Consider the following 115,343-nt stretch of genomic DNA (forward strand, 5'->3'; position numbering starts at 1 on the left):
GACCAGGTCGTCGCGGCTGCGCAGGCCGACCTGGCGCAGCCACGCCGCACTTTTCGGGCCGATGTTGCGCAGCTTCGGTGCGCTCATCCCAGCGCCTCGACGAACACGCGGGCGATGGCTTCCAGGCCAGCCTGGTCGTCGGCATCGAAGCGGCCGACCTTCGGGCTGTCGATGTCGAACACGCCGATCAGTTCATCGCCGCGCAGCAGCGGCACCACCAGTTCCGAGCGCGAGGCCGAATCGCAGGCGATGTGGCCGGGGAAGGCGTCGACGTCCTCTACGCGCTGGGTCACGCGCTGGCTGGCGGCGGCACCGCACACGCCCTTGTCCAGCGGGATGCGCACGCAGGCCGGCAGGCCCTGGAACGGGCCAACCACCAGTTCCTTGCCGTCGTACAGGTAGAAGCCCACCCAGTTCAGGTCGGGCAGGGCGTGGTAGACCAGGGCCGAGAGGTTGGCCGCGTTGGCGATGCGGTCGGACTCGGCGTAGACCAGGCCACGGGCCTGTTCCAGCAGCTGGGCGTATTGTTCCGGCTTGCTGCCGGTGAGCGAGGCATTGGCGAACATGCCAGCAGTCTAGCAAGCGTGCCGGGCCGGCGATAATGCACGCTCTGTTGCCCCGTTGGAGCCCGTCGATGCCGTTGCCCGCCACGCTGCCGCCCGCCCTGTTCGTCACCGGCACCGATACCGAGATCGGCAAGACCGCGGCCAGCACCGCGCTGCTGCACGCACTGCGCCGGCGCGGCCTGCGCGCGGTGGGCATGAAGCCGGTGGCCAGCGGCAGCGAAGACCTGGGCCAGGGCCTGCGCAACGAAGACGCATTGGCGCTGCAGGCGGCCAGCTGGCCGGTACCGGACTATGCCGATCTGAACCCGTATGCGTTGCGCCAGCCGCTGGCACCGGAGCTGGCCGCTGCCGAGGACGGCGTGCAGGTGGAGCTGGCACCGATCATGGCAGCGTTCGAGCGGCTGCGCGCGCAGGCCGATGTCGTGGTGGTGGAGGGGGTTGGCGGTTGGCTGGCACCGGTCTCGGCCACGCTCGACCAGCTCGACCTGGTGCGCGCATTGCGGTTGCCGGTGTTGCTGGTGGTGGGCATGCGGCTGGGCTGCGTCAACCACGCGCGACTGACCGCGCAGTCGTTGCAGGCCGAAGGGGTGGAGTGCCTGGGCTGGATCGGCAACCACATCGACCCGGCGATGCAGCGCCAGGATGAGAACATCGCAACGCTGCAGCAGCGCCTGCCGATGCCGTGCTGGGGGCGGCTGCCACATCTGCCGGGAGCGGATGGCCAGATCCTGAGCACGCATCTGCTCGATTGACCTAGGGTAGTGCCGGCCGCTGGCCGGCAACCTCGATGTATCCACCTGCGTGCAGTTGCCGGCCAGCGGCCGGCACTACCGTGCTGCGGCCGCCAGCTCCCGCGCGATCGCGCCCAGCCGCTCCACCGCGCCGATGAAGCGTGCATCCAGCGTCTGGCAGCACGACAGCCGCAGGCAATGGCGATACCGCGCGCCGCGTGAATACACCTGGCCGGGCATGAACACGATGTCCTCCTGCAGTGCACGCTCGAACAGCTCGCGCGTGTCCACGCCGGGCAGTTCCAGCCACAGCAGGAAGCCACCCTGCGGTTCGGTGGCGCGGGTGCCGGCCGGGAAGTGTTCGGCCACCAGCTGGCGCAGCCGTCCGACCTGTTCGCGGTACAGGCGGCGCATGCGATGCAGGTGGTGCTCGTAGCTGCCCGCTTCCAGATAGGCCGCCACCGCGTCCCCCAGCAGCTGCGGCTCGCCGCCGGTGGACTGGAATTTCAGCAGCGCGATGCGCTCGGCGAAGCGGCCGCCATCGAGCCAGCCGATGCGGTAATCCGGCGCCAGCGTCTTGGAAAAGCCGCCGACCACCATCACCCAGCCATCGCGATCGAAGGCTTTCAGCAACGGCGCCGGCGGTTCGCAGAACTGCAGCTCGGCATACACCGCATCTTCGATCAGCGGCAGCTGGCGTGCATTGACCAGTTCGGTCAGGCGTTGCTTGGCGGCGGTCGGCATGGTGCAGCCGAGCGGGTTGTGCACGGTCGGCATCACCACCAGTGCGGCCAGCGGCGTGTGCTCCAGCAGCGCATCCAGCGCATCCACATCCAGGCCGAGCTGCGGGTGGGTGGGCAGTTCGATGGCCTGCAGGCCGAGGTTGGCCAGCAACGGGTAGAGGTTGAAGTAGGACGGCGCCTCGATGCCGACCGCATCACCGGGCTGGGTGACTGCACGCAGCGCCAGCTGCAGGCCTTCCATCGCACCGTGGGTCAGCAGCAGGCGTTCGCTGTGGGTATGCAGGCCCATGCGCGGGCCGCGGCGCACGATCTGCGCCAGCAGCCGTGGCGAGCCGTTGGGGCGTGCGTAGGTCTCCACGGTCTGCTGGCCATGGCGCAGTACCTGCGCCGTGTGCTTGGCCAGCTGCGCGCCGGGGTAGAACTGGCGACCGCGCGGGCCGGCAAAGGCCAGGTCGATCACGCCGGGGCGGCGCTGTGCTTCCAGCACGCGGGCCATCAGTACCTGCTGCAGCGGCGCGGTGGGCGCAGACGGTGTGTCGCGCAGCGAACGTTCCGGCACCGACAGCCGCGGCGCGACCTCGAAGCCGGCCTTGGGCCGGGGAATGACCAGACCAGCGTCTTCCAGCTGGCGGTAGGCGGCGATCACCGTGTTCAGGCTGAGCCGGCGCTGCAGGGCCATCTGCCGCAGCGAGGGCAGGCGGCTGCCTACCGGAAGGCGTCCGCCGTGGATGGCCTCGGCCAGTTCGTCGGACAGCCGTTGGTAGCGGGGGGGGATCATTGCGCTCTGATCATCTGTATCCATCGAGTTTCCCGCCATCTGGTGCTGTACCCATGATGACGGCGAGCCTAGCATGTCGTTGTCGGCCGGGCCTGATCGGGGCACGGCCGGTACTTTCCAAGCGCACGGCTGGATGGCCGTGCGTCTTTTTTTGGTAGTGCCGGCCGCTGGCCGGCAATCCCTGGAACCGCAAGAGCCGGCCAGCGGCCGGCACTACCCGGGGCGTTACCGCATCGGCAGGAGCCGCACCGAGCGCCAGCCGGCCCCACGGAAATGCCGTCAGCGCATCGGCACCAGCGCTGCATCGCGCCGGTACAACGCCGGGAACTGCCTGCCCAGCGCGGCCAGCTTTGGCGCGTCGTAGTAGCGGATGTAGGCGGCCTGCGGGTAGTTGGTCATGTAGTTCTGGTGGTAGCTCTCGGCCGGGTAGAAGCGCTGGCCGCTGACCAGCTGGGTGACGATCGGTGCGCGGTAGCTGCCGGCCTGGCGGAGCTGGGCGATGTAGGCGCGGCTGGCTGCCTGCTGGCGGGCGTCATCAGTGAAGATCGCCGACCGGTACTGGCTGCCGTGGTCGGGCCCCTGGCGGTTGAGCTGGGTCGGGTCGTGCACCACCGAGAAGAACACCTGCATCAACTGCCCATAGCTGACCTGGCGTGGGTCGTAGTCGACCTTCACCGCTTCGGCATGACCGGTCTGACCGCTGCTGACCCGTTCATAGCGGGCATTGGCAGCGCTGCCACCGATGTAGCCGGACACCGCATTACTCACGCCTTTGACATGCTGGAACACGCCCTGCACGCCCCAGAAGCAACCGCCGGCAAACACCACGCTGGCGTGGGTGGCGTCATCGCGGAACGCAGCGTCGCCCGTGGGTACAGGGAGTGCCTGGGTCTGCGCGCTGGCTTCGACCGGTGCCGCGATGGCGCCGTGGTCAACCAGCAGCACACCGGCGATCAATGCCGTGGCCACCAGTCCGGCAACGCCAGCGGCAATGCCCTGCTCAAAGGAGAATTTCATCGTGTCCTCCCGGTTCAACCGAAGGTGAAGGCATAGGCCTGCACGCCCGCATCGAGGAATTCGATCTCGAAGCGGTGCGGCCTGACCGTGCCGCGTTGGCGCACCAGCTGGTAGAGGCGGTGCTCGTCGACCACGCCGCTGCCATCGGCGCCGACATCAGTGCCGGCATCGGTGGCGGGCAATGGCTTGCCATCCAGCAGGACGCGGAAGCGCACCGGCTTTCCTTCCTGGCCCGGTGCCAGCACCAGGTGCAGGTCGCGCGCATGGAACTGGAAGGCGATGCGGCCACCGGCCTGCTGCAGCTGCGCAGCCTCGTCGGTAACGGTCCAGCGTCCGGACAGGCCCCACTGGTTCAACGCCAGGGTGGCCGGCAATGTGTAGTCGAACGCGGCGTCGCTGCGCTGCCCACCGGGCGAGGCGAACTGCTCGGCACGGGCGTGGCCCAGATAGGTTTCCGGCGAGCGCAGATTGCCCATGTCGGCCTGCGCAGCCACGCCCTTCAGATCGGCGGCGGCCGGATCGGCCGGCGCCGGCAGGTTCGTCTGGCCGGCCTCGGTCAGCAAGCGACGGATCACCTGTTCCGAGCGCGCATAGTTGCCCTCGCCGAACTGGTGGCCGCGGATGTTGCCCTGCGCATCGACGAAGTACTGCGCCGGCCAGTAGCGGTTGTTGAACGCGCGCCAGATCGTGTACTGGTTGTCCAGCGCCACCGGGTACTCGACCTTCAGCTGCTGCACCGCCTTCATCACGTTGCGCGGGTCACGCTCGAAGGCGAATTCCGGGGTGTGCACGCCGATCACCACCAGGCCGTGGTCGCGATAACGGCGCTCCCATTCGTGCACGAACGGCATCGCGCGCAGGCAGTTGATGCACGAGTACGTCCAGAAATCGACCAGCACCACCTTGCCGCGCAGCTGCTGGGCCGTCAGCGGCGGGCTGTTGAGCCAGCCGGTGGCACCGTCCAGCGCGGGCAGGGTGCCTTCCACCGGCAGCGGTGCATCGGCAGCGGCGTTGGCACCGGCCATCATCATCATCGGCGGAGCCGCCGGCTGCGCGCCGGGTACCGCATCCAGCAGGCCCTGCTCGATGTGCGCGGTGCTGACCGTGGACAGGCGGGTCAGCAGGCCGGTATCCCAGCCCAGGCCGATCGCCACCACCGCCAGCAGTGCGGTCACGCCCAGTACCTTGCGCAGCACATCGCCGAGGCCGAGCCGCGCCTGCAGCGCGCGGAACACGCGGCCACCTACCCATACCGCCAGCGCCAGTGCGGTAATCGCGCCCAGTGCGTAGGCCAGCAGCAGCGTGCTGGTGCCGGCGCTGGCCCCGTGCAGCGCGGCACCGGTCAGCACCAGGCCGAGGATCGGCCCGGCGCAGGGCGCCCACAGCAGGCCGGTGGCGATGCCGATCAGCAGCGAGGTCCACGCACCGCCCCGCCCCGCTGCGTCGGCCGCATCGGCACGCGCGCTCAAGCGGGCACCCACGCGCTGGAACGGCGCCAGCAGGTGGTCGGCCAGTCGTGGCCACAGCAATGCCAGCGCGAACAGCGCCATCAGCAGCAGGGCGATCCAGCGTCCGACCTGGTTGGCCTGTGCCACCCATTGGCTGCCCACCGCAGCCAGGCTGGCGACCACGGTGAAGGTGAGTGCCATGCCCAGCAGCAGCGGCAGCGTGCTGCGCAGGAAGGGGCGGTCGGCACGCGCGAACACGAACGGCAGCACCGGCAGGATGCAGGGACTGAGCAGGGTCAGCGCGCCCCCCAGGTAGGCAAGCAGCAACAGCAGCATCGTCAGGCTCCGGAAGCAGGGGAAGAACCGACCGGCACCCGCCAGCCATCGGCGGTACCGCCCTCAGCGGCACCGGGAACGAACACCATCGCTGCGCCGTTCATGCAGTAGCGAAGTCCGGTTGGGCGAGGCCCGTCGTTGAACACATGACCGAGGTGGCCACCGCAGCGGCGGCAGTGCACCTCCACCCGCAGCATGCCGAAGGTGACGTCGCGGTCTTCGCCGATGGCGTTGTGCAGTGGCGCCCAGAAGCTGGGCCAGCCGGTGCCGCTCTCGAACTTGGTGGAGGAGGAGAACAGCGGCAGCGCACAGCCGGCGCAGGCAAACGTGCCCTGCCGGTGTTCTTTGTTGAGCGGGCTGCTGTACGGGCGCTCGGTCGCCTGCTGGCGCAGCACTGCGTACTGCGCCGGGGTCAGGCGCTGGCGCCAGTCGGCATCGCTGCGCATGACCTCGAACTGTCGCGACGGGCGCGCTTCAGCGGCGGCCGGGGCGGCACGGCTGCAGGCCCCCAGGCCGAGCAGGCCGGCGGCGGTGGCAACACCGCCCAGGCCCAGCAGATGGCGTCGGGTAAGGGACATGGCGGACTCCGGGAAGGGGCGACGGGGCCATGCTGCGCCCGCCCGGGTCAACGAATCCTCACGCAGGATTCAATTTTTCGTGAGGTATCGGCGTCCATCCCGCGCCACAATGCAGCCAGCCTCCCCACTGGCCCCGAGCTGCCGATGTCCACCAAACGCGTGCTGATCGTTGAAGACGATGCCCACATCGCCGACCTGCTGCGCATGCATCTGGGCGATGAGGGCTACGACGTCGCCCATGCCGCCAGCGGCGATGCCGGCCTGCGCCTGCTCGAGCAGGAAGGGCCATGGGATGCGCTGGTGCTGGACGTGATGCTGCCCGGCGTGGACGGCCTGCAGGTGTGCCAGCGTGCACGCGCGATGGCGCGCTATGTGCCGATCATCATCATCAGTGCGCGTGGCAGCGAAACGCAGCGCATCGTCGGCCTGGAACTGGGTGCGGATGATTACCTGGCCAAGCCCTTCTCGATGCCGGAACTGGTGGCCCGTGTGCGTGCGCTGCTGCGCCGGGCCGAGGCGATGGCGCAGAGCGCGCGCATCGATGCCGGCGCGATCGAGCTGGGCGGTCTGCAGCTGGACCCGGTCGCGCGTACTGCCTCGGTGGATGGCAACGCACTGGAGCTGACCCCGCGCGAGTTCGACCTGCTGCTGTTCTTCGCCCGTCATCCGGACCAGGTGTTCGCGCGCATGGAACTGCTCAACCAGGTCTGGGGCTACCAGCACGATGGCTACGAGCACACGGTCAACACCCACATCAATCGCCTGCGCAGCAAGATCGAGCGGGACCCGGCCAATCCACGGCGGCTGCTGACGGTGTGGGGCCGTGGCTACAAGCTGGTCGATCCTGCCGGGGCGGCGGCATGATCAAGCCGAACCTGTGGCAGAAGCTGGCGGCGGTGATCGCTGCGCTGATGCTGATGTGCTGCATGGCGTTGCTGGCGCTGCAGATGCGCGCCAACACCCGCCACGAGCAGGAAGTGGTGCAGCGGTTGTCGCTGGGCCTGGCCGAGCACATTGCCCAGCGCAGCGAACTGATGGACACCAGCGGCATGCGTGATGCCGCCGTGCGCGCGCTGTTCGGCCAGCTGATGGCGGTCAACCCCAGCGTCGAGGTCTACCTGCTGGACGACCAGGGCCGCATCCTCGGCCACGATGCGCCAACAGGCCATCTGGTGCGCAACCGGGTGGACGTGGCACCACTGCGCCGGCTGCTGGCCGGTGCACCGTTGCCGATCCTGGGCGATGACCCGCGCAGCACGGACGGCCGCAAGGTGTTCAGTGCCGCGCCGCTGATCGTGCAGGGTCGCCAGGCCGGTTATGTGTACGTGGTGCTGGTCGGCGAACACCGTCAGATGCTGTCCGACGACCTTGCCGCCGGCAGCCAGTGGAACACCACGCTGTGGTCGGTGATGCTGGTCGGCAGCCTGGGCCTGCTGGCCGGGCTGGTGGCCTTCTACTGGGTGACGCGCCCGCTGCGGCGGCTGACCCGGCGCATCCAGGCCTTCGACATCGACGCACCCACGCCGTTGCCGCCGCCGGAGCCGTTGCGCGCCGGTGAGCGCGACGAGCTGGTGATCCTCGAGCACGCACACGCGCAGATGGCGCAGCGGCTGGGCGAGCAGTGGCAGCAGCTGCGCCAGCAGGACCTGCAGCGCCGCGAGCTGGTCGCCAACATCTCGCACGACCTGCGCACGCCGTTGTCGTCGCTGCACGGCTATCTGGAAACGCTGGCGCTGAAGGACGCCACGCTGTCGCCGGACGAGCGCCGCCGCTACCTCGGTATCGCGCTGGCGCAGAGCGCCAAGGTTGGCCGGCTTGCGCGTGCGCTGTTCGAGCTGGCGCGGCTGGAACATGGCGAAGTGCGCCTGGAGTGGGAAGTGTTCGCATTGCCGGAGCTGCTGCAGGACGTGCTGCAGAAATTCGAGCTGGCGGCGCAGGCTCGCAACCAGTACCTGCACGCGGACTTCCCACCCGGCCTGCCGCTGGTGCGCGCCGATCTGGGCCTGGTCGAGCGGGTGCTGACCAACCTGCTCGACAACGCGCTGCGGCATGCGCCCGACGGTGGGCGGATCGAGGTGTGCCTGCGCGCGACGCCGGACAGCGTGGAGGTCAGCGTGGCCGATGATGGACCTGGTGTTGCCCCTGCACTGCGCACGCAGCTGTTCCAGGCACCGGCCGCGCTGGGCGCGCGACGTGGAGAGAACGGCGGGTTGGGCCTGCTGATCGTGCAGCGCATCGTGCAGTTGCACGGCCGCCGCATCGAACTGCGTGACAGCGAGCGCGGCGCGTTGTTCGCGTTTGCGTTGCCGCGTGCGGAACCAGCGGCCTAGCAGGCCGCATCGCACTCGACGGCAGCGCCGCTTTCCAGCGGCAGGTGCAGTCGGATGCAGGCACCACCCAGCTCCGAATCGGTTACTTCGACCAGGCCGCCATGCTTGTCGGCCACCACCTGCACCAGCGCCAGTCCGAGGCCGAAACCGGGGCTGCCCGGATCCAGCCGCACATAGGGTTGCAGCACCTGGCCGCGCAGTTCGGGTGCGATGCCGGGGCCATCGTCCTCCACCTGCAGGCACAGCCAGCCGTCGTTGACCGTGCTGGCGATACGGATCTGCCGCCGCGCATAGCGCAGGGCATTGCCGAGCAGGTTGCGCAGTGCCAGTTCCAGCATGTGCCGGTTGACGTTGACCAGGCCCGCCGGCGACAGCACCTGCTGTACCGGCATCGGCAGCGGTGCGAACTGGGCCACCACGCCACGTACCAGTGCCGCCAGCTGCAGGCGCTGGCGGGTCAGCTGATGGCAGCGGCCGAGCGCGGCGTACTCGACGCCGGCATCGGTGAGGTGCTGCAGCCGATCGACATCAGTGCGCAGGCCGCCCAAGGCATCACGCTGGATCTCGTCCAGCGCGGTGTCCTCCAGGTCGGCCAGGCCGAAACGCATCCGCGCCAGCGGCGTGCGGACTTCGTGCGCCACTGCCTGCGCCAGCACGCGCTGGCTTTCCAGCAGCTGCTGCAGCTGCTCGGCCATGTGATTGAAGGCATTGGCCAGCGGCCGCACCAGCGCAGTGCCGGCGCGCGGCGCGCGGGTATCCAGCTGGCCGTCGCGCATCTGCCGGGCGGCCTGGGCCAGCTGCGAGACGTCGCGCCACAGGCGGTAGACCATCACGTACATCGGCAGCGCCACGGCCACCATCAGGATCAGCAGCAGGATCGCCACGCCTGACACTTCGCTGTCCTGCCAGCCCTCGTCAGGCAGCGCTTCGTCCAACGGCCCCAGCATCACCGCGTAGTCGCTGTCGCCGATCCGCTGCAGGCTGCGCATGTGCTCCAGGTCGATCTGCACCCGGCCGTTGCTGAAGGGGGGGCGCTGGCTGGCCGGCAGCGCCTTCATCGCCTCTGCCAACGGCACCATGCGCAGGGCATAGGCGAAGTCGGCGTCCAGTTCGCGCGCCAGCGTCGGCCACTGCTCGCGCGGGGTTTCGGCGAAGCGGTGCTGCAGCAGGGCATGGGTACCGCGCATCTCGGCCAGCAGTCCGGCTTCGGTGCGGTCTTCCAGCAGCGCATCCCAGGCCCACAGGCCCAGCACGATCAGTAGCAGGTGGGCGACCAGGAAGGCGATGCCGTAGCGCAGGAAGTGGAAGGCGTGGCCGCGCATCGCCGAGGGCGTGCGCTTCATCCCCATGCCGAGCGGCTGAACAGGTAGCCGCGGCCCCGCACGGTCTTGATCCGCTCCGGTTGTTCAGGGTTGTCGCCCAGCTTGCGGCGCAGGCGCGAGATGCGTGCATCGATCGAACGGTCCAGGCCGTCGAAGGCGATCCCGCGCAGGCCGCGCAGCAGCGCATCGCGGTCCAGGATCTGGCCGGCATTGCTGGCCAGCAGGAACAGCAGGTCGAACTCGGCAGTGGTGAGCTCCAGCAGCGCGCCCTGCAGGTGCACGTTGCGGGTGGACGGGTCGATGCTCAGCTCGCCGAAGCGGAGGCTGCCGTCGCGTGGTTCGACCCGGCGGTGACGGCGCAGGTGGGCGCGCAGGCGGGCCAGCAGCACCCGTGGTTCGATCGGCTTGCCGATGTAATCATCGGCGCCCAGTTCCAGTCCCAGCACCTGGTCGATGTTGTCGGTGCGGGCGGTCAGCACGCAGATGATGCCGTCATAGTGGGGGCGGATCTGCCGACACACTTCGAAACCATCCTGGTCGGGCAGGCCGACATCGAGCAGGACCAGGGCGGGCTTGTCGGCCAGGATCCGGGCCACCGCACGCTCACCGCTGCGCTCGTGGGCCACCTGGTAGCCATGCCGCTGCAGATAGTCGCTGACCATCGTACCCAGGCGGGCATCGTCTTCGACCAGTACGATATCCAGCATTTTCAAGGCCTCCGTGGACGCACACGTACCGCCACGGCACGAGCGCGGCGATGCTATCCCAGCCTTCGGGCCGCCCGGGTCCCGGGGGCGGGCGCCATTCAGCCGGGGTTGCTGGCGCACGGGCCGGGCCTCAGGCCTGGCAACAACTTGGCGTCCAGCATAGCCTGATGCTGTTACAAAACGTTACCTTCGTGATACGCACGGTGACCATCGCTGACAGCAAAGCGACTGACGCAGGGCCGGGGGCGGGCCGAGCATGGAGTCTCCTCCGCTCCGCGTGTCGCTCCCATGTCGCCCGCCGCCGCCTGCCTGCTGAACCCGTCCCGCCGCTGCCGCTGCGGAGGTGCCCGATGAGCGGCGTGGTCGGGGCCTGGCTGCCGCCCGCCGAGGACGAACACCTGCTGCAGCAGCTGGCGCCAATGCTGCGCGCCCTGCAGCAGCGCGGCCGGGGCCGCATCGGCTACTGGACCGACGCCGAGGCCGGCCTGGCGCTGGGCCACTGCCGGGCGCCAACCGATACGCCGTTGCAGCCCCTGAGTTCGGACTGTGGCCGTTACGTGCTGTGCCTGGATGGCCGGTTGTACAACCGGGCCGACCTGCAGTCGCAGCTGCGCGATCTGCCACGCAGCTGCAGCGATGCGCGGCTGCTGCTGCAGGCGATCATCGAATGGGGCGTGGAACGGGCGCTTTCCCGCATCGAGGGCGCGTTCGGTTTCAGCGTATGGGATCGCGAGTCGCGCGAACTGTGGCTGGCCCGCGACCCGGTTGGCGAGCGGCCGCTGTACTACGGCTGGTACCAGGGCCGGTTCCTGTTCGCCTCGGAAATGAAGGCACTCCAGGCCTTTGCCGGTTTCGCCCCGAGCATCGACCAGGATGCGCTGAGCCTGCTGCTGCGCCATGACTACGTGCCGGCACCGCACACCATCTACCGCGGCATCCACAAGCTGGTGGCAGGCGCGATGCTGCGCATCGATCTGAATGACCATGCGGCTGGCGGCTCCAGCCAGGCCGCACAGGGTGGTTCACGCTACTGGTGCGCACGCGATGCGATGCAGAGCGCACTGCAGGAACCGCTGCAGCCGGCGCCGAGCCTCGAGCAGGCGACCGACCAGCTGGAAGCTGTGCTGCAGAAGGCCATCGCCGCACGCATGCATTCGCCGCTGGCCTGCGGCGCGTTCCTGTCCGGCGGCACCGATTCCTCGCTGGTGACGGCGATGATGCAGGCACAGTCGACGCTTCCGATCGAAGCGTGGACGGTTGGCTTCGACGATCCCGGCCATGACGAGAGCGATTGGGCCTCGCAGGTCGCACGGCATCTGGGCGTGCAACACCACCTGCACCGGATGGACGCGCGACAAGGCCTGGATCTGCTGCAGCGGCTGCCGCAGGTCTGGTGCGAACCGTTCGCCGATGCCTCGCAGCTGCCGACCCTGCTGGCCAGTGAACTGCTGGGCGCGCGCAAGCCGGTGGCCCTCACCGGCGACGGTGGCGATGAACTGTTCTTCGGCCACCCCAGCTATGGCCGCGCGCTGCGCAATGCGCGCCTGTGCGGTGGCCTGCCGGACTGGGTGCGTGATCTGGCGCGGCGCAGTGGCAACCGCATGAATGTCGAGCGCGGCCGCCTGGGCGGCTGGCGCGCACTGGTGGCGGAAGTCGCCGCCAACGACGTGGAAGGTCACTACCTGCAGCGCGTGACGCGCTGGCGGCAGCCGGCGCAGGTGGTGCTGGGTGCACGCGAGCCGATGACGATCTTCCAGCAGCAGGACACGGCGCTGCCGGCCGAGGCCCGCATCCAGCTGCTGGATTTCCGCATGGATCTGGCGGAGGGCATCCTCGCCAAGGTTGATCGCGCGGGCATGGCGGCGGGCGTGGAGACGCGCGCGCCGCTGCTGGACATGGAGGTGGTGCGGTTGGCCTGGCGCCTGCCGCAGCACCTGAAGTACCACGATGGGGAGCACAAGCGGATCCTCAAGCATCTGCTGGCACGCTATCTGCCGGAGCCGCTGGTGTATCGCCCCAAGCGCGGCTTCGGACCGCCGATGGCGCGCTGGTTGGCGGGCCCGCTGCGCGACTGGGCGGAGGCGTTGCTGGACCCGCAGCTGCTGCGCAACCAGGGCTGCTTCGATGCGGCACGCGTGCGCGGCATCTGGGAAGCGTTCCTGCGGGGTGAGCGCAAGTGGCACACGCACCTGTGGAACGTGCTGATGTTCCAGGCGTGGCACCAGCACTGGCACGTCAATCGCGGGCGTTGAAGTTGCTTCGCGGTGTGTTCTGCGCGGGGCAGGGCGTAGGCCCTTGCGTACGAATGTCCTCCGGCGCCGGCCGTTGGCCGTCACCTCCCCCTTTACTTCGTACGCAAGGGCCTACGCCCTGCGTTCGGAGTTCGTCGACGCCTCGTTGAAAGGCGCCGCGAGCGCTGCGCTTTTCCTTTCCTGCCGCAAGCCGAGCCTCGTCGGGGCGGGCAGGGGGTTGGGCAAAGTAAAGGAGGAGGGGACGGCCAACGGCCGGCGCCGGGGGACATTTGCCCAGGCCCATGCCTGTCTCGGCGGGGCCCGTCAGTTCGCGGGGAATCGGGACGAAGACACGCGTGTGGCGGATTCATTCTGCGTGGCGCCGGGCGGATGCCCTTGCGTACGAATGTCCTCCGGCGCCGGCCGTTGGCCGTCACCTCCTCCTTTACTTCGTACGCAAGGGCATCCGCCCGGCGTTCGGAGTTTGTCGGCGCTTCCTTGAAAGGCGGCCGCGCGTGCTGCGCTTTCCTCACCGCACACCGAGCCTCGTCGGGGCGGGCAGGGGTTTGGGCAAAGTAAAGGAGGAGGTGACGGCCAACGGCCGGCGCCGGGGGACATTTGCCCAGGCCCCTGCCTGCCCCGACGGGGCCCTTCAGCTCGCAGAGACGTCGGGCGAAGACGCACTTCGGTATCCAAACGCCAGGCAAAAAAAAGACCCGGCAGAGGGAGGGATCTGCCGGGTCCGGATTGCGTGGGGGGAGGGACCCACGCAATGAGCGTTGCGTCGCGTCAGTGGTTGCTCGCGTCCGCCGTTGATTCGTTGTAGCCCTGCACCAGTTCGGACCAGGCCTTGCCGGCCTGCAGGCCGAGACCGACCACGTCCTGATGGGCCTGCCCCAGCCGCTGCAGGTTGTCCTGCCACAGCTGTGCGCCCTTGTTGAGCATCCCGGCCGTGTCGTCACTACGGGCCAGTTCACCCAACCAGCCGCCGGTCGCGGTCAGGTTGCGCTCCATCGCCTTCAGCTGCACGCCGAACATGCTTTCCGCGTTCTCCAACGCCAACCGGTTCGCGCGGGTTGCTGCGGCGGCGAGCTGGCGGGTTGCATCACTGAAGCGATCGCTGAAGGCGGCGGCCATGGGGCATCAGGGAGTGGCTTGATGCATTGCAGCATACGCTCTTGATGCCGCATTGCAACAAAAATAACAAAGGCGCCTAGGGTGCCTTTGAAAAACCTTTCAGATCAATGGGTTGATCAGGCCATCGGGCCCCGGTAGCGGCAGCCGGAGGTGCAGGTTTCGTGCACGGTGATCTCGCTCAGCGCCGGCAGGCTGGGCTTGAGTTCGTTCCAGATCCACACCGCCAGGTTCTCGCTGGTCGGGTTCTCCAGGCCGGGGATGTCATTGAGGTAGTGATGGTCCAGGCGGTCGTATATCGGCTGGAAGGCCGCCTTCACGTCGCCGAAGTCCATGATCCAGCCGGTCTGCGCCCCCGGCTCGCCCTCGACCTTCAGTTCCACCCGGAACGAGTGGCCATGCAGGCGCGCGCACTTGTGCCCCGGCGGCACGTTGGGGAGGCGGTGCGCCGCCTCGAGCATGAAGACTTTGAAGATTTCCATGGCGCGATTGTACGCCGCAGGTGGCCGGCCATCCTGAGCGGATGTTGGGCTTTCGTGAAGTAACTCTTTCCATCCGGATGAAGAGATGATAGCTTTTCTTGTATCCGTATGAAGAGATGTTATTGGCCGGACCCCGGCCAGGCATGGACTACTGCGGAACTACGTCGCCCTTTCCACCTCCCCCACATCGTCATGCCCAAGCACACCCTGCTCGTGGCGGCCCTGGCCGTCGCTCTGGCCGCGCCTTTGTCCGCCGCCGCCGAAACCTCCGCCGATGCCAGTGGCGAAGCCAGTACCCTGGCCGCCGTGCGCGTCACTGGTTCCAACATCAAGCGCGCCGATACCGAGGCCTCCAACCCGGTGCAGGTGATCGGCCGCCAACAGCTGGAACAGACCGGCAAGGCCACCGTGGCCGATGTGCTGCGTTCGATCTCGGCCAACACCGGCAACGCCAGCAACGAAACCACCAACAATGGTTGGGCGTCCGGCTCGGCCGGCATTGGCCTGCGTGGCCTGTCGCAGAAAAACACGCTGGTGCTGCTCAACGGCCGTCGCCTGGCCAACTACGGCTTCCCGGCCGGTGGCCTGTCCGACACCTTCGTCGATCTCAATGCGCTGCCGCTGGTCGCGGTCGAGCGCATTGAGGTGCTCAAGGACGGCGCCTCGGCGGTGTACGGCTCCGACGCCGTGGCCGGCGTGGTCAACATCATCACCCGGCAGAACTTCGAAGGCGCCGAGATCGGCGGCAGCTTCGGTGGTGCCGACCAGGGCGGCCTGCACGAGCAGAACCTGAAGTTCGTCGGCGGCCTCGGTGATCTCGACACCGATGGCTACAACATCCTCTTCAGCCTGCAGGGGTACAACCGCGAGCGCCTGGACCAGGACGAGCGCAACCTGACCAGGAGCGGCATCTACACCGACAAGCCGGGTGGCCGCTGGAACGGCTGGTCGGCCAAGGGCGCGCGCTACCTGGTCAACGGCGTCTCGGTGCCGATGCTCGATGCCAACGGTAACTGCCCGACCGGCACCACCCGCGTCGCCAGCGCACCGATCGACGGCCTGGCCGGCGACACCTGCGGCTTCAACCAGGCACCGTTCACCACGCTGATCCCCTCGACCAAGCGCTACCAGGCCTACGCCAACGGTACCTTCCGCCTGAACGACAACGTCGAAGCGTTCGGCGAAGTGCTGTACAGCCAGATCAAGAGTGCCGCGTGGTTCGGCAGCAGCCCGTTCTTCACCCTGGAGAGCGGCCGCTTCGCACTGAACGCGAACAGCGGCCTGGCCGAGCCGGTGTCGTCGCTGCTGCCGGCCAACAATCCGTACAACCCGTACGGCCGCGCGATCCCGATCGAGTACACCTTCTTCGACCTGGGCGGCACGATCAAGACCAACCGTTCCACCGCCTACCGCGGCGTGTTCGGCCTGCGTGGCACCACCGCGTCGTGGGACTGGGAAGTGGCCGCGTTCGGTGCACGCAGCAGCGAGCGCGAGAGCGTGTCCGGTGGCTTCGCCAACCGCTGGGCGCTGGCCGACGCGCTGGCCACGGACAGCTACAACCTGCTCAACCCGGCGGCCACGCCGCAGTCGGTGCGTGATTCGATCAACATCGCCACGCTGCGTCCGGCCGAATCCAAGCTGCAGGGCATCGATGCGAAGATTTCCGGCAGCCTGGGCCACACCTGGGCCGGCGAGATCGGCTTCGCCGCCGGCGCCGAGTGGCGCCGCGAAAAGCTCGACTCCAACAATCCGTGGCAGATCGATGCCGGCCTGCAGGTGCGCCCGGCCATTGCCGAAGTACACGGCAAGCGCCAGGTCAGTGCCGCCTACGCCGAAGTGAACGTGCCGCTGGCCTCGACGCTGGAGCTGTCCGCCGCCGCGCGCGCTGATCACTACGATGATTTCGGCGATGCGTTCTCGCCGAAGATCGGCCTGCGCTGGCAGCCGCTGGATGTCCTGCTGGTGCGTGCGTCGGCGTCGAAGGGCTTCCGTGCACCGTCGCTGTCGGAAAACTCCAACAGCACCAGCATCGCCTACGGCAGCGTGGTCGACCCGCGTGATCCGGACGTGCCGGGCTCGCGCCAGAACCCCACCTTCTTCACCGTCGGCAACAACGAACTGAAGCCGGAGCGCACCAGGAGCGTCAACTTCGGTGTGGTGCTGTCGCCGTGGGCCAACACCAACCTGAGCGTGGACTACTACCGCATCCAGCTGGACAACCTGGTCGGCACCAACAACACCCAGACCCTGGTCAACGACAACGTGGCCGGCGCCGTGCAGCGCGATGAGCGTGGCAAGCTGCAGGCGGTCTACAACCGCTACCAGAACCTGAGCGAGCTGAAGACCTCGGGCATCGATGTCGAGCTGCGCCAGCGCATCCCGACCGCGGCACTGGGTGACTTCACCGTGTCCTCGGCCTACACCCACGTGCGCGACTACCGTCGCCCGACCGTGGTCGGTGGGCCGCTGATCGACTACGCCGGCAGCAACCTGGGCGCGACCCTGCCCAAGGACAAGGCCACCACCACGCTGGACTGGAAGTACGGTGATTTCAACGCAGCCGTGACCTGGTACTACACCAGCAGCTACCGCCAGGAGGCCAGCACCGCCGCAAAAGCCGTGCAGCAGCGCGTCGGCAGCTACAGCCAGTACGACCTGTACCTGGCCTACACCGGCATCGACAAGCTGACCGTGTATGCCAAGGTGCAGAACCTGGCCGACAAGACGCCGCCGTACGACGCCTCGTTCCCGGGCATCCGCGCGCCGTACGACTTCAGCCAATACGACCTGCGTGGCCGCTACTTCACGCTCGGTTTCGATTACCGCTTCTGATCCATCCGTTGCGGCCGGTCACCTTCGGGGGCCGGCCGCGCGACTGTCTGCCGCTGGGTTCCTGGGGAGTTACCGTGTCCTTGCATCGTCGTGCCGTTCTTCCGTTGCTGATCGCCACCGCTACCGCACTGTCCTCGCCGCAGCCGGCGCAGGCACAGAGCGCGTACTTCTTTCCGCAGGTCACCGACGCAGCGGCGTTCGATGCAGCGGTGCCGACGCCGGAGCAGTTCCTCGGCTACCCGATCGGCAGCCGTTACACACGGCACGACCAGCTGGTGGCGTACTTCCAGGAACTGGCGAAGCGCTCGGACAAGATCAGTGTGCGCGAGATCGGGCGCAGCTACGAAGGTCGCCCGCTGTTGATTGCAACGGTCACCGCCGCCGGCAACCACGCGCGGCTGGAGCAGCTCCGCCAGCAGCATGCGACCCTGGCAGATCCGGCGCAGCCACGCAGCGCCGCCGGTGACAGCCCGGTGGTGGTGTGGCTGGGCTACAGCGTCCACGGCAACGAGACCTCCAGTGCCGAGGCAGCGATGCTGACGGCGTACTACCTGGTGGCCAACCGCAACGCAGAAACCCAGCAATGGCTGCAGCAGGCGGTGGTGCTGTTCGATCCAGCGCAGAATCCGGATGGTCGTGACCGTGCTGCCAACTGGCACAACGCCTGGGCCTCCGACCCGGCTTCTGCCGACCCCGCCGACAAGGAACACGTCGAGCCTTTCCCGCAGGGTCGTACCAACCACTACTTCACCGATCTCAACCGCGACTGGCTGGCCCTCACCCAGCAGGACTCAAGGCCGAAGGTGGAGGTGTTCCACCAGTGGTACCCGAACGTGCAGATCGACTTCCACGAAATGAGCAAGGACAGCACCTACTACTTCGAGCCCTCGCCGAAGAGCATGCACAGTCCGCTGATTCCGGCGGCGTCGTATGAATTCAACAAGACCCTCGCCAAGTACCACGCGCAGGCGCTGGATGCGCTGGGGTCGCTGTACTACACCGGCGAGAATTTCGACAACTTCTCGCCGGTGTACGGTTCCACCTATCCGGACTTCCATGGCGCTGTCGGCGTTACCGTCGAGCAGGCCAGCTCGCGCGGCCGCGTGCAGGAATCGGTGAATGGCCTGCTGACCTTTCCCTTCACCATCCGCAACCAGGTCGCCACCGGGCTGGGCACGGTGCGTGGCGCGGTGAGCGAGCGCAGCGGCCTGTTCGACCTGCAGAAGCAGTTCTTCCAGAGCGCGCTGAAGCAGGCTGCGCAGCAGCCTGTGAAAAGCTTCGTGTTCGGCGATGCGCATGACCCGGCCCTGACCCGTCGCCTGCTGGAACTGCTGCTGCTGCACCGGATCGAGGTGCGCGCACTGGACCGTGCAGTCACTGTCGATGGGCAGCGCTTCGATGCCGGCAGCGCCTACGTGGTGCCGGTGCAGCAGGCGCAGTTCCGCCTGGTGCATTCGATCTTTGCCGAGACGCCGCCGATCAAGGGTGATGTGTTCTACGGCAGCACCAGCTATGCGATCGCACCGGCCTACGGTGTGGCCTTCGCGGGCAGCCGCAGCCGCATCGAAGGCGGTGCGCGCGTAACCGCGCTGCCGGCGGAGCAGGGCGCGGTGCTGGGCGGCGAGGCCGGATTCGCCTACGCCATCGACTGGCGCGACTACAACGCCGGGCGCGCGCTGGCCGCGCTGCAGGGCAAGGGCGTGAATGCACGCGCGGCATTCCAGCCGTTCACCACCGCGACCGCGCAGGGCGACATCAGCTTCGCCGCCGGCAGCCTGGTCATTCCGGTTGCCGGGCAATCGCTGCAGGGCGCGGCGCTGCTCGAGACAGTGACATCCGCCGCGCGCGAGGCGGGCGTACAGGTCCACGCGCTGTCCAGCGGCCGGAGCCGCGAAGGCATCGACCTCGGCAGTGACGGCGTCAAGCCGCTACGGAAGCCTGCGGTGGCACTGGTGATGGGCGAGGGCGTGGCCGCCACCGAAATCGGATCGGCGTGGTTCCTGCTCGACCAGCAGCTGCAGTTGCCAGCCAGCAAGCTGGATCCGCAGCAGCTGGGCAAGGTACCGCTGGACCGCTACACCACGATCGTGCTGTCCGGTGGTACCTACACGGGCGTCGATGCCACGGCGGTGGCTGCACTGAAGCGCTGGGTGCAGGCCGGAGGTTCACTGGTGACCTACGGCAGTGCCTCGAAGTGGGCGATCGAGCAGAAGCTGGCCGACGGCGAAAAGCTCGGCAAGGAAGAAGACGCTGCTGATGCAAGTCGCCGCGCGTTTGGCGACCAGCGCGACATTGCCGCGATCGAGCGGGTCAGCGGCAACATCCTCAGTGCCGATGTGGATACCAGCCATCCGTTGGCGTTCGGCGTGCCGCGCCGGCAGCTGGCGATCAACAAGGAGAACACGGTGACGCTGCAGCCGAGCGCGAACCCGTTCTCCACGGTGGTGCGCATCGACACGCCGCCGCGGGTGAACGGCTACCTGTCCGAGCGCAACCGCACGCGGGTGGCGGGTAGTGCGTGGCTGCTGGTGTCGGCGCAGGGGCAGGGCAACGTGGTGCTGTTTGCCGATGACCCGGCACACCGCAAGTACTGGCACGGAACGGACCGACTGCTGATCAACGCGATCTTCTTCGGGAATCTGGTGAATCCGGCGAAAGCGCGGGGTTGAGGTGTTTGGCGCCGAGTTTCTGTTGTGCTTGGGAGGCAGGGGGCCTCAGCCAGGACGCGCCGTAAACCCATCCATGGGGGCTCGATGGCGCCATCCTTGGCGCCAACGGTCCTGGCTGAGACCCCCTGCCTCCCATGACAGTTTCCTGCGGGCGCGGACGCATCAGACCCCAAGGCGGGAGCAAGGGCAAAAGCAAAAGCAAAAGCAAAAGCAAAAGCAAAGCCAGGAATTGCGACTTCGGCTTTTGCCTTTGAATTTGAATTTGAATTTGATCTTTCTTCTCCCGGCTACCCGGCGGGAGAAGAAGGCGCAGGCAATGCTTGAAGCGGATGGGCATGGGGGCAGCGCAGAACCGTTGGCGCCATGGATGGCGCCATCGAGCTTACATGGACGTATTTACAGCGTGTTCTGCGCTGCCCCCATGCCCATTCGCCCTCGGTACTGCCACCGCGTGCTTTATCACCCGGTAGCCCGCAACAAAAAAGGACGGCGCGTCAGCGCCGTCCCTCGATAGCCCCCGCGCAGCGGGAAGCACCCTCCATGTCAGCTGGGATCAGCCGGCGCGACCGCCGCCGTTGCCACCCTGGCCACGACCGCGGCCGCCACCATTGCCGCCACCACCACGGCGCTGGCCCTGGCCGGCACCTGCACGCTGCTGGCCATTGCCACCGCCTTCGCGGCGGCCACCGCCGGCCTTCTTCGGGCCTGCGTGCGCGTGGCGCGGCGCATCACCGTGCGGACGGCGCGCATGGCTCTTGCGCGGTGCGCGCTCGCCGGTATCGTGCTCGGCCTTGCCCGGTGCACTGTTGCCCCAGCGGATCGGCACCTGCAGCTCGAAGCCCGGTACATCGCGGATGTCCATGTCGCGGCCCAGCAGGCGCACGATCGCACGCAGCAGCTTCACTTCATCCTGTGCCACCAGCGAAATCGCCTGGCCGGTCGCGCCGTTGCGGCCGGTACGGCCGATGCGGTGCACGTAGTCCTCGGCCACCATCGGCAGGTCGAAGTTGATCACCTTCGGCAGCTCGTTGATGTCGATGCCGCGCGCAGCGATATCGGTCGCCACCAGCACGGTCACGCGGCCGGCCTTGAAGTCACCCAGTGCACGCAGGCGCTGCCCCTGGCTCTTGTTGCCGTGGATCGCCGCGGTCTTGATGCCCGACTTTTCCAGGAACGAGGCCAGCTTGTCGCTGCCGTGCTTGGTGCGGGCGAACACCAGGGTCTGCTCGCGGCTGTCCTGCGCCAGCAGGTGCAGCAGCAGGTCGCGCTTGCGACCGGCATCGACCGGGTGCACGCGGTGGGTGATGGTTTCGGCCACGGTGTTCTTCGGCGTCACCTGGATCTGTTCCGGGTTGCGCATGAACTCCAGCGCCAGCTGGCGGATGTTGTCCTCGAAGGTGGCCGAGAACAGCAGGGTCTGCCGGTTCTGCTTCGGCAGCTTGGCCAGGATGCGCTTGATCGACGGCAGGAAGCCCATGTCGAGCATGCGGTCGGCTTCGTCCAGCACCAGCAGTTCAATGCCGGACAGGTCGATGCTGCGACGCTCCAGGTGGTCGATCAGGCGGCCCGGGCAGGCCACCAGCAGGTCCACGCCACGGCGCAGGATATCCAGCTGGTTGCCCATGCCGACGCCGCCGTAGATACAGGCGCTGGGAATGCGCAGGTACTTGCTGTAGCCGCGCAGGCTGTCGTGCACCTGGGTGGCCAGTTCGCGGGTCGGGGCCAGGATCAGCGCGCGCGGCTTGCGCGGGCCGCTGCGCACTTCCTGCGAGGCGGTGCCGAGGTGCTGCAGCAGCGGCAGGCCGAAGGCGGCGGTCTTGCCGGTGCCGGTCTGTGCGCCGGCCAGCAGGTCACGACCGGCCAGTGCCAGCGGGATCGCCTGCTGCTGGATCGGGGTCGGGTTTTCGTAGCCCTGCTCGGCAAGCGCACGCAGCAGGAAGGGCGCCAGGCCCAGCGATTCAAAAGACATTGAGTTTGCTCCAAGTACAAGAAACGCCTGTCCGAACGGACAGACGGGGGCAGATCAAACTGATCGGCTGACTCGGAGCGTTCCCGTGAACCGCGCTGCGAGAATTGGGTGCAGCCGGCACGAAGCGCAGGCTGGAATGCGTGACGAACGGCGTCGGAGTGGGGGCGGGCGAAGAGGGCGGACCCTGGTCGCCGGCGATCCCGGAGGGAAACGGACGGCCGCTGCAGACCGCGCAAGTCTAAACGATGTTTGAGACTTCACGCAAAAAGACCTGTTCAGGTAGGGGGTTCTCTGCAGGGCTGCGCCCTGCACCCCGCAGAGGCTGAAGCAACGTCAAAGGCCGGGTTCCTGTGGGAGGCGGGGTGGGTCCGGTGGCAGGGGGCGCTGCAAGTACGTCCATGTAGCTCGGTCGCCGCATCCATGCGGCTCACGCCCCTGTCACCGGACCCACCCCGCCTTCGACAGTTTTCCGCGATCTGTCGAATCTCATTCGATCAATTTCGGTGTCTGACGGATCTCGACGATGAATGATGTGGATGTTCGATCAGTCATTGGGAACCTGTCGGGGGTGGGGCGGTGTGGGTGGGCAGGACCGTTGGCGCCATGGATGGCGCCATCGAGCCCCCAGGGATGGGTTTACGGCGTGTCCTGCCCACTCACACCTCCCCGCCATCCCACGGAATGCAGGCTTTTGACGTTGCCGTTGCTTCTGCAGGTGCAGGGCTGCAAGCCCTGCCGAACCCCCCACTACGGTAGGGTGGGCCGATGCCGCGCTGCAGCTTGGCGCCGCCGCAGATTTGATTACACTTGAAACTTGTTTGCCCACGACTCCGGACACCCACCCATGAAGCTTGGTTCTTTGAAGGAAGGCGGCCGCGACGGCACCCTGATCGTCGTCTCGCGTGACCTGCGCCACGGCGTGCGCGCCACCGGCATTGCCGCCACCCTGCAGCAGGCTCTGGAAGACTGGAGCCACATCGCGCCGCGCCTGAACGCCCTGTACGAATCGCTCAATGCCGGCGACGCCGACGGTGTGTTCGACCTCGACCCGCAGGCCCTGGCCGCGCCGATGCCGCGCGCCTATGAATTCGTCGACGGCAGTGCCTACCTGCCGCACGTCGAGCGCGTGCGCCGCGCCCGTGGCGCCGAGGTGCCGGAGAGCTTCTACACCGATCCGCTGATGTACCAGGCCACCAGTGCCGGCTTCTACGGCCCGCGCGATGCGGTCAAGGTGGTCAGCGAGGAGTACGGTATCGACCTGGAAGCGGAGATCGTGGTGATCACCGACGACGTGCCGATGGCGGCCACCCCGGAACAGGCGGCGGGCCACATCCAGCTGGTCGGCCTGGTCAACGATGTGTCGCTGCGCAACCTGATTCCGGGCGAGCTGGCCAAGGGCTTCGGCTTCCTGCAGTCCAAGCCGCGCTCGGCGCTGTCGCCGGTGTTCGTCACCCCCGACGAACTGGGCGCTGCGTGGCAGGACAGCAAGGTGCACCTGCCGCTGCTGACCCACATCAACGGCCAGTGGTTCGGTGCGCCGGAAGCAGGCGTGGACATGCAGTTTAATTTCGCCCAGTTGGTCGCGCATGCGGCCAAGACCCGTCCGTTGGGCGCCGGCACCATCGTCGGCTCGGGCACCATCGCCAATGAAGACACCAGCAAGGGTGCCTCGTGCTTCGCCGAGCAGCGCGTGGTCGAAACCCTGCGCGACGGCAAGCCGAGCACGCCGTTCATGTCGTTCGGCGACGTGGTCCGCATCGAGATGCTCGATGCCGCCGGTAACAGCATTTTCGGTGCGATCGAGCAGCGCATCGAACAGGCCGCCAGGCCCTGAGCATGGAGGCGGCCATGGAGGTTCCGGTCGACGACGGCATCGTGCTGTACACCTACTGGCGATCCAGCGCCGCCTACCGCGTGCGCATCGGCCTGGAGCTGAAGGGCCTGGCCTGGGAGGCCCGGCCGGTGCATCTGGTGCGCGACGGCGGCGAACAACACCTCGACGCCTATCGCAGGCTCAATCCGCAGCAGCTGGTGCCGACGCTGCTGCACGAAGGGCATGCGCTGACCCAGTCGCTGGCGATCGTCGAGTACCTGGACGAGCGCTTCCCGCAGGTGCCGCTGCTGCCGGCCGATGCCGCCGGCCGTGCGCGGGTGCGGGCACTGGCCCAGCTGGTGGCCTGCGACATCCACCCGATCAACAACCTGCGGGTGATGCAGTACCTGGAGCGCGACCTGCAGCTGCCGGCCGACGCCCGTATGCAGTGGACCCTGCACTGGATGGCCGAGGGCTTCGCGGCAATGGAGGCGATGCTGGCCAACAGCCGCGACACCGGCACCTTCTGCCACGGTGACCGCCCCGGGCTGGCCGACCTCTGCCTGCTGCCGCAGCTGTACAACGCCCATCGTTTCGGCCTGGACCTTGCGCCGTACCCGACCCTTCGCCGCATCGAGGCCGCCTGCCAGGCGCTGGACGCCTTCGACCGCGCGCGCCCGGAAAACCAGCCCGACGCAGCCTGAAAGTAGAGGGGACGGAGGGGATCAAGTCGCAAGTGCATTCACGACTTAATCCCCTCCGTCCCCTTTTTGCAGCAGTTGCGCGAGATCATCGCGGAACAGTGCATAGGCCCGTTCGCGGCGCGCGCCATCGCCTTGCCGCAGCACCCACGCCGGGTGCACGGTGGCGTAGCCGCGGGTGCCTTCCTCCAGCGTGTGCCACCGTCCACGGTCGCGCGACAGATTGAAATCACGGCCAAATACCGAGGCTGCCGCGGTTGCGCCCAGGCAGACGATGAGCTGCGGCCGCACGCGCGCGATCTCACCCATCAGCCAGGGCCGGCAGGCCTGGATGTGACGGCTCTCCGGCCGCTTGTGCAGCCGCACCTTGCCGCGCCGTTCATGGTGGAAGTGCTTCACCGCGTTGGTGAGGTACAGCGTGGCGCGATCGATCCCCAGTTCCGCCAATGCGCGGTCCAGCACCTGGCCGGCAGGTCCTGCAAATGGCTGCCCACGCAGATCTTCGGTGTCACCGGGTTGCTCTCCGACCAGCATCACCCCGGCCCCTGCCGGCCCCTGTCCGAATACGGTCTGCGTGGCCTGCTCCCACAACGGGCACTGGCGGCAGGCGCTGGCCTGCCCGCGCAGATTGTCCAGGCTGCTGGCTTCGGCTGCCGATGCCGGAGGGTTCGCTCGCAGCGGAATCCTGCGTTGCGGTGCCTGCGCGGGACGGTCATGCATTTCCTGCACGCGGTCGGCGGCGTCGCGTACCAGGCGCGGCAGCAGCTGCGCCTCGGGCAGGTGGCGCCAGTATCTGGCCGGCATCTCCTGCATCATCATCCGGGTGTTGAGCCGGGCCGGATTGAAGATGCTGGCGTAATAGGTCTGCCACAGGGCCTCGCGCGCATCCTCGGCCGGGGCGTCCTCGCGGCGTGCGCCGGGGCCGAAGGCAAGCGCCTGCCCATCCCAGGAGGCACTGCGCGAAGGCGTGAGGATGGCCCAGCGCATGCCGGTGAAGCGGCGCGCGAAGAACGGCGCGACCCGGTCGACGATGTGGTGCTGTGGCTCGAACCAGGCGATGAACGCATCAGGCTGGCCAGGCACTTCGCGGAAGCGCACGAATGCCTTCATCTTGTGCGTGTCGCGGCGGACCGCCTGGGCCATGGACATCGCCCTCAGTACGTCGGCATCGGCAGGGTTTGACAGCACCGAGCGTTCGCCATGGGCGATGCGCCACAGCAACCGGTACAGGAGGGCCATGCGTTGTCCGTCGCGATGGCACAGGCAGGTGTCCGCCAGCTCCAGGAAGTCGCGCGGTACCGTCGGTGCGCCAGCGTCGGCCTGTGCGGGCGCCGAGGTGACCGCTGGCGCGTCCAGCAGTGATGCGTCGCTGCCCTCGAGCCAGTCCAGCTGCTCCGGCGCGACGCCGCGCAGCAGGGCTTCGCGCGCACCGCTGCGCCAGGCCTCCAGCGACCATGGCGGATCCACCCGCAGCGACCAGCGCTGCGCGTCAGGCCGCGGACGGGGCATCGAACAGCGAACCCTGTCGCGGCGGCGGGGCCAGCTGCGCGCGCAGCGCCGCCGGATCGTCCAGTGCTTTGCGCGGGTGATGGTCGGCCAGCAGCACGAACGGCAGCAGCTTGCTCATCGGTGCCTTCAGGCGTGCGATGTCGGCCACGCGCAGCCGCCCGTGACGGCGTGCCATCAGCACGCGCGTGACGTTGCGCACGCCAAGGCCGGGCACGCGCAGCAGCATCTCCTTCGGTGCCCGGTTCAGATCGACCGGAAAGCGCTCGGGATGGCGGATTGCCCAGGCCATCTTCGGGTCGATATCCAAGTCGAGCATGCCGTCCTGGGTGGTATCGGTAATCTCATCCACGCCGTACCCGTAGAAGCGCAGCAACCAGTCAGCCTGGTAAAGGCGATGTTCGCGCTGCAGCGGTGGCGGCTGCAGTGGCAGCTGCCGGCTGGCGTCCGGAATCGGGCTGAACGCGGAGTAGTAGACCCGGCGCATGCGGTAGTTGCCGTACAGGCTGTCGGCGCTGGCCAGGATCTGCTGGTCGTTTGCCCCGTCCGCGCCGACGATCATCTGGGTGCTCTGCCCGGCCGGTGCGAAACGGGGAGGGCGCGGGCGAGTGCTGCGGCTGGCCGTCGGTGCCACCGCTGCGGGGGCCTTGCGAGCTTCCTTGGCTTCCTCGATGCGCCAGCGCAGTTCGCCCATCGCGCCACGGATGGAATGAACCGTCTTCTCCGGCGCCAAGGCGCTCAGGCCGGCTTCGGTGGGCAGTTCCACGTTGATGGACAGGCGGTCGGCATAGCGCCCGGCACTGGCCAGCAGTTCCGGCGAGGCCTCGGGAATGGTCTTGAGGTGGATGTAGCCGGCGTAGCGGTGTTCTTCGCGCAGTTGCCGGGCGACCTCCACCATCTGTTCCATGGTGTAGTCCGCATTGCGGATGATGCCGCTGGAGAGGAACAGGCCCTCGATGTAGTTGCGCTTGTAGAAGTCCAGGGTGAGCGTGACCACCTCGTCCACGCTGAAGCGCGCGCGTGGCACATTGCTGGACACGCGATTGACGCAATAGGCGCAGTCGTAGACGCAGAAGTTGGTCAGCAGGATCTTCAGCAGCGATACACAGCGGCCATCGGGCGTATAGCTGTGGCAGATGCCCATGCCCTCGGTGCTGCCGATACCGCCGCTGGCGCGCGAATCGCGCTTGCCCGAGCCGCTGGAGGCGCAGGAGGCGTCGTATTTGGCGGCATCAGCCAGAATGGCCAGCTTGCGGATGGTTTCCATTGAGGAAACCTACGGATGAGGGGTCTCATTGGATGAGACGGCCCCTGAATTCTTCAGGAAAAGGGGACGGAGGGGATCAAGTCGTAAGTGCATATACGACTTGATCCCCTCCGTCCCCTTTTTCGTGCGGTCAGAAGCCGTGGGTGATGCTGGGTGCGCCGGCCGAGAAATCCGCGTACGGGTCATGCTCGCCGCTGCTGCCTTCGGACAGGCGGAACTTCAGCGCCAGGCCATCGCGCGAGTCGGCCGCGCGCAGCGCTTCCTCCTGTTCGATGGTGCCGGCCTTGGCCAGCCGGAACAGGCACTGGTCGAAACTCTCCATGCCCTCTTCCAGCGATGCTTCCATCGCCGCCTTGATCTCGTGCACCTGGCCGCGACGCAGCAGGTCGCGGATCATCGGCGTGTTGAGCAGTACTTCGGTGGCCGGCAGGCGACGGCCTTCCTTGTTCTTCACCAGGCGCTGGCTGATCACCGCACGCAGGTTCAGCGCCAGGTTCATCAGCACGTTCTTGTGCGCGCTTTCCGGGAAGAAGTTGAGGATGCGCTCGATGGTCTGGTCGGCGTTGTTGGAGTGCAGGGTGGCCAGGCACAGGTGGCCGGTTTCGGCGAAGGCGATCGCCGCTTCCATCGTCTCTGCGTCCAGGATCTCGCCGATCAGGATCACGTCCGGCGCCTCACGCATCGCGTTTTTCAGCGCGTTGTGGAAGGCATGGGTATCCAGCCCGACCTCGCGCTGGTTGACGATCGACATCTTGTGCTTGTGCAGGTATTCGATCGGGTCTTCGATGGTGAGGATGTGACCGGTGGTGGTGCTGTTGCGGTGGTCGATCATCGACGCCAGCGAGGTGGACTTGCCGGAACCGGTGGACCCCACCACCAGTACCAGCCCGCGCGGGGTCATGATGACGTCCTTCAGCACCTGCGGCAGGTTCAGCTCCTCGATGCTCGGAATCCGGCTGCGGATGGCACGGATGACCATGCCCACTTCGCCGCGCTGCTTGAACACATTGACGCGGAAGCGACCGGCATCGGGCAGGGCGATGGCCATGTTGAGTTCCAGCTCGCGCTCGAACTGCGGCACCTGGCCTTCGTCCATCAGCGAGTAGGCGATCTTCTTGACCATGCCCGGCGGCAGGCCGGTGTTGCCCAGCGGATAGAGCTTCCCCTCGATCTTGATGTAGACCGGTGCCCCGGTGGTCAGAAACATGTCCGAAGCGTTCTTTTCGGTCATCAGCTTCAGGAAGTAGCCGATATCCATTGCGAATTTTCCCCAACGAAACGGCCGACGCCCGTTGCCAGCACGGTGTCGGCTTGACGACAATGGCCGTGAACCGACAACCGGTACGGCCTCCCCAATGAAACGACTTAGCTTCGCACGAATGCGCCACAGCCTGTATGTGATGGCGTTTGCATTCGCACTGTCTGCCCCCGCCTGGGCGCAGGATGGCGCGATGGAACTGGCCCAGGCCCGGCAGGCGGTCGACAAGGCCACCCAGGCCGATGCCGACCAGTACGCCCCGGACCTGATCGGGCTGGCCCGGCAGGGGCTGGAGCAGGCCCAGCGCGCCGCCGGCGACCGCCGCGAGCGCAAGAATGCCCCGGCCATGGCCCTGCGTGCCGCCGCCGATGCCGACCTGGCCCGCGTGCGCAGCGAGGAAGCCACCGTGACCGCCCAGCTGCAGCTGCGCCGCAACGAGGTCAACCAGCTGCAACGCCAGCTGTCGACCGGGGAGGATCGCCGGTGAAGCCGATGACTGCCGCAACCCTGGCCGCGCTGCTGGCGCTGCCGACCCTGGCCGTGGCCGCCGACAACCCGATGGTGGCGCAGCTGAGCCAGCGCCTGATGGCCATCCAGGCCAACCCGGATACCGCTGAGCTGGGCGCCTTCGAGCGCATGCAGGCCCAGCAGGCCATCGCCACCCTGGACAAGGCCAAGCGCCGCGACCAGGAGCTGGCCACCTACCTGGCCGAGCGCCGGGTGGAGATCGCCGAGACGGCCGTGCGTACCGCGCTGGCCGCCCGCGAGGTCGACCGCCTGGAGCGGACCCGCAGCGACCTGCTGATCGAGGCCAGCCGCCGCGACGCCGCCCGCGCCCGCCAGGAGGCCGAGCAGCTGCGCATGCAGGCACAGATGCAGGCCGAGGAGGCTGAACGCCTGCGCCAGGCCGCCGAGGCCGAGACCCTGGCCCGCCAGGACGCCGAGAACGCCCTGACCAGCGTCGCCGGCAAGCAGCAGCAGCGCCTCAGCGCCGCCCAGCAGAACGCCGCCAAGCTCGCCCGCGAGGAAGCCGAGCTGGTGTCCGGTCAGAAGCTGCCGGGCTCGAAGTTCGATGGCCGCGGCGAGGTCTTCACCTTCCGTGGCGATGCGTTTGCCGCCGGCGCCTCCAGCCTGTCCGGCGGCGCCCGCAACCAGGCCAAGGCGTTGGCCGAATACCTGAACATCGGCAAGAAGGGCCGCCTGCGCATCGAGGCTTACGACAGTGCCAACGGCGTAGGCCAGAAGCGTGCAGAGGCCCTGCGTGACGCCCTGGTTGCGGCGGGTGTCGCGAGCAACCGGATCCAGCTTGCCGGCAAGAAGGCGGCCTCCACCCAGGCACGTTCGGCCGAGGTCATCATCGCCCCGTAATTGCTTGATATTGTTTGTTTTTCGTTGTGATGAGCATTCAGCCTGAACCCCGCCCCGGCGGGGTTCGGTCTTTTTGACGCAGGGGTCTTGTACCCCGCCTTGAGCAGGCGTAGGGTCAATCGTCCGGGACGCAATGCCGCGGACCGGACGATGGGAGGGCCGGGCCGATGCAATCAGGGCGCGAACCGCAGCAGATCGACGTGCGCAGGCCAGTGCCGCAGGTCGTTGCAGGCGTCCAGGTGGCCATCGACCGGCGCTCCTCCATGAACAACGCCCCGTGCCTTGCGGCTGGGGCGTTCGTGTATCTGTCGAAGGAGGTCCATCATGTTTGAAGATCAGCCCCAGAGCGAGATCGACGCACGTCGCGCGCGTGATCCGGAGTTCAGGGCACTCCATGACCAGCACCGCAAGTTGAACAAGAAGTGCATGGACGCGGAGTTGGGTGTACTCCCGATCGATGATGTCACCCTGGGTCGCATGAAGCGCGAGAAGCTGCTGGCCAAGCAACGACTTCTGCGAATGTACGAAACACCGCTCCCAACGACGTCCCCCACGCTTTGACGCACCCCGTCACGCCCGGAACGGCGTGACCCGGCCATCGATGGCCCCGCCGGGCGCTCCTGCCCCGGCATCGCGGCACCGCCGATGAGGCGGCCGCGCCAAGGCACCACAGGCGGTGGTGCCTTGGCCTGCAGGCACAACTCACCGATGCGGGCGGTACCGGTCTCCTCGTCGATCCGGGGCCGTCCGCATCTCTTTCTGCGGGCTTGCGGCCCGTCTCCGCGCCGACCTGACATTCATCGCCATCCGACGGATAATCATCGGTCCGGCCCCCTGCGGCGCGAACCGAAAGTCCTCCGAATGCCCATTCATTCTTCCGTCCTCGAACTCATCGGCCAGACCCCGATCGTCAAGGCCCAGCGCCTGGACACCGGCGTCTGCGAGCTCTACCTGAAGCTCGAAAGCGCCAACCCGGGTGGATCGATCAAGGATCGCATCGGCCTGTCGATGATCGAGGCGGCGGAGCAGCGCGGCGACCTGAAGCCGGGTGCGACCCTGGTCGAGGGTACCGCCGGCAACACCGGGCTGGGCCTGGCCCTGGTCGCGCAGCAGAAGGGTTACAAGCTGATCCTGGTCGTTCCCGACAAGATGAGCCGCGAGAAGATCTTCAACCTGAAGGCGATGGGCGCCGAAGTCCGCCTGACCCGCTCGGACGTGGCCAAGGGCCATCCGGAGTACTACCAGGACCTGGCCAAGACCATCGCCGAGCAGACCCCGGGCGCCTACTTCATCAACCAGTTCGGCAACCCGGACAACCCGGCCGCGCATGAATTCGGTACCGGCCCGGAGATCCTGGAGCAGATGGGCGGCGACCTCGACGCCATCGTGTTCGGCTGCGGCAGCTCCGGCACCATGACCGGCCTGTCGCGTGCCTTCGCCAAGCTGTCGCCGAAGACCGAGCTGGTGCTGGCCGATCCGGTCGGCTCGATCCTGGCCGAATACATCAATGACGGCGTGCTCAACGACAAGTCGGGCAGCTGGCTGGTGGAGGGCATCGGCGAGGACTTCCTGCCGTCGATCTCCGACTTCAGCCGCGTCAAGAAGGCTTACGCCATCAGCGATGCCGAGAGCTTCCACACCGCGCGCGAGCTGCTGGGCAAGGAAGGCATCCTCGGCGGTTCGTCCACCGGCACCCTGCTGGCCGCGGCACTGAAGTACTGCAAGGAGCAGACCACGCCGAAGAAGGTGCTGGTGCTGGTCTGCGATACCGGCAACAAGTACCTGTCGAAGATGTACAACGACTACTGGATGCTGGACAACGGCTTCCTGGAGCGCCCGCAGCACGGTGACCTGCGCGACCTGATCCTGCGCCCGTACGGCCAGCGCGACACCGTGGTGATCGGCCCGAACGACCTGCTGACCACCGCCTACCAGCGCATGAAGCTGTACGACGTGTCGCAGCTGCCGGTGATGGACGGTGACCAGCTGGTCGGCATCGTCGACGAAAGCGACGTGCTGCTGCACGTCTATGGTGACGAAGCACGCTTCCGCGACACCGTTGCCACGGCGATGGTCAGCAAGCTGGACCGGCTGGACGTGAAGTCGCCGATCGAGGCGCTGCTGCCGGTGTTCGACCGCGGCCAGGTGGCGATCGTGATGGACGGCAATGCCTTCCTGGGCCTGATCACCCGTATCGACCTGCTGAACTACCTGCGCCGTCGCGTGCAGTAAGCCGCCGATCGCAGACGTTCGCTGCTGAATCCCGGTTTATCCGCGTCAAAGGTCGTTAAGGCCGCGCTGATAGACTTCCGCACCTTCGACGGCGCCGAGCTTCGGCGCCCCTCAGGAAAGAACATGTCCAACGCTACTTCCCAGGATCGCGCCCTGGCCCTGGCCACGCTGGCCATCCACGGCGGCCAGTCGCCCGACCCCAGCACCGGCGCGGTGATGCCGCCGATCTACGCTACCTCGACCTATGCGCAGTCCAGCCCGGGCGAGCACCAGGGCTTCGAGTACTCGCGCACGCACAACCCGACCCGCTTCGCCTATGAGCGCTGCATGGCGTCGCTGGAAGGTGGCGCCCGCGGCTTCGCCTTCGCCTCGGGCATGGCTGCCAGCTCGACCGTGGTCGAGCTGCTGGACGCCGGCAGCCACGTGGTGGCGATGGATGACATCTATGGCGGCAGCTTCCGCCTGTTCGAGCGCGTGCGCCGTCGCACCGCCGGGCTGGATTTCAGCTTCGTCGATCTGACCGACCTGGCTGCGTTTGAAGCGTCCATCACGCCGAAGACGAAGATGGTGTGGATCGAGACCCCGACCAACCCGATGCTGAAGATCGTGGACATCGCCGCTGTGGCCGCCATTGCCAAGCGCCATGGCCTGATCGTGGTGGTCGACAACACCTTCGCCTCGCCGATGCTGCAGCGCCCGCTCGAACTGGGCGCGGACCTGGTGCTGCATTCGGCCACCAAGTACCTCAACGGCCACTCGGACATGGTCGGCGGCATGGTGGTGGTTGGCGACAACGCCGAACTGGCCGAGCAGATGGCTTTCCTGCAGAACTCGGTGGGTGGCGTGCAGGGCCCGTTCGACAGCTTCCTGGCCCTGCGCGGCCTGAAGACCCTGCCGCTGCGCATGAAGGCGCACTGCGCCAACGCGCTGGCCCTGGCCCAGTGGCTGGAAAAGCACCCGGCGGTGGAGAAGGTGATCTACCCGGGCCTGCCGTCGCACCCGCAGCACGAGCTGGCGGGCAGGCAGATGGCTGGTTACGGCGGCATCGTCTCGATCGTGCTCAAGGGCGGGTTCGAGGCGGCCAAGCGCTTCTGCGAGAAGACCGAGCTGTTCACCCTGGCCGAGTCGCTGGGCGGTGTGGAAAGCCTGGTGAATCATCCGGCGGTGATGACGCATGCCTCGATTCCGGTCGCGCGGCGGGAGCAGCTGGGGATCAGTGATGCGCTGGTGCGGCTGAGCGTGGGTGTGGAAGAGCTGGGGGATCTGCAGGTGGATCTGGAGAGGGCGTTGGTGTGAACGAACTTCTTCTGGAAACTGCTACACCCCGTTGTTCCGTTCAAGTCGGCCGCGCGAACCCAATACGAATTCATGACTGACATGCATACCCAATCAGCAGGGCCCGGCGCTCTTCTGGCCTCGTTGGCAAAACACGGTTCGTTGATCTATCAATTGGCCAAGCGTGAAGTCATCGCCCGATATCGTGGTTCTTTGGCTGGAGTTGCGTGGTCGTTCTTCAATCCGCTATTGATGCTCGCGGTCTATACGCTGGTGTTTTCCTCGATATTCAAGGTCCGCTGGGCAGGTGGTGCGGCGCAATCCACGGGTGAGTTTGCCCTGATCCTGTTCGTTGGCTTGATGATTCACGGGTTCTTCGCCGATTGCATCAATCGCGCGCCGTCCCTGATCCTGTCCAATGTCAGCTACGTGAAAAAGGTTGTCTTCCCGCTGGAAATCCTTCCATGGGTTTCCGTTGCCTCGGCGCTTTTCCACCTTGCAATCAGCGTTGTCGTGCTGTTGGTTGTGCAGTTCGCCATGGTCCAGTATCTGCCCTGGACTGCTCTCCTGCTGCCGTTGCTGCTGCTGCCCCTCCTGCTGATGACGGTGGCATTCACCTATCTCTTCGCCGCCATCGGTGTCTATCTTCGGGACATCGGCCAGCTGACGGTGATGATCACTACGGTGCTCTTCTTCCTGTCTCCCATCGTCTACCCCACCTCGAGCCTGCCGGAGCAGTTCCGCGCCTGGATCCGGTTCAGTCCCATCACCTACCCGGTAGAGCAGGCGCGCAAGCTGCTGATTTTCGGTGAAATTCCGGAGCTCTCAGGGTGGTTCATCACGATGGCGGCTGCGTTGGTACTTTTGAGCGTAGCTTTCTATGTCTACCAGAAAACCCGACGAGGATTTGCAGATGTCCTCTGACGCCAATGCAACGGGCAATGTGCAGGTGCCGCAAGAGCGGCCTGTGGCCATCCACGTGGAGTCGCTCTCCAAGCTTTACCAGATCTATGAGCATCCGCGCGATCGACTGAAACAGTTCATCCTTCCGCGTGTCTCGGGACTTATGGGTCGGGCACGACGTGACTATTTCCGCGAATACTGGGCATTGCGGGACGTCAGCTTTGACGTGCGTCGGGGGGAAGCTGTCGGCATCGTCGGCCGCAACGGCGCGGGAAAATCAACGCTTCTGCAGCTCATCTGCGGGACGCTGACGCCGACGACCGGAAGTGCCCATATCCACGGACGCGTAGCAGCACTGCTTGAGCTGGGTGCTGGCTTCAATCCTGAGTTCACCGGCCGCGAAAACGTCTACATGAGTGCCACCCTGCTGGGCCTCACGCGCCAGGAGATCGACGAACGCTACGAGGACATTCTTGCGTTCGCCGATATCGGTGATTTCGTCAACCAGCCGGTGAAGGTGTACTCAAGCGGCATGTATGTGAGGCTTGCCTTTGCGGTAATTGCCCATGTCGATGCCGACATCATGATCGTAGACGAGGCGCTGGCTGTTGGCGACAGCGTGTTCGTGCAGAAATGCATGCGCTTCCTGCGCTCGTTCCGCGAGCGTGGAACCTTGTTGTTTGTGAGCCACGATACCGGATCGGTCCTGAACTTCTGTGACCGCGCCATCTGGCTGGATAAGGGTCACGTGCGCATGCATGCATCGGCGCAGGATGTTGTGACTGAGTACATCGAGTATTGCGCGCAGGAAGTCTATGGCGAAGCAGTAAAGCTGAAGAGCATCAAGGGCGAGCGACCCAAGGAGCAGGTGGTTCCCGAGCGCAGGGAGGCAAGCCAGGTTGAGGAAGAAACCAAGCTCACATTGTTCTCCAACATCCACAATTCCGATGGTTGGACGTCCGAGGCGGCCCGCATCGAATCGGTCGAGCTGCTGGACCGTGGTCTGAGCCCGCTGAACGTATTCCGTGGCGGCGAACAGGTGACGCTGCGGATACGGGCGTCGGCGGTACGTGCACTCGAAAGCACCATTATCGGTTTCTTCGTCAAGGATCGCCTGGGGCAGTCCCTTTTCGGTGAGCACACCTATACATACGTCCCTCAGCCTTGCTCCATGGCCGCAGGAGAAACGCTGGAAGCCGAGTTCGATTTCACCATTCCGCTTCTGCCTGACGGGGACTACTCGATGACGGTCTCGATCGCGGAAGGCAATCCCTGGGACAATGTCCAGCATCATTGGCTGCACGATGCCGTGCTGATAAAGGTCGCATCGACCAAGCTGCGTTATGGCCTGGTTGGCGTCCCGTTCGAGCGTGTGGCCGTCAAGTCGCTGGGCACCAGCGGGGAGTCCGCATGACCGGTTCCCTTATTCCTGAAACGGTGGTTCACGATCCGCGCATCCAGATCGGTCGGTTCACCTATGGCAGCCCGAACTTCCGCATATGGGCCGAGCATGAATCGATCAGCATTGGTGCGTTCTGTTCCATTGCCGACGAGGTTGCGATCTTTGGCGGCGGTGAGCACAACGCGCAGTGGGTCACGACGTTTCCCTTGCGGATCGCGCTTGGCCACCCGGATGCGCATGCCGACGGTCATCCGGCCACGCGCGGCCCGACCCGCATCGGCAACGACGTCTGGATAGGACATGGCGCCACGATCATGTCAGGAGTGACTGTAGGCAATGGCGCCATCATCGGCGCGAGGGCTGTTGTGGCGAAGGACGTGCCGCCTTTCGCTGTAGTGGTGGGCAATCCGGCCCGAGTGGTGCGTTACCGCTTCGACGATGCCCAGATCCAGGCTCTGCAGCGGATCGAGTGGTGGAACTGGCCGCTTGAAAAGATTTCCGAGATGGTCCCATTGCTCTGCGGTGGGTCCGTAGAGCAGTTCATTGCCAGCGCGCAGAGCAAAGAAGAACAGGAGAACGGACGATGATCGAACTGAACAACTCTGCCTTCATCAGGCCGTTGAAGCTGCCGCCGAGCGCCTGGCACGGGCATATTCCCTTCGCTGGCTGGATAGTCGAGGCACTGCGTCCGGCGATGTTCGTTGAGCTGGGTACCCACTATGGCGCGTCCTATCTCAGCTTCTGCCAGACGATCCAGGAGCTGGGCCTTGGCACGCGCGCGTATGCCGTGGACACGTGGGAGGGCGATGAGCACGCTGCGTTCTATGGAAACTCGGTCCATGCAGGGCTGAGTGAATACCATGATGGAAAGTACAACGATTTCTCCAAGCTGCTGCGCTGCACGTTTGATCAGGCACTGGAAAAGTTCGACGACGGCAGTGTCGATCTGCTGCATATTGATGGCCTGCATACCTACGAGGCGGTACGTCACGACTTTGAAAGCTGGATGCCGAAGCTGTCCGACCGTGCCGTGGTCCTGTTCCATGACACGCAGGAGCGGCAGGGCGATTTCGGGGTCTGGCGCCTGTGGGCTGAGCTCTCTTCCCAGTACCCGTCCTTTGAGTTCAGCCACTCTCATGGGCTGGGTGTCCTGGTGGTCGGTGAGAACGCTCCAGAAGGGGTAAAGAGGCTCGGAACGCTTGATGGCGATCAGCGCAACCTCGTTGCCCATCTGTTCGCAGCGCTGGGCCACGCCGTGGCGCTGGCCTACGCGAGGGACTGGTGGCAGAACGAGGTGCATGTGCTTGGCGGCAAGGTGGCCAACCTTGAGGGCGACCTTGCCTATGTGCGCGCGGAGCACGAGCGCAGCATCGTCACGGTGAACGAGAAAAGCCAACAGTTGCATCACGCCAATGAGCAGCTGGTGGCACTGCAGAGCGCCGCCGAGGACTCCCATGGGCGGCATGAACTGGCAACTGCCATCGCCGCACTGGAGGCGGAACTGGAGAGTGCCGAATCAGAGCGGGAGGTGCTGCGGCTGAAGGTAGATGAGATCTCGCATGAACTCGGCAAGGAGCGTGAGCGGACCATCGCCGCTCAGGTCGAGTGTCGCGCAGCGGTGACGGCATTGGCTGCGCTTGAAGCGGAGCAGGTTTCAGCTCGGGCCACCATGGAAGCGGAGATCGCTCACGAGCGTGAATTGCGCGCTGCGATCATCGCCAGCCTTGAGGCGGAGCGCGCTGCCCACCAGCGTTCGATCGCAGTGCACGAAAGCGAGTCGGCCCAGCGCTTGCGGGAGCGCGAGCAGGGGCTGCTGGAAGTGGGCGTTCGCCGTCAGCGGCTGATCGGCGACATCAAAGACCGCGACGATCTTATTGCTGCGCTGACACGGGATCTGTACCAGGCGCAGCAGCGGTCTGAGACGATTGGCGCCAAAGCAGGGCGCGCCTTTGAGCGGATCTACCAGCGTTGGAATGCTCAGGGAGGCTTGCGCGCGCGCGCGCTGAACTGGGGTATCCGCAAGGCTGAGGCGCGTCATGCCCGTGCATTGGGCCGTCAGCAGCGCTCTGCCGAAGGAATTGCATTGACCCGGCCGCAGGCAGGTTTCAATCCTGCACTGCGTGCGGATTGTCAGGATCTGGCCGACTACATCGCTGTGACCGAGTTGTCTCCGCAGGCATTGGCCGAGCAGGCCTCTGCCGCGCAGGCGTTCAGCTACCGCCCGCGGGTGTCGCTGATCATTCCGATCTACAAGGTTCCGCGCCAAGTACTGGAGGAGACACTGCAGAGTGTCGAACTGCAGACCTACGGTGAGTGGGAAACCTGCCTGGCATGGGCCGATGTGGACGACCTGGAAGGATGGGAATGGTTGAAGCAGCGCTGTGTCTCCGACCCGCGGCACAAGGCGATACTCTTGGCCGCCAACGGCGGTATTTCAGAGAACTCCAATGCCGCTCTCGAACACGCAGAGGGCGAGTTCGTGGCGTTGCTCGATCACGACGATACGATTACGCCCTGGGCGCTGTTCGACATGGTAGCGGCGATGCAGGAAGGGGGCGCCGAAGTCGATTTCCTGTACTCGGACAAGGACTCCATCAACGCTGACGGGACGTGCCGGATGAACGCACTGTTCAAGCCGCAGTGGAGTCCGGAGATGCTGCATTCGGTCAACTATCTGACCCATCTGAACCTCATGCGGACCTCGGTGGTCCGCCAGGCAGGTGCATGGAACAAGGAAACCGATGGCGCCCAGGATTGGGACATTTTCTTCCGCGTGACTTCTGCGGCACGCAGGATCCTGCATGTCCCGTCCATTCACTACCATTGGCGCATCCTGCCGACGTCGACCGCATCCGGGCTGCAGACCAAGCCGTACGCGATCATGGGCCAGTTGCGCGCGCAGAAGAACTATTTTGCAAGCCGCGGGCTGCCTGCGCAGGTGAAGCGAACCGATCAGGGGTTGTTCCACATCTCCTGGCCGCCGCTTGCATCGGCTTCCGAGGTGGTTGTCATCCAGACCGGCACCACGCAACAGCTCGTGCATACGCTGAACCTTCTTCTGGTCTCCGACCTTTCCAGCATCAAGCACATTCATGCTGTTCACGTGGGTGAGGCGAGTGCCGAACTGCAGGCATTTGCGAATCTGCCCGACAGCCGGTTCGTGCTCCGCCGGCAGGATGCGTTTAGCTGGTTGGCCGTGGCCGATTGGCTGGATGCTGCATCGGCGGGCGTCGTGATGATTGATGGCCGGGCTGTAGGCTTGTCGGAAGGATTGCTGAATGAACTGCTGGGATGGGTCCACCACCATCCGGATATCGCCTGGACCTCCGCGTTGGCGGTCCGCGAGGACGGTCGAGTGGAAGAGGCTGGGCGGGTTGTCGCCGCTGACGGCAGCAGTGCGCCACTGTTTCACGGCGCACATCCGCACGAGTATGGCTGGTTTGGCGGTGCGCAGTGGTACCGAAACATGCGGGCTGCTTCACCGTTCGCGATTGCGTTTAAGATGACGAAGTTCCAAACTGCGTCACGTTTTCCTTGCGGAGACGTGGAAATGCAGCAGGCATTCACGCGTATCTGCACTGGGAGCATCGAATCGGGCGGCGGAAGAGGCTTGATCGATCCCTTTGCTGTGGTCTACATGCCTTCTGGCGCGCAGGCTGCCTGGTCTAACGACGGCGAAAAGTATCGAGCTGACCCGTACTTCAATCCGGCGTTCCGGCAAGTCAGTCCCCTGAGGCTCAACAAATGAAAAAAAGGATTCTTTCGGCCGTTCGCGCACTCCGTGGTGATCGTGTCGTCCCCGCCAATGCTTCCATCTGGGCGGGCTACACCAGCGATGCATTGGCCCTGGCCCAGATCATCGATCTCGATGTGGCAAGTCTGTCGCAACAGCAGCAGCACCCCGAGCGGGTTGCTGCCGACCCTGCCCAACGGGTCTGTGCCTGGTATCTGCCTTACTTCGACAATCCATTCTATGGCGGGGTGATGACTATTCTCCGCCTGGCCGAGAGTCTGCACCGCAGCTCGGGGATGAAGCAGCGATTCCTGATCTGCGGCCAGGCCGATCCTGTGGCCATGCAGGAAAGCCTGGGCAAGGCATTCCCGGGGCTGGCGAATTCGGAAGTGATCGTGCTCGACAGTGGCGAGAAGATCGCCCAGATACCGCCTTCGGACTATTCTGTGGCGACCCTGTGGACCACCGCCTATGTGCTGGTGGGTGTGCAGAACACCGGGTTGAAGTTCTACATGATGCAGGACTTCGAACCGGCCTTCTATCCGGCGGGCAGCACTTACGCACAGGCTGAATTCACCTACAGCTTCGGTTTCCTGGGCATCTGCAACACGCAGACCCTCAAGGAAATCTACGAGCAGCAGTACGGTGGTTCTGCGGTGCTGCTGCAGCCAAGCGTGGATACGACGGTGTTCCATCCGGGCGCGGGTGAGCGCGACGACCACGCATCAGTGAAGCGCCTGTTCTACTACGCGCGCCCGGGCACGCCCCGCAACGCGTTCGAACTTGCTGCTGCTGCGCTGCGCAAGGTGAAGGCGCGAATGGGCGATCGCGTGCAGATCATCTGTGCGGGTACGGGCTGGGATCCGGCTGAATTCGATCTGGTTGGGGTGGTGGAAAGCGTGGGCCTTCTGCCCTATCGTGAGACCGGTAACCTCTACCGCAGTTGCCATGCGGGCTTCGTCATGATGATGACGAAGCATCCCTCGTATCTGCCGTTCGAGTTGATGGCCTGCGGTACTACCGTGGTTACCAACCACAACGAGGCCAACACGTGGCTGTTGCGCGATGGCAGCAATTGCCTGCTTTCACCGCCCACCGCAAACTGCCTGGCGCAGACGCTGGTCTACGCTCTGGAGAACCATGCGAACCTCGAGGGAATGCGCAGGACTGCCGCGGAAGAAATGAAGGCGCGCTCGGGCTGGGATGAAAGCCTTGCCCGCGTTGCCAGCTTCATGAACGCGCCGGTCTTCGCGCCGCCTGCTGCATCGATCGGTAGTCAGTTCCACGCGTTGGCAAATCGCTGAGTTGATCGATTCAAGTGCTTTCGAAAAACACTATCCAAAGGGGAACAGGTTCGATGAATCAGATTAGGAATGGAGTTGTTGTTCTGGCTATCGCGCTGGGTCTTGCCGCATGCGGCAAGTCTCCGGCTGAGCGTGCGGCCGCCGAAGGCCAGCCGGCCCCAGCTGCGGAAAATCCGGCTGCGGAGCCTGCGCCGGCAGCTGCCAACCCGGTTGCTGAAAAGTACGAGGGCAAGATCGTGCGCCGCCCTGCCAGTGACGGTGGCAAAGAAGATGGTTGGTTCTTCGTTGAGCAGGGCAAGCGTCGGTGGATCAGCAATGGCGCCTGGCTGGCCGAGCACGGCCGTAGTCCGGCCGAAGTAATCGAGATCCCCGCGGCCGAGCTTGCCCAGATTCCAGAGGATCCGAATCCGCTGGGTCAGTAACGGGTCTGCTGCTGTTCTGGGGGCCGGGAGCACGATCTGCTCCCGGCCCCAGCATGCGGTCGTTTGAAAAATCACCGAGGCGGTCGGCCTCGGTTTTTACTATTCGTTTCAGTTCAACAGCGCGGCAGATATGAAGAGTCCATTGACAAAAAACAAGAACGCACTCCGGCTGATCGGGATGACGTTGCTCTTCATTGCGGCTTTCACGCTGTTCTGCCTGCGGAATCTGGACCCCATCACCTATCCATCATTGTATGCCGAGGATGGCACCTGGTTCGGGGATCTGTTGACCCGCGGTTTCTATGACACTGCGTTCGATACCAGAGTCTTTCCGATCGTTGGTTTCATCATATTTCTGCAGATTGCAAGCTGGGTAATCGACGTATTCCTGGGGGGCAATCTCTACTATCTGCCTCTTGTGTTGTTCGTGTTGTCTAACATGTTCAGTGCGGGCATGGTGCTGGTGGCTGTGCGCGTATTCCGCGGCCACCTTCCGTTCTGGGGAGTTGCCGCCATCGTACTTTCAATCGCGCTTCTGCCTGTAGGTGGAGACGCGAATGAGATCTATGGGCGGATCCTCAACCTGGGATTCATGTTCCCCTATCTGCAGACACTGCTGCTGCTGCCATTGTTCCTGCCCGGCAGTCGCCGTCGTGTAGGTATCGCCATAGGCCTCGTATTCTCCTTGATATCGGGACTCACATTCCCGGTGGGGATCGGTGTGGCAGGCGTAGCCTGCGGGTTGCTGTTGCTGAGATTCATGCATGAACGCCGTCGTGGCGATCTGGTCGCGGCCATGCTGGTGGGGCTTACCGCGCTGCTGCCGTTGCTGATGTTGACCAGTCAGACCTTCAGCGATACAGGCGCTGCCTCCATGCCGGTCAAGGTTGAGGCGTGGGTAGAGTTCGCAATGGCCCGATCGCTCCTGTATCCGATTGTTTTCTGGTTCTATTCTTCGCTGACAGATGCCTCCGTATTGCTCATCGTGGTGGCAGTGGTGGTCGCGGTAGCTGCGCAGTTGTGGCGGACGCGCAGGTCTGCAGAGCTGCCAGCAGTTTCAGCGGGTTATCCCTTGTACCTGTTCTGGGGGGCGACGCTGGTCAACCTGGCCGCCATGCTGGTCATGCGATCCGGCTTGTCGGCGATCTTTGATGGTTACAGCAGTACGTTCCCGGACCGCTACTTCACTGGACTGAATCTGCTGTTCTTCACCAGCCTGGTGCTGACGGCCTGTCGCAGCAGGTGGGGGCAGGCGGTCGCAGCTGCATTGGCAGTTCCGTTGCTGGCGACCTCCGCCGGACGGTTCGAATTGAACAGCCCATCCATGCATTGGCACTCCGTTCCAACGTGGACCAAGAGCATCTGCGAAACCGCGATGCGCGATGGTCCCCGCGCCTTCATTCCATTTGCGCCTGAGGGCTTTTCAACCGAAGTGCCGAAGGAAGAACTGACTGCTGCGCTGCTTGCGCGCTGCGCGGCGACGGAAACCAGGGCCTATGCCGACCTTCCGTTGATTTCGGCGGTTGTGTCGGATGATCTTGACAGGCCTCCTTCGGCGGCGGCCATCCGTTACGAAGGCCAGGTGGTGCGCCGTCCGGCGCAGAGTGGCGGCAAGGACGATGGATGGTTCTATGTGTCCGAAGGCAAGCGGCGTTGGATACTGGATGGCAAGTGGCTGGAAACGCAGGGGCTGACAACGGCTGATGTTGTGCAGATCAGTGCTGCCGAGCTGGCGACCATTGCGGAGAATCCCAGCCCGATCACCGCCGACACTGGACCCATTGCGACCAACGGTGGAGCCACCCGCACTGCTGATCTCTACGATGGGCAGATCGTGCGCCGGGCCCCGCTGGACGGAAGCCGTCAGGATGGATGGTTCTATGTCAAGAACGGCAAGCGTCGCTGGATCGCGGACGGAGCGTGGTTGAAGGAGGCCGGACTGGAAGCCAAGGACGTCCAGGCGATTCCTGCGGAGACGTTGAGCGCGATTCCGGAGGATCCTGAACCGCTTGGTGTGGATAAGCCCCTGGAGAGCAACTGATGAAACTGCCTTGGCCGGCGTGGCAGGAAGCCCGGCTCGCGCTCGGCTTTGTGCTGTTCTCCGGCTTCGGCTGGTGTTTGGACATGTGCCTGTTCTTTGGACTTGTCCATGCACTGGCCTTGCCGCCTGGGCTGGCCAATCTCGTCAGCGCGACGACGGCGGCGATGGCGGTGTTCGTGGTGTCGAGGGTGCTGCTGTTCGATGGAGCGCGCCGCGGTGTGAAGCCGATTCTGGGTTACTTCTTCTACACTGAGGTGAATATTCTGCTGTCGGCGGCGGCGATTGAGGCGATCGCACTCCATCTCTCCTCCGCGTACACGCTGCAGTCAACGACGGCGGCAATTGCCGCCAAGATACTGGTGACGCCTCTCTCGTTGGCGTGCAATTTTTTTGTTACCCGCTGGATCTCAGGGAAAAAGGCAGATGAGCAATAGGACATTGGTGTTTGTGCCGGCTTACAACTGCGAGCGGCAAGTCCTACGCGTACTGGCACAGCTGGAAGATGGCTGGGTGCGCTCTTGCGTGTCACAGGTGATCGTCGTTGACAATGGCAGTACCGACGCAACACGGCACGTTGTCGCAGAGCATGCGCGTAAGCGCGGCGATGCCTATATTTCCCTGGTGACCAACGATGCCAACTACGGTCTTGGCGGTTCGCACAAGGTTGCTTTCCAGTATGCACTTGAGCACGGCTTCGACTGGGTGGTCGTATTGCATGGGGACGATCAAGGCACCATCGCAGACTTCCGGAGTGTGCTTGAGCGCCCCGATGCACTCGACGTTGACGCGGTCCTCGGAAGCCGTTTCATGGCCGGGTCGCATTCGCCGGGCTATTCACGGTTCCGGATTTTTGGCAACTTCGTCTTCAACGCGATCTATTCCCTGTGCCTGCGCCGACGTATCCACGATCTGGGAGCCGGCCTCAACATGTATCGGGTGAATCGCCTGCGGATCAATGAGGTCTTGCGCTACCCGGATAACCTCACATTCAACTGCGTGATGCTCTGCGCGCAGGTCATTCGCGGGGATCGGATAAGGTTCATGCCTATTTCTTGGCGCGAAGACGACCAGGTCTCCAATGTCAAACTGGTTCGTCAATCTTTCCAGACGCTGGGCATCGCATTGAGAGCGATGATTGCCCGCTCGTCCTTCCCGTCTGCCGAGCATCGGCAGCGGGTGATCTCCCGTTACTCATGGAAGGTGGTGGCCAATGACTGATGCGTGCATGATCATGCCGATGGCCGGCCGTGGTTCACGGTTCGCCCAGCAGGGTGAGCCCTTGCCCAAGCCAATGATCCAGTTGGGCGGCAAGCCGTTCTTCTACTGGGCGACCCGCAGCGTGCTACGCGAGCTTCCGCATGCGCGTTTGGTGTTCGTGGTGCTGCAGGAGCATATCGATGGCTTCGGCATCGACGCGCAGGTCAAGAGATACTTTCCTGACGCACAGGTGCTGGCCATCCCTGAGGTTACCTCCGGGGCCTTGGAAACTGTGCTGAAGGTCGGGGCCCTGGCGGGTGAGGGGCCGGTGCTGGTCAACGACTGCGACCACGCGTTCTCCTACTCGCGCCTGAAGCAGGCGATCACTGCGCTGGAGCGGGGGGCTGATGGCTTCCTTTCCCATTTTCGTTCGACAACTCCGCACTTCTCCTTCGCAGCTTACGATGCGGAGGGGCGACTGCAGCGTACTGCGGAGAAGGTCGCAATCAGTGACCGTGCCATCGCCGGCCTGTATGGTTTCCGCAGCATGCACCTGATCGAAACGGCGGCACGCTCGTATGAGCGCACCTGTCCCTATCCGGAGCTGTTCGTCAGCGGTCTGTACAATGACATCGTGGCATCCGGAGGCGAAGTGCGCGGCTTCGATCTGGACTCTCATATTCCGTTTGGTACGCCGGAAGAGTATCGCGAGGCGCTTCTCCGGAGCGAAGAGCTGCAGCGGCTGGAAGGGCCGCTGGAATGAAACCGGGCTTTTTTGTCGCAGCTGTGTTGCTGTTGCTTTTCTCGCATATTGTCCGAACCATTCGCTGGCGGGTCATCCTTTCCCGGTCCGGGGTGGAAGTGTCCAATACGCGCCCGCTCGCGGCACTCAGCGTTGGCTACCTCATCAATGCATTGCTGCCCCTGCGGCTGGGCGAGCTTGTCAGAACTGGACTGCTGTCCTATACCGTGCGAACGCGGTTTTCCACGGTCCTGGCGACAGTCTTCGTTGAGCGCCTGATCGATCTGGCCATACTCGTTCTGCTTCTCGTGGTGCTGCCCGGCTGGCCGGCTGCCCCGCAGCTGGTGCTGGGTTCGCTGGTCACATTGTTCGCGCTGGGCGCGTTTTTCGTGTTGCTGTTGTGTTCCGCTGCATCACGTCGCGCCCTGTTGATGTTGGCGTCGCTGTTCAACGACAGCCTGAAGAGCGCGATCCTGCATTTCTGCTATCTGGTGACACAGTTGCTGCTGCAGCCGTCACTGCTTGCGCGTGGGCGCTTCTGGGCGTTGACCGTCGCGATGTGGGGAGCGGCGCTTGCGTCGCTGGCGTTGTTCTCCATGGGTGCAGATCAAGACGTTGCCACCACCTTCCTTGCGGTCTACGGAGATACCACTCAAGGCCAGCCGGCATCCCTTGCTGTGTTGAAGAGCCCGTGGTTGCTGGCTTACCTGATTCTGCCGGTGCCGATCATCCTGGTGTACGCCTACCTGTCGGGATTCAATGCGTTGGCAGGTCTGCGTGGTGGCCTGCGCGCGATCAGCAGGCTTGAGGCCTACGGCGGAGGTCAGTTGAGGTCGAGATCGCAGACGTTCAGTTCGCTTGGCCAATACAATGCGTTTCTGGATAGGCACTATCGTGGACGCGGCGGCTTGCTTTCCGAGTTCGAGCAGCGCGGAATCGATGACGTTCTCGTGCACCGGATCTTCCACGGTGGATCTGGTGCCGTCACTGCGCTGGTGGAAGTTGCCGGGACGCTGCGTGTCCGCAAGTTCGCGACGGGTGCGCTTGGAGCCAAGCTGCGCATCCAGCGTGAATGGTTGCAGAATTATCGCGGCGATCTTCCGCTGGTGGACATTATCGAAACCCGTGCCGATGGCGAAGACTATTTCTATGACATGGCGTTCATAGGAGGAAGCCGCGACCTGTATGAGGGTATTCACTCCGAGCCGGTCAACATGTCCATGGCCTTGCTGGACGACGTCATCGAGCGGATGTCCAGCTTCCATGCCATCAGCGCCTGCGAACCTGCGTCGGATGCGGTAGTGGCCGATTACATTGCCACCAAGGTGGTGGCGAACTATCGCACCATTCGCGCGGAGTTCCAGGACATACTCGATATGGGCTGGATTGAGCTCAACGGCGAGCCTTTCGACCTGGCCCAGCTGGAAATGATGGAGGACCCCGAAGCGTTCATCGGTCGACTGACGGACCGTCGGCAGTCCAGCATTCATGGCGACCTTACTATCGAGAACATCATGCTCGAGGGCACCGTACTGGAGCCTGGGCGCTGGTTCCTGATCGATCCCAATCCAGTCAATGGCTTCCAGTCTCCGTTGATCGACTTTGCCAAGCTGATGCAGTCCCTGCATCTGGGCTACGAGGCGTTGCACAAAGCACCCCGCGCCAGCCTCGTTGGCAACAGGCTGACAGTTGGGTTGCATCGTTCTTTCCAGTACGAGAGTGTCTATCGCCATGTGGTGGACGGGCTTACCCAGCGCCTCGGAGCCGATGGAATGCAGCAGGTATACCTGCATGAGCTGGTCAACTATCTGCGCTTGATTCCTTATCAGTTGCGCGCGAACCGTGAGGCCGGCCTCGCTTTCTTCGGGGGCCTTTGCCTGTTGGTGCGCGAGTTCCAGATCGCCTATCCGGCGCGCCCGTCATGATCAGGGCCGTCCTCGTCGATCTCGATGGGACCTTGGTCGACACGCACGCCGTCAATCTGGCGGCCTACCGCCTCGCGCTCGACGAAGAGGGGCTGCCCTACGATCACGCCACACTGGAGCGGACCGTGGGTCGCCTGGCGTGGCGGCTCATGCTGCAGTCGGTGCTTCCAGGACATCCTTGCGTGCATGAACGCGTGGCTGAACGCAAACGCCGTCTGTATGCAGGCATGGCGTCGCAGGTTCGTGTCAATGAAGCGCTGGTCGAAACGCTGCGGCTGCTACGACCGCGCGTGAGTATCGCACTGGTGACCGCGGCATCGCCGGGTTCAGTCGGTCCGCTGCTGCAGGCGAAGGGTCTTGACGACCTGTTCTCGGTGGTGGTGACCAGCGCTGACGTTGAGAAGCAGAAGCCGGATCCAGAGCCTTTCCAGCGCGCTGCGCAATTGCTCGGAGTAAGCGCCGACGAGTGCGTGGTGTTCGAGGACTCTGACGTGGGCCTTGCAGCCGCACGTGCGTTTGGCGCCCAGGTGTGGAAGGTCGAATGGGCCACTCGCCCCTGATTGGGAGCGAGTGGCCAAGCGGTTCGCCTACAGTGCCTTTTCCAGCTCCGGCAGGATCGCAAACAGATCCCCCACCAGGCCGATATCCGCAATCTCGAAGATCGGTGCATCGCCGTCCTTGTTGATCGCCACGATCGTGCCGGCATCCTTGATGCCGGTCAGGTGCTGGATGGCACCGCTGATGCCGACGGCCACATACAGTTCCGGCGCGATGATCTTGCCGGTCTGGCCGACCTGCAGGTCACTGGGCACGTAGCCGGCATCGACCGCGGCGCGCGAGGCACCGACAGCGGCACCGAGCTTGTCGGCCAGCTGGAAGATCACCTTGAAGTTCTCTTCCGAACCGACGCCGCGGCCACCGGAGACCACGCGCTTGGCGCTCTGCAGGTCCGGGCGGTCGCTGGCACCGGCGGCCAGGCCGATGAAGCGGGTATGGGTCGGCAGCGCGGCATCGACGCTGGCCGCTTCAATGGCGGCACTGCCACCCTGGGCGGCTTCCAGCCACGACGCGGCGCGCACGGTGGCGACCACGATCTGGTCTGCCGGGGCTTCCACGGTGATGATCGCGTTGCCGGCGTAGATCGGGCGCTTGAAGGTGTGGCTGCCTTCGACGGTCATCAGGTCGGAGACCTGGTTGACGCCGAGCAGGGCGGCCACGCACGGCATCAGGTCCTTGCCGAAGGTGGTCGACGGGCCGAACACATGGGTATAGCCCTTGGCCAGCTGCGCGATCTGCGGGGCCAGTACCTGGGCGATGGCCTGGGCGTTGGCGGCGTTGGCCACGGTCAGGACCTTGGCAACGCCGGCGATCTTCGCGGCTTCAGCGGCGACGGCGGCCGGATCGGCGGCCAGCACCACCACATCGATGCTGGCACCGCTGATGGCAGCGGCGGCGCTGACGGTCTTGGCGGTGGCGGCGTTGAGCTTGCCGTCGTGGTGTTCGGCGATGACGAGAATCTTGCTCATTACAGCAGCCCCTTCTGCTTGAGTGCGGCCACCAGTTCGGCCGCGTCCTTGACCATCACACCCTTGCTGCGCTTGGACGGCGCGGCGTACTGGGTGGTCTTGAAGGTGTCGGCGGCTTCAACGCCCAGATCGGCCAGCTGCAGGGTCTCCAGCGGCTTGGCCTTGGCCTTCATGATGTCCGGCAGCTTGATGAAGCGCGGTTCGTTCAGGCGCAGGTCGGTGGTGACCACCGCCGGGAGGTCCACTTCCAGCGTTTCCAGGCCGGCGTCGACCTCGCGGGTCACCGTGGCCTTGCCGTCGGCGACCTCGAGCTTGCTGGCGAAGGTCGCCTGCGGGCGGCCCCAGAGCGTGGCCAGCATCTGGCCGGTCTGGTTGGCGTCATCGTCGATGGCCTGCTTGCCGAGGATCACCAGGTCCGGCTGTTCTTTCTCGATCAGCTTGAGCAGGGTGCGTGCGGCGGTGAGTGGCTGGATGGCCTGGTCGGTGACCACATGGACCGCGCGGTTGGCGCCCATGGCCAGGCCGTTGCGCAGGTGCGCCTGGGCATCGGCCGGAGCGATGGTGGCGACCACCACTTCGCTGGCGATGCCCTTGTCGCGCAGGCGCAGGGCTTCTTCCAGCGCGATTTCATCGAAGGGGTTGGGCGACAGCTTGACGCCGTCGGTGACCACGCCGGAACCGTCCGGCTTGACCTGAATGCGGACGTTGTAGTCCACCACGCGCTTGTACGCGACGAGGATTTTCATCTGGTACGGGGTCCTTGTAGCGCCGGCCGCTGGCCGGCTCACATTTGCTGGAGATCATCCGGTCCTGCGACAGCAACCGGTTCGGGGGTGGGACCCTGATTCTAGCTGGCTTGGGGGGACCATGCGAATGCGTATGGAAAGTATTGCAATGCAGCACGAAAAGCCGTGATAGCGCGTCCCGCTGACACGTTCACGTCATGCAAGCAGTCGTGAAGGTCCCCTCGATGTATTCTGTGCCGCTATATCGGGCACCGTGGGTGCCTGTGGACGTCAACATTGAACAGGAGATCACGTAGTGCCCACATGGCTTGTCACCGGCGGCGCCGGATTCATTGGCGGTAACTTCGTTCTCGAGGCCGTCGCCCGCGGTATCAAGGTCATCAACCTCGATGTGCTCACCTACGCCGGCAACCTGAAGACGCTGTCCAGCCTGGACGGCAACCCGCACCACGTGTTTGTGCAGGGTGACATCGGTGACAGCGCGCTGGTATCCCGCCTGCTGGCCGAGCACCAACCGGATGCGGTGCTGAATTTCGCCGCTGAAAGCCACGTCGACCGTTCCATCGACGGCCCTGGCGCCTTCATCCAGACCAACGTGGTGGGCACCCTGGGCCTGCTGGAAGCCGTGCGCGACTACTGGAAGGCGCTGCCGGCCGGGCAGGGCGCGGCGTTCCGCTTCCTGCACGTGTCCACCGACGAGGTGTACGGCACCCTGGGTGAGACCGGCAAGTTCAGCGAAACCACCCCGTATGCCCCCAATTCGCCGTACTCGGCGTCCAAGGCGGCCTCGGACCACCTGGTGCGTGCGTTCCATCACACCTACGGGCTGCCGGTGCTGACCACCAACTGCTCGAACAATTACGGCCCGTACCACTTCCCCGAGAAGCTCATTCCGCTGGTGATCGCCAAGGCGCTGGCCGGCGAGCCGCTGCCGGTGTACGGCGATGGCAAGCAGGTGCGTGACTGGCTGTTCGTGTCAGACCACTGCGAGGCGATCCGCACCGTGCTGGCCAAGGGCCAGGTCGGCGAGACCTACAACGTGGGTGGCAATTCGGAAAAGCAGAACATCGAAGTGGTACAGGCAATCTGCGCGCTGCTGGACCAGCGTCGCCCGCGTGAGGATGGGCAGCCGCGCAGCAGCCAGATCACCTATGTGACCGATCGCCCCGGCCACGACCGCCGTTACGCGATCGACGCCTCCAAGCTGAAGAACGACCTGGGTTGGGAACCGGCCTATACCTTCGAGCAGGGCATCACCTTCACCGTCGATTGGTACCTGGACAACCAGGCATGGGTCAACGGCGTGCTGGATGGCAGCTACCGTCTGCAGCGCATCGGCACCACAGTCTGAACAAGGGACACGACATGACCCAACGCAAGGGCATCATCCTCGCCGGTGGTTCCGGCACCCGCTTGTATCCGATCACCAAGGGCGTCAGCAAGCAGCTGCTGCCGGTGTATGACAAGCCGATGATCTACTACCCGCTCAGCGTGCTGATGCTGGCGGGGATCCGTGAAGTGCTGATCATCAACACTCCACATGAACAGGCTCTGTTCCAGCAGCTGCTGGGAGACGGTTCGCAGTGGGGCATGGACATCCAGTACGCCGTGCAGCCCAGCCCCGATGGGCTGGCCCAGGCGTATCTGATCGGCAAGGACTTCGTCGCCGGCAAGCCGAGCTGCCTGGTGCTGGGCGACAACATCTTCCACGGTCATGGCCTTCGCGAAGTGCTCAAGCGGGCCGATCAACGCAAGGAGGGCGCCACCGTGTTCGGATACTGGGTGAACGACCCGGAGCGCTATGGCGTGGCCGAGTTCGACAAGAGTGGCAAGGTAGTCGACCTGGTGGAGAAGCCGGAGATCCCGCGTTCGAACTATGCGGTGACCGGCCTGTACTTCTATGACGGTGACGCCAGCGCGCATGCTGCCGAGCTGAAGCCCTCGCCGCGTGGTGAGCTGGAGATAACCGATCTGAACCGTCGGTACCTGGCCGAGAACACCCTGCATCTGGAGCCGCTGGGCCGTGGCTACGCCTGGCTGGATACGGGTACGCATCAGTCATTGCTGGAAGCGTCCAATTTCATCGAGACCATCCAGACCCGGCAGGGCCTGCAGGTGTCCTGCCCGGAGGAAATCGCCTTCGGCAACGGTTGGATCAATGCTGAGCAGCTGGAGGCGCTGGCCGCCCCGCTGATCAAGAATGGCTATGGCCAATACCTGCACAAACTCGCCCTGCGTGGAGTCGTTCCGTGAAAGTGATTGAAACCAAGTTGCCGGGCTGCGTGGTGATCGAACCGGCCGTGTTCGGCGACGCCCGTGGTTACTTCTTCGAAACCTGGAACGCCGAACGCTTCGCCGCGCTGGGCCTGCCGGACCGTTTCGTGCAGAGCAACGTGTCCACGTCCGCGCAAGGCGTACTGCGTGGCCTGCATTACCAGTGGCCGCGCCCGCAGGGCAAGCTGGTCAGCGTGCTGGAAGGCGAGGTCTACGACGTGGCCGTGGATATCCGTCGTGGCTCGCCGACCTTCGGCCAGTGGGAAGCAGTGGTGCTGAGCGCGGAGAACAAGAAGCAGTTCTGGATTCCGGAAGGCTTCGCGCACGGCTTTGCGGTGCTGTCCGAGCGGGCGGTGTTCAGCTACCTGTGTACCGAGGTCTACCTGAAGGACTTCGACGCCGGCGTGCGCTGGAACGATGCCGATATCGCCGTGGACTGGCCGATCAGTGCGCCGACGCTGTCGGCCAAGGATGAGAACGCGCCGTTCCTGAAGGACATCGCCGAAGACCGCCTGCCGGTCTACGTGCCATGACCGTGCTGGTGTTCGGTGGCAACGGCCAGGTCGGCCAGGAGCTGCTGCGCGTGCTGGCGCCGCTGGGCAAGGTGGTTGCGACCACGCGCAGCGGCAATTTGCCGGATGGCAGCGCCTGCGAAACCGCCGATTTCGGCCAGCCTGACAGCCTGCCGACCCTGCTGAATCGTCTGCAGCCTTCGATCGTGGTCAACGCCGCGGCCTACACTGCGGTCGACCGTGCCGAACAGGAGGTCGATGCGGCCTTTGCGGCCAATGCGCAGGCTCCGGGGGTGATCGCACGATGGTGTGCGGCGCATGGCGTGCCGTTCGTGCATTACTCCACCGACTATGTGTTCGATGGCCAGGGTGCCGCGCCGTACCGCGAAGATGAGCCGACTGCGCCGCTGGGTGTATATGGCACCAGCAAGCGAGATGGTGAGGATGCCGTACGTGCGGCCGGTGGTCGCCACCTGATCTTCCGCACGGCCTGGGTCTATGCCTCGCACGGCGCGAATTTCCTGCGCACCATGCTGCGCGTGGGTGCCGAGCGTGATGCGTTGCGGGTGGTGGCCGACCAGATCGGCACGCCGACCCCGGCCGCGCTGATCGCCGATGTTACCGTGCAGGCGCTGCAGCATTCGGATCAGCTGTCTGGTACCTGGCACCTTACCGCCAATGGCCAGACCAGCTGGCATGGGTTCGCCGAGGCGATCTTCGCCGAAGCGTTGGCCACTGGCGTGCTGGCCAAGGTGCCGACCGTCGAGGCGATTCCCAGTTCCGAGTATCCGACCCCGGCCAAGCGCCCAGCCTGGTCGGTGCTGGACAACCGCAAGCTGCAGCAGGATTTCGGCATCGTGCTGCCGACCTGGCAGGACGGCCTGAAGCGGGTGATGGCGGAGATCGCCTGACCCGGTAGGCGACGTGCCGACCAACGGTCGGCACCCACCAGCGGGCGCTGCGTCAGTTGCGCCCGTACGTATCCTCGAACCGCACGATGTCATCCTCGCCCAGGTAGCTGCCCGACTGCACTTCGATCAGTTCCAGCGGCAGCTTGCCCGGATTGCGCAGGCGATGGGTCACGCCCAGCGGGATGTAGGTGCTCTGGTTCTCGCTGAGCAGGATCACCTCGTTGCCGCGGGTTACTTCCGCGGTGCCGCTGACCACGATCCAGTGCTCGGCGCGGTGGTGATGCATCTGCAGGCTGAGCGTGCCGCCGGGCTTGACCGTGATCCGCTTGACCTGGAAACGCTCGCCGTTGTCGATCGAGTCGTAGGCACCCCAGGGGCGGTACACCTTGCGGTGCCACGTCGCCTCGCTGCGGCCTTGAGCCTTCAGCTTCGCCACCACGGTCTTGACCTCCTGCATGCGGTCGGCCTTGCCGACCAGCACCGCATCGTCGGTCTCGACCACGATCACATCATCCAGCCCGACCAGTGCGACCAGGCGCTGCGCATAGGCGTAGGTGTTGCGGCAATCGATGGCGATCACATCACCCTGGTGGGCATTGCCGTCGCCGTCCTGCTGCGAGACATCGCGCAGTGCGGTCCACGAGCCGACATCGTTCCAGCCAGCATCCAGCGGGATCACCACCGCGTCGGCGGTCTTTTCCATCACCGCGTAGTCGATCGAGTCCGAGGGCACGGCGGTGAAGGCGTCCTTGTCCAGGCGGGTGAAGTCCGCATCGCGGCGAGCCTGCTGCCAGGCCCCGCGGCTGCCGGCCAGCATCGTCGGCTGGAAGCGTTCCAGTTCCTGCAGGTAGCGCGAGGCCTTGAACAGGAACATGCCGCTGTTCCAGTAGTACTGGCCACTGCTGACGTAGCCGGTGGCGGTCTCCAGGTCGGGCTTCTCGACGAAACGCTCGACTGCGCGCACGCCCTGTCCATCAGCGACTTTGATATAGCCATAACCGGTTTCCGGGCCGGTTGGTACGATGCCGAAGGTCACCAGCTTGCCGGCGTCGGCGGCGCTGGCTGCGGCCTGCACTGCACTGCGGAAGGCCGCTTCGTCGGTGATCACATGGTCGGAGGGCAGCACCAGCAGCAGCGCGTCGGCACCGTCACGGGTGGCCTCCAGCGCGGCCACGGCAATCGCCGGTGCAGTGTTGCGGCCCACTGGTTCCAGGATGATCGCGGCAGGCTCGGCCCCGACCTGCTGCAGCTGCTCGGCAGCGACGAAACGGTGCTCTTCGTTGGCGATCACCAGCGGCCCGCGCGCGGCGATCGGCGCGACACGCTTCCAGGTGGCCTGCAGCATCGTCAGTTCACCCGCCAAGGGCAGGAACTGCTTCGGGTACGCCTCGCGCGAAAGCGGCCACAGGCGGGTACCGGATCCACCGGACAGGATGACGGGCTGGATGCTGCTCATGCGGGCCTCGGTTACTGCTGGATCAGACGGGAAATTTCGTCGGTACGCGCCTGCATCAACGCAGCGTCACCGCGCGCTTCGACGTTCAAGCGCAGCAGCGGTTCGGTGTTGGAGCTGCGCAGGTTGAAGCGCCAGTCGCCGAAGTCGGCACCGATGCCATCGGTGTGGTCCAGCCTGGGCGATTGCGCCGCGAAGTGCTCCATCACGCGCGCCACTGCGGCCTTGGCATCGTCCACCTTGAAGTTGATCTCGCCGCTGCACGGATAGGCGGCCATGCGGTCTTCAACCCAGTCGGCCAGCGAACGGCCGCTCTCGGAAACCAGCTGGGCGATCAGCAGCCACGGAATCATGCCCGAGTCGGCATAGGCGAACTCGCGGAAATAGTGGTGTGCGCTCATCTCGCCGCCGTACACCGCGTCTTCGGCACGCATCTTTTCCTTGATGAAGGCATGGCCGCTCTTGCACTGCACCGCGACACCGCCGGCCTGCTCGACCATGTCCACCGTGTTCCAGACCAGGCGCGGGTCATGCACGATCTTGCCACCCGGGTTGCGCGCCAGGATCGCCTTGGCCAGCAGGCCGACCAGGTAATAGCCCTCGATGAAGCGGCCGCTATGGTCGAAGAAGAAGCAACGGTCGAAGTCACCGTCCCAGGCGATGCCGAAGTCGGCACCGTGTTCGCGCACCGCGTCGGCGGTGGCGGCGCGGTTCTCCGGCAGCAGCGGGTTGGGAATGCCGTTGGGGAAGCTGCCGTCCGGCTCGTGGCAGATGCGGATGAACTCGAACGGCAGGTGCGGTGCCAGCAGGTCGACGATGGCGCCGGCGCCGCCATTGCCCGCATTGACCACCAGCTTCAGCGGCTTCAGTTTGCTGGCATCGACGTAGCTCAGCAGATGCTGGATGTAGGCGTGCTTGTCATGCTGGGCGGTCTGCCCGGCACGCGGCGGCTGGGCCTCGTAGGTGTCGGCGGCGACCGCGTCGGAAATCGCGAACAGGCCGGTATCCGAACTGATCGGCCGCGCGTTCTCCTTCACCAGCTTCATGCCGTTGTAGTCCATCGGGTTGTGGCTGGCGGTCACCATCACGCCGCCGGCCGCGCCGAGGTGATCGGTCTGGAAGTAGACCTCTTCGGTGCCGCACAGGCCGATGTCGATCACCTCACGGCCGGTCCCACGCAGGCCTGCGGCCAGCGCATCCTGCAGTGCCGGACTGGTAAGGCGCACATCATGGCCGAGGACCACCGGGCCTGGAGCGAGCTGTGCGGCCAGGGCGACGCCGATGCGGCGGGCCAGGTCCTCGTTCAGTTCTTCCGGCACACGGCCGCGGATATCGTAGGCCTTGAAAGCGGGCAGGGGCATCGATCAGATCCTTTGTGAGCTCAGCCCTCGATTGTAGTCCCAGTCCCGTATGGGAATCGTTTCCATCGGGAAACGCTACCTGACTGGGTGTTCCGGTCAGTGCTGCGGCGGCCGCCGGCCCGGCCTGCGGGTGCGTCTGGCCGACAGGCCCGGCAGTGGCGCCAGCAGTGCCTGCACGTCTTCTTCGCTGAAGCGCGGCCCGGCGCTGCCACCGCCTTCGAGAATCGATTCGGCCAGCAGGGCCTTGCGCTTCTGCAGCTCGGCAATCCGCTCTTCGATGCTGCCTGCAGCGATCAACCGGTAGACGAACACCGGCTGCTGCTGGCCGATCCGGTGAGCGCGGTCACTGGCCTGGTTCTCGGCGGCGGGATTCCACCAGGGATCGAAATGGATGACGGTGTCGGCCGCGGTCAGGTTCAACCCCACGCCACCTGCCTTGAGGCTGATCAGGAACACCGGGATTTCACCCTGCATGAAACGCTGCACCGGCGTGGCCCGGTCCTGGGTATCACCGGTCAGGGTCACATAGGCCAGTCCCAGATCGTCCAGCGCCTGCGCGATCAGCGACAGCATGCCGGTGAACTGCGAGAACACCAGGATGCGACGACCTTCCTCGACCATCGGCGGCAGCATCTCGCGCAACAGATCCAGTTTGGCCGAGCCTGCAGCCCGTGCCGGTGCGTTGCCCGGCAGCAGGCGCGGATCGCAGCAGACCTGGCGCAGTTTCAGCAATGCATCCAGCACCACGATATGGCTGCGCGCCAGCCCGCTGCCGCTGATGGCCTCGCGCACCTGCTTTTCCATTGCCGCACGCACGGTTTCATAGAGATCACGCTGGCCGCCCTCCATTTCGACCGTACGGGTAATGAGGGTCTTGGGCGGAAGCTCTGACGCGACCTGGTCCTTGCGTCGGCGCAGGATGAACGGGCGCAACCGCTGCGCCAGCAGCTGGGCACGGCGATGGTCGCTGCCGCGTTCGATGGGATGGCGCCAATGCTGGTTGAACTGCTTCTCGGTGCCGAGCAGGCCAGGCAGCAGGAAATCGAACTGCGTCCACAGTTCGCCCAGGTGGTTTTCCAGCGGCGTGCCGGTCAGACACAGGCGATGGCGGGCCTGCAACGTGCGCAGGGTGACGGCAGCGCGTGATTTCGGATTCTTCACCTGCTGGGCTTCATCCAGAATCAGCAGATGGTAGGCATAGGCCTGCAGCGCCTGCTCGTCGCGCCACAGCAGGGGGTACGTGGTCAGTACAAGATCGTGTTCGGGGATGGCCTCGAACAGCGCTTCACGTGCCGGTCCATGCAGGGTCAGCACACGCAGGGCAGGGGTGAAGCGTGCCGCTTCGCTCTGCCAGTTGTGCAGCAGGGAGGTCGGCACCACCAGCAGCGCCGGCTGGTCCAGGCGGCCACTTTCCTTCTCGACCAGCAGATGCGCCAGGGTCTGCAGAGTCTTGCCCAGCCCCATGTCATCGGCCAGTACGCCGCCCAAGCCCTGCTGGCGCAGGTACTGCAGCCACGACAGGCCCTCGAGCTGATAGGGGCGAAGCGTTGCCTCCAGCCCTGCCGGCGGCGGTACTTCGCTCAATGCGGGTGCCTGCATCAGCCGCTGCACGAGCGCCTGGGTATCCTTGCGGCCACGGAACTGCAGGCGCGCAGTGTCCTGCAGCGCCTGCAGGCGGCCACGGTCAAGCGCAGACAGGCGCAGCGGCGCGCCACGCTGGGCAAACAGGTCCGCCAACAGGGCCATGATCGGCTTGAGTCGTGCGGCCCGCAGTGCCAGGCGCGTGTTGTCGCCCGTCGTCAACAGGATGTTCTCGTCGTCGCCGATGTCATCCAGCTGGCCACGCATCCAGCGAGGGTCGGCCTGCAGCACCTGCTGCAGCAGCGGAACCATCGACACATCGCGGCCTTCCACCTGGACGTCCAGGCCCAGGTTGAACCAGCCCGCGTCTTCCGGGTCCGCCTGGATGTCCAGGTCGATCTCCTCCACCCGGGTGATGCGATGGCGGAAATCCTCGTCCGCCTCCACCTTCCAGCCCAAGGCTTCCAGGCGCGGCACGTCGTCCAGGAGGAACCGTGTCCAGTCATGGGTACGCAGCTGGAACTGCGGGCCGGCGCCTTCCAGTGGCGCCCGCGGAGACGTGTCGCGATGCAAGCCCACCGTGCGCAGCTCGGCCTCGCGCCGAGATTCCTCACCCAGGTCGCGGGGCAGCAGTGCGAGCTGGCCCTCCGGATCGTGGGCGAACAGGCTCGGATCATCCAGGAACCGCACGTGCTCGTCGTAATCGAAGGCCACGGTTGCGATATCGGCCCATTGCGAAGGGTCGCGGGGGCCGAGCCACGGCGGCCGGAATTTGATCGTATGCAGGCGCAGCACGGGGGTCATGGCGCTGATCTGCAGCGTAGGCAGTGTGTCGCCTGCACCGGGGCGCGGCAGCGCGGGGTCGATCTGTTGCAGCAGTTGCGCCACGATCGGTTCCTCATCGGGGAGCAGGTGGGGAAGGGCGAGAAACGCGTCCGCGTCCTCCGGCTTGACGTCCAGCAAGAGAAGGCCGACTTCACCGGAGACCGGATCCAGGTAACCGGCACTAGATCCCAGTACGAGGCCGTCCGCATCGCCTTCCACGCTCAGTGCCGGCGCCAGCAGCAACCTGCCGTGAGTCGTCTCTGCGCTCCACCCCAACGTACCGCGACGTGGTGCGCCGGGCCTGGCCGGCACGCGATCATGCATGCCACATGACACCCAGCCATGCCCGCTGGACACGATCGACTGCAGGATCGTGCCGACGTCGAACCACTCCGGCGGTTTTACCGACTGATGCAGGGCCCACAGCTGCGCCACCGCGGCCAGGTCGGCCTGCGTCAGGTAGGCGGGCGGTTCCAGCAACAGCTGAGGGGTGATGTCCTGCCACTTGTCGAACTCGATCGTATCGTCGAGGGCGTATTTGACGCGGCGGAGCAGGATTGAAGGCCGGTGATTGAACGTGGACAGCTCGAAGATGATGCCGCTTCTACGTGACCGGGGAGGCTGGGTTCTGACGGACTGCCAGCGTGACAGCTGTTCCAGCAGTTCGCGGCGTGGCGACTGGACCGGTTCGTGCTCCGACGCTGGATCGTCATCGCCCAGGTCTGCTGCGTCCAGCATGTGGGCGACCAGCACGGCTGCCACGTGCTTGCAGTGACGGCCGACAGGGCACGAGCATTCACTTTGCAGGCGGCTGCGAGGATGGCGCAGGCTGGCTTCCAGATCGATTTCCACCCGGTAGGGATATCTGGCTGAGCCTTTCACTTCGGCGATGAGCATTCCACTGGTCAGATGCATGTTGCGGACACCGGACAGGCAACGTTCGCTCTTTTCCAGTGTCCACGCGTCCATCCAGCGGAGCAGGTCTTCTTCGGTGTAGGTCTGGGCCATCAACGAGGGTGGGCCGGGCATGGGGCCGGCCATGGCAGGGGAACCGGGCATTCTACGGAACCCCGTGCGATGCCCGTGCAATGCTGCGGCGCATCCAGGCCCTTCGCCGCCCTCCAGCTAGAATGCGGTCATCCTCAACGTGCAGGGTAGTACAGCAATGCAGCAATCGACTTCCACCGGCAAGCGCAGCAAGCGCTTCGCCAGTGCGGCGGAGGCCCTGCAAGGGGTGGTCGCCGATGGCCAGACGCTGGCCGTGGGCGGCTTCGGCCTGTGTGGCATTCCCGAGGCCCTGATCGCCGCGCTGCGCGACAGTGGTGCCAAGGGCCTGACCGTGATCTCCAACAATGCCGGCGTTGATGGTTTCGGCCTCGGCCAACTGCTGGAAACCCGGCAGATCAAGAAGATGATTTCGTCCTACGTGGGCGAGAACAAGGAGTTCGAGCGGCAGTTCCTGGCCGGCGAGCTCGAGCTGGAATTCAACCCGCAGGGCACCCTGGCCGAGCGCCTGCGTGCCGGCGGTGCGGGCATTCCGGCGTTCTTCACTGCCACCGGCTACGGCACCGTGGTGGCCGAGGGCAAGGAAACCCGCGAGTTCGACGGCAAGCACTACGTGATGGAAACCGCGCTGCGGGCCGACGTGGCGCTGGTCAAGGCGTGGAAGGCCGACGAGGCCGGCAACCTGGTGTTCCGCAAGACCGCTCGGAATTTCAACCCGGCCTGTGCGATGGCCGGCAAGATCTGCATCGTGGAGGTAGAGGAGGTGGTACCGGTCGGCGCCATCGATCCGGACCAGGTGCACCTGCCGGGCATCTACGTGCACCGCATCGTGCACAACGCACATCCTGAGAAACGCATCGAACAGCGCACCATCCGCGCGGAGGGCAACTGACATGGCGTGGACCCGTGACGAGATGGCGGCACGCGCCGCCCGCGAACTGACCGACGGTGCGTACGTGAACCTGGGCATCGGCCTACCGACCCTGGTCGCCAATCACATTCCCGAGGGCGTGGACGTGTGGCTGCAGTCGGAGAACGGCCTGCTAGGTATCGGCCCGTTCCCGACCGACGCGGAAGTGGACGCCGACCTGATCAATGCCGGCAAGCAGACCGTCACCGCGCGTGCCGGTGCCAGCTACTTCGGCAGCCACGACAGCTTCGCGATGATCCGCGGTGGCCACGTCAACCTGGCCATCCTCGGTGCCATGCAGGTCACCGACAAGGGCGACCTGGCCAACTGGATGGTGCCCGGCAAGATGGTCAAGGGCATGGGCGGCGCGATGGACCTGGTGGCCGGCGTGCAGCGCGTGGTGGTGCTGATGGAGCACACCGCCAAGAACGGCGAGCACAAGATCCTGGCCGAATGCACGCTGCCGCTGACCGGCGTCGGCGTGGTCGACCGCATCATCACCGACCTGGCCGTGTTCGACGTCACCGATGCTGGTCTGGTGCTGGTGGAAGCGGCGCCGGGTGTGGGCGACGATGAGCTGAAGGAGAAGACCGGCGTGGCGTTTGCGCGCAGCTGAGGCCGGAGCCTCAGCGCTTTCGGGCGTAAGCATATTCCGAGGAGGAAGCGCGCGGGGGAGCGCCTTCCACCTCGGAGGTGTCGGCCACGGTGAACCCGGCAGCGGACACTACGGCTCCGGTCGCACGCTCGATGGCATGCGCCAGCGTGCCATCGATCTGCCCCGCTTCAGTGTCGAACATGCTCGGCAGCAGATGGGCATCGAGCAGCGGGCGCAGCGCCGGCAGGCGTACCCAGAACATGCTGCCGGACGCGAACTGCCCGTCACCGGGCGCGCTGTCCAGGCCCAGCAATGCCCACAGCCGCTCCATGCGCTGCGCATTGCCGCCGATGTAGTCGGCTACCTTCAGCAGGTGGCCCGCCGGAGCCATCAGGCCGATGCTGGGATTTGCCAGCAGATGGGCCAGGTTCGCCGCAGCCTGCGCAGTGCCCAGCAGCGCATCGACCATCTCGCGCCGCCACTGGTCACCATTGTCGCGGTGGGTGGAGCGCTTGGTGTGCAGCTTCAGCACCAGCGATTCGTTCTGCTGCAGCAATCGGTCGGCGGCGTGCAGGAACGGCAGGATGTCACGGCCGTGGTTGTCGTAGACCCAGATTTCAGCGGTCAGGCCCTGCGCATCGACGATCGACTGCACCTGTGGCTGACGCTCGCCTGTGGTGGTGATGACCAGGCGTGCCTGTAGCCCGCTGTCCTTAACCGCCTGCAACAGCTCCGGCAGTGCATCCAGGTACCACGCGTGGATGACGATGCAGGGACGCGACGGAGCGGCCTGCGAGGGGAACAGCGCGCGCCGGGTGGCTTGCAGCCAGGCATGGCCGAGACGGGCATCGGGTTCAAGGACAGCGCTTTCGGCCCATTCGTTCCAGGCATTGATGAATACCAGGCGCCGAGCAGGCGCCACATCACGCAGGCGCTGGTGCACCGTGTCGTGCAACCAGTCGCTGTAGCCACGCGGCGACGCGTGAAGCAGCACGCGGCCGCGTCCCGGGCGGCGCGCTTCGTTGTCCCAGCCAGGGTTGACACCTGGATACAACGGATAGTCCGCCAGTGGTGCACGGCGCATCTGTGTCGCCAGCTCGCGCCAGTCGCGCACGTCGCCTTCGTAATCGGGATTGAGCAGGAACTGCGTGGTGTTCAGCTGGCGCGGGGCGGCAATATTCGGTGGGAACTCCACTGCGGCATCGAAGCCGATGTCGCGGGGGGCCGGGCGTTCGAAACTCTGCACGTAGGCCAGATGGATCTCGCCGATGCCGTTGTCACGGCACCAGCCACGCCAGCGTGCCGCCGTAGCCTTGGGATCGGGCAGCAACTGCGGCCGGTACAGCAACAGCACCGGTCGTCCCTCGATCTTCAACGCACGCCGGTCGCGCAGGTAATCGGCAACGTGGGCGATGAACGCCAGATCATCCTCGGCACTGTGCTGTTGGCCGATCAGTACGTCCTGGTTGCGCCCATCCCAGCGCCGGGTCCAGTTCTCGTTGGCCCAACACAGGCAGAACGGCAGTTCAATCGTGCTGTCGGCCAGCCATTGGCGCAGGGGCTGCTCCATCAGCGTGTGGCCACTGAACCAGTAGAAATAGAAGCAGAAGGCGCCGATGCCATGGTCCGCGGCCAGTTTCGCCTGCGCGCGCAGCGTCTCGCCAACACGAAGGTCGTAAAAGCCCAGGTCGCCGGGCAGGCGCGGCTGCACATGTCCCTCGAACTGCGGCAGGGCACGGCTGACGTTACGCCATTCGGTGAAGCCCTTGCCCCACCAGGCATCGTTCTCTTCGAACGGATGGAACTGGGGCAGATAGAAGGCCACCAGCGTAGCTGGCAGCGTGGCAGGCAATGGCGCGTCATCTTCGGCGGCGTAGCCGATCGCCCGTTCATCGGCGCGCTGCAGTGGACGGGTACCGTCGGCAGCGGCGCCGATGCGACCACGCGGCGGAGGGGGACTCCAGCTGCCAATGCGATCCAGGCCCCGGTTGCGCAGCCGATCACGCAGCGACGCAGGCATCGGCAGGGCACGGAACAGTGCGCGCAGGACCGAGAAGGTGAGCTGGCGGATGCCGGGCGCCGCGTGGCTCATGGATGGAACCTGGGAAAAGAGGGGCGGCGCATGATTCGGGACCAACAGTGGGACTGCAGCCATTTTCCGGTAATCGTCGCTGCAACGGCAAATCCATCAAATCCATCAGGTGCTACTGTGCCGCCATGCTGTTCCCCCACGACCTTCCCGATGCGGACGTCCGCCACCTCCCGGCCTGGCTGTCTCCCGCCGAGGCCGATGCCTTGCAGCGCGATCTGCAGGCCGGCGTGCCGTGGGAGGTGCATCGCATCCGCATGTTCGGCAACTGGGTGGATTCGCCGCGGTTGAGCTGCTGGATAGGTGATCCGCAGGCGCGCTATCGCTACTCGGGGGCGGAATTCGTGCCGCACCCGTGGCCGCGGTCACTGCTGGGCATGCGCGAGCGCCTGCAGGACGATGGCATTGGCCGCTTCAACAGCGTACTGCTGAACCGCTATCGCAGCGGTGGCGATTACATGGGCTGGCACAGCGACGACGAACCCGAACTGGGCCCGGCGCCGGTGATCGCCTCGCTGAGCCTGGGGGTGGCACGGCGTTTCCTGCTACGCCGGCGTGATGATCCGACGCAGAAGACCGAGTACCTGCTCGGCCATGGCGACCTGCTGGTAATGGCCGGGCAGACCCAGCGCTATTACCAGCACGCGTTGCCGAAGATGGCGCGCGTGCAGGGCGAGCGGATCAACCTGACGTTCCGCTGGATTGCGCCACGCTGATCGATCAGCGCGTGACGGTCGGCTGGTCGGCCTGCCCGCTCACCAGCGTCCAGCCCACCACATCCTGCGCCAGCTGCTGCAGGCCGCGCTCGAACGCGGCGGTCACCGACGGCACGTCGGTACTGCCGACCGGCTGTGCCTGGCGGAAGGTACGGTCGGCGACCACGCGCTGGTCGGCGACGTGGATCAGCTTGGCGTTGACCTCGATCACCACGGTCGGCGTGGCCTGGCCCTGGTAGTCCGACTCGAAGCGGCGCACGTCGGTGGACAGCTTGTAGTCGGCGCGGATGCCGGCGGTGCTGCGGGCGACGCCGTGGATGCGTCCGGAATCCTCAAAGCCGCGCAGCAGGGTGTCCTCGATCATGTCGGTGGCCGGCTGGGCCCAGCTGGCGCCCTTGTAGATCTCCAGCTGCGATGGGGTCGGCCGCACGTTGATGCGCGGGCTGTCGACCATGCGTGCGGCGCTGGGCTTGGCCAGTACCAGCTGCCAGCTGGCCTGCGGCCACGCCGGATCGGCCTTCACCTGCACGGCGGGCGAGTACAGCGTCACCGCAGTTTTCTCGCTGCTGCCAAGGATGGAGCAGCCGCCCAGCAGGGTGACCAGCGAAGCGGCCAGCAGCAGGCGCGGAAGGGGCATCGGGCTCATTTGGGTTCGAACTCCTTCGGTGCGTCGCGGCCCAGCAGGTAGCGCGCGGGGTTGTTCTCGAGGCGGTCGCTGACCCGGCGCAGGTCGCGGATCAGGCCGCGCAGTTCGGTCAGCGTCGGGCCCAGCTGGCCGAGGCCATCATTGGCGAAGCTGTTGATCGCGGCGCGGTTCTCGCCAAGGATCGAATCGGCGTTGCCGGCGGCCGAGTCGAGCTTGGCCAGGGTGCCGTCCAGCTTGTCGATGATGCCCGGCAGCTGCTGCACCAGGTTCCTGTCCAGGCGCTCGATGGTGCCGTTGGTGGTCTTCAGCGTGGTGTCCAGGCTGCGGGCGGCGTCGCGCGCGCTGAGCAGCAGCGCCTGCGTGCCCTGGTCACGGTCGGCCAGGCCGCCGCTGATCGTCTCCAGGTTGGCCAGCGTCGCGTTGATCGAGGCCACGTTGCGGTCGCTGAGGATCTGGTCCATGCGCTCGACGATGCGGTTGGCGACGTCGGTGATGTTCTGCAGGGCCGACGGCGTGGTCGGGATGATCGGCGCCGGATCCTTGTTGACCGTGGTCAGCGCCGGCGACTGCGGCGTGCCGCCGCTGAGCTGGATGATCGATGGGCCGGTCAGGCTGGTGATCGCCAGCTTGGCGCGGGTATCGGTCTTGACCGGGGTGGTCGAGTTCAGGCGGATGCGTGCGACCACCTGGCGCGGGTCGTCCGGCACCAGGTTCAGTTCGATGATCGAACCGACCGCGATGCCGTTGTACTGCACCGGGCTGCCCACCGACAGGCCGGTCACCGCCTCGCGGAACACCACGCGGTATTCCTGCCAGGTGCGGTCGGAGGAGTACTTGGCCGCCCACAGGCCGAAGGCCAGCAGGGCCAGGCCGGTGATCAGGGTGAACGCGCCGATCAGCACGTAGTTGGCTTTGGTTTCCATGGCTCAGGCACTCTCGATCTGTTCGCCGCGCGCGGCACGCGCACGCGGTCCGTGGAAGTATTCCTGGATCCACGGATGATCCAGTTTCTCGATGTCCGGCAGTGGCGCGTTGGCCACCACTTTGCGGTCGGCGATCACCGCCACCCGGTCGCAGATGGCGTACAGCGTGTCCAGGTCGTGGGTGATCAGGAACACGGTCAGGCCCAGCGCTTCCTGCAGGGTCTTGATCAGGCGGTCGAACGCGGCCGCGCCGATCGGGTCGAGGCCAGCGGTCGGTTCGTCCAGGAACAGCAGCGGCGGGTCCAGCGCCAGCGCGCGGGCCAGGCCGGCACGCTTGCGCATGCCGCCGGACAGCTGCGAGGGCAGTTTGTTGATCGCATCGGCGGGAAGGCCGGCCAGCTTCACCTTCAGCAGCGCCAGCTCGTAGTGCCAGCGCTCGGGCAATTCGCGGTGGTGTTCCTTCAAGGGCACCTGCACGTTCTCGCCCACGGTCAGTGAAGAGAACAGGGCGCCGTCCTGGAACAGCACGCCGGTATTGCGTTCGATGTGCAGGCGGCTCTCGGCGTCGTCGGCACGCGCATCGCGGCCCAGCACCTCGATCTGGCCGGCGTCGGGCGTGCGCAGGCCCAGGATCGAGCGCATCAGCACCGACTTGCCGGTGCCCGAGCCACCCACCACGCCCAGGATCTCGCCACGGCGCACGTCCAGGTCCAGGTCTTCATGCACGGTCTGGCTGCCGAAGCGGTTGACCAGCCCGCGAACGCGGATGGCCAGGTCATGGACGTCGTCGTCCTGCATGGAAATGTCTTCGGGGGTCGGATGCGTGCTCATGTCACCAGTCCATGTGCATGAACCACAACGCCGCGAAGGCGTCGATGATGATCACCAGCGAGATCGTCTGCACCACGCTGGAGGTGGTGCGTTCACCGACCGACTGCGCCGTGCCTTCCACCTTCAGCCCTTCCAGGCAGCCGATCAGGCCGATCACCAGCGCGAACACCGGCGCCTTCGACAGGCCGACCAGCATGTGCCGCACTTCCATCGTCTCGTGCATGCGCGCGATGTACATCTGCGGCGGGATGTCGAGGTCGAACGCGCCGACAGTGATGCCGCCGGCCAGGCCCGCGATCATCGCGATGAAGGTCAGCAGGGGCAGGGTGACCAGCAGCGCCAGCAGGCGTGGCAGCACCAGCAGGTCGATCGGATCCAGACCCAGCGTGCGCATCGCGTCGATTTCCTCGCGCGCCTTCATCGCGCCGATCTGCGCGGTGAACGCACTGGCGGTGCGGCCGGCCAGCACGATCGCGGTCAGCAGCACGGCGAACTCGCGCAGGAAGGCAATGTTGACCAGCTCGACCACGTAGATCTCGGCGCCGAAGTCGCGCAGGATGGTCGAGCCGAGGAAGGCGATCACCGCACCGACCAGGTAGGACAGCAGCGCCACCAGCGGTACTGCGTCCAGCCCGACCTGCTCCATCTGGTGGACGGTGGCGGTCAGGCGGAAGCGACGGGGCTCCTTGACCAGGCGCGCCGCTTTGACCAGGTTCTCGCCGAGGAAACTGCACAGCGCCTTGATGTTGTGGCCAGTGGCATGGACGCTGACACCGAGCCGTTCCAGCGCCGCCAGCACGCCGAAATCGCGCTTGGGCCGGGGCCGGTCGTCGGCCACTTCCTCGATGGTGCAGACCAGCGCCTGGTGGTCCGGCCGGAACTGCAACGCGTCCTCGCCAAGGTCGGCGCGATGCGCTACGCGCAGTACCTGCAGCACGCCGGCCGAATCCATCTTCTCGATGCCGGTGGCGTCGATGCCGGTCAGCGTGTCGGGAACGCCGCGCAGGACTTCGGCCGCGGCCAGCGCGGTCTTCAAGGTCCAGGTGCCGGACAGGCGGATCAGGCCCGGGTCATGGGCATCCTGTTCGAGCTGGGGGGCGTGGTTCGGGGTCACTTGGGCCATTCGGATCGCAGCATAACCGTTCTGTCTGGGGCATCGCGTCGAACCCGGATGAATTTATCCAGTGCGGCCCGGCAGTAGGTAATACTACGGCGCATGTCCGCAGACGCTCACACGATCCCCACGCCCCAGGCCACCTACGCGCAGCGCGTGGCCTTTGTTTCCGAGATCGCCGGACGCCTGCACAGCTACGGCACCACGGCCCAGCGCCTGGAAACGGCGGTGGTGGCACTGGCCCGCCAGCTCGATCTGGATTGTGAACCGTGGTCGAATCCCACCGGTATCATCCTCAGTTTCAGCGACCCGGCACAGGCGATCGGCTCCAGCGACATCACCCGCGTGATCCGCCTGGCGCCCGGCGAGAACGACCTGCACAAGCTCAGCGTCGCCGACCATATCGCCGAGGAAGTGGCCAACGGGCGGATGAGCATTGCCCAGGGCCACACCGCGCTGCGCCAGCTGGACAAGGATCCGGGCCGGCGCGGCAAGCTGCGCACCATTCTTTCATTCACCCTGGGCGCGGCCGGCGTGGCCGGCATGTGGAAGCTGCCGTGGCTGGACATCGCCACCGCCGGTGTCATCGGCCTGATGATCGGCCTGCTCGGCATGGTCACCGACCGTCGCCCGGCCACCCGTGAAGCGGCCGAGGCGCTGGCGGCGCTGCTGGCCGGCATGGTCGCAACCCTGGTTGCGTCCTTCGTCGGCGCACTCAACCTCAACACGGTGATCATCGCCTCGCTGGTGGTGCTGCTGCCGGGCATGTCGCTGACCAATGCGGTCAATGAACTCGCCAGCCAGCATTGGGTCTCCGGTACCGCGCGCTTCGCCGGCGCGTTGACCACCATCATGAAGCTCAGCGTGGGCGCGATGATCGCGGTGACCCTGGCCGATGTACTCGGCCTGGACCCGGTGATCCGCGCCACGCGGCCGCAGGGGCCGTGGGTGGAGTGGGGTTCGCTGCTGACCGCGGCATTCGCCTTCGCGATGCTGTTCAAGGCCAACCGGCGCGATTACCCGTGGGTGATCGCGGCCTCGGTGGCGGGTTACGCGATCTCCAAGTTCGGCGGGCACGCCTGGGGCGCGCCGGCCGGCATCTTCCTGTCAGCGATGTTGCTGACCGCCGGTGGCAATCTGTTCGGCCGCCTCGTTGGCCGCCCAGGAGCGATCATCCGCCTGCCCGGCATCATCATGATGGTGCCCGGCAGCACCAGCCTGCGCGGTGTGCTGACCCTGGTCCAGCAGCAGGACGTGGGCGCGGGCCAAAGCGTGTTCCTCACCGTGCTCAACGTGGTGATGGCGCTGGTGGCCGGCCTGCTGTTCGGCAACCTGCTGATGCCGGCGCGCAAAACGCTGTAGGTGTGGACCGTTGGCCCGCACACCGAAGAATGAAAAACGCCGGCTTCCGCCGGCGTTTTTCATTGCATCCCGATCCGGCCTCAGGCCTTCTTGATCAGGAAATCTTCCGGCTTCTTGTTGCCCTTGGCGGTCAGCTCGGCCATCCAGCGCGGCTGCTTGCCACGACCGGTCCAGGTTTCCTTGGGGTTGGCCGGGTTGCGGTACTTCGGGGCAACCTTGCCCAGCTTGCGGCCGGCGGTCTTGGACGGTGCCTTGGCTGCCGGGGCGGCTTTGCGCGCGCGCGGTGCCGGGGCGCCGCCGAACAGTTCTTCGATGGTGTAACCCTCGGTCTTGGCCAGCTTGGTCAGCTGGGCCCGGACCTTGGTGATTGGCCGGCGCTTGGCGACGATGGTCTGCTGCTTCTTGGCGGTACGGATCAGGGCGCCCAGCTCGCGTGCCGACAGGCCGGTCAGGTCAATGCTCATTTACGGTTACTCCGGAAACTAAAATGTGGACGGGACGAGCCAGTCCATGGCGTCGCGGGACAGAATAGAGATGAATTAATCACAGCACAAATGCAGGCGGGTCATGGCCTGGCAGCATCCCGGCTGCATTGCGTCGATTTTGACCGGATTATGTCCGCTGCAATATTGCTCAACTGGGCGACAGGCAAAAAAAAGACCGGGGCATGCCCCGGTCTTCTCCTGATCAGCCCTGCAGTCGCTGCAGCAGGGTGGCCTTGTCCAGGCTTTCCGCTTCGCTGGCGCGGCGCGAGCGGTACTCGTAGGTACCGGCGGCCAGGCCGCGCTCGCTCACCACCACGCGGTGCGGAATGCCGATCAGTTCCATGTCGGCGAACATCGCGCCCGGGCGCAGGCCGCGGTCGTCGAGTACCGCGTCCAGGCCGGCGTCGCGGAGTTCCTGCAGCAGGCTGGCAGCAGCATCGGCCACGGCGGCGTCGCCCTTCGGGTTGATCACGCACACCACCACCTGCCACGGCGCCATCGCGTCCGGCCAAATGATGCCGGCATCGTCATGGTTCTGTTCGATCGCGGCAGCCACCACGCGCGAGATACCGATGCCGTAGCAGCCCATCGCCATCACCGCCGCCTTGCCGTTCTCGTCCAGCACGGTGGCATCCAGCGCTTCGGCATATTTGCGGCCGAGCTGGAACACGTGGCCGACTTCGATGCCACGGGCGATCTTCAGTTCGCCACCGTCCAGCGCGCGGTCACCGGCACGCACGTTGCGGATGTCGGCCACTTCCGGTTCCGGAAGGTCGCGGCCCCAGTTGACCCCGGCCAGGTGGAAACCGACTTCGTTGGCGCCGACGACGAAGTCGGACATCGCGGCCACTTCGCGGTCGGCGACCACGCGGATGGCCTTGGCCGGGGCGACCGGGCCGAGGAAGCCCGGCACGCTGCCCAGGTACTCGGCGATTTCCGCCTCGCTGGCGAAGCGCTGTTCGTCCAGGCCGGCGACCTTGGCCAGCTTGATCTCGTTGACCTCATGGTCGCCGCGCACCAGCACCAGCACGAACTGCTGTGCTTCGCCTTCACCGGCGATCAGCGCCACCGACTTCACCGTGCGCTGCAGCGCGATGCCGAGCAGCGCCGCGACGTCCTCGCAGGTTTTCTGGGTAGGGGTGTCGACCTTGCGCATAGCTTCACTGGCAGCCGCACGCGGTGCCGGATCGGCGGCGATCGCCGCTTCCATGTTCGCGGCGTAGTCCGAACCGGTGGAGAACACCAGCGCGTCTTCGCCGGAATCGGCGATCACGTGGAATTCCTGCGAGGCATCGCCACCGATCGCGCCGGAGTCGGCCTGCACCATGCGGAAGTCCAGGCCGAGGCGGGTGAAGATGCGGCTGTAGGCCGACTTCATGTTCTCGTACTCGCGCACCAGGCACTCATCGTGCAGGTGGAACGAATAGGCGTCCTTCATCAGGAACTCACGCGAACGCATCACGCCGAAGCGCGGGCGGATCTCGTCGCGGAACTTGGTCTGCACCTGGTAGAAGTTCACCGGCAGCTGCTTGTAGCTGGACAGCTCGCTGCGCGCGAAGTCGCAGGCGGCTTCTTCGGCGGTCGGGCTGTAGCAGAACACCTGGTCCTTGCGGTCCTTGATCTTCAGCAGCTGCGGGCCGAACTTCTGCCAGCGCCCGGTCTGCTCCCACAGTTCCTTCGGCTGGATGGTTGGGATCTGGAATTCCACGGCACCGGCGCGGTCCATTTCCTCGCGCACGATGCGTTCAACCTTGCGCAGCACGCGCAGGCCCAGCGGCGACCAGGTGTACAGGCCCGATGCCAGCTTGCGGATCATGCCCGCGCGCAGCATCAGCCGGTGGCTGGTGAGCTCGGCGTCGCTGGGGGTTTCCTTGGTGGTGTGCAGGTGGAACTGGGAGAGGCGCATCGTCGGCTTCGGATAACGGCAGAGACGCCTATTCTGCCAGCCCGGCCGGGGAGAGGGGTATCGGCAGGGCTGCGCCCTGCACCCGCCTCAAGCAACGTCAGCTGCAACAGCAACAGCGGGCTTCCCGTGGGATGGCGGGGTGGGTCCGGTTGCGGGAGACGCCGTAAACCCATCCCTGGGGGCTTGGCCGCGGCATCCATGCCGCGGACACTCCCGCAACCGGACCCACCCCGCCATTGACAGGCCCCGCGATCTGTTGGACATGCGGATGGGGTCAGATCCGTTCTCCGCAGGAAAACGGATCTGACCCCGGATTCAATTCGAGATCTGACAGATTTCATCCACGCATGGCGTGGATCTACCACCGTCACCAGGAACCTGTCGGGGGTGGGGCGGTGTGGGTTGGCAGGACCGTTGGCGCCATGGATGGCGCCATCGAGCCCCCAGGGATGGGTTTACGGCGTGTCCTGCCAGCCCACACCGCCCCGCCAAACCAGTAGAAAACCAGAGCCGCTTTGGCATTTGACGTTGCCGTTGCTTGAAGCAGGTGCAGGGCTGCAAGCCCTGCCGATAACCCTCACTCTGCCGGGCAGTAAGCCTTGATGGCGGCCTCCGCCAATCCCTTCTGCGCGCTGCGCTGTTCCGCGGTCAACGCGGTATCGGCCTTCCCGTCGCCATTGGTGTCCTGCATCACCTGGCCGGAGCCTTCCAGCAGGGCCAGGTTGGCACGGGCGGTGCTGCACTGCTCCGGCACCGGCGCGGCCGGGGTCTCGGCGCTGGCCGCGGCCTGCGGGGTGCGCGCCTGTTCGCGGGTCTCGAACTTCTTGCCCGCCGGCGGGGTCTCCGAATACTGGGTCACGCCATGGGCGTCCTTCCATTTATAGACCGGGCCGGCCACGGCGTTGGCACTGGCCAACAGCAGCAGGCATCCAAGGCAGGACAGGGCACGCATGGCAAACTCCGCGGAATGGGCGTAGAACGCCGATTGCAGCATTGGCGCCGAGCACTGGCAAGTCGATTAAACTGGATTCCATGGACCCGATCACACCGCCGCCGCGTTCGCGCACGATTTACCTGCTGCCCAACCTGTTCACCACCGCCGGCCTGTTCGCCGGCTTCTACGCGATCATCGCCGCGGCCAACGGGGATTTCGTCAATGCCAGCATCGCCGTGTTCGTGGCGGCGGTGATGGATGGCCTGGACGGGCGCGTGGCGCGCCTGACCGGTACCAGCAGCGAGTTCGGCGTCCAGTACGACTCGCTGGCCGACCTGGTCAGCTTCGGCATGGCCCCGGCGCTGGTGATGTACCACTGGTCCCTGTCGTGGCTGAAGTTCGATGACCCGCTGCTCGGCCGCGTCGGCTGGGCCGTGGCCTTCCTGTATGCCGCCTGCGCGGCGCTGCGCCTGGCCCGCTTCAACACCCAGGTCGCGGTGGTCGACAAACGCTGGTTCGTCGGCCTGGCCAGCCCGGCCGCGGCCGGGCTGATGATGTCCTTCGTCTGGGCCTTCGCCGATGGCAACCTGGGCTGGGACGGCAACCAGCTGCGCTACGTGGCGTTGGCGGTGACGATCGTCGCGGCGCTGTTGATGGTCAGCCGTATCCGTTTCTGGAGCTTCAAGGGTGGCGGCGCCAAGGGCACCCGTTCCGACCGCGTGCCGTTCCTGGTGCTGGCCCTGGTGCCGGTCGCCATCGCCATCGCGGTCATTGATCTGCCGCGCGTGCTGTTCGCGGTCGGCATCCTGTACGCCTTGTCCGGCCCGGTGATGTGGGCCGTGCAGCGCCTGCGCAAGAAGCCCGAGGCCGCGTGAGCCAGGAACTGCCCGTGCTGTGGTCACCGGCCCAGCAGGCCTGGCTGCAGGCCATGGGCTACACCGTCTATCACGACGGCCAGTTGGCTGCGGAGCTGGATGCCGCGCTGCAGTTGAGCGTGGCCGAAGCCGATGCGGCTGCCGCGGCTTCGGCGGAACAAGTGCGGGCGGGTTCGGCCTCCATGCGGGAACACCCTGCCGAAGCCGCACCCGCTCCTCACCAGGAACGCCCGGCACCTACGCGTCGCGAGACCCCCGTCACCGCACCGGATACCGCACCGGCAACGGCCCGCCCGCTGCCGGGTGGCAATGCGCGGCAGCCGGTGGTGCGGCTCCCGGATCGCCTGCAGATCGCATTGCTGCGTGCCTCCGGCTGTAATCCCAACGACCCTGCCACGCAGGCGCTGATGGACAGCTGGCCGCTGGACCAGCTGCGTCAGGACCCGGCCGCCAAGCGCGCGTTGTGGCCGCAACTGCGCGCCCTGCGCAAGCGGGGCGCACCATGAGTGCGGTCAGCCAACCCGGCCCGGTCAGCCTGCGCGCATTGCGCGAGAGCGACCTCAATGCGGTGATGGCGATTGAAGTGCGTGGGTATCCGTTCCCATGGACCCGCGGCATCTTCGTTGATTGCCTGCGTGCCGGTTATCCCGGCCTGGCGATGGAGCGCGATGGCCAGCTGATCGGCTACGGCGTGCTCAGTATTGCCGCCGATGAGGCACACGTATTGAACATCTGCATCGATCCGCTGGCGCAGTCGCGTGGGCTGGGTCGCCAACTGCTGCGCGCACTGGTGCAGCTGGCAGGCAACCGCGGTGCGCAGCGTGTGTTCCTGGAAGTGCGTCCGTCCAACACGCCGGCGCTGGCGCTGTACCACAGCGAAGGCTTCAACGAGATCGGCCGTCGTCCGCGCTACTATCCGGCCGCACAAGGCCGCGAAGACGCGGTGGTGATGGCGATCGAACTGGTCGACGACGACCTGCAGACGATGCCGCCGCTGTAACGGAGAAGGGTTGCCGGCCAGCGGCCAGCACTACCGGTGGATCTCCGCTGTCATCGACACGTCACCTGCCGTGGTAGGTGCCAACCTTGGTTGGCACGTTTTTCTCACGCCAGCCGCAGTGCCAACACACCGCCGACGATCAGCGCCGCCGCCAGCCAGCGCGCACGCGGAATCCGCTCGCGCAGCACGAACACCGAGATCAGCAACGCGAAAAGGATCGAGGATTCACGCAGCGCCGAGACCATCGCCACCGGCGCCTGGGTCATGGCCCACAATGCCATCGCGTAGGACGCCGTGGTGCCGACGCCACCGGCCAGTCCCAGCGGCCAGTGCTGGCGCGCATAGTCCAGCACTGCGCCGCCGCGGGTGTACAACGCCCACAGGGGTAGTGGGATGCCTGACAGCAGGAACAGCCATAGCGTATAGCTGAGCGCACTACCGGACTGGCGCGCGCCCTGCGCATCGACCAGGGTGTAGGTAGCGATCATCGCCGCGGTCAGCAGCGGCAGCCGCAGCTGGCCGCCACGTGTGCCCAGTGCCATGCACAGGATGCCGCTGCTCACCAGCACCACGCCCAGCCACGCCGCCGGGGGCAGTTGCTCGCCCAGCAGGGTGCCGGCCAGCGCAACCAGGATCGGCGCGCTGCCACGCATCAGCGGATAGGCCAGGCTCATGTCGACCTGCTGGTAGCAGCGTGCCACCAATCCGTAGTAGGTCACCTGCAGCAGCACGGATGCAGCCAGCCAGGGCCAGCTGTGCGCGGCCGGGAACGGCAGGAAGGGCAGGGTGGCCGCCGACAGCAGCGCGGCGCTGCCGGTGACCAGCACGGTGCCGAGGAACTTGTCCGGCCCGCGTTTGACGATCGCATTCCAGCTGGCATGCAGGGCCGCAGCCGCGAGGACCAGCAGGAAGATGGAAAGAGGCATCGGGCGATGATGCCATGCCGGGGAAATGTTCCGGGTTTGGTGGGTGCCAACCTTGGTTGGCACATCGCTCAGTGCGGACCAAGGTCCGCACCCACCAGAGCGGGGCAGGGCAGGTGCCAACCTTGGCTGGCACGCACCAGAGCGCGGCGCTTACAGCTTCGCGCGCTGCTCGCGCAGGCCGGCCAGCTGGGTGTTCCAGTCGGCCAGTCGCACGCGCTCCTGCTCGACCACGGCCGGCGGCACCTTGTCGGTGAACTTGGCCAGCTTGGTCTCGCTCTTTTCCTTCTCCGCTTCGACGCGGGCGATTTCCTTGTCCAGGCGCACGCGCTCGGCATCGAGATCGACCAGGCCTTCCAGCGGCACCAGCAGCTTCAGCTCGCCCACGATCGCGGCGGCGGCCGGCGGTGCGCTTTCGCCTTCGGCCAGCCACTGGATGCCGTCCAGCTTCAGCAGGAACGACAGCGAGGCGCTGAAGCGTTCGATGCGCACGCGGTCCTGCTCCAGCCCGGCCTGCAGGCGCAGCGGCACCAGCTTGGACGGCGCGACGTTCAGCTCACTGCGCACGCGGCGCACGGCACTGATCACCGCCTTCAGCCATTCCACGTCGGCCTCGGCCTGGGCGAAATCGCCTTCGAACTCGGCGGCGGTCGGGTACGGGCGCAGCGACAGCGTGGTTTCGGCCAGGCCCAGGCGCGGCGCCAGCTGCTGCCACAGCTGTTCGGTGATGAACGGCGTGAGCGGGTGCAGCAGGCGCAGCAGCGCTTCCAGCACGTACAGCAGGGTGTGGCGGGTGCTTTCGGCGTCGGCGGGGTCTGCACCGTTCAGTGCCGGCTTGCTCAGTTCCAGGAACCAGTCGCAGAACGCGTTCCAGGCGAACTCGTACAGGCACTGCGCCAGCAGGTCGAAGCGGTAGGCGGCGAAATGGCCCTGCGCTTCGGCGGTGGTGGCGGCCAGGCGCGCGAGGATCCAGCGCTCGGCATCGGTACGCGGCCTGGGAACGCCGGTGAACGCCGCGCCCTCGGTGTTCATCAGCGCGAAGCGGCTGGCGTTCCACAGCTTGTTGCAGAAGTTCTTGTAGCCCTCGGCGCGGTTCATGTCGAACTTGATGTCGCGGCCGTGGGTGGCCAGCGCGGCGATGGTGAAGCGCAGCGCATCGGCACCGTGGGCGGCGATGCCGTCCGGGAATTCCTTGCGGGTGGCCTTCTCGATCTTCTCAACCATCTTCGGCTGCATCAGACCGCCGGTGCGCTTGGCGACCAGGTCGTCGATGGTGATGCCGTCGATGATGTCCAGCGGGTCGAGCACGTTGCCCTTGCTCTTGGACATCTTCTGGCCCTGGCCGTCGCGGATCAGGCCGGTGAAGTAGACGTCCTTGAACGGGATCTTCCCGACCAGGTTGTCGGTGGCCATGATCATGCGCGCCACCCAGAAGAAGATGATGTCGAAGCCGGTGATCAGCACCGACGACGGCAGGTAGCGATCAAAGCCACGCTCGGCCATGGCCTGCTCGTTGGGCCAGCCCAGGGTGGAGAACGGCCACAGCTGCGAGGAGAACCACGTCTCCAGCACGTCGCTTTCCTGGTTCAGCACCACGTCGCTGCCGAGGTTGTTCTTTGCCCGCACTTCCTCTTCGCTGCGACCGACGTAGCAGCTGCCGGTGGCTTCGTCGAACCACGCCGGGATGCGGTGGCCCCACCACAGCTGGCGGCTGATGCACCAGTCCTGGATGTTGTTCATCCAGTGGCGGTAGGTGTTGATCCAGTTCGGCGGCACGAAGGCGATGGTTCCGTCTTCGACCAGTTCCAGGCCACGCTTGGCCAGGTCGTCCATCTTCACGAACCACTGGTCGGTCAGGTACGGCTCGATCACCTGGCCGGTACGGTCGCCGCGCGGCACCTGCAGCTTGTGCGCCTTGGTCTCGACCAGGATGCCCAGGTCTTCCAGTTCGGCCAGCACCGCCTTGCGCGCGGCGTAGCGGTCCAGGCCCTGGAAACGCTCCGGTGCGTTTTCATTCAGCGCCGCCACCGGGGTGAACAGGTTGATCATCGGCAGGCTGTGGCGCACGCCCACTTCATAGTCGTTGAAATCGTGCGCCGGGGTGACCTTGACCACGCCGGTGCCGAACGCACGGTCCACGTAGTCGTCGGCGATCACCGGCACGCGGCGGCCGGTCAGCGGCAGCACCACGCTCTTGCCGATCAGGTGGGCATAGCGCTCATCTTCCGGGTGCACCATCACCGCGGTATCGCCCAGCAGGGTTTCCGGGCGCGTGGTGGCGACCACCAGGTAGTCGCGGGTTTCGCGCAGGGTTTCCACGCCGTCGGCATCGCGCTCGACGTGCTCGTAGCTCAGGCCTTCATCCAGCGTGTAGGCGATCGACCACAGGAAGCCGTCTTCCTCGGCGCTCTCCACTTCCAGGTCGGAAATGGCGGTCTTCAGCACCGGGTCCCAGTTGACCAGGCGCTGGCCGCGGTAGATCAGGCCCTGCTCGTACCAGCGCACGAAGGCTTCGTTGACCGCCGCCGACGGCTGCGGATCCATGGTGAAGGTGCTGCGCGACCAGTCGGCGGAGGTGCCGAGGCGGCGCATCTGGCGCTCGATGGTATCGCCGGACTGCTGCTTCCACTCCCAGACCTTGCCGATGAAGCCTTCGCGGCCCAGCGAATCACGGGTCTCGCCCTTGCCTTCCAGCGCCAGGTTGCGGCTGACCACCATTTCGGTGGCGATGCCGGCGTGGTCGGTACCGACCTGCCACAGCGTGTCGTAGCCGCGCATGCGGTGGTAGCGCACCAGCGCGTCCATCAGGGTCTGCTGGAACGCATGGCCCATGTGCAGCGTGCCGGTCACGTTCGGCGGCGGCAGCAGGATGGTGTACGGCTCGCCCGTGCCGGACGGCTTGAAGTGGCCGGCCTTCTCCCAGGCCTCGTAGAGGTCGGTCTCGAAGGACTTCGGGTCGTAGCTGGAGGCGAGTTGGGTCATGCGGGGGAACCAGGAGGTAATCGTTGAAGGATCAGGGCGCGGCGGCGGCCCATCAAGGGGGCCGGGGCGCGCTTACATGTCGTGCTTGTTCAGCTCGTAACCGGCGGCCTTGTACTGGCGCCAGCGTTCGCGCAGCGGTTCGCGCGCTTCCGGATCGGCCGGGACCACTTCCAGCACGCGTTCGCACTGGCCCAGCCAGGGTTCATCGCGCAGGTTGATCACCAGCGGGCGTGCCGGCGCGTCGGTGCCGGGTACGGCGATCAGCACCAGGGCCTCTTCCTCGTCCATGTCTTCGCCGGCGATCTGGTGCGGGATGTAGGCATCGTTGTCGAACGCCCACAGCAGCTCGTCCAGCTCCTCGGCCTGGGCCTGGTCGCGGGCCAGCACCAGGGTGAACAACCCGGCGTCGTTGGCCTTGCGCGCCAGTTCGCAGACCAGGCGCAGCGGCTCGGTCAGGAAGCGGGGCTTGGCGATCAGGTAGAAGTCGGCGCGGGGCATGGCAGGATCCGGGTCAGGCAGAGGCCCGGCGGTGCCGGGCGAGGCCCTGGCCAGCGGGGGCCGGCCAGGGTCGGGTACGGCATCAGGCGCGGGCGGCCTGGTCCAGCAGCCACTGGCTCAGCAGGCCGACCGGGCGGCCGGTGGCCATGCCACGCTTGCCTTCATCGCTGGCCACGCCGGCGATGTCCAGATGGGCCCAGCGCTGGCCTTCGGTGAAGCGCGACAGGAAGCAGCCCGCGGTGATCGCGCCGGCCCAGCGGCCGCCGATGTTGTAGACGTCGGCGAAGGTCGAATCCAGCATCGGCTGGTACTCGTCCCACAACGGCAGGCGCCAGGCGCGGTCGAACACATGCTCGCCGGCGGCCAGCAGTTCATTGGCCAGGTCGTCGTGCTTGCTCATCAGGCCGGCGGTCTGGTGGCCCAGGGCGACCATGCAGGCACCGGTCAGGGTGGCGACGTCGACCAGCGCGGCCGGTTCGAAGCGCTGCGCATAGGTCAGCGCATCGCACAGGATCAGGCGGCCTTCGGCGTCGGTGTTGCCCACTTCGATGGTCTTGCCCGACATCGAGGTGATCACGTCGGACGGGCGGTAGGCGTTGCCGTCGATGGCGTTTTCCACCGCCGGCACCACCACCACCAGGTTCAGCGGCAGCTTGGCCTTGACCGCGGCGACGAAGGTGCCGATGACGTTGGCGCCACCGCACATGTCGTACTTCATCTCTTCGATGCCGCCCTGGGTCTTCAGGTTGACGCCACCGGTATCGAAGGTGATGCCCTTGCCGACCAGCACGTACGGCTTGGCGTCGCCGCCGCCGGTCCACTTCAGCACCACCAGGCGCGGGCGGTTGGCCGAACCACGGGCCACGGCCAGCAGCGAGCCCATGCCCAGCGCTTCCATCTGGTGCTCATCGAGAATCTCGGCCTCGGCACCGTCATGCTCACCGGCGAACTTCACGCCCACCTCGGCCAGGTAGGCCGGGGTGCAGTAGTTCGGCGGCAGGTTGCCCAGCTCGCGGGCGAACTCGACACCGGCGGCGATGGCCTGGCCCTGGGCCAGGGCCTGGGCGTCGTCACCGGCGATGGCCAGCTGGGCCAGGCCGGCGTCGTCGGCCTTCTTCTTGCCCAGAGTGGCGGTGTAGCGGTAGGCAGCGTGATCGGCGGCGATCACCGCCTGGCGGATCGCCCAGGCCGCGTCGCGGTCCTTGATGGCCACTTCGGACAGGGTGAACAGTGCGCTGCGGGTAGCGCCCGCCTTCAGCGCGCGCACGGCGTCGCCAACGGCCTTCAGGTACTGCGGTACACCGAAGCGGGCGGCGTCGCCGAGACCGACCACCAGCACGCGCGGGGCGGACACGCCCGGCAGGTCGTGCAGCAGGGTGGTGGCGCCGGTCTTGCCGGACAGGTCGCCGCGCTGGGCCAGCGAGGCCAGGCGGCCGCCGCTGGCGGCGTCCAGGGCCTGTGCGGCGGGGGTCAGGGTATGGTCGGCATACGCGCCGACCACCAGGCAATCAACGGCGGCGGCGGCCGGAGCAACGTGGTTCAGGGTGAATTCGAGGGCCATTGAGCAGATTCCATTGGCGAGTCCGTACAATCGCAGGCCGTTTACGCCCAGACAGTAGACTGGGCGGCACCGCGAACGAACCCCAGAGTTTAAACCACCGCCCCATGCTGAAGCTCGACCGATACCTGCTGGGCGATTTCGTCCAGAGTTTCCTGGCTACCCTGATCGTCCTGCTGGTGGTCAGCGTGGGCGGCGTGCTGGTGGACATCCTCGGCAACATCGCCGACGGGCGCCTGCCGGCCAAGCTGCTGTTCTCCCAACTGGGCCTGCAGTTCATCGCCTACCTGCCACTGATCCTGCCGCTGGCGTTGATGCTGGGCCTGCTGCTGGCGGTGGCCCGTCTCTACCGCGACTCGGAAATGGCCGTCATCACTGCCATTGGCGTGGGCCCCAAACGCCTGCTGCGGCCGCTGCTGATGCTGGTGGTGCCGGTGGTGGCGCTGGTCGGCGCCTGCTCCTTGTGGCTGGGCCCGTGGGCCGGCCGGGTGGCCGAGCAGATGATCATCGAGGCCAATCGAAGCGTGCTGATGGCGGGCCTGGAGCCGGGCCGCTTCACCCAGCTGCCCAATGGTGGCGTGGTCTACCTGTCCTCGATCTCGCCCGATGGTACCCAGCTGGGCCGGGTCTTCCTGCAGCGGCAGAAGGACGATCGTCTGGAAGTGGTGTCCGCCGCAGGGGGGCGCATGTTCTTCGAAGGCGCCCGCCAGCGCTTCCTGGAGCTGGATGATGGCCACCAGGTGGAAGGACCGGTGGCCGGGGGGCTGGATTACCGTCTGGCCACCTTCGCCCGCAACGATGTGGCCCTGCCCGACGGTGCGCAGACCCGTACCGGCGATGATCCGGAACTGATGCCGACCACGCAGCTGTTCGGCGATGACCGGCCCGAGGCGCAGGCACAGCTGCATCGCCGCCTTGCCCCGCCGTTGATCGCGCTGGCGTTTGCGCTGCTGACCGTGCCGCTGGGCCGCAGCTCGCCGCGCCAGCAGCGCTACGGGCGGATGATGCTGGCGCTGATGGCCTACATGGTGGGCACCAACCTGATGTTCATCGGCAGTGGCTGGATCGCCAATGGCAAGATTCCGCCTGCGCTTGGCCTGTGGTGGCTGACCCTGCCGCTGCTGGCGCTGGCGATCTGGATGTATGCACGTGATGGCCGCCTGGGCCGCCCGAAGGGAGCCCGCGCATGAGACTGCGCCCGATGCGTTTCGACCTGTATCTCGGCCAGTCGGTGTTCACCACGGTGCTGCTGACCTGGGCCGTACTGGTGGGCCTGGACGTGGTGATGGCGTTTTCCGGCGAGTTCAAGGACATCGGCAAGAACGGCTACACCCTGGGGCATGCGGCCGCCTGGGTGCTGTATACGGTGCCACGCCGTGCCTACACCATGTTCCCCACCGCTGCGGTGATCGGTGCGCTGATGGGCCTGGGCCAGCTGGCCGCGACCTCCGAGCTGACCGCGCTGCGTGCGCTGGGCCTGTCGCGCAAGCGCCTGAGCGTATCGGTGGCCATCGCCCTGTCGTTGCTTACCGCAGTGATGGTGCTCAGCGCCGAGACGCTGGGCCCCTGGGGCCAGGACCGTGCCGATGCGCTGAAGTCCAGTGCCAAATGGGGGCGGGACATCTCCACCACCCGCTATTCCGGCCTGTGGGCGCGCGAGGGCGATACCTTCCTCAGCGCCGCCGGTGGCGAAGAGCAGCTGGTGGGCGACAAGGGCACGCGGCTGATCCTGCGTGACGTGCGCCTGTATCGCATCGCCGAGGATGGTCGGATCGCCTCGCTGACCCATGCGGACACGGCCGAGCATGACCGTGACGGCTGGGTGCTGACCGGCGTGCGCCGCGATACCTTCGCTGAACGTTCGGCCACGCGCGAGGAAGTGGCGCGCGAGCCGTGGAACTCCAAGCTGGACGCCGGCGCGCTGGCCACCGGCATCGCCAAGCCGCGCAACCTCAGCGTGGCCGAACTGCGCACCAGCATCGAATACCGCGAGCGCAACGGTCTGGATGCGCGCGACTACGAGGATGTGTACTGGAGCCGCTGGTTCTACCCGGTGAACGTGCTGGCGCTGTGCCTGGCGGCGGTGCCGTTCGCGTTCGGCTCGCTGCGCAGTGGTGGCATGGGCAAGCGCCTGTTCCTCGGCATCCTGTTCGCGCTGGGCTTCTGGCTGCTGCAGCTGTTCTTCGGTCGCATGGCCGGCGCGTTGAAGTTCGATTACCGCATTGCCTATGCGTTGCCGCCGATCGTGATGCTGGCGATATCGGGATTGCTGTTCCGGCGCAAGTCGGGCTGATCATCGTTGTTGTAGAGCCGAAGGTAGCGGCAGGAGCCGCTGCCAACGTCGCTGGCGACGGCCTGAAGGGTGCCGGCCGGGACGGCAGGCATAGCCCACGCTCGGCTGCTGTGCGCGCACCGCCCGCCAACCGAGCTTCGGCTCGACTCTACACAAGCGCCGCGCAGGATCGGATTGAAAGGTGATGCGTTACCGCTTCGGCATGCGCAGCAGGCGGGTGCCGCTGGCGCGGTCGTGCCAGGTCAGCCGCTGGCGGTCAGCCCATGCCCACCAGAATCCCAGGCCGCCCAGCAGCAGCGACAGCGTGCCCACCACGAAGCGCAGCCAAAGCTGCGTGCGTCGCAGGGGCGCGCCATCACTCGATTCCAGCTTCAAGCGCCACGGCCGCATGCCCAGCGTCTGCCCACCGCGGCGCCAGCTGGCCGTGGCATACCACCCCGTGACCAGCCAGCACACCGCCCACAGCAGCCACTGCCAGGCGCTGAACGGTGCGATGTTCTCGCGCTGGGCGTGGCCGCTGAAGGTGTAGGCAAGGGTGAACAGGGTGCCGGCCAACATCCACAGCGCCAGCACCGGCAGCGCGTCGTAGACCATCGCCAGCACGCGCCACAGCAGCAATGCACGCGGGCGGGGCAGCTCGGTAGTGGCCGCAGGGGCCGTATCAATGGCGGGGCGGGACATGCGCCGAGCATACGCAATGCTGGCCGCATCCGCAGTGGCCCTCGTATCCTGCACGCATGGCCCTTGTTTCCACCCCCGCCGAACGCCGCCAGCTGGTCCAGCAACTGCCCGAACTGCGCGCCGACGACAGCATGCGCATCCAGCGCTTCCTCGATGCGATCTGGGCCGAGAACGGTCTGGCCCGCGCCACCCTCGACAGCTACCGGCGCGACCTGGAAGGGCTGGCTCGCTGGATGGATGGGCGCGATGGTGGCCTGGCCGGCATCGAGCGCCCGGGGTTGTTCGACTACCTGGCCTGGCGCACCCGTCATGGCTGGTCGCCGCGCAGCAATGCGCGGTTGCTGTCGGCGCTGCGGGCGTTCTTCGCCGATGGCGTGCGCCGTGGCGAGCGCGGCGAGGACCCCAGCGCGCTGCTGGATCCGCCCAAGCTGCCACGATTGCTGCCCAAGGCGCTGGCCGAAAGCCAGATCGACGCGCTGTTGGCAGCGCCGGATATCGACAGCCCGCTGGGCCTGCGCGACCGCGCCATGCTGGAGTTGATGTACGCCGCCGGCCTGCGCGTGAGCGAGCTGGTGCTGCTGCCGGCCACCGCGGTCAACCTGCGCCAGGGCGTGTTGCGGGTCACCGGCAAGGGCAGCAAGGAACGGCTGGTGCCGCTGGGTGAGGAATCGCAGCACTGGCTGGAGCGCTATCTACAGGCATCGCGCCCGCTGCTGGTCGGCAAGGGCAAGGTGCAGGCGCTGGCCGATGGGCAGACCCCGTTGTTTGTCGAGCCGATGCTGCATGCGCTGACCCGGCAGGCGTTCTGGCACCTGGTCAAGCGCCACGCGCAGGTGGCCGGCATCGACCCGGCGCGGATCAGCCCGCATGGCCTGCGCCACAGCTTCGCCACCCATCTGCTCAACCGCGGTGCCGACCTGCGCGCGCTGCAGATGCTGCTTGGCCACAGCTCGTTGTCGACCACCCAGATCTATACCCTGGTGGCGCGCGAGCACCTGCAGAAACTGCACGCCCGGCATCATCCGCGCGGCTGAGCCGTGTCCTGAACCCCGGCCCCGGGTGGTGCGCGGCGTCGCGGCCCGGTGCCGGTGGCTGTGTCAGAATCCGGGGTCTTCTTCTGTCGCGGACTGCTCCATGCTCCGATTTGCCATCGCCGCCGTGTTCGGTGCGCTCAGCCTGACTGCCTGCGCCCAGCCGGCCCCGCCAGCCGCCAAGGCGCCTGCCGCTGCTGCCAAGCCCGGCCCGGCCGCCAACGCGCCAGCCGACCAGGCCGTGCGCGCTGCGTTGACTGCCCTGAACCCCGGTTTCAAGGTGGACTACATCGGTGCCGCGCCGTTCCCCGGCTTCCGCGAGGTGGTCGTTTCCGGCCAGCTGCTGTACGTGTCCGACGACGGTCGCTACCTGTTCCAGTCGCAGCCTTACGACACCCGTGCCAAGGGCCCGGCCAACAGCGAAGGCCTGCTCGGCTACCGCCGCGATCTGCTGGCCAAGGCCAACCATGGCGACCGCATCGTGTTCGCCGCGCCGAATGCCAAGTACACCATCAGCGTGTTCACCGACATCGAGTGCGGCTATTGCCGCAAGCTGCACCAGGACATCGCCGAGCTCAACCGCAACGGTATCTCCGTCGAGTATCTGGCATTCCCGCGCATGGGCCTCGGCAGCAAGGACTACACCGACATGATCTCGGTCTGGTGTGCGGCCGATCGCCGCCAGGCACTGACCAACGCCAAGCGCGGTGGCAACGTGCCGGCAAAGAACTGCACCAACCCGGTGGCGATGCAGTACGCACTGGGCCAGCAGCTGGGCGTGAACGGCACGCCGGCGATCTTCGCGCCGGACGGCACCCAGCTGGGGGGCTACCTGCCGCCGGCGCAGCTGCGCGCGGCGCTGGAAAAACTGTCGGCCAAGCGCTGATCGGCGCCGACCTTTTCCTGTAGAGCCGGGGATGCGTGTCGCATCCCCGGCTTTTTTCTTACTTCAGGCCATCACTGACCGCCTTGGTCAGCGTGCCCTGCGCATCATCACCACTGAACTCCCAGACGAACGCGCCGCCCAGGCCCTGGGTCTTCACGTAACCCATCTTGCGGGTGATGTTGGCCGGGGTGTCGAAGCTCCACAGCGTGCTGCCGTTGTAGATCCAGGTGGCACCGGCGGTGTTGTCGGTGTAGCCCGGCCACGCCAGGTTCTTCAGCACCTTCCAGTCCTCGATGCCGGCTTCATACGTGCCCGGGGCAGCGCCGGTCGCGGTCTGGTACAGGCCGTTGTTGGCGTTGGCCACACCGGTCCAGCCACGCCCGTAGTAGCCGATGCCCAGGTTGAGCTTGGCGGCAGGCACGCCACGGCTGATGAAGGCCTCGATGGCGTCGTTGCTGTTGTACAGCTTCTGGTCGCCGGTGGACGGATCATTCGGCGAATCAAACAGCGCCGACTGGTGATTGGTCTTCGCATCCCACGCGCCGTGGAAGTCGTAGGTCATCACGTTGATGTAGTCCAGGTACGGGTGGTACGCGGCCGGGTCGGTGACGCGGATCTTGTCGATGCCGGCACCCACCGCCACCGTCAGCAGCAGGCCCGGACGCACTGCATCGAGCTGGCGGCGGAACTCGGCCATCAGCGCGGTGAAGTTGGCGTTGTCTTCCGGCTTGCCGCATTCGATGCCGCACGCAACCGGGTATTCCCAGTCGATGTCGATGCCGTCGAACACGCCCAGCGCGGCACCGGCACCACCGGCACCGTCGGTTACCGGTAGGTTGCCCTTGATGTAGGCATCGATGCACGAGGCGACGAAGGCCTGGCGGTTTTCCGGGCGCGCCGCGCTGGAGAAGCCGCGCGACCAGGTCCAGCCACCCAGCGAGATCAGCACCTTCATGCCGGGGTACTTGGCCTTGAGCTGCTTGAGCTGGTTCCAGTTGCCGCGCAGCGGCTGGTCCCAGGTATCGGCGCTGCCGCTGACACTCTCGGCGGCACTGAAGGCCTTGGTGTAGTCGGCGAAGGCATCACCACCGGCACCGCTGTTCGGATCCGATGGCTGTGTGACGCCCACTTCGCAGCGGTTGTTGCGCACGTTGCCGAAGGCGTAGTTGATGTGGGTCAGGCGCGCGGCCGAACCGCTGCTGTCGATGTTCTTGACCCGGTAGTTGCGGCCGTAGATGCCCCACTGGGTGAAGTAGCCGATGACCCGCTTGCCGTTGGTGCCGCCGTCGCCGGCCAGCGTGGTGGCGCTGATCTCGGTGCCCTGCGCGGACGCGTTGCCGGCGTTGTCGCGGGCACGCACACGGTAGCGGTAAGTGGTCGATGCAGTCAGGCCGCCATCGACGTAGCTGGCACTGGATGGTGAACCGACCAGGCTGCCATTGCGGTACACGTCATAGCCGGCCACGCCGCTGCCCCCGGTGTTGTCGGTGGACGGGCTCCAGCTGAGCGCGATGCTGTTGGCGGTACGCGTGCCGACCGCCAGTCCGCCCGGCACGCTCGGTGCGGTGGTATCGCCACCGGCGGCGTTGACGGTGATGGTGATGGTCGCGGTGCTGCTGGTGGCGTTGTTGTTGTCGGTGGCTACCGCGCGCAGGGTGTGGCTGCCGGCGCTGGCATTGGTCCAGCTGGCCGCATACGGCGCACTGGTGGCCACGCCCAGCGTGCTGCCATCGCGGAAGAACTCGACCTTGGCGACGCTGCCGTCCGGATCACTGGCGGTGGCGGTCACGTTGACCGTGCTGCCGGCGCTGAAGGTGGCGCCGTTGGCCGGCGAGGTCAGGCTGACCACCGGCGGCTGGTTGGCGCCGCCGCCATCACAGGCGCCGAGGTTGGTGTAGTAGGGCGCACCGGCCGGATGGTCCGGCGGTGCGTTCCAGATGTCCTGGTTCGCCCGATAGAGGACGCCTCCTTTCTGCAGGGTATCGCCGGCCCGGTAGATCTTGGCCTGGTCCCACTGGGCCACGCCGGCACAGCTGGCGGCCTGCGCCAGGCCGGGCAGGGCAGCGGCACCGGCGGCCACGGCAAGCAGCCAGGCCAGGCGGCGGGGACGACAGTTTCGGGTCGCACGTTCGGCACTGCGCACAATCGGGTCGTACATGGGTAAGTCTCCGATCAAAGGGCGCGCGGGCCCCGATGGCGCCGCGCGTGACGCAGGTCCGGGCGTCGCCCGGGAAGGCGACGGGTGGGGCCGGACGGAGGTACCTGGGAGGCCGGGGAGAGAGTCCGGCGCCAGGTGGGGACAACGTTGTCATCAATCGCGTGGTCAATCCGTGAGCAAGCGCATGGTTCCGGGATTCGGATGGAGAGCGGCGCTGCGCGCGGTCGGCGGCCATCGGCGGAGCCCCTCGTGGCTGGGGTGGGTCGCTTACAGCGGATTTCTGGGGGTTGGCCGGGCGGGTGGGCTGCGCAGGGGACGCTGCAAGTACGTCCATGTAAGCTCGGTCGCCGCATCCATGCGGCTCACGCCCCTGCGCAGCCCACCCGCCCGGCCACGGACAGGTTCCTGCGCGGTCAGCCACGAAAGGCAGAACAAAAAATCAAAAGCAGAAGCCGGTCGCTGCGCTCTTAAATGCCTGACTTCCGACGTTCCCTTATTGCCGGCCAGCGGCCGGCACTACCGGGGAGCATCCACGCATGGCGTGGATCTACCGCAGATCGCGGAAATCTGTCGGAGGCGGGGTGGGTCCGGTGGCGGGCGGCCAGATCAGTCCGCGGCATGGATGCCGCGGCCAAGCCCCCAGGGGCGGGTTTACGGCGTCCCCCGCCACCGGACCCACCCCGCCATCCCACGGGAACCCCGCTTTTGCTTTGGCCGTTGCTGTTGCTGTTGCCCTGGCCTCGGCGGGTGCCGGGCGCCGCCCGGCCAAAGCCCTTCCCCCGCTTCCGGTACAATGTCGGGCCCGTTTCCCAACCACGGTTCCCCGGACATGATGGTCCTCGAGGGCGCGCCCGCCCTGTCGCCGTTCCGCCGCGAACGTCTTGAATCCCGCCTGCAGTCCATCGCTCCCTCCCTGCGCATCAGCGGTGCCTGGCACGTCTACTTCGTGCAGCCCGAAGGCAGCGCCGCTCCCGACCTCGCCACCCTGTGCCGCATCCTCGAAGCTGCGCCGCAGGCGGAAGCCGTGGCCGACGGCGCGGTCAGCCGCATCGTGGTGCCGCGCCTGGGTACGCTGTCGCCGTGGTCGAGCAAGGCCACCGAACTGGTGCGCGGTGCCGGCCAGCCGGTAAGCCGGGTCGAGCGGGGCCTGCGCATCGACGTGCAGGGCTGGCCGGCCGATGCCGACGTGCAGCAGGCGCTGGTCAAGGCACTGCACGACCCGATGACGCAGTCAGTGCTGGAGACCGTGAAGCAGGGCCAGGCGCTGTTCTCGGCGCCCGCCCGCGGCGAACTGGAACGCGTGCCGGTGGACCAGCTGGAGGCCGCCAACGAGCGCCTCGGACTGGCCATGGCCCAGGACGAGATCGATTACCTGCGCGAACGCTTCACCGCGCTGGGCCGCTCGCCGTCGGACGTCGAACTGATGATGTTCGCGCAGGCCAATTCCGAGCACTGCCGCCACAAGATCTTCAACGCCAGCTGGACCATCGACGGCCAGGAGCAGGACCGCTCGCTGTTCCGGATGATCAAGAACACCCACCAGCAGACCCCGCAGCACACGCTCAGCGCGTACAGCGACAACGCCGCGGTGATCGAAGGCCATCCGGCGTCGCGCTACCGCCCGGATCCGGCCAGCGGCGAGTACCGTCGTGAACCGCAGGTGCCCAGCGCGTTCCAGATCAAGGTGGAGACCCACAACCACCCGACCGCCATCGCACCGTTCCCGGGCGCCTCGACCGGCGCCGGTGGTGAAATCCGCGACGAAGGCGCGACCGGCCGCGGCGGCAAGCCGAAGGCCGGCCTGACCGGTTTCTCGGTCTCGCACCTGCGCATTCCCGAGCTGCCGCAGCCGTGGGAAGCGCCGCGCGCGCTGAACCCGCGCATGGCGCCCGCGCTGGAAATCATGACCGATGGTCCGCTCGGCGGCGCCGCGTTCAACAACGAGTTCGGCCGCCCGAACCTGCTCGGCTACTTCCGCAGCTTCGAGCTGCCTGAAGGCGCCGACCTGGTGCGCGCCTACGACAAGCCGATCATGCTGGCCGGCGGCCTCGGCGCCATCGACCGTATCCAGGTCGACAAGATCCAGCTGCAGGCGGGTGATGCGGTCATCGTGCTCGGTGGCCCGGCAATGCTGATCGGCCTGGGTGGCGGTGCCGCCAGTTCGGTGGCCTCCGGCGAAAGCGCCGAGGACCTGGATTTCGCCAGCGTGCAGCGCGACAACCCGGAGATGGAGCGCCGCTGCCAGGAGGTCATCGACCGCTGCGTGGCGATGGGCAGCAACAACCCGATCAAGTTCTTCCACGACGTCGGTGCCGGTGGCCTGTCCAATGCCATCCCCGAGCTGCTGCACGACTCCAAGGTCGGTGGCGTGATCGATCTGGGCAAGGTGCCCACCGATGATCCGTCGCTGTCGCCGATGCAGCTGTGGTGCAACGAATCGCAGGAACGCTACGTGCTCGGCGTCGCCCAGGAGCGCCTGGCCGAGTTCGCCGCGCTGTGCGCCCGCGAGCGCTGCCCGTTCGCTGCGGTCGGCGTGGCCACCGCCGAGGAACACCTGGTGGTGGCCTATGGCGCCGTGCCGGGCCACACCCCGGCCGATGCGCCGATCGACCTGCCGATGGACGTGCTGTTCGGCAAGCCGCCGAAGATGCACCGCGATACCGCACACCCGCCGGCACCGCGCTGGCCGGCGCTGAAGACCGCGGGCCTGGACCTGCAGGAAGCGGGCCTGCGCGTGCTTGCGCACCCGACGGTGGCCTCGAAGAACTTCCTGGTCACCATCGGTGACCGCAGCGTCGGTGGTCTGACCGCACGCGAACAGATGGTCGGCCCGTGGCAGCTGCCGGTGGCCGATGTGGCCATCACCGTGGCCGACTTCGACGGCGTGGCCGGCGAGGCGATGTCGATCGGCGAGCGCACCCCGCTGGCCCTGCTCGATGCGGCGGCTTCGGCACGTATGGCCGTGGGCGAAGCGTTGACCAACCTGTGCGCGGCCCCGGTCGATGCGCTGGATGAGATCAAACTGTCGGCGAACTGGATGGCCGCGGCCGGCCACCCCGGCGAAGACGCGCTGCTGTACGACGCGGTGAAGGCCGTGGGCATGGAACTGTGCCCGCAGCTGGACATCAGCATTCCGGTGGGCAAGGACTCGCTGTCGATGCAGGCGCAGTGGCACGACCAGGGCCAAGCGCACAAGAGCGTGTCGCCGGTGTCGCTGGTGATCTCTGCGTTCGCACCGGTCGCCGATGTGCGCCAGCAGCTGACCCCGCTGCTCGACCGCGACGTGGAAAGCGAGCTGTGGCTGATCGGCCTTGGCGCCGGCAAGCAGCGCCTGGGCGGTTCCATCCTGGCCCAGGTGCATGCCGACCACGGTGACCTGCCGGCGTTCGCCGGTGCCGCCCCGGATCTGGACGACCCGCAGCGCCTGCGTGGCTTCTTCGAGCTGATCCGCGATGCGCGCCAGGCCGGCCTGCTGCTGGCCTACCACGACCGCAGCGACGGCGGTGCCTTCGCCGCGCTGTGCGAAATGGCCTTCACGTCGCGCCTGGGGCTGGACATCACCCTCGATGCCTGGGGCGACGATCCATTCCGCAGCCTGTTCAACGAAGAGCTGGGCGCGGTGGTGCAGATCGCACGCGAAGACCGCGCAGCGTTCGCCGACCTGGTCGAGCGCCATGCACTGACCGAGTGCGCGCAGCGCATCGCCAAGCCGACCACCGCACCGGTGGTGCGCGTGTCGCTGGCTGGCGAGAACCTGGCTGAATGGCGCTGGGAGTCGCTGTTCGACGCATGGTGGTCGGTCACCCACGCGATGCAGAAGCGCCGCGACAACCCGGCCAACGCCGACGCCGAGCGTGAGATCGCCCGTGCCTTCAACGCACCGGGCCTGAAGCCCAAGCTCAGCTTCGACATCAATGAAGACGTGGCCGCCCCGTTCATCAGCACCGGTGCGCGTCCGCGCGTGGCCGTGCTGCGCGAGCAGGGCGTCAACGGCCAGATCGAAATGGCGAACATCTTCGAACGTGCCGGCTTCCGGCCCTTCGATGTGCACATGAGCGACCTGATCGAAGGCCGCGTCGCCCTGCAGGACTTCAACGGCCTGGTCGCCTGCGGCGGCTTCAGTTACGGCGACGTGCTTGGCGCTGGCCGTGGCTGGGCCACCTCGATCCTGGAGCGCAGCGCGCTGCGTGATGCCTTCGCCGCGTTCTTCGCGCGCGAGGACAGCTTCGCCCTGGGCGTGTGCAACGGCTGCCAGATGATGAGCCAGCTGAAGGACATCATTCCCGGTGCCGAACACTGGCCGCAGTTCCGCCGCAATGCCAGCGAGCAGTTCGAAGCCCGTACCGCGCTGCTGGAAGTGGTGGAATCTCCGTCGATCCTGCTGCGTGGCATGGCCGGTTCGCGCCTGCAGGTGGCAGTGGCGCATGGCGAAGGCCAGGCGGTGTTCGACAACGCGGTCGACCAGGCCGCGGCCCGTGTTTCGCTGCGCTACATCGATGGCCACGGCAACGTCGCCAGCCAGTACCCGCTGAATCCGAACGGTTCGCCGGACGGCATCACCGGCCTGACCAGCAGCGACGGCCGCGTGACCATCATGATGCCGCACCCGGAACGCACCCCGCGCGCGCTCAACATGAGCTGGGCCCCGGCCGAGTGGCAGGGTGATTCGCCGTGGATGCGCATGTTCCGCAACGCGCGGGTGTGGTGCGGCTGATCGCACCACACCGCGCAGGCTTCAATGCCGTTGCGTATGGAAAAACCCGCCGTTGATCGGCGGGTTTTTTCTTTGCGCGTGTGAAAATCCTGATGTACCCGCGAGTTACATGGATTTTCAGGCGACAGGGTTACGTCACGCGTCGCTAACAAAATCCTTTCATAAACAGGGAAAAGAGTGAACTGCTTCACGGCAATAGGATTTGTCGTGTCAAAGTCTTGACGATCTGCAAAGTTGCCGTTAACACTTGAACCCCGTTTCAGAATCATTCATTTCGCAGTAACCGGTTGGCGCACGCGCTCGGTTTTCTGTCGCTGCGCGCCGTTCGGCAATACCCCGCAGTAAATCACGCGAATAAACGCCCCCAGGGGACGTTGGGCCGGAAAGCCCAGCGGTGGCGTTGCTTTGCCCAAAACCAGTCCAATCAGGAGCCGTACCGATGAATCGGATTTATCGCAAGGTCTGGAACAAAGCATTGGGTCAGTTGGTGGTGGCCTCGGAACTGTCTTCCTCCGACAGCAGCAGCGGTGGGGTCGTCGACCAGCGCCGCGGTGCGACACAGGCCACGCCCGCACTGCTGGCGGTGGCACTGGGCCTGGTATTGGGATTGGGCATGAGTGGCTCTGCCACCGCACAGTCGGTGCAGATCGGCGGTAGCGCCACCTGCGTGGCATTCAGCGGCAAGCTGCTCGAAAAGTGCCTGATCGAAGGCTCGGCCACGGCCAAGGGCAGCAATGCGGTGGCGATCGGCAGCAACAGCAGTGCCAGTGCGGCCAACAGCGTGGCGCTGGGTGCCGGCTCCAAAGCCACGCGTGCCAACACCGTCTCCGTCGGCGATGCCGGCAAGGAACGGCAGGTCACCAATGTCGCCGCAGGCACGCAGGCGACCGACGCAGTGAACAAGGCGCAACTGGACGCGCAGGCGCGCGCCACGCAGGCCGCGCTGGCCGACGTGGCCGCCGACGGCAACCGGTACTTCAAGGCCGACGGCGCAGGCGATGACAGCGACGCGGCGAAGATCGAGGGCGAGGGCGCACTGGCCGCCGGTGCCGGTGCGCAGTCGCTGGCCAACGCCACCACTGCCATCGGTACCCAGGCCATTGCTGCAGGCATCGGCGCCAGCGCATTCGGCCAGGGCGCGCTGGCGATCGGCGATGCCAGCGTGGTGGTCGGGCAAAGCGCAGCAGCGTTCGGCCTTGGCGATACCGCCGTCGGTGCCAGCGCCTACGCCGCCAGCGAAAACGGTGCAGCAACGGCACTGGGTGCACTGTCCGAAGCCACCGCCGATGGCGCGACCGCCGTCGGTGGCGGTGCCGTAGCGATGGGCCCCGGCAGTACCGCATTGGGCCGCGGCGCCACGGCTGCCAACGAAGCCTCGATTGCAGTAGGTGCGTTCAGCACGGCCGTCGGTGAATACAGCACCGCGCTGGGCTCCAATTCGGCCGCGGTCGCTACCGGCAGCGTGGCGTTGGGCGCCGGTTCGCTGGCTGACCGTGTCGATACCGTGTCCGTCGGTGCCGCCGAATATGGCCTGACCCGCCAGATCACCAGCGTTGCCGCCGGCACCGAAGATACCGATGCGGTCAACGTTGGCCAGTTGAAGGATGTTGCCGCAGTGGCCGATGCCACCGCCAAGCGCTTCCAGGCCATCGGCAGCAGCAACAGCGATGCCGGTGCGCTGGCTGAAGGTGACGACGCGCTGGCCGCAGGCGAGGCCGCCAATGCCATCGGCACTGGCACCACGGCGGTCGGTGCCGGTGCCACTGCCGTTGCGCAGAACGCGACTGCGGTGGGCAACAACGCGCTGGCCTCGGGCCAGAACAGCGCAGCATTCGGCAACAACGCACAGGCCAACGGACCGGGCAGCGTGGCCGTCGGTGGCACTGCGGTGGATGCCAACGGCAACCCGCTGATCACCAGTGGTGGCGTGCCGGTGGTCACCGGCGCCACCAGTGCCGGCGTGGGTGGCACGGCCGTCGGCGCCAGTGCCGATGCCAGCGGTTTTGCCGCGTCGTCCTATGGCGTGGGGGCCTATGCGTCCGGCGCGCAGGCGTCGGCGTTCGGTGCGGTCTCCAATGCCATCGGTGATTACTCCACGGCATTGGGTACGCAGAGCAATGCCACGGGCACCAGCAGCGTCGCCATTGGTGGCCCGGCCGACCTGATTCCCGGCCTGGGCTTCTTCGTACAGACACAGGCCAGTGGTGAAGCCGCGACCGCGGTGGGTGCCGGCGCCATCGCCAGCGGCGACCGTGCCGTGGCCAACGGCAGCCTCAGCGAAGCCTCCGGCGCCGAAGCCACCGCGGTGGGCTACTTCGCCTATGCGCCGGGCGAGAACGCCAGCGCGCTTGGCGCGCAGACCTGGGCCAGTGGTGCGCAGAGCACCGCAGTGGGCTACTACGCTACGGCACGCGGCGCCAACAGCGTCGCGCTGGGCGCGAACTCCGAAGCGGTGCGTGCCAACAGCGTGGCCGTCGGCAGTGCCGGCAACGAGCGGCAGATCACCAGCGTTGCAGCCGGCAGTGAAGCCACCGATGCGGTGAACAAGGCGCAGCTGGATGCGGTGGCCAGCACTGCCGACAGCACCGCGCGCTTCTTCCAGGCGCAGCCTGAAGCTGGCAGTGATGCCGGTGCGCTGGCGGAAGGCGAGGGTGCCATCGCGGCCGGTTCGTCGAGCAATGCGATCGGTGTCGGCGCGGTTGCACATGGCGCGGCCGCGTCGGCCATCGGCGATGACAGCGTGGCGGTGGGCCGCAACAGCACGGCCACCGGCAATGGCGGTGTCGCCATCGGTGGCCTGGGCCAGGCCTACGACGAGTTCAACCAACCCATCATCGGTGCAGATGGCAAGGCGCAGCAGGTGGGTACCACGGCCGTGGCCGATGCCACGGCGGTCGGCAGCGCTGCGCAGGCCAGCGGTGCAGCCAGCAGCGCCTTCGGCAATGCGGCCAAGGCCAGCGGTGACAACAGCTTCGCCGCCGGCGGCAAGTCGCGCGCCACCGGCGCGTATGCGGTGGCGGTGGGTGACAGTGCGTTTGCCAGCAGCGATGACAGTACCGCGGTGGGCGGCTACAGCTGGGCCACCGCCAGCGGCGCCAGCGCCTTTGGTTCCGGCGCGTGGGCGACCGCCACCAATGCCTCGGCGTTCGGCAACGCGGCGTGGGCCAGCGGCGCTGGCGCCACGTCGATCGGTTACAACAGCTGGGCCAACGGAACCAGCGCCACCGCAGTCGGCCGTGGTGCCTTCGGCTATGGCGACAACAGCGTGGCGCTGGGCTTCCAGGCGCTGGGCAACAGCATCAACAGCATCGCCATCGGCACCAACACGGTGGCCGGCGGCGAAAGTGCGATCGCGCTGGGTGCGGGCAGCAACGCCAGTGCCAGCAACGCCGTCGCACTCGGCGCGGGCTCGGTCGCCAACCGCGCACGCACGGTGTCGGTGGGCAGCAGCGGCAACGAGCGCCAGGTCACCAACGTTGCCGCCGGTACCCAGGCCACCGATGCGGTGAACAAGGCACAGCTGGACGCGGTGGCAAGCACCGCCACGACCACCAGCCGCTTCTTCCAGGCCAGCGGTAACGGCGACGATGTGGCGGGTGCGCTGGTGGAGGGCGACAACGCGCTGGCCGCAGGTGATGCGGCCAACGCCATCGGCAATGGCGCCACCGCGCTCGGCGGCGGTGCCAATGCGCTGGCCGGCAACGCGCAGGCGATCGGCTTCAACGCGCTGGCGACCGCCGCCAATGCCAGTGCCGTAGGCGCCAATGCACAGGCCACCGGCGAATACGCCACCGCGCAGGGTGCGGAAAGCGAAGCCAGCGGTGAGCAGAGTGCGGCGTTCGGCGCGGCCAGCATCGCCAGCGGCGCGGGCAGCACCGCCAGCGGAGCCTTGTCCGAAGCCTCCGGCGAAGAAGCCGTAGCCGTGGGCTACTTCAGCAACGCCAGTGGTAGTGGTGCCACCGCGGTCGGCAGCGAGAGCGTGGCCAGCGGCACGGCTGCGGCAGCGTTCGGTATCGGCGCCGAAGCCACCGGTGGTTACAGCACCGCCATCGGCGGCTATGCACAGGCTTCGGCCTTCAATGCCACCGCCTTTGGCAACTTCGCCAACGCCTCGGGTTCCAACAGCGTGGCGCTGGGCGGTGATTCGCAAGCGTCCGGCGCCTACAGCACCGCCACCGGCCAGGGGAGCATGGCCACCGGCACCAACAGCGTCGCCGTCGGCGGCTCGCTGTTCGGCGTGCTGGCTACCGAAGCCTCGGGCAACTACTCCACGGCGGTGGGCGGTGGCGCCTGGTCGGGGGGCATCAACAGCACCGCGCTGGGCAACGCGGCGGAATCGCGCGCGGCCAACAGCGTGGCGCTCGGTGCGGATTCGATTGCGGACCGCGACAACACCGTATCGGTGGGCGGCGGCGGCAACACCCGCCAGATCACCAACGTGGCCGATGGCACGCAGGGCAACGATGCGGTCAACAAGAACCAGCTCGATGCCGTAGCCGCCGCTGCGGAGAAGACCAGCAGGCAGTTCCAGGCCAGTGGCAATGCCGATGGTGAAACCGGCGCGCTGGTGGAGGGTGACAATGCGCTGGCAGCAGGTGATGCGGCCAACGCGATCGGCAACGGTGCCACTGCGCTCGGCAGTGGTGCCAATGCGCTGGCCGCCAACGCCACCGCCGTCGGCATCGATGCGCTGGCGACCGGCACCAACGCGGCGGCACTGGGCAACACCGCACAGGCCACCGGCGAGGACAGCCTGGCCCTGGGCAGCGGCGCCAGCGCCAGCGAAGTGGGGACAAGCGCGGCGGGCGCGCGTGCACAGGCAAGCGGTGTCTACAGCACCGCCAACGGTACCGAATCCAACGCCAGTGGCGCACAGTCCCTTGCCAGCGGCTTCCGCAGTGCGGCCTCCGCCGATGGCACCACAGCGGTGGGTGGCTATGCCGAAGCAACCGGTCGCCTTGGCACCGCACTCGGCTACGGCTCGGCTGCCAGCGGTGCCAACACCACGGCGGTGGGCTTCGGGGCCGCGGCGGCGGGCACCGGCGCGGTTGCGGTGGGTCAGTCGAGTGAAGCCAGCGGTGCGGAAAGCGTGGCGATCGGCGGCAGCACCTTCTTCGGCCTGATTCCGTCGCGCGCCAGTGGCACCGGTGCGGCAGCATTCGGTGCCGGTGCATGGGCCACCGAGGATTACGCTACCGCCATCGGCTGGAATGCCTGGTCGGCAGGCGCCAACGCCACGGCGCTCGGTGCCAATGCCACCGCCAATGGCAGCAACAGCGTTGCGCTCGGTGCCGGTTCCAAGGCTGACCGTGACAACACGGTGGCCGTTGGCAAGGCCGGCAGCGAACGCCAGGTCACGAACGTTGCAGCCGGTACCGAAGCCACCGATGCGGTGAACAAGGGCCAGCTCGACGCCGTTGCCAGCGTGGCCGACAAGACCAGCCGCCAGTTCCAGGCCAGCGGCAATGCCGATGGCGAGGCCGGTGCACTGGTCGATGGTGAAAATGCGCTGGCGGCAGGCAATGCGGCCAATGCGATCGGCAACGGTGCGACTGCGCTGGGCAGCGGCGCCAACGCCATGGCCGCCAACGCCACCGCGGTCGGCTTCGATGCACTGGCCACCGGCAACAACGCTGCCGCACTGGGCAATGCTGCGCAGGCGGCCGGTGTCGACAGCGTGGCGGTAGGCAGCGGTGCCAGCGCCAGCGAAACCGGCGCCAGCGCCACCGGTGCCGGTGCCCAGGCCAAGGGCGCCTACAGCACCGCTAGCGGCGCACAGGCGGCTGCCACCGGCACGCAGTCGCAGGCCAGCGGTTTCCGCGCCACTGCTTCGGCGGACGGCGCTTCGGCCATCGGCAGCTACGCCGATGCCAGCGGTCGCCTCGGCACCGCGGTCGGCTACGGCAGCAAGGCCTCCGCCGCCAACGCCACGGCGGTGGGTGTCAGTGCCACCGCCAGCGCTGCAGGCAGCGTGGCATTGGGTTCGGGCTCGGTGGCTGATCGTGCCAACACGGTGTCGGTCGGCAGCAGCACCAGTGATCGCCAGATCACCCGCGTCGCCGCCGGTACCGAGCGCACCGATGCGGTCAACCGTGGCCAGCTCGATGCCGTCGCCGCAACCGCCGATGGCACCGCCCGCTACGTCAAGGCCACCGGCAGCGGGACCGCCAGTGCCAGCGGCAGCGATGCGGCCGCGCTCGGTTCCGGTGCCAGTGCCAGTGGTGCGCGCAGCAACGCATTGGGTGCCAACGCCGCGGCCATCGGCAATGGTGCGCTGGCCCTGGGCAGCAGCGCCGGTGCATCCGGCGCCAATTCGGTGGCACTGGGTGCGGGCTCGCGCGCACTCGATGCCAACGTGGTGTCGGTCGGTGGTGGCAACGGCACCGATGGCCCGGCCACGCGCCGCATCGTCAACGTGGCTGATGGCCGCATCGCTGCCGGCAGCAGTGACGCGGTGACCGGCTCCCAGCTCAATGTCACCAACCAGCGCGTGGGCGCGGTGGAAACCCGCGTCGGTGATTTCGATTCGCGCATCGCGACGGTGGAGACCACGGCGGCCAGTGCAGTCGGCTACGACGACGCCAGCCGTGACCGCCTGACCCTGTCCGGCTTCCAGGGCACCACCATCGACAACGTCGGTGCCGGCAGCATCGCCGCCGGCAGCCGCCAGGCGATCAATGGCGGCCAGCTGTTCCAGTCGCTCAGCGATGCCGCCAGCTTCCTGGGGGGCGGCGCCAGTGTCGGCATGCAGGGCGTGTTCGTGGCACCGAACTACGTGATCCAGGGCGCCAGCTACAGCAACGTCGGTGATGCGCTGGGTGCGTTGGACCGCAAGGTCAGCGAGATCGACCGCCGCACCGCCGGTGGTACGCGTTCGGGAACGGCCAGCCTGCGTTCGATGAGTGCCTCGCTGGATGAAAGCGCACTGGCCAGCGTTGCCGAAGCACCGGCGGCGGCCGATGCGGCACCGGCCAGCACCGCACGCGTGCAGGGCACGCCGACCGCTGCGGCGGCGGGTGCGGGCATCCCGGTGGGCACCTCGGCATCGGGTCTCAACGCGGTCGCCATGGGCGACGGTGCAGTGGCCAGCGGCGCTTCCTCCACCGCCATAGGCCAGGGCGCAAGTGCCACTGCTGCGAACGCGGTGGCGCTGGGCCAGGGCTCGGTTGCCGATCGTGCCAATACGGTGTCGGTGGGCAGCGAAGGCAACGAGCGCCAGGTCACCAACGTTGCGGCCGGTACCACCGCCACCGATGCGGTCAACAAGGGCCAGCTCGATCGTGGCATGGCCACCGCCAACAGCTACACCGACAGCCGCGTGCAGGCCGTCGCCGACAGCTTCGATGTGTTCAAGGGCGAGGTCGACGGGCGCCTGCGGCACATGGATCGCCGCATCGACCGCCAGGGCGCGATGAGCGCGGCGATGCTCAACATGGCCACCAGTGCTGCCGGCATCCGCACCCAGAACCGGGTCGGCGTCGGCATCGGCTTCCAGGGCGGCGAATCGGCACTCTCGCTGGGTTACCAGCGTGCGATCAGCGATCGCGCCACGGTGACGGTCGGCGGTGCCTTCAGCAGCGACGACAGCTCGGTCGGCGTCGGTGCCGGCTTCGGCTGGTAAGCCACTCCATCGCGCCGGCGGCCACCCACGCCGGCGCAGCACCTGCAACGAGGGCCTGGGGGGAGGTCACGGCAATCCCGGCTGGGCCGGCCGGGAGTCGTCAAGGAATGATGGCCGCAGTGTTGGTTCGATCCATGACCCAGAAGAGGAATTCGACGTGATCAAGAAGCAGAACCTTCGCATCAATGTGTTGGCAGCCGCCGTGCTGTCGCTGACCGGTGTTGGCCTGGCACAGGCCGCCGACCTGAAAGCAAATGCGCCGTTGTCCGGCCCGAAGACGCAGCAGGTTGATGGCATCATCGTGAAGTACCGCGCTGGCAGCGCCGCAGCTGCCGATGCAAATGCCAAGCTGGCCGTGGTCAACTCGGCCATCGCGCGCGCCGTGCCGGCAGGCACCAATGCAGCTGCGCGCAGTGCCGCGCTGCGCCCGCAGGTGGCCCGCAGGCTCGGCATCGGTGCCGATCTGATCCGCCTGCAGGGAGGGATCGCGCGCGCCGAACTGGACAAGGTGCTGGGCGAACTGAAGGCTGACCCGACCGTCGAATATGCGGTGGCCGACGCCGTCATGTATCCGATCGATGCCGCGTCGTCGCCGCGCGCGGACGCCGTCGCGAAGTCCGATGCGTCGCCCAGCTTCGTGCCCAACGATCCTTACTACCAGAGCCACAACTGGCACTTCCACAACCCGGTCGGCGGCGTCAACGCACCGGCCGCATGGGACGTCTCGCAGGGCGAGGGCATCGTGGTGGCCGTGCTCGATACCGGCATCCTGCCCGAGCACCCGGATTTTGCCGCCGGCACCCTGCTGGAGGGCTACGACTTCATCAGCCAGGCCAGCCGCTCGCGTCGTGCCGCCGATGGCCGCGTGCCAGGTGCACTCGACTACGGTGACTGGATGCCCACCGCCAATGCCTGCTACGACGGTTCGCCGGTACGCGACAGCAGCTGGCACGGTACCCATGTGACCGGCACCATCGCCGAGGCCACCAACAACGGCCTGCATACCGCCGGCCTGGCCTACAAGGCCAAGGTGCTGCCGGTGCGCGTGCTCGGCTATTGCGGTGGCACCCTGTCGGACATCACCGACGCCATCACCTGGGCCTCGGGCGGTACCGTGGCCGGCATCCCTGCCAACCAGAATCCGGCCGAGATCATCAACATGAGCCTGGGCGGCTCCGGCAGCTGCGATCCGGCCTACCAGGCGGCCATCACCGGTGCCACCAACCGCGGTACCCTGGTGGTGGTGGCAGCCGGCAACGACTCGATGAATGTCGCCAACGCCCGCCCGGCCAACTGCGATGGCGTGGTCTCGGTCGGCGCGACCGGCATCACCGGCGCCATGGCCTACTACTCCAACTTCGGTACCCGCATCGATCTGTCCGGCCCGGGCGGTGGCGTCACCGACGGCAATCCGAACGGCTATGTCTGGCAGGCGGTGTCCAGCAGCAAGACGTCGCCGCCGGCAGCCGGTTCCACCGAGGGTTACACCCTTGGCGGCAAGGCTGGCACGTCGATGGCGGCACCGCATGTGGCTGCCGTCGCCGCACTGGTGCAGAGCGCGCTGATCGCCGCCAACCGCGACCCGCTCGCGCCGGCGGGCATGCGTACCCTGCTGAAGGAAACGGCACGTCCGTTCCCGGTCAGCATTCCGTCCGCCACCCCGATCGGTACCGGCATCGTCGATGCCAAGGCCGCGCTGGACAAGGCCCTGGAAGAGCCGTGCACCGAGAACTGCGGGCCGGTGGCCAAGCCGCTGACCAACAAGGTGGCCATCGGCGGGTTGAGTGGTGCCGCCGGCAGCAGCGTGCTTTACAGCTTCGAAGCCGCGGCAGGCAAGCAGCTCAGCGTCATCACCTATGGTGGCACCGGCAACGTGTCGGTCTACCTGGCCAAGGGCCGCGAGCCGAGTGCCACCGACAACGATGCGCGCTCGACCCGTCCGGGCACCTCGGAAACGGTGCGGGTGACGGCACCGACTGCCGGCACCTACTACATCAAGGTGGTGGGCGAGGCGGCTTACAGCGGTGTGAGCATTCTCGCCACGCAGTAAGCGCGCAATGCGGTAGTTGAATGGCCGAAGCCCGTCACCCGCATGTGACGGGCTTCGTCTTTTTACGAAAGCGGGCGGCGGGGCGACGGAAATCACGACGTAACTGCTAAAGTCGAGCCGATTGACAGGAGAGTCACGTGAACGCCCTTGCTGCAAACGCTGCCGACGACGCCGAAGGCCGCATCCTGGATGCGTTGTTGGCGCGTGGCCGCCTCAAGGAGAGCGATCTTGCACGGGCACGGCCGCTGCACGCGGAGGCCGGCGGCAGCCTGCTTGGCCTGCTGGTGCGGCTGGGGCTGGTGTCCGAACGTGACCAGGCGCAGGCCAGCGCCGAGGTGCTGGGCCTGCCGCTGCTGGATGGCAAGCAGCTGCCGGATTCACCGCCCCAGGGTCTGGCCGAGGGCCTGCCGCTGTCCCTGCGTTTCCTCAAACAGTTCCATGTATGCCCGCTGGCGCTGGATGAACAGGGTGTACGGCTGTGGCTGGCCGATGCCCACGATCCCTATCCGCAGCAGGCTGTGCAGCTGGCACTTGGCGTACCGGTGACCCCGGTGCTGGGCATGCGTGCGGAGATCGATGATCTGGTCGAGCGCTGGTTCGGCCAGGGCCGCAGCGCGATGGGCGCGATTGTTGAAACCGCAGACGGCGAGGGCGGCGCGGTCGACGATATCGAGCACCTGCGCGACCTGGCCTCGGAAGCGCCGGTGATCCGCCTGGTCAACCTGGTGATCCAGCGTGCGGTGGAACTGCGCGCTTCGGACATCCATGTCGAACCGTTCGAGAGCCGGTTGAAGGTGCGTTACCGTGTCGATGGCGTACTGGTGGAGGGCGAAAGCCCGCCGGCCAACCTCACCGCAGCGGTGATCAGCCGCATCAAGATCATGGCCCGCCTCAACATCGCCGAGCGCCGCCTGCCGCAGGACGGCCGCATCATGCTGCGCGTGCAGGGCAAGGAGCTGGACCTGCGCGTAAGCACGGTGCCGACCGCGCACGGCGAAAGCGTGGTGATGCGCCTGCTCGACCGCGAAACGGTGGTGTTCGATTTCCATCGTCTCGGCTTTACCGATGCGTTCCTGCCGCAGTTCCGCAAAGTGCTGGAACAACCGCACGGCATCCTGCTGGTCACAGGCCCGACCGGTTCGGGCAAGACCACCACGCTGTACACCGCGCTGAGCCAGCTCAACACCGCCGACGTCAAGATCATCACGGTGGAAGATCCGGTCGAGTACCAGATCGAGGGCATCAACCAGATCCAGGCCAAGCCGCAGATCGGCCTGGACTTCGCCAACGCACTGCGCAGCATCGTGCGCCAGGACCCGGACATCATCATGATCGGCGAAATGCGCGACCTGGAAACCGCGCGCATCGCGATCCAGTCGGCGCTGACCGGCCACCTGGTGCTGTCCACCCTGCACACCAACAATGCGGCCGGCGGCATCACCCGCCTGCTCGACATGGGCGTGGAGGACTATCTCCTCACGTCCACCATCAACGGCATCCTGGCCCAGCGCCTGGTGCGTCGGCTGGAGCCGACCCACGCCGAGCGCTATGAAGCCTCGCCGGAGGAGATCGAGCGTTTCGAGCTGCGCCGCCTGCAGCCGGAAGGGCCGATCCATCTATACCGCCCGAAGCCTTCGGCACTGGCGCCGACTGGTTACCTGGGCCGCACCACCATCATGGAATTCCTGGTGATGAACGACGCGCTGAGGCGTGCGGTGATGCGCCGCGATGGCATGGGCGAGATCGAACGCATCGCCCGTGAAGCCGGCATGCGCACCATGTACGAGGATGGCCTGGCCAAAGCACTCAGCGGCCAGACCACCATCGAGGAAGTGCTGCGCGTGACCGAGGAAAGCTGATGCGCGCAGGACGCCGGGGCTGACATGCCGAACTACCGCTACAAAGCGCTCAATTCGCACGGCGAGATATTCGACGGGCAGATGGAAGCCGCCAGCGAGGCCGAACTGGTCGCGCGCCTGCAGGATCAGGGCCACCTGCCGATGGAGACCCAGCTGGCCGATGGCGGCGTGGTCGGCAGCAGCAGCTGGCGCACGCTGCTGCGCCAGCGCCCGTTGCAGGGCGCGGCGCTGCTGCAGTTCACCCAGCAGCTGGCGACCCTGCTTGGCGCCGGCCAGCCGCTGGACCGTGCACTGTCGATCCTGCTGGGCCTGCCGGAAGACGAGCGCTCGCGGCGTGCGATCACCGACATCCGCGACGTGGTGCGCGGCGGTGCGCCGCTGTCGACCGCGCTGGAACGCCAGCACGGCCTGTTCTCGCGCCTGTACGTGAACATGGTGCGTGCCGGCGAGGCGGGTGGCAGCCTGCACGAGACCCTGCAGCGGCTGGCCGACTACCTCGAACGCAGCCGCGCGCTGCAGGGCAAGGTGATCAACGCACTGGTCTATCCGGCCATCCTGCTGGTGGTGGTGGGCGGCGCGCTGCTGTTCCTGCTCGGCTACGTGGTGCCGCAGTTCGCGCAGATGTACGAAAGCCTGGACGTGGCGCTGCCGTGGTTCACCAACGCGGTGCTGCAGCTGGGCCTGTTCGTGCGCGACTGGTGGGTACTGCTGCTGGTAGTGCCGGGGTTGCTGGCGCTGTTCTTCGAGCGCAAGGTACGGCAGCCGGCGTTCCGGCTGGCGCTGGATGGATGGCTGCTGCAGCGTCGCGGCATCGGCCGCCTGCTGGGCGAACTGGAAACCGCACGGCTTGCGCGCACGCTGGGCACCCTGCTGCGCAACGGCGTGCCGCTGCTCGGTGCGCTGGGCATCGCACGCAACGTGCTGGGCAACCGCGCCTTGGCTGCCGACGTGGAAGCGGCAGCCGATGAAGTGAAGAACGGTGCCGGCCTGTCGCTGGCGCTGTCGCGCGGCAAGCGCTTCCCGCGCCTGGCGCTGCAGATGATCCAGGTCGGCGAGGAATCCGGTGCACTCGATACCATGCTGCTGAAAGCTGCCGACACGTTTGAACAGGACAGCGCCCGTCGCATCGACCGTCTGCTGGCGGCGATGGTGCCGGCGATCACCCTGGTGCTGGCCTCGGTGGTCGGTGCGGTGATCGTGGCCGTGCTGGTGCCGTTGTACGACCTGACCAATGCCATCGGCTGATGATGGCTCCCTACGCAACCCCGACACTCCGCAACTGAAAGGACCGACCATGATTGCTTCCCGTCGACCGATCCGCCTTTCCTTCACCGCCGCGCGCAACCAGTCGGGCATGAGCCTGCTGGAGATCATCATCGTCATCGTGCTGATCGGCGCGGTGCTGACCCTGGTCGCCAGCCGCGTGCTGGGCGGCGCCGATCGCGGCAAGGCGAACATCGCCAAGGCCCAGGTGCAGACCGTTGCCTCCAAGGTCGACAACTACCAGATCGATACCGGCAAGCTGCCTGGCTCGCTCAACGATCTGGTGACCGCACCGGCAGGTGTCGGCGGCTGGCTGGGCCCGTACGCCAAGCCGGCCGACCTGAATGACCCGTGGGGCCACGCGCTGGAGTACCGCGCGCCGGGCGAAGGCCAGCCGTATGAACTGATCAGCCTGGGCAAGGACGGCAAGGCCGGCGGCAGCAGCGTCGACGCTGACATCCGCTACCAGCCGTAACCGGGCATGACGCATTTCCTGCAGCGCCGGCTGCCTCGCCCGCGCCTGCACGGCAGGCGCGCAGCGGGCCTGTCGCTGCTGGAAATGCTGCTGGTGATCGCGCTGATCGCCGCGATCGGCCTGATCACCGCTGCGGGTCTGTCGCGCGGCTTTGCCGGCATGCAGCTGCGCAGCGCCGGCAAGGACATCGCCAACCAGCTGCGCATGGTGCGCGCCCAGGCCATCGCGCGCGGTGAGCCGCAGCGCTTCGTGATCGAACCGGCGCGTCGCCGTTGGCAGGGGGCCAACCAGCGGCAGGGCGATGTGCCGACGCAGCTGCAGGTGCAGTTCGAAGGTGCCGCGCAGCTGGCCACCGCGCCGGGGCAGGGCGTGATCGAGTTCCATCCCGATGGTGGCTCCAGTGGTGGCCGCATCCGCCTGCAACGTGAGGGCGCCGAATGGCGCATCGATGTCGGCTGGCTGACCGGCGAGGTCCGCTCCGGCCCGTGGCAGGCGCCATGAAGCGGCAGGCGCGTGGTTTCACGTTGCTGGAAGTGATCATCGCCTTCGCCTTGCTGGGCCTGGCGCTGACGCTGCTGCTGGGCAGCCTGTCAGGTGGCGCGAAACAGGTCCGGGAGGCCGAGCTGCGCACGCGTGCGGTGCTGCATGCGCAGTCATTGCTGGCCGAAGCCGGTGTCGCCGCGCCATTGCAGGTGGGCAGCCAGCAGGGCGACTGGGAACAGGGCCGATACCATTGGGAGCTGCAGGTACAGCCATGGGTCGAGCCGCGTGCCGCCAACGCGGTACAGGCACAGGCGCAATCGCCGGGGGCTCCCTGGCTGGCCGAGCTGCAGCTTCAGGTGCGCTGGGGCGAAGGCGAACGCGAACAACTGCGCTGGCGCAGCCTGCGCCTGCTGCCGCCGGACCTGGAGAGCGCGCGATGAAGCGACGCGCCGCAGGATTTACCCTGGTGGAAGTGATGTTGGCCACGGTGCTGTTGGCCGGTGGCCTGGCGTTGGCCTTTGCCAGCGTGCGCTCGGCGATGGCGGTGAGCCAGCGTGGCGAGCAGATTGCCGCCGAGAGCGAACGCATGCGTGCGGTCGAGGCTCTGCTGCGGCGGCAGCTGGCCGGTGCGCTGCGCACGCCGCTGGAAGTGCCCGATCCCACCCGCGAACCGATCTTCTTCCAGGGCGAAGAGCAACGCATGCTGTTCGCGGCCGATCTACCGGGCTATCTGGGCCGTGGCGGTGCCTACCTGCACGCACTGCAGGTGGATGGCCGCAGCGGCCAGCAACGCCTCCTGCTCGACCTGGTGCTGCTGCAGGAGGGCGAGCGCATCGCCGAAACTCCGCCGCGCCCACCGGAGGTGCTGGTGGAGAACCTCAAGTCGGTGCAACTACGCTATCGCGGCATCGATGCCAGCACCGGGCAGGTGACTGATTGGACGCCGCGCTGGGATGACACCCGGCGCCTGCCGATGCTGGTGGAGATCCAGATCGTGCCCGCCAAGGGCGCTCCCTGGCCTGCACTGGTGGTCGCTCCGCGCGCGGGCGGCAGTGGAGGAGCGCGATGAGCCGGGCGCACGGCGCGGCGCTGGTACTGGTCCTGTGGCTGATCGCCCTGATGACGGCGCTGGTGGGCGCGTTCGCGTTGAGCGCGCGGGTCGAGCACCTGCAGCAGCGGGTGCTGGATGATGATGCGCGAGGCCAGGAGCGTGCACGGGCGGGACTTGAGTACGCGCTGACGCGCCTGTCCGCCGATCCGCAGCGGGCGCCCTGGCGCGCCGATGGCCGTGTCTATCGCTGGCAGTTCGATGACGCCAGCATCGAGATCAAGGTGCTGGACGAGAACGGCAAGATCAACCTGAACCTGGCCGACGTGGCTCTGCTGAGCGCCTTCCTCAAGGCGCTGGGTGAAGACGAAGCGCAGGCCCGCCAGCTGGCCGGCGCGATCGTCGACTGGCGCGACGAGGACAGCCTGCTGCAGCCCGACGGCGGTGCCGAAGCGCCCGACTATGCCGCGGCAGGCCTGCCCTATGGCCCCCGCAACAAGCGTTTCGAGACGCTGGGCGAGCTGCAGCGGGTACTCGGCATGCGCGGCCCGCTGTACCAGGCCATGCTGCCGCACCTGACCCTGTACAGCCGCCAGGCGCGCCCGGATCCCCAGTTTGCCAGCGCGCCGGTGCTGACCGCACTGGGCCTGGATGCGGATACCGTGCTGGCGCAGCGCGCACAGCAGGAGCGTGACGCAGATACCGCTGGCGGTGCGACAACGCTTGCCAGCAGCAGCGGCACCTATAGTATCGAGTCTCGTGCAACCGACGGCAGTGGACGCCGGTCGGTGTTGCAGGCAGTGGTACGCAATGGCTCGGGCGGGGTTCCCGGGCGGTCCTACACAGTGCTTCGCTGGGAGCAGGGAATGACAGCAAGATGACGGCATGGCAGGACAGTGTGCGGCAGGTACAGGGCCGGATCGGCCCTGGCGCCGGCCGTTTCCTGCGCTGGTGGCGGCAATCGCTGCTGGCCTGGGTGCCGGCACGTTGGCAGTGGGCACTGGGCTGGGCACAGGCGCGCCTGCTGCTGCAGCGCGAAGGCGACCACCTTCAGGTCTGGCGTGAGGCGGGGGAGCGCCGCGAACCGGTCGTACGGCTGCCGTGGCCGCTGTCCCCGGCCGAACTGGATCGCGTGCTGGAAGCCCGCCTGCGCAGCTTGCCGCGGGTGTGGCTGCTGCCGGCAAGCGATGTGCTGCGCCGGCAGCTGCGCCTGCCGGCGGCGGCGGCGGACCGTCTGCGTGCGGTGGTCGGTTTCGAGATCGACCGGCAGACGCCTTTCGAATCCAGCCAGGTCAGCTATGACGTGCGTGAACGTGGCGCGGCGGGCGAGGGCCAGCTGCAGGTCGAACTGGTGGCCTGGCCGTTGCGGCAGCTCGAGGCTTGGCGCAGCAACGTGGGCCAATGGGCCGATGCACTGTCCGGTGTCGATGCCATCGATGCGCAGGGCAACATCCTGCAGGTGAACCTGCTGCCGCCCGCGCAGCGTCAGCTGCAGGCCGACCCGATGCGGCGCTGGAACCTTCTGCTGGCCGTGGCCGCGGTGGTGATGCTGGTGCTGTCTGGCCTGCAGGTGCTGGACAATCGCCGCGCGGCAGCCGACGAACTGCGTGCCCAGGTGGAGCGCAGCGCGCGCAGTGCGCGTGGCGTGGCCAGCGAACGTGCCCAGCTGCAGGCGCTGATCGACGGTGCCGCGTTCCTTGAAAAGCAGCGCGGCCAGCGCGCGGGTACGGTGGAGATCTGGAACGAACTGAGCCGGCGCCTGCCGGAGGGAACGTACCTGGAAAAACTGGCCATCGAGAACAACAACCTGCAGCTGATCGGCCTGAGCCGCGAGGCCTCGCAGCTGGTGCAGCTGCTGCAGGATGCGCCGCAGTGGCGCAAGGTCAACCTGACCGGCGTACTGCAGGCCGATGGCGCCGCCAGTGGCCGCGACCGCTTCACCATGACCGCTGAACTGCAGCCGTTGCCGGCGGCAGCCCCGAACCGGGAGGCGGCCGATGCCGATGCCAAGCGCACGCCGTGACCGCTGGCTGGCACTGGCACTGTTGCTGGCAGTGCTGGGCCTGGCCTACCTGCTGCTGGTGCACCCCTGGTTCACCCAGCCGCTGCGCGAAATCGATGCTGATGTCGCCGCCCTGCGCGAGCGCGAGCAGCGCGTGCAGGCGCAGCTGCAGCAGCAGCCGCAGATCGAACAGCGCCTGCGTGCCACCAGCGAGGCACTGCAGCAGCGGCCGGGCTTCCTGCGCGAGGCCACCGCCGAGGCTGCAGCCGCTGCGCTCGGCGCGAAGCTGCAGGATGCGGTGGCGATGGCCAGCCCGGGCAACCGCAGCTGCACCATCAGCAACCGCACGCCGCTCACCGACAACCGCCGCGACGCCGAGTTCGTGCGCGTCGCCATGCAGGTGCGCCTGCGCTGTGGCGTGGCCGAACTGGCCACGGTGCTGCACAGCCTGGAGACCGGCAGCCCGCGCCTGTTCGTCGACAACCTCAACCTGATCGCGCAGCGCTTCCAGCAGTCGCCGAATGAATCCGGGCTTGGCCTGGATGTGTCATTCGAACTGGCCGGTTACCTGCTGCCCGGTGCAGCAGCCGATGGCAGTGCGCCGACGCCTGCCGCCGAACCGGTGTCCGCGCCGCAGCCGCCTTCAGCGCCACCCGCCCCCGCACCGGCGGCGCCGGTCGAGGGACAGGAGGTCGCTGATGAAACTTGAGCAGATCAGCCTGCGCACCGGTTTCCTGCTGGCCCTGGCCGGTTGGGCTGCGGCGGTCTGGCTGGCCACCGGCTTCGGTCTGGGTAGCCAGTTGCCAGGTGCGGATGGCGATGCCGATGCGGTGCCTTCGCTGCCGGTGCTGCCGCCGTTGGCCGCAGAACGCATGCCCAGCGCCGACAGCTACAGCGCGATCGGTGAGCGACCACTTTTCGCCGAGGACCGCAGGCCGAAGCCCTACCTCCTCGGTGGCAGCGAGCCTGCCGCCAGCGCCGCGCTGCGCTTGACCGGCGTGCTGCTGACCGGCGACTTCGGCATGGCCACCTTCACCACCGAACAGAATCGTTCGCTGCGGCTGCGCCTCAATGGCGAAGCGGTGGACGGCTGGCAACTGGTGGGGCTGGCACCGCGCCAGGCCACGGTGATCGGCCCAAGTGGCAGCCAGGTGCTGGAACTGGCCGTGTTCAACGGCCAGGGCGGCGAGCCACCCACCGTACTGCGCGGTGCCAATGGCGCGCCGCCAGCGGGTGCGGTCGTTGTGCCGCCGCCGGCGGGCGCACTGCCGATGCCACCCCCACCTCCGGCTGCTGCAACCGCAACCGCGCAGCCGCAGCCGCAGCCCGCCAGCAGCGTGCCATCAGCCGCCGCCGTGGCACCTCCTGCCAACAACAACGGCCCCAGCGAAGCGCAGATGCAGGCCATCCGCGAACGCATCCAGGCCCGTCGCCGCCAGCTGCAGCAACAACAGCAGCAACAACCGTCGCCGCCCCCGGGCGATGGCACCAACCGATAGAGTGAATGCATGAGCCTGCGTTTTCTTCCCTGGTCCTTTGCCCTCGCGCTGCTGGTCGGCTGCAGCACCGTGTCCGCGCCGCATGTGCAACGCAAGGGCAACCTGTCGCCCACTGCCGAGGCCGGCCAGGCGGCCGAGGTCGCCGCCGATGCCGCCCGTGACGCCCAGGGTGCTCCGCAGGCCGTGATCCGCCGCGGTACCGGCACCATGATCAACCGCGAAGCCGCACGCGCACCGGCACCGGCGTTGCATGGCGCCAGCACCGGCGAGGCCACCTTCAACTTCGAAGGCGAATCGGTGCATGCGGTGGTCAAGGCCATCCTGGGTGACATGCTGGGCCAGAACTACGTGATCGCACCGGGTGTACAGGGCACGGTCACCCTGGCCACGCCCAAGCCGGTGTCGCCGGCACAGGCGTTGAACCTGCTGGAAATGGTGCTGGGCTGGAACAACGCCCGCATGGTCTACAGCGGCGGCCGCTACAACATCGTCGCCGCCGACCAGGCCCTGGCCGGCACCGTCGCGCCGAGTACCGCACCGGCGGCCAGCGCGCGTGGCTTCGAAGTGCGGGTGATCCCGCTGCAGTTCATCTCCGCCACCGAGATGAAGAAGGTGCTGGAGCCGTATGCGCGGCCAAACGCCATCGTCAACGTCGACAGCGGCCGCAACGTGATCACCCTCGGTGGCACCCGCGCCGAGCTGGAAAACTACATGCGCACCGTCGAGATCTTCGACGTCGACTGGCTGTCGGGCATGTCGGTGGGCGTGTTCCCGATCCAGTCGGGCAAGGCCGAGCAGGTCGCTGCCGATCTGGAGAAGGTGTTCGGCGAGGAGAGCAAGACCCCCAGCGCCGGCATGTTCCGTTTCCTGCCGCTGGAAAACGCCAACGCGGTGCTGGTGATCACCCCGCAGGTGCGTTACCTGGACCAGATCCAGCAGTGGCTGGACCGTATCGATACCGCCGGTGGCAGCGCCCGCCTGTTCTCCTACGAGCTGCGTTACATCAAGGCGCGCGACCTGGCCGAGCGCCTCAGTGAAGCCTTCGCCAGCAGCGGCAATCGTGGCGGCTCCAGCCCCGCATCGCTGGCACCTGGCGCGATTCCATCGCAGCTGGGCAGCGACGGCGAGCGCGGCATGGACAGCAATAACAGCAGCAGCTTCGGTTCGACCCCGGGCAGCAGCTCCGGCAGCGGCAACAGCGGCAGCATGAACCTGCCGCAGCGCCAGTCCGGCAACGTCAGCGTCAGCCTGGAAGTGGAAGGCGACCGCGTGGGCGTGTCGGCGGTGGAGGAAACCAACACCCTGCTGGTGCGCTCGACCCCGCAGGCCTGGCGCTCGATCCGGGAAGTGATCGAGAAGCTGGATGTGATGCCGTTGCAGGTGCACATCGAAGCGCAGGTAGCCGAAGTCGCGCTGACCGGAGACCTGAAGTACGGCGTCAACTGGTTCTTCGACAATGCCGTGCTCGGGCAGAAGCTGACCGGCGCCCTGGGCGGCGTGACCCTGCCTGCCGCTGCTGGCGGTTCCTGGAGCAGCTTCGCCGGTGCAGTGACCGGCGGCGAAGGCCTGGGCTGGGCGTTCACCGGGCACAACGGCGCGGCCGTGGTGAGTGCGCTGGACAAGGTCACGGATGTGCGCCTGCTGCAGACGCCTTCGGTATTCGTGCGCAACAACGCCGAGGCCACGCTCAACGTGGGTGACAAGGTGCCGATCAACACCACCACGGTGAACACCGGCATTGGCACCAGCAGCTACAGCTCGGTGCAGTACATCGACACTGGCGTGATCCTGAAGGTGCGCCCGCGCGTGACCCGCGACGGCACGGTGTTCCTGGACATCGTGCAGGAAGTGAGCAGTGCCTCAGAGGTGCCGGAGAACTGCAACCCACAGGAACGCAACTGCAACCCGCGCATCTCCACCAAGAAGCTGTCGACCGAAGCGGCGGTGCAGAGCGGCGACACCATCATGCTGGCCGGCCTGATCACCGATTCGGCCACCGATGGCAGCAGCGGCATTCCCGGCCTGAGCCGGATTCCGGTGGTCGGCGCGCTGTTCGGGCAGAAGAGCCGCACCAGCCGCCGTTCGGAGGTGATCGTGCTGCTGACCCCGAGCATCGTGCGCAACGGGCAGGAAGCGCGGAATCTGACCGATGAGTACAGCCAGCGCTTCCGCGCGATGGAGCCGCTGAACCAGCCGCGCGCAAAGAAGTAAGGGGTTTGCGGCCGGGCTGCGCCCGGCACCCGCAGAGGCCGGAGCCGGAGCCAGAGCCGGAGCAACGGCAACAGCGGGTTTACTGAGGGGTGGCGGGGCGGTGTGGGTTGGCAGGACACGCCGTAAACCCGTCCCTGGGGGCTCGATGGCGCCATCCATGGCGCCAACGGTCCTGCCAACCCACACCGCCCCACCGTCTGACAGATCCCCGCGGCTGTTGGTAGGTGTCGACCTTGGTCGACACGATCCACGCCATGCGTGGATGACTCTCCATCGAAATCGAATATTTCGAAATCTGTGAGATCTGAGCCGAGCATGGCTCGGCTCTACAGAAGAGCAGGCAGATCGCGGAAAACTGTCGAAGGCGGGGTGGGTCCGGTTGCGGGGGCGTGAGCCGCATGGATGCGGCGACCGAGCTTACATGGGTGAGGGCGCTTTGCTTGCGAAGCACTGCTTCGCAAGCGCCCGAACGCACAGCCGCCAGCGGCTGGGCCGGGCCCCGGAAGGGGGACTTGCAGCGTCCCCCGCAACCGGACCCACCCCGCCATCCCACGGATAGCCGGCTTCTGCTGTTGCTTCGGCTTCGGCTCTGGCCTGAAGCGGGTGCCGGGTGCAACCCGGCCGATACCCTCCCGGTGCTAGGCTGTGGCTACCGACAACCACGGAGGCGGGATGGGGGCGATCGTGTTGTTGCCGCTGTGCGTGGACGATGCCGCGCTCGACCGCTGCCTGGCCGCACTGGATGCCGGCACCGCGCCGGGCACCGCGGTCTGGTTGGCCGACGATGCGCAGACCGGGCCGCGCGCGCAGGCGGTGGTGGAACATTGGTTGGCGCATACGCCACTGCAGGCCGAGTACACCCGCCGCGCGCGGCCGCTGGGCGAGGTGGCCCACCTGGACGAGATGTTGCGCGCCTGCGATGGCATGGACGTGGCGGTGCTGGCACCGGACAGCGTGCCCGCGCCGGGCTGGCTGCAGCAGCTGCAGGACACCTTCGCCCGCGATGCCGCCATCGCCACCGCAACCCCGTGGTGCAATGCCGGCGAGACCGCTGCGTGGCCACGGCTGGGCGAAATCAATCCCGAACCCCATGATCCGGCCCTGCTGGCGCATACCTGTGCCACATTGCCAACCCTGCACCCCGAGCTGCCGTCCGCAGTCACCCATGCGGTGCTGGTGCGGGGCAATGCGCGCCGTCGCGCCGGCGGCCTGGACGTGGACAGCTACGCCGGCTGGAATGCGGCGCTGGTGGACCTGAGCCTGCGCATGGCCGGCCTGGGCTGGCGCAACGTGCTGTGCGAGACCGCCTTCGTCAGCCGGGCGGGGGAGGCGGTCAGCCGTGACGGCGATCTTGAAGCGCTGGCCGCGCGCTGGCCGGGCTGGGTGCCTCGGTTGGCGGACTTCCTGATGCACGACCCGCTGCACGGGCTGCGTGCCGACCTGCAGCAGCGCATGCGGCAGGCGATAATGCCGAAGGAACAGGGCGACCTGTTCGTTCCTTCCGCGCCGGAGCCACCCGTTTGAATGTTGCCATCGCCGCCATCGTCGTCACCTACCAGAGCGGCAGCACCATCGATGCCTGTCTCTCGCGCCTGCGCCAGGCGCGGGACGTGGCCGAAATCCGGGTGATCGACAACGGCTCGATGGATGGCACGCTGGATATCGTGCAGCGCCATGCCAGCCACGACCCGCGCGTGCGTTTTGTCGGCAATCCGGACAATCCCGGCTTTGCCGCCGCAAACAATCAGGGGGTGGCCGATTCGCACAGCCCGTGGCTGGCCTTCATCAACCCGGACCTGATGGTTGAGCCCGATACTCTGGCCGAGCTGCGCAGTCGTGCCGAACGGTTGGGGGATTGCCTGCTGGGTGTCGAACAGCTGGACGAGCATGGCCATGCCGACGAGGCCGTGCGCCGTCGTGATCCGGATTTCCTGTTGATGCTGCGTTCGCCCGGCAAAGGCTCGAAGCTGTCGGTCCCGCGCGATCCGCAGCAGGCGTTGCAGCGGGTGCCGGCGTTGTCTGGCGCGCTGCTGCTGATGCCGCGTGCGCTGTTCGACCGCATCGGTGGCTGGGACGCCGGCTATCGCCTGCACGCCGAAGACCTGGACTTGTGCCGGCGCGCACGTGAGGCTGGCGCGGTGGTGGCGATCGCCAACGACCTGCAGGTCACCCATGTGCGCGGTGTCTCCAGCCGCTCACGGCCGTTCTTCGTTGAATGGCACAAACACAAGGGCCTGTGGCGCTATTTCCAGAAGTTCGAAGCGAAGCAGCGTTCGCTGCCGGTGCGGGTGGCGGTGTGGGGCGCGATCTGGGCCCACGCTGTGATGCTGGTGCCGCGCCTGTTGCGCCGGTCCCTGTAGAGCCGAGCCCGCGCTCGGCTGCATGGATAGGGGCATCCATGCAGGGTGTGGATCCACGGGCGGCGCCCCCGGTTCACCCGTCCGGGCGCATAATCCGCCCCATGCCTATCATCCAGTCCCTGCTCGACACCGACCTGTACAAGTTCACCATGATGCAGGCGGTGCTCCACCAGCACCCCGGCGCCCAGGTGCAGTACCGGTTCAAGTGCCGCACCCCCGGCATCGACCTGGCCCGCTACATCGACCAGATCGACGAAGAGATCGACCACCTGTGCAGCCTGCGTTTCAGCAGCGCGGAACTGGACTACATGCGTGGGCTGCGCTTCGTGAAGCCGGACTTCGCCGATTTCCTCGGCCTGTTCCACCTGGACCGCAAGTACATCCAGTTGCGTGCGTCGAAAACCGTGCCCGGCGAGATCGAACTGGACATCACCGGTCCCTGGCTGCACACCATCCTGTTCGAAGTGCCGCTGCTGGCGATCATCAACGAAGTCTGGTTCCGCAACACCACCACGCCTGACTTCGCCGAAGGCGAGCGCCGCCTGCAGGCCAAGGCCGCGCTGCTGCGCGATACCCCCGGTTTCGAACAGTGCCGCATTGCCGACTACGGCAGCCGCCGCCGCTACTCGCGCGACTGGCACGCGCGCCTGCTGCCGTTGCTGCGCGATGCACTGGGCCCGCAGCTGGTGGGCACCAGCAACGTGCACTTCGCCCGCCTCTATGGCATGACCCCGCACGGCACGATGGCGCACGAGTACCTGCAGGCGTTCCAGGCGCTGGGCCCTCGGCTGCGCGATTCGCAGGTGGCGGCACTGGAATCGTGGGCGCGCGAGTACCGTGGCGACCTGGGGATCGCGCTGTCCGACGTGGTCGGCCTGGACGCGTTCCTGCGCGACTTCGACATGTACTTCTGCAAGCTGTTCGACGGCGTCCGCCATGACTCCGGCGATCCGTTCGACTGGGGCGACCGCATGCTGGCGCACTTCCAGCAGCGCCGGGTCGACCCGCGCAGCAAGGTCCTGGTCTTCAGCGACGGCCTGGACATCGCCAAGGTCATGCGCCTGTACGACTACTTCCGTGGCCGCTGCCAGGTCGCGTTCGGCGTCGGCACCCACCTGACCAATGATCTGGGTCCGACGCCGCTCAACATCGTCATCAAGATGGTCCGCTGCAACGGCCAGCCGGTGGCCAAGCTCAGCGATTCGC

General features: G+C 66.6%; 90 protein-coding genes (2 of these 90 only partly in view). 57 read left to right on the forward strand and 33 right to left on the reverse strand.

The features are described from left to right. Together AC5P8Y_RS06965 and AC5P8Y_RS06970 are read right to left on the reverse strand one after the other, a co-directional pair. A protein-coding gene (locus AC5P8Y_RS06965; RefSeq protein WP_005407939.1) for a TfoX/Sxy family protein crosses the window boundary here: on the reverse strand, positions 1 to 87 show its beginning. 276 nt of this gene lie to the left of the window's left edge; 87 of the gene's 363 nt are visible here — the first part of the coding sequence; it begins with the start codon at positions 85 to 87; its stop codon lies beyond the left edge, outside the window. Beyond that, on the reverse strand, positions 84 to 566 hold the full coding sequence (locus AC5P8Y_RS06970) for a GAF domain-containing protein (RefSeq protein WP_005407940.1): 483 nt from the start codon (positions 564 to 566) through the stop codon (positions 84 to 86). The genes AC5P8Y_RS06965 and AC5P8Y_RS06970 overlap by 4 nt, the downstream gene beginning before the upstream one ends. A 68-nt stretch (positions 567 to 634) precedes the next feature. Here AC5P8Y_RS06970 and bioD point away from each other — a divergent pair, with 68 nt between their 5' ends. Next, complete coding sequence (bioD, locus tag AC5P8Y_RS06975; RefSeq protein WP_495201872.1) at positions 635 to 1,318, forward strand: dethiobiotin synthase; 684 nt, start codon at positions 635 to 637, stop codon at positions 1,316 to 1,318. Between the two features lie 75 nt (positions 1,319 to 1,393). On the opposite strand, the gene AC5P8Y_RS06980 is transcribed toward bioD, so the two are convergent. From AC5P8Y_RS06980 to msrB, 4 genes are all read right to left on the reverse strand, one after another. Further along, complete coding sequence (locus tag AC5P8Y_RS06980; protein WP_495201873.1) at positions 1,394 to 2,842, reverse strand: aminotransferase-like domain-containing protein; 1,449 nt, start codon at positions 2,840 to 2,842, stop codon at positions 1,394 to 1,396. Between the two features lie 255 nt (positions 2,843 to 3,097). Continuing rightward, on the reverse strand, positions 3,098 to 3,835 hold the full coding sequence (gene msrA / locus AC5P8Y_RS06985) for a peptide-methionine (S)-S-oxide reductase MsrA (protein ID WP_495201874.1): 738 nt from the start codon (positions 3,833 to 3,835) through the stop codon (positions 3,098 to 3,100). A 14-nt stretch (positions 3,836 to 3,849) separates the two neighbouring features. Continuing rightward, the gene (locus tag AC5P8Y_RS06990) at positions 3,850 to 5,619 is read right to left on the reverse strand and encodes a cytochrome c biogenesis protein DipZ (RefSeq protein ID WP_495201875.1); all 1,770 of its coding nucleotides are present in this window, start codon (positions 5,617 to 5,619) and stop codon (positions 3,850 to 3,852) included. A gap of 2 nt (positions 5,620 to 5,621) precedes the next feature. Then, the gene (gene msrB / locus AC5P8Y_RS06995; RefSeq protein WP_005407946.1) at positions 5,622 to 6,197 is read right to left on the reverse strand and encodes a peptide-methionine (R)-S-oxide reductase MsrB; all 576 of its coding nucleotides are present in this window, start codon (positions 6,195 to 6,197) and stop codon (positions 5,622 to 5,624) included. Positions 6,198 to 6,341: 144 nt separating this feature from the next. On the opposite strand from msrB, the gene AC5P8Y_RS07000 reads away from it, so the two are divergent. Both AC5P8Y_RS07000 and AC5P8Y_RS07005 read left to right on the forward strand, forming a co-directional pair. Further along, a complete protein-coding gene (locus tag AC5P8Y_RS07000; RefSeq protein WP_049402693.1) occupies positions 6,342 to 7,061 on the forward strand; it encodes a response regulator transcription factor in 720 nt (239 codons plus the stop codon). Further along, the gene (locus AC5P8Y_RS07005; protein ID WP_049402694.1) at positions 7,058 to 8,527 is read left to right on the forward strand and encodes a sensor histidine kinase; all 1,470 of its coding nucleotides are present in this window, start codon (positions 7,058 to 7,060) and stop codon (positions 8,525 to 8,527) included. Before AC5P8Y_RS07000 ends, AC5P8Y_RS07005 begins: the two co-directional genes overlap by 4 nt. On the opposite strand, the gene AC5P8Y_RS07010 is transcribed toward AC5P8Y_RS07005, so the two are convergent. Then, positions 8,524 to 9,870: an ATP-binding protein gene (locus tag AC5P8Y_RS07010; RefSeq protein ID WP_495201876.1), complete on the reverse strand. Its 1,347-nt coding sequence runs from the start codon at positions 9,868 to 9,870 to the stop codon at positions 8,524 to 8,526. The two genes, AC5P8Y_RS07005 and AC5P8Y_RS07010, sit on opposite strands and share 4 nt — an antisense overlap. Next, the gene (locus tag AC5P8Y_RS07015) at positions 9,867 to 10,556 is read right to left on the reverse strand and encodes a winged helix-turn-helix domain-containing protein (RefSeq protein ID WP_005407950.1); all 690 of its coding nucleotides are present in this window, start codon (positions 10,554 to 10,556) and stop codon (positions 9,867 to 9,869) included. Before AC5P8Y_RS07015 ends, AC5P8Y_RS07010 begins: the two co-directional genes overlap by 4 nt. Before the next feature lie 350 nt (positions 10,557 to 10,906). On the opposite strand from AC5P8Y_RS07015, the gene asnB reads away from it, so the two are divergent. After that, positions 10,907 to 12,808, forward strand: coding sequence for an asparagine synthase (glutamine-hydrolyzing) (gene asnB, locus AC5P8Y_RS07020; RefSeq protein ID WP_088436423.1), 1,902 nt, complete (start codon positions 10,907 to 10,909; stop codon positions 12,806 to 12,808). Between the two features lie 768 nt (positions 12,809 to 13,576). Here the strand turns inward: asnB and AC5P8Y_RS07025 are convergent. Further along, the gene (locus AC5P8Y_RS07025; RefSeq protein WP_033835413.1) at positions 13,577 to 13,924 is read right to left on the reverse strand and encodes a phasin family protein; all 348 of its coding nucleotides are present in this window, start codon (positions 13,922 to 13,924) and stop codon (positions 13,577 to 13,579) included. A 116-nt stretch (positions 13,925 to 14,040) separates the two neighbouring features. After that, on the reverse strand, positions 14,041 to 14,403 hold the full coding sequence (gene queD / locus AC5P8Y_RS07030; protein ID WP_033835414.1) for a 6-carboxytetrahydropterin synthase QueD: 363 nt from the start codon (positions 14,401 to 14,403) through the stop codon (positions 14,041 to 14,043). A 192-nt stretch (positions 14,404 to 14,595) separates the two neighbouring features. Here queD and AC5P8Y_RS07035 point away from each other — a divergent pair, with 192 nt between their 5' ends. Both AC5P8Y_RS07035 and AC5P8Y_RS07040 read left to right on the forward strand, forming a co-directional pair. After that, positions 14,596 to 17,235, forward strand: coding sequence for a TonB-dependent receptor plug domain-containing protein (locus tag AC5P8Y_RS07035; protein ID WP_329772171.1), 2,640 nt, complete (start codon positions 14,596 to 14,598; stop codon positions 17,233 to 17,235). Between the two features lie 74 nt (positions 17,236 to 17,309). Further along, positions 17,310 to 19,904, forward strand: a complete 2,595-nt coding sequence (locus AC5P8Y_RS07040; RefSeq protein ID WP_495201877.1) for a M14 family zinc carboxypeptidase — start codon at positions 17,310 to 17,312, stop codon at positions 19,902 to 19,904. Between the two features lie 553 nt (positions 19,905 to 20,457). Here AC5P8Y_RS07040 and AC5P8Y_RS07045 read toward each other — a convergent pair. Next, complete coding sequence (locus AC5P8Y_RS07045) at positions 20,458 to 21,873, reverse strand: DEAD/DEAH box helicase (protein ID WP_099484941.1); 1,416 nt, start codon at positions 21,871 to 21,873, stop codon at positions 20,458 to 20,460. Between the two features lie 844 nt (positions 21,874 to 22,717). Here AC5P8Y_RS07045 and AC5P8Y_RS07050 point away from each other — a divergent pair. Beyond that, complete coding sequence (locus tag AC5P8Y_RS07050) at positions 22,718 to 23,707, forward strand: fumarylacetoacetate hydrolase family protein (RefSeq protein ID WP_049430901.1); 990 nt, start codon at positions 22,718 to 22,720, stop codon at positions 23,705 to 23,707. Positions 23,708 to 23,721: 14 nt separating this feature from the next. Continuing rightward, a complete protein-coding gene (maiA, locus tag AC5P8Y_RS07055; protein WP_111188257.1) occupies positions 23,722 to 24,390 on the forward strand; it encodes a maleylacetoacetate isomerase in 669 nt (222 codons plus the stop codon). Positions 24,391 to 24,435: 45 nt separating this feature from the next. Here the strand turns inward: maiA and AC5P8Y_RS07060 are convergent, their stop codons facing one another. The 3 genes from AC5P8Y_RS07060 to AC5P8Y_RS07070 form a co-directional block, all read right to left on the reverse strand. After that, entirely contained in the window at positions 24,436 to 25,896 is a 1,461-nt protein-coding gene (locus AC5P8Y_RS07060; RefSeq protein WP_495201878.1) for a UdgX family uracil-DNA binding protein, read from the reverse strand. After that, the gene (locus AC5P8Y_RS07065; RefSeq protein WP_095378724.1) at positions 25,877 to 27,160 is read right to left on the reverse strand and encodes a putative DNA modification/repair radical SAM protein; all 1,284 of its coding nucleotides are present in this window, start codon (positions 27,158 to 27,160) and stop codon (positions 25,877 to 25,879) included. Before AC5P8Y_RS07065 ends, AC5P8Y_RS07060 begins: the two co-directional genes overlap by 20 nt. A 130-nt stretch (positions 27,161 to 27,290) precedes the next feature. Beyond that, a complete protein-coding gene (locus AC5P8Y_RS07070; RefSeq protein WP_004141526.1) occupies positions 27,291 to 28,418 on the reverse strand; it encodes a PilT/PilU family type 4a pilus ATPase in 1,128 nt (375 codons plus the stop codon). A gap of 121 nt (positions 28,419 to 28,539) precedes the next feature. On the opposite strand from AC5P8Y_RS07070, the gene AC5P8Y_RS07075 reads away from it, so the two are divergent. From AC5P8Y_RS07075 to AC5P8Y_RS07155, 17 genes are all read left to right on the forward strand, one after another. Beyond that, positions 28,540 to 28,905 (forward strand): DUF4398 domain-containing protein, encoded by a 366-nt coding sequence (locus AC5P8Y_RS07075; RefSeq protein ID WP_005407961.1) that lies wholly within the window; start codon positions 28,540 to 28,542, stop codon positions 28,903 to 28,905. Further along, positions 28,902 to 29,786 (forward strand): OmpA family protein, encoded by an 885-nt coding sequence (locus tag AC5P8Y_RS07080; RefSeq protein ID WP_005407962.1) that lies wholly within the window; start codon positions 28,902 to 28,904, stop codon positions 29,784 to 29,786. The genes AC5P8Y_RS07075 and AC5P8Y_RS07080 overlap by 4 nt, the downstream gene beginning before the upstream one ends. 324 nt (positions 29,787 to 30,110) lie before the next feature. Beyond that, positions 30,111 to 30,347 carry an HP1242/YdcH family protein gene (locus AC5P8Y_RS07085; protein ID WP_005407964.1) on the forward strand — a complete coding sequence of 79 codons (237 nt, stop codon included), beginning with the start codon at positions 30,111 to 30,113 and terminating at the stop codon, positions 30,345 to 30,347. Between the two features lie 300 nt (positions 30,348 to 30,647). Further along, on the forward strand, positions 30,648 to 32,018 hold the full coding sequence (locus tag AC5P8Y_RS07090) for a pyridoxal-phosphate dependent enzyme (protein ID WP_005407965.1): 1,371 nt from the start codon (positions 30,648 to 30,650) through the stop codon (positions 32,016 to 32,018). Between the two features lie 123 nt (positions 32,019 to 32,141). Continuing rightward, a complete protein-coding gene (locus AC5P8Y_RS07095; protein ID WP_111188255.1) occupies positions 32,142 to 33,314 on the forward strand; it encodes a cystathionine gamma-synthase in 1,173 nt (390 codons plus the stop codon). Between the two features lie 72 nt (positions 33,315 to 33,386). Further along, positions 33,387 to 34,217 carry an ABC transporter permease gene (locus tag AC5P8Y_RS07100; RefSeq protein WP_080240930.1) on the forward strand — a complete coding sequence of 277 codons (831 nt, stop codon included), beginning with the start codon at positions 33,387 to 33,389 and terminating at the stop codon, positions 34,215 to 34,217. Next, entirely contained in the window at positions 34,207 to 35,610 is a 1,404-nt protein-coding gene (locus tag AC5P8Y_RS07105; protein WP_049397550.1) for an ABC transporter ATP-binding protein, read from the forward strand. Before AC5P8Y_RS07100 ends, AC5P8Y_RS07105 begins: the two co-directional genes overlap by 11 nt. Next, positions 35,607 to 36,185, forward strand: coding sequence for a CatB-related O-acetyltransferase (locus tag AC5P8Y_RS07110; RefSeq protein ID WP_033835933.1), 579 nt, complete (start codon positions 35,607 to 35,609; stop codon positions 36,183 to 36,185). The genes AC5P8Y_RS07105 and AC5P8Y_RS07110 overlap by 4 nt, the downstream gene beginning before the upstream one ends. Next, positions 36,182 to 39,346, forward strand: coding sequence for a class I SAM-dependent methyltransferase (locus AC5P8Y_RS07115; RefSeq protein WP_053091559.1), 3,165 nt, complete (start codon positions 36,182 to 36,184; stop codon positions 39,344 to 39,346). The genes AC5P8Y_RS07110 and AC5P8Y_RS07115 overlap by 4 nt, the downstream gene beginning before the upstream one ends. Beyond that, a complete protein-coding gene (locus tag AC5P8Y_RS07120; protein WP_033835934.1) occupies positions 39,343 to 40,635 on the forward strand; it encodes a glycosyltransferase family 4 protein in 1,293 nt (430 codons plus the stop codon). Before AC5P8Y_RS07115 ends, AC5P8Y_RS07120 begins: the two co-directional genes overlap by 4 nt. Positions 40,636 to 40,688: 53 nt before the next feature. Then, positions 40,689 to 41,057: a hypothetical protein gene (locus AC5P8Y_RS07125; protein WP_051188019.1), complete on the forward strand. Its 369-nt coding sequence runs from the start codon at positions 40,689 to 40,691 to the stop codon at positions 41,055 to 41,057. A 178-nt stretch (positions 41,058 to 41,235) separates the two neighbouring features. Then, positions 41,236 to 43,098 carry a hypothetical protein gene (locus AC5P8Y_RS07130; RefSeq protein ID WP_049402807.1) on the forward strand — a complete coding sequence of 621 codons (1,863 nt, stop codon included), beginning with the start codon at positions 41,236 to 41,238 and terminating at the stop codon, positions 43,096 to 43,098. Then, positions 43,098 to 43,532 (forward strand): GtrA family protein, encoded by a 435-nt coding sequence (locus AC5P8Y_RS07135; protein ID WP_495201879.1) that lies wholly within the window; start codon positions 43,098 to 43,100, stop codon positions 43,530 to 43,532. The genes AC5P8Y_RS07130 and AC5P8Y_RS07135 overlap by 1 nt, the downstream gene beginning before the upstream one ends. Then, a complete protein-coding gene (locus AC5P8Y_RS07140; RefSeq protein WP_033835588.1) occupies positions 43,522 to 44,316 on the forward strand; it encodes a glycosyltransferase family 2 protein in 795 nt (264 codons plus the stop codon). Before AC5P8Y_RS07135 ends, AC5P8Y_RS07140 begins: the two co-directional genes overlap by 11 nt. A 7-nt stretch (positions 44,317 to 44,323) precedes the next feature. Beyond that, positions 44,324 to 45,058 (forward strand): glycosyltransferase family protein, encoded by a 735-nt coding sequence (locus AC5P8Y_RS07145; protein WP_049402806.1) that lies wholly within the window; start codon positions 44,324 to 44,326, stop codon positions 45,056 to 45,058. Continuing rightward, positions 45,055 to 46,962, forward strand: a complete 1,908-nt coding sequence (locus AC5P8Y_RS07150; RefSeq protein ID WP_111188254.1) for a lysylphosphatidylglycerol synthase transmembrane domain-containing protein — start codon at positions 45,055 to 45,057, stop codon at positions 46,960 to 46,962. Before AC5P8Y_RS07145 ends, AC5P8Y_RS07150 begins: the two co-directional genes overlap by 4 nt. Continuing rightward, positions 46,959 to 47,522 (forward strand): HAD family hydrolase, encoded by a 564-nt coding sequence (locus AC5P8Y_RS07155; RefSeq protein ID WP_049397552.1) that lies wholly within the window; start codon positions 46,959 to 46,961, stop codon positions 47,520 to 47,522. The genes AC5P8Y_RS07150 and AC5P8Y_RS07155 overlap by 4 nt, the downstream gene beginning before the upstream one ends. A 27-nt stretch (positions 47,523 to 47,549) precedes the next feature. Here the strand turns inward: AC5P8Y_RS07155 and AC5P8Y_RS07160 are convergent, their stop codons facing one another. Beyond that, positions 47,550 to 48,488 carry an electron transfer flavoprotein subunit alpha/FixB family protein gene (locus AC5P8Y_RS07160; protein ID WP_164133435.1) on the reverse strand — a complete coding sequence of 313 codons (939 nt, stop codon included), beginning with the start codon at positions 48,486 to 48,488 and terminating at the stop codon, positions 47,550 to 47,552. After that, entirely contained in the window at positions 48,488 to 49,234 is a 747-nt protein-coding gene (locus tag AC5P8Y_RS07165; RefSeq protein ID WP_033835593.1) for an electron transfer flavoprotein subunit beta/FixA family protein, read from the reverse strand. Before AC5P8Y_RS07165 ends, AC5P8Y_RS07160 begins: the two co-directional genes overlap by 1 nt. Positions 49,235 to 49,529: 295 nt before the next feature. On the opposite strand from AC5P8Y_RS07165, the gene rfbB reads away from it, so the two are divergent. From rfbB to rfbD, 4 genes are read left to right on the forward strand one after another with little or no spacing between them, the layout of a single operon-like run. Further along, entirely contained in the window at positions 49,530 to 50,585 is a 1,056-nt protein-coding gene (gene rfbB / locus AC5P8Y_RS07170) for a dTDP-glucose 4,6-dehydratase (protein ID WP_033835594.1), read from the forward strand. Between the two features lie 14 nt (positions 50,586 to 50,599). Next, complete coding sequence (rfbA, locus tag AC5P8Y_RS07175) at positions 50,600 to 51,487, forward strand: glucose-1-phosphate thymidylyltransferase RfbA (protein ID WP_164133436.1); 888 nt, start codon at positions 50,600 to 50,602, stop codon at positions 51,485 to 51,487. After that, complete coding sequence (rfbC, locus tag AC5P8Y_RS07180; RefSeq protein WP_033835936.1) at positions 51,484 to 52,041, forward strand: dTDP-4-dehydrorhamnose 3,5-epimerase; 558 nt, start codon at positions 51,484 to 51,486, stop codon at positions 52,039 to 52,041. The genes rfbA and rfbC overlap by 4 nt, the downstream gene beginning before the upstream one ends. Continuing rightward, entirely contained in the window at positions 52,038 to 52,931 is an 894-nt protein-coding gene (gene rfbD / locus AC5P8Y_RS07185) for a dTDP-4-dehydrorhamnose reductase (RefSeq protein ID WP_049402804.1), read from the forward strand. The genes rfbC and rfbD overlap by 4 nt, the downstream gene beginning before the upstream one ends. A gap of 52 nt (positions 52,932 to 52,983) precedes the next feature. Here rfbD and AC5P8Y_RS07190 read toward each other — a convergent pair whose 3' ends face one another. The 3 genes from AC5P8Y_RS07190 to AC5P8Y_RS07200 form a co-directional block, all read right to left on the reverse strand. Continuing rightward, a complete protein-coding gene (locus AC5P8Y_RS07190; RefSeq protein ID WP_164133437.1) occupies positions 52,984 to 54,387 on the reverse strand; it encodes a mannose-1-phosphate guanylyltransferase/mannose-6-phosphate isomerase in 1,404 nt (467 codons plus the stop codon). A gap of 11 nt (positions 54,388 to 54,398) precedes the next feature. After that, on the reverse strand, positions 54,399 to 55,745 hold the full coding sequence (locus tag AC5P8Y_RS07195; protein ID WP_164133438.1) for a phosphohexomutase domain-containing protein: 1,347 nt from the start codon (positions 55,743 to 55,745) through the stop codon (positions 54,399 to 54,401). 96 nt (positions 55,746 to 55,841) lie between these two features. Further along, positions 55,842 to 59,159, reverse strand: coding sequence for a DEAD/DEAH box helicase (locus AC5P8Y_RS07200; protein WP_049402801.1), 3,318 nt, complete (start codon positions 59,157 to 59,159; stop codon positions 55,842 to 55,844). 157 nt (positions 59,160 to 59,316) lie between these two features. Between AC5P8Y_RS07200 and AC5P8Y_RS07205 the strand changes: the two genes are divergently transcribed. Together AC5P8Y_RS07205 and AC5P8Y_RS07210 are read left to right on the forward strand one after the other, a co-directional pair. Continuing rightward, complete coding sequence (locus tag AC5P8Y_RS07205; RefSeq protein WP_024957335.1) at positions 59,317 to 60,048, forward strand: CoA transferase subunit A; 732 nt, start codon at positions 59,317 to 59,319, stop codon at positions 60,046 to 60,048. A gap of 1 nt (position 60,049) precedes the next feature. Beyond that, on the forward strand, positions 60,050 to 60,682 hold the full coding sequence (locus AC5P8Y_RS07210; protein ID WP_049402799.1) for a CoA transferase subunit B: 633 nt from the start codon (positions 60,050 to 60,052) through the stop codon (positions 60,680 to 60,682). 10 nt (positions 60,683 to 60,692) lie between these two features. On the opposite strand, the gene AC5P8Y_RS07215 is transcribed toward AC5P8Y_RS07210, so the two are convergent. Beyond that, positions 60,693 to 62,753: a glycoside hydrolase family 99-like domain-containing protein gene (locus AC5P8Y_RS07215; protein WP_164133439.1), complete on the reverse strand. Its 2,061-nt coding sequence runs from the start codon at positions 62,751 to 62,753 to the stop codon at positions 60,693 to 60,695. A gap of 125 nt (positions 62,754 to 62,878) precedes the next feature. Here AC5P8Y_RS07215 and AC5P8Y_RS07220 point away from each other — a divergent pair, with 125 nt between their 5' ends. After that, on the forward strand, positions 62,879 to 63,466 hold the full coding sequence (locus AC5P8Y_RS07220; RefSeq protein ID WP_164133440.1) for an alpha-ketoglutarate-dependent dioxygenase AlkB family protein: 588 nt from the start codon (positions 62,879 to 62,881) through the stop codon (positions 63,464 to 63,466). Between the two features lie 4 nt (positions 63,467 to 63,470). Here the strand turns inward: AC5P8Y_RS07220 and AC5P8Y_RS07225 are convergent, their stop codons facing one another. Genes AC5P8Y_RS07225 through AC5P8Y_RS07240 form a run of 4 tightly spaced genes read right to left on the reverse strand, consistent with a single transcriptional unit; the run spans position 63,471 to position 66,989 of the window. Beyond that, a complete protein-coding gene (locus tag AC5P8Y_RS07225) occupies positions 63,471 to 64,112 on the reverse strand; it encodes an ABC-type transport auxiliary lipoprotein family protein (protein WP_099481351.1) in 642 nt (213 codons plus the stop codon). Then, complete coding sequence (locus AC5P8Y_RS07230) at positions 64,109 to 65,035, reverse strand: MlaD family protein (protein WP_005408000.1); 927 nt, start codon at positions 65,033 to 65,035, stop codon at positions 64,109 to 64,111. The genes AC5P8Y_RS07225 and AC5P8Y_RS07230 overlap by 4 nt, the downstream gene beginning before the upstream one ends. A 3-nt stretch (positions 65,036 to 65,038) precedes the next feature. Beyond that, entirely contained in the window at positions 65,039 to 65,866 is an 828-nt protein-coding gene (locus AC5P8Y_RS07235; RefSeq protein ID WP_164133441.1) for an ABC transporter ATP-binding protein, read from the reverse strand. A 1-nt stretch (position 65,867) separates the two neighbouring features. After that, a complete protein-coding gene (locus AC5P8Y_RS07240; RefSeq protein WP_005408002.1) occupies positions 65,868 to 66,989 on the reverse strand; it encodes an ABC transporter permease in 1,122 nt (373 codons plus the stop codon). Between the two features lie 93 nt (positions 66,990 to 67,082). Between AC5P8Y_RS07240 and AC5P8Y_RS07245 the strand changes: the two genes are divergently transcribed. Next, positions 67,083 to 68,342, forward strand: coding sequence for a threonine/serine exporter family protein (locus AC5P8Y_RS07245; protein WP_005408003.1), 1,260 nt, complete (start codon positions 67,083 to 67,085; stop codon positions 68,340 to 68,342). 80 nt (positions 68,343 to 68,422) lie between these two features. Here AC5P8Y_RS07245 and AC5P8Y_RS07250 read toward each other — a convergent pair whose 3' ends face one another. From AC5P8Y_RS07250 to AC5P8Y_RS07260, 3 genes are all read right to left on the reverse strand, one after another. Beyond that, on the reverse strand, positions 68,423 to 68,806 hold the full coding sequence (locus tag AC5P8Y_RS07250; RefSeq protein ID WP_005408004.1) for an H-NS histone family protein: 384 nt from the start codon (positions 68,804 to 68,806) through the stop codon (positions 68,423 to 68,425). A gap of 223 nt (positions 68,807 to 69,029) precedes the next feature. Further along, positions 69,030 to 70,733: a proline--tRNA ligase gene (locus tag AC5P8Y_RS07255; RefSeq protein ID WP_164133442.1), complete on the reverse strand. Its 1,704-nt coding sequence runs from the start codon at positions 70,731 to 70,733 to the stop codon at positions 69,030 to 69,032. 577 nt (positions 70,734 to 71,310) lie between these two features. Then, complete coding sequence (locus AC5P8Y_RS07260) at positions 71,311 to 71,685, reverse strand: DUF4124 domain-containing protein (protein WP_005408006.1); 375 nt, start codon at positions 71,683 to 71,685, stop codon at positions 71,311 to 71,313. A gap of 80 nt (positions 71,686 to 71,765) precedes the next feature. Here AC5P8Y_RS07260 and pssA point away from each other — a divergent pair, with 80 nt between their 5' ends. From pssA to rimI, 3 genes are read left to right on the forward strand one after another with little or no spacing between them, the layout of a single operon-like run. Further along, entirely contained in the window at positions 71,766 to 72,542 is a 777-nt protein-coding gene (pssA, locus tag AC5P8Y_RS07265; protein WP_005408007.1) for a CDP-diacylglycerol--serine O-phosphatidyltransferase, read from the forward strand. Continuing rightward, positions 72,539 to 73,048 (forward strand): hypothetical protein, encoded by a 510-nt coding sequence (locus tag AC5P8Y_RS07270; RefSeq protein ID WP_049454429.1) that lies wholly within the window; start codon positions 72,539 to 72,541, stop codon positions 73,046 to 73,048. The genes pssA and AC5P8Y_RS07270 overlap by 4 nt, the downstream gene beginning before the upstream one ends. Beyond that, the gene (rimI, locus tag AC5P8Y_RS07275) at positions 73,045 to 73,542 is read left to right on the forward strand and encodes a ribosomal protein S18-alanine N-acetyltransferase (protein ID WP_005412190.1); all 498 of its coding nucleotides are present in this window, start codon (positions 73,045 to 73,047) and stop codon (positions 73,540 to 73,542) included. The genes AC5P8Y_RS07270 and rimI overlap by 4 nt, the downstream gene beginning before the upstream one ends. Positions 73,543 to 73,646: 104 nt before the next feature. Here the strand turns inward: rimI and AC5P8Y_RS07280 are convergent, their stop codons facing one another. From AC5P8Y_RS07280 to AC5P8Y_RS07295, 4 genes are all read right to left on the reverse strand, one after another. Then, complete coding sequence (locus AC5P8Y_RS07280) at positions 73,647 to 74,468, reverse strand: EamA family transporter (protein WP_111109028.1); 822 nt, start codon at positions 74,466 to 74,468, stop codon at positions 73,647 to 73,649. 150 nt (positions 74,469 to 74,618) lie between these two features. Continuing rightward, positions 74,619 to 77,447, reverse strand: coding sequence for a valine--tRNA ligase (locus tag AC5P8Y_RS07285; protein ID WP_164133443.1), 2,829 nt, complete (start codon positions 77,445 to 77,447; stop codon positions 74,619 to 74,621). A 72-nt stretch (positions 77,448 to 77,519) separates the two neighbouring features. Beyond that, positions 77,520 to 77,945 (reverse strand): DNA polymerase III subunit chi, encoded by a 426-nt coding sequence (locus AC5P8Y_RS07290; protein WP_005408012.1) that lies wholly within the window; start codon positions 77,943 to 77,945, stop codon positions 77,520 to 77,522. 82 nt (positions 77,946 to 78,027) lie between these two features. Beyond that, complete coding sequence (locus AC5P8Y_RS07295) at positions 78,028 to 79,506, reverse strand: leucyl aminopeptidase (protein ID WP_005412193.1); 1,479 nt, start codon at positions 79,504 to 79,506, stop codon at positions 78,028 to 78,030. 104 nt (positions 79,507 to 79,610) lie between these two features. Between AC5P8Y_RS07295 and lptF the strand changes: the two genes are divergently transcribed. Together lptF and lptG are read left to right on the forward strand one after the other, a co-directional pair. After that, on the forward strand, positions 79,611 to 80,693 hold the full coding sequence (gene lptF / locus AC5P8Y_RS07300; RefSeq protein ID WP_005408014.1) for an LPS export ABC transporter permease LptF: 1,083 nt from the start codon (positions 79,611 to 79,613) through the stop codon (positions 80,691 to 80,693). After that, on the forward strand, positions 80,690 to 81,796 hold the full coding sequence (lptG, locus tag AC5P8Y_RS07305) for an LPS export ABC transporter permease LptG (protein ID WP_033834372.1): 1,107 nt from the start codon (positions 80,690 to 80,692) through the stop codon (positions 81,794 to 81,796). The genes lptF and lptG overlap by 4 nt, the downstream gene beginning before the upstream one ends. Positions 81,797 to 81,985: 189 nt before the next feature. Here lptG and AC5P8Y_RS07310 read toward each other — a convergent pair whose 3' ends face one another. Next, positions 81,986 to 82,477, reverse strand: a complete 492-nt coding sequence (locus AC5P8Y_RS07310; RefSeq protein WP_033834373.1) for an RDD family protein — start codon at positions 82,475 to 82,477, stop codon at positions 81,986 to 81,988. A gap of 56 nt (positions 82,478 to 82,533) precedes the next feature. On the opposite strand from AC5P8Y_RS07310, the gene xerD reads away from it, so the two are divergent. Continuing rightward, on the forward strand, positions 82,534 to 83,511 hold the full coding sequence (xerD, locus tag AC5P8Y_RS07315) for a site-specific tyrosine recombinase XerD (RefSeq protein ID WP_049453430.1): 978 nt from the start codon (positions 82,534 to 82,536) through the stop codon (positions 83,509 to 83,511). A gap of 100 nt (positions 83,512 to 83,611) precedes the next feature. Then, positions 83,612 to 84,394 (forward strand): DsbC family protein, encoded by a 783-nt coding sequence (locus AC5P8Y_RS07320; RefSeq protein ID WP_005408019.1) that lies wholly within the window; start codon positions 83,612 to 83,614, stop codon positions 84,392 to 84,394. A gap of 58 nt (positions 84,395 to 84,452) precedes the next feature. Here the strand turns inward: AC5P8Y_RS07320 and AC5P8Y_RS07325 are convergent, their stop codons facing one another. Further along, complete coding sequence (locus AC5P8Y_RS07325) at positions 84,453 to 86,552, reverse strand: glycosyl hydrolase family 18 protein (protein WP_033834375.1); 2,100 nt, start codon at positions 86,550 to 86,552, stop codon at positions 84,453 to 84,455. Positions 86,553 to 87,381: 829 nt separating this feature from the next. On the opposite strand from AC5P8Y_RS07325, the gene purL reads away from it, so the two are divergent. The 17 genes from purL to pncB all read left to right on the forward strand — a co-directional run. Next, the gene (gene purL / locus AC5P8Y_RS07330; protein WP_181453440.1) at positions 87,382 to 91,266 is read left to right on the forward strand and encodes a phosphoribosylformylglycinamidine synthase; all 3,885 of its coding nucleotides are present in this window, start codon (positions 87,382 to 87,384) and stop codon (positions 91,264 to 91,266) included. Positions 91,267 to 91,705: 439 nt separating this feature from the next. Beyond that, complete coding sequence (locus tag AC5P8Y_RS07335; RefSeq protein WP_495201880.1) at positions 91,706 to 98,887, forward strand: ESPR-type extended signal peptide-containing protein; 7,182 nt, start codon at positions 91,706 to 91,708, stop codon at positions 98,885 to 98,887. 157 nt (positions 98,888 to 99,044) lie between these two features. Then, on the forward strand, positions 99,045 to 100,937 hold the full coding sequence (locus AC5P8Y_RS07340) for a S8 family serine peptidase (protein WP_049432189.1): 1,893 nt from the start codon (positions 99,045 to 99,047) through the stop codon (positions 100,935 to 100,937). Positions 100,938 to 101,074: 137 nt separating this feature from the next. Further along, on the forward strand, positions 101,075 to 102,796 hold the full coding sequence (gspE, locus tag AC5P8Y_RS07345) for a type II secretion system ATPase GspE (protein WP_049403936.1): 1,722 nt from the start codon (positions 101,075 to 101,077) through the stop codon (positions 102,794 to 102,796). Positions 102,797 to 102,820: 24 nt separating this feature from the next. Further along, a complete protein-coding gene (xpsF, locus tag AC5P8Y_RS07350; protein ID WP_111108386.1) occupies positions 102,821 to 104,041 on the forward strand; it encodes a type II secretion system protein XpsF in 1,221 nt (406 codons plus the stop codon). Between the two features lie 49 nt (positions 104,042 to 104,090). Continuing rightward, the gene (gene gspG / locus AC5P8Y_RS07355) at positions 104,091 to 104,534 is read left to right on the forward strand and encodes a type II secretion system major pseudopilin GspG (RefSeq protein WP_004142831.1); all 444 of its coding nucleotides are present in this window, start codon (positions 104,091 to 104,093) and stop codon (positions 104,532 to 104,534) included. Positions 104,535 to 104,540: 6 nt separating this feature from the next. Continuing rightward, complete coding sequence (gene xpsH / locus AC5P8Y_RS07360) at positions 104,541 to 105,035, forward strand: type II secretion system protein XpsH (protein ID WP_111108385.1); 495 nt, start codon at positions 104,541 to 104,543, stop codon at positions 105,033 to 105,035. After that, a complete protein-coding gene (xpsI, locus tag AC5P8Y_RS07365) occupies positions 105,032 to 105,457 on the forward strand; it encodes a type II secretion system protein XpsI (protein ID WP_005408027.1) in 426 nt (141 codons plus the stop codon). The genes xpsH and xpsI overlap by 4 nt, the downstream gene beginning before the upstream one ends. Next, entirely contained in the window at positions 105,454 to 106,086 is a 633-nt protein-coding gene (locus AC5P8Y_RS07370; protein ID WP_005412204.1) for a type II secretion system protein J, read from the forward strand. The genes xpsI and AC5P8Y_RS07370 overlap by 4 nt, the downstream gene beginning before the upstream one ends. After that, complete coding sequence (locus AC5P8Y_RS07375; protein WP_164133570.1) at positions 106,083 to 106,946, forward strand: type II secretion system minor pseudopilin; 864 nt, start codon at positions 106,083 to 106,085, stop codon at positions 106,944 to 106,946. The genes AC5P8Y_RS07370 and AC5P8Y_RS07375 overlap by 4 nt, the downstream gene beginning before the upstream one ends. Continuing rightward, positions 106,943 to 108,088 (forward strand): PilN domain-containing protein, encoded by a 1,146-nt coding sequence (locus AC5P8Y_RS07380; protein WP_033834381.1) that lies wholly within the window; start codon positions 106,943 to 106,945, stop codon positions 108,086 to 108,088. The genes AC5P8Y_RS07375 and AC5P8Y_RS07380 overlap by 4 nt, the downstream gene beginning before the upstream one ends. After that, the gene (gene gspM / locus AC5P8Y_RS07385; RefSeq protein ID WP_164133571.1) at positions 108,063 to 108,776 is read left to right on the forward strand and encodes a type II secretion system protein GspM; all 714 of its coding nucleotides are present in this window, start codon (positions 108,063 to 108,065) and stop codon (positions 108,774 to 108,776) included. Before AC5P8Y_RS07380 ends, gspM begins: the two co-directional genes overlap by 26 nt. Next, a complete protein-coding gene (locus tag AC5P8Y_RS07390; RefSeq protein ID WP_164133572.1) occupies positions 108,766 to 109,566 on the forward strand; it encodes a type II secretion system protein, XpsN-like in 801 nt (266 codons plus the stop codon). The genes gspM and AC5P8Y_RS07390 overlap by 11 nt, the downstream gene beginning before the upstream one ends. A gap of 9 nt (positions 109,567 to 109,575) precedes the next feature. Further along, positions 109,576 to 111,777 (forward strand): type II secretion system secretin GspD, encoded by a 2,202-nt coding sequence (gene gspD, locus AC5P8Y_RS07395; protein WP_049432177.1) that lies wholly within the window; start codon positions 109,576 to 109,578, stop codon positions 111,775 to 111,777. 672 nt (positions 111,778 to 112,449) lie between these two features. Continuing rightward, the gene (locus AC5P8Y_RS07400; RefSeq protein ID WP_005412209.1) at positions 112,450 to 113,301 is read left to right on the forward strand and encodes a glycosyltransferase family 2 protein; all 852 of its coding nucleotides are present in this window, start codon (positions 112,450 to 112,452) and stop codon (positions 113,299 to 113,301) included. Then, positions 113,298 to 114,137, forward strand: coding sequence for a glycosyltransferase family 2 protein (locus AC5P8Y_RS07405; RefSeq protein ID WP_033834856.1), 840 nt, complete (start codon positions 113,298 to 113,300; stop codon positions 114,135 to 114,137). The genes AC5P8Y_RS07400 and AC5P8Y_RS07405 overlap by 4 nt, the downstream gene beginning before the upstream one ends. A gap of 101 nt (positions 114,138 to 114,238) precedes the next feature. Further along, positions 114,239 to 115,343 carry the 5' portion of a nicotinate phosphoribosyltransferase gene (gene pncB / locus AC5P8Y_RS07410; RefSeq protein WP_049402409.1) on the forward strand. Its footprint extends 77 nt past the window's final position, so the window shows 1,105 of its 1,182 coding nt (coding positions 1-1,105); it begins with the start codon at positions 114,239 to 114,241; the stop codon falls past the right edge of the window.

The organism is Stenotrophomonas sp. YJH_SMC_12-1 (assembly GCF_059370935.1).

Coding starts and splice junctions, on each gene's coding strand:
- AC5P8Y_RS07155 (WP_049397552.1), top strand. CDS start 46,959: ATGATCAGGGCCGTCCTCGTCGATCTCGATGGGACCTTGGTCGACACG.
- AC5P8Y_RS07195 (WP_164133438.1), bottom strand. CDS start 55,745: ATGCCCCTGCCCGCTTTCAAGGCCTACGATATCCGCGGCCGTGTGCCG.
- AC5P8Y_RS07085 (WP_005407964.1), top strand. CDS start 30,111: ATGTTTGAAGATCAGCCCCAGAGCGAGATCGACGCACGTCGCGCGCGT.
- AC5P8Y_RS07095 (WP_111188255.1), top strand. CDS start 32,142: ATGTCCAACGCTACTTCCCAGGATCGCGCCCTGGCCCTGGCCACGCTG.
- maiA (WP_111188257.1), top strand. CDS start 23,722: ATGGAGGTTCCGGTCGACGACGGCATCGTGCTGTACACCTACTGGCGA.
- bioD (WP_495201872.1), top strand. CDS start 635: ATGCCGTTGCCCGCCACGCTGCCGCCCGCCCTGTTCGTCACCGGCACC.
- AC5P8Y_RS07205 (WP_024957335.1), top strand. CDS start 59,317: ATGCAGCAATCGACTTCCACCGGCAAGCGCAGCAAGCGCTTCGCCAGT.
- AC5P8Y_RS07230 (WP_005408000.1), bottom strand. CDS start 65,035: ATGGAAACCAAAGCCAACTACGTGCTGATCGGCGCGTTCACCCTGATC.
- AC5P8Y_RS07010 (WP_495201876.1), bottom strand. CDS start 9,870: ATGAAGCGCACGCCCTCGGCGATGCGCGGCCACGCCTTCCACTTCCTG.
- AC5P8Y_RS07165 (WP_033835593.1), bottom strand. CDS start 49,234: ATGAAAATCCTCGTCGCGTACAAGCGCGTGGTGGACTACAACGTCCGC.
- AC5P8Y_RS07065 (WP_095378724.1), bottom strand. CDS start 27,160: ATGGAAACCATCCGCAAGCTGGCCATTCTGGCTGATGCCGCCAAATAC.
- AC5P8Y_RS07140 (WP_033835588.1), top strand. CDS start 43,522: ATGAGCAATAGGACATTGGTGTTTGTGCCGGCTTACAACTGCGAGCGG.
- xerD (WP_049453430.1), top strand. CDS start 82,534: ATGGCCCTTGTTTCCACCCCCGCCGAACGCCGCCAGCTGGTCCAGCAA.
- AC5P8Y_RS07105 (WP_049397550.1), top strand. CDS start 34,207: ATGTCCTCTGACGCCAATGCAACGGGCAATGTGCAGGTGCCGCAAGAG.
- AC5P8Y_RS07335 (WP_495201880.1), top strand. CDS start 91,706: ATGAATCGGATTTATCGCAAGGTCTGGAACAAAGCATTGGGTCAGTTG.
- msrB (WP_005407946.1), bottom strand. CDS start 6,197: ATGTCCCTTACCCGACGCCATCTGCTGGGCCTGGGCGGTGTTGCCACC.
- AC5P8Y_RS07375 (WP_164133570.1), top strand. CDS start 106,083: ATGAGCCGGGCGCACGGCGCGGCGCTGGTACTGGTCCTGTGGCTGATC.
- lptF (WP_005408014.1), top strand. CDS start 79,611: ATGCTGAAGCTCGACCGATACCTGCTGGGCGATTTCGTCCAGAGTTTC.
- AC5P8Y_RS07390 (WP_164133572.1), top strand. CDS start 108,766: ATGAAACTTGAGCAGATCAGCCTGCGCACCGGTTTCCTGCTGGCCCTG.
- purL (WP_181453440.1), top strand. CDS start 87,382: ATGATGGTCCTCGAGGGCGCGCCCGCCCTGTCGCCGTTCCGCCGCGAA.
- AC5P8Y_RS07255 (WP_164133442.1), bottom strand. CDS start 70,733: ATGCGCCTCTCCCAGTTCCACCTGCACACCACCAAGGAAACCCCCAGC.
- AC5P8Y_RS07245 (WP_005408003.1), top strand. CDS start 67,083: ATGTCCGCAGACGCTCACACGATCCCCACGCCCCAGGCCACCTACGCG.
- AC5P8Y_RS07235 (WP_164133441.1), bottom strand. CDS start 65,866: ATGAGCACGCATCCGACCCCCGAAGACATTTCCATGCAGGACGACGAC.
- AC5P8Y_RS07260 (WP_005408006.1), bottom strand. CDS start 71,685: ATGCGTGCCCTGTCCTGCCTTGGATGCCTGCTGCTGTTGGCCAGTGCC.
- AC5P8Y_RS07320 (WP_005408019.1), top strand. CDS start 83,612: ATGCTCCGATTTGCCATCGCCGCCGTGTTCGGTGCGCTCAGCCTGACT.
- AC5P8Y_RS07225 (WP_099481351.1), bottom strand. CDS start 64,112: ATGAGCCCGATGCCCCTTCCGCGCCTGCTGCTGGCCGCTTCGCTGGTC.
- AC5P8Y_RS07280 (WP_111109028.1), bottom strand. CDS start 74,468: ATGCCTCTTTCCATCTTCCTGCTGGTCCTCGCGGCTGCGGCCCTGCAT.
- AC5P8Y_RS07285 (WP_164133443.1), bottom strand. CDS start 77,447: ATGACCCAACTCGCCTCCAGCTACGACCCGAAGTCCTTCGAGACCGAC.
- AC5P8Y_RS07135 (WP_495201879.1), top strand. CDS start 43,098: ATGAAACTGCCTTGGCCGGCGTGGCAGGAAGCCCGGCTCGCGCTCGGC.
- AC5P8Y_RS07075 (WP_005407961.1), top strand. CDS start 28,540: ATGCGCCACAGCCTGTATGTGATGGCGTTTGCATTCGCACTGTCTGCC.
- AC5P8Y_RS07290 (WP_005408012.1), bottom strand. CDS start 77,945: ATGCCCCGCGCCGACTTCTACCTGATCGCCAAGCCCCGCTTCCTGACC.
- AC5P8Y_RS07215 (WP_164133439.1), bottom strand. CDS start 62,753: ATGAGCCACGCGGCGCCCGGCATCCGCCAGCTCACCTTCTCGGTCCTG.
- AC5P8Y_RS07310 (WP_033834373.1), bottom strand. CDS start 82,477: ATGTCCCGCCCCGCCATTGATACGGCCCCTGCGGCCACTACCGAGCTG.
- lptG (WP_033834372.1), top strand. CDS start 80,690: ATGAGACTGCGCCCGATGCGTTTCGACCTGTATCTCGGCCAGTCGGTG.
- AC5P8Y_RS07295 (WP_005412193.1), bottom strand. CDS start 79,506: ATGGCCCTCGAATTCACCCTGAACCACGTTGCTCCGGCCGCCGCCGCC.
- pssA (WP_005408007.1), top strand. CDS start 71,766: ATGGACCCGATCACACCGCCGCCGCGTTCGCGCACGATTTACCTGCTG.
- AC5P8Y_RS07250 (WP_005408004.1), bottom strand. CDS start 68,806: ATGAGCATTGACCTGACCGGCCTGTCGGCACGCGAGCTGGGCGCCCTG.
- AC5P8Y_RS07325 (WP_033834375.1), bottom strand. CDS start 86,552: ATGTACGACCCGATTGTGCGCAGTGCCGAACGTGCGACCCGAAACTGT.
- xpsH (WP_111108385.1), top strand. CDS start 104,541: ATGACGCATTTCCTGCAGCGCCGGCTGCCTCGCCCGCGCCTGCACGGC.
- AC5P8Y_RS06980 (WP_495201873.1), bottom strand. CDS start 2,842: ATGGATACAGATGATCAGAGCGCAATGATCCCCCCCCGCTACCAACGG.
- AC5P8Y_RS07240 (WP_005408002.1), bottom strand. CDS start 66,989: ATGGCCCAAGTGACCCCGAACCACGCCCCCCAGCTCGAACAGGATGCC.
- AC5P8Y_RS07090 (WP_005407965.1), top strand. CDS start 30,648: ATGCCCATTCATTCTTCCGTCCTCGAACTCATCGGCCAGACCCCGATC.
- AC5P8Y_RS07100 (WP_080240930.1), top strand. CDS start 33,387: ATGACTGACATGCATACCCAATCAGCAGGGCCCGGCGCTCTTCTGGCC.
- AC5P8Y_RS07400 (WP_005412209.1), top strand. CDS start 112,450: ATGGGGGCGATCGTGTTGTTGCCGCTGTGCGTGGACGATGCCGCGCTC.
- AC5P8Y_RS07005 (WP_049402694.1), top strand. CDS start 7,058: ATGATCAAGCCGAACCTGTGGCAGAAGCTGGCGGCGGTGATCGCTGCG.
- AC5P8Y_RS07015 (WP_005407950.1), bottom strand. CDS start 10,556: ATGCTGGATATCGTACTGGTCGAAGACGATGCCCGCCTGGGTACGATG.
- AC5P8Y_RS07125 (WP_051188019.1), top strand. CDS start 40,689: ATGAATCAGATTAGGAATGGAGTTGTTGTTCTGGCTATCGCGCTGGGT.
- AC5P8Y_RS07025 (WP_033835413.1), bottom strand. CDS start 13,924: ATGGCCGCCGCCTTCAGCGATCGCTTCAGTGATGCAACCCGCCAGCTC.
- AC5P8Y_RS07000 (WP_049402693.1), top strand. CDS start 6,342: ATGTCCACCAAACGCGTGCTGATCGTTGAAGACGATGCCCACATCGCC.
- AC5P8Y_RS07190 (WP_164133437.1), bottom strand. CDS start 54,387: ATGAGCAGCATCCAGCCCGTCATCCTGTCCGGTGGATCCGGTACCCGC.
- AC5P8Y_RS07115 (WP_053091559.1), top strand. CDS start 36,182: ATGATCGAACTGAACAACTCTGCCTTCATCAGGCCGTTGAAGCTGCCG.
- gspD (WP_049432177.1), top strand. CDS start 109,576: ATGAGCCTGCGTTTTCTTCCCTGGTCCTTTGCCCTCGCGCTGCTGGTC.
- queD (WP_033835414.1), bottom strand. CDS start 14,403: ATGGAAATCTTCAAAGTCTTCATGCTCGAGGCGGCGCACCGCCTCCCC.
- AC5P8Y_RS07120 (WP_033835934.1), top strand. CDS start 39,343: ATGAAAAAAAGGATTCTTTCGGCCGTTCGCGCACTCCGTGGTGATCGT.
- AC5P8Y_RS07150 (WP_111188254.1), top strand. CDS start 45,055: ATGAAACCGGGCTTTTTTGTCGCAGCTGTGTTGCTGTTGCTTTTCTCG.
- AC5P8Y_RS07145 (WP_049402806.1), top strand. CDS start 44,324: ATGATCATGCCGATGGCCGGCCGTGGTTCACGGTTCGCCCAGCAGGGT.
- gspG (WP_004142831.1), top strand. CDS start 104,091: ATGATTGCTTCCCGTCGACCGATCCGCCTTTCCTTCACCGCCGCGCGC.
- xpsF (WP_111108386.1), top strand. CDS start 102,821: ATGCCGAACTACCGCTACAAAGCGCTCAATTCGCACGGCGAGATATTC.
- AC5P8Y_RS07060 (WP_495201878.1), bottom strand. CDS start 25,896: ATGCCCCGTCCGCGGCCTGACGCGCAGCGCTGGTCGCTGCGGGTGGAT.
- AC5P8Y_RS07220 (WP_164133440.1), top strand. CDS start 62,879: ATGCTGTTCCCCCACGACCTTCCCGATGCGGACGTCCGCCACCTCCCG.
- xpsI (WP_005408027.1), top strand. CDS start 105,032: ATGAAGCGGCAGGCGCGTGGTTTCACGTTGCTGGAAGTGATCATCGCC.
- AC5P8Y_RS06990 (WP_495201875.1), bottom strand. CDS start 5,619: ATGCTGCTGTTGCTGCTTGCCTACCTGGGGGGCGCGCTGACCCTGCTC.
- AC5P8Y_RS07210 (WP_049402799.1), top strand. CDS start 60,050: ATGGCGTGGACCCGTGACGAGATGGCGGCACGCGCCGCCCGCGAACTG.
- rfbD (WP_049402804.1), top strand. CDS start 52,038: ATGACCGTGCTGGTGTTCGGTGGCAACGGCCAGGTCGGCCAGGAGCTG.
- AC5P8Y_RS07130 (WP_049402807.1), top strand. CDS start 41,236: ATGACGTTGCTCTTCATTGCGGCTTTCACGCTGTTCTGCCTGCGGAAT.
- AC5P8Y_RS07070 (WP_004141526.1), bottom strand. CDS start 28,418: ATGGATATCGGCTACTTCCTGAAGCTGATGACCGAAAAGAACGCTTCG.
- AC5P8Y_RS07200 (WP_049402801.1), bottom strand. CDS start 59,159: ATGGCCCAGACCTACACCGAAGAAGACCTGCTCCGCTGGATGGACGCG.
- AC5P8Y_RS07035 (WP_329772171.1), top strand. CDS start 14,596: ATGCCCAAGCACACCCTGCTCGTGGCGGCCCTGGCCGTCGCTCTGGCC.
- asnB (WP_088436423.1), top strand. CDS start 10,907: ATGAGCGGCGTGGTCGGGGCCTGGCTGCCGCCCGCCGAGGACGAACAC.
- AC5P8Y_RS07370 (WP_005412204.1), top strand. CDS start 105,454: ATGAAGCGACGCGCCGCAGGATTTACCCTGGTGGAAGTGATGTTGGCC.
- AC5P8Y_RS07045 (WP_099484941.1), bottom strand. CDS start 21,873: ATGTCTTTTGAATCGCTGGGCCTGGCGCCCTTCCTGCTGCGTGCGCTT.
- rimI (WP_005412190.1), top strand. CDS start 73,045: ATGAGTGCGGTCAGCCAACCCGGCCCGGTCAGCCTGCGCGCATTGCGC.
- rfbA (WP_164133436.1), top strand. CDS start 50,600: ATGACCCAACGCAAGGGCATCATCCTCGCCGGTGGTTCCGGCACCCGC.
- AC5P8Y_RS07110 (WP_033835933.1), top strand. CDS start 35,607: ATGACCGGTTCCCTTATTCCTGAAACGGTGGTTCACGATCCGCGCATC.
- gspM (WP_164133571.1), top strand. CDS start 108,063: ATGCCGATGCCAAGCGCACGCCGTGACCGCTGGCTGGCACTGGCACTG.
- AC5P8Y_RS06970 (WP_005407940.1), bottom strand. CDS start 566: ATGTTCGCCAATGCCTCGCTCACCGGCAGCAAGCCGGAACAATACGCC.
- AC5P8Y_RS07050 (WP_049430901.1), top strand. CDS start 22,718: ATGAAGCTTGGTTCTTTGAAGGAAGGCGGCCGCGACGGCACCCTGATC.
- AC5P8Y_RS07160 (WP_164133435.1), bottom strand. CDS start 48,488: ATGAGCAAGATTCTCGTCATCGCCGAACACCACGACGGCAAGCTCAAC.
- AC5P8Y_RS07380 (WP_033834381.1), top strand. CDS start 106,943: ATGACGGCATGGCAGGACAGTGTGCGGCAGGTACAGGGCCGGATCGGC.
- msrA (WP_495201874.1), bottom strand. CDS start 3,835: ATGAAATTCTCCTTTGAGCAGGGCATTGCCGCTGGCGTTGCCGGACTG.